Here is a 113,712-nt window from a genome sequence, read left to right as displayed (position 1 = left end):
ACGACCAGGACACGCGCAACTCGAGCGGCGTGCCGGGCCTGGGAGACATTCCGGTCGTGGGTCGTTTGTTCAGGAGCCAGAAGGACGACATCCAGAAGACCGAAATCATGCTGCTGATCACACCGCACCTGGTGCGCAACATGACGCTGCCGCATGCAACGGCATCGGCATTCCTTTCCGGCAGCGAGACGACGCCGAAGAATCCGGTCAGTTCGGCAGCGATATCGGCACGCAAGGTGACGAACGTGAAGACGGAGATTCCAGCGGCAACCTCGGCTACCGAAACAGCGGTGCCCGCCGGAGAGGGCGTCTCGCTCACCTGGAGCGGCCCCCGTGAGACCAGGGTCGGCGAGCAGTTCAATCTGACTCTGGTCATGAAGTCCGGCAGTGCGCTGAAAAGCGTGCCGATGCAACTGGCTTTCGATCCGAGCGCGCTCGAGGTGGTGAGCGTTACCGAGGGCGATTTCTTCAAGCTCGGCAACGGCCGCAGCAACTTTGCCAATCGAGTCGATGCGCCGGGCGGACGGATTTCCGTCGGGAGTTCGCGCTCCGACAAGGAAGGCTCGACGGGACAGGGCGAACTGGCAACCATCACTTTCCGCGCCCGGGTGTCGAGACCCAGGTCGGAAGTGCGGGTGCTGTCGGTCGCGGCCCTGTCGCCCTCGGGTACATCGGCGAATGTCGCGGTTCCGGGAGCATTCGCGGTCTCGATCGCGAAGTGATCCATGCGAGTTCGCGCAAGCCAGCGCGGTTTTACATTCATGGAGATCGTCGTCTCGCTGGCGATCATCGCGGTGCTGACGAGCATCTGCCTGCCGCTCGCGGAAGTATCGGTGCAGCGCAAGAAGGAGGAGGACCTGCGCATCGCGCTGCGCCAGATCCGGGGAGCGCTCGATGCCTACCGGCGGGCCTTCGACGAAGGCAGGATCAAGCGCGAGGCCGGGGATTCCGGCTATCCGAAAACCTTGCGGGCGCTGGTCGATGGCATCGATGACGCGCAGAGCGCGAGCGGTGGCAAGCTCTATTTCCTGCGCCGGCTGGTGCGCGATCCGTTCTTCTCCGATCCCGCCGCGCCGTCCGAGCAGACCTGGGGCAAGCGCAGCTACGCAAGCCCGCCCAATGCGCCCAAGGAGGGCAAGGACGTGTACGACGTGTATTCGCTGTCGAATAGTAGGGGATTGAATGGGATTGCGTATAGGGAATGGTGAGGAAAGGCAGGGGCTAGGGGCTAGGGGTGAGGGGCTAGGCAACGTCAAACGCTCTGGGGCTTTTACTCGCCCCTCACGAGCGTTCACGCTCGTGGAATTGCTCGTCGTTCTCGCCATCCTCGCGTTTCTCCTGAGCATTGCGGTGCCGCGCTACTTCGGCAGCCTCGACCGCTCGAAGGAAACCGTGCTCAGGGAAAACCTGTTCCAGGTCCGGCAGTCGCTGGACCAGTATTTTTCCGATACCGGCAAGTATCCGGACAAGATCGAGGATCTGGTCACGCGGCACTACCTGCGTTCGGCGCCCATTGATCCGGTCACCGGCAGCACGACGACCTGGCTGGTGGTGCCACCGCGCGATACGGACAAGGGCGGCGTCTTCGATGTCAGGAGCGGTGCTGCGGGAAACGGCAAGGATGGGACTGCATACCGGGACTGGTAACGGGTTGCCGCGAGGATTCACCTATCTGTCGCTGCTTTTCTTCGTGGCGGTGCTGAGTGTCGGTCTGGCGGCGGTAGCCATATCCTGGCAGACCACGCGCCAGCGTGAGAAAGAAGCGCAGCTGCTGTTCGCCGGCGCCGCCTTTCGCGAAGCGATCGCGCTGTACTACAACCGTTCGCCCGGAGGACTGCAGGAGTTTCCGAAACGCCTGGGCGACCTGTTGAAAGATCCGCGCTATCCCGACACGCGCCGCTATTTACGCCGCATCTATCGGGATCCGATGAATGCAGACGCGGATTGGGGCACGATTACGGCACCCGACGGCGGCATCATGGGTGTTCACAGCCTGTCGACCGGCAAGCCGATCAAAACTTCAGGTTCCGCAGCACAGGGACCCGACTTCGATACGGCGTCGACTTATGCGGACTGGAAGTTCGTGTACCTCCCGGCGGCACCGCCGGTGCAAGCGACAACCTCAGCGGGCAACGCAGCGCCGTCCTTCGGCGCCTCGATCGTGCCGCCGTCGCTGCAGATGCCAGGCATGAATCAGTCTTCCGCGCAGTAGCGTGCGCCCGCCGGCCTGCCCGGCATCCGTTTCCCCCGTTTCCCGTGATAAGCATTGCCCCGCACCGGTTTCTGCGATGCTGCGCCGCAGCGCCCGTGTTATGCGCGGAATGATCAGTCAGTTATGTCTGCAGCGGGGATGCTGAACGCGGCGCGTCCCGTTAACATGGCATGCATAAAATCAGCGGGGGGCGGCATGGAACAACAGACTTTCGGCTTCATCGGTGTCGGTCGCATGGGCGGACTGATGTCCGCGCGGCTGCTGAACAACGGACACAAGGTCGTCGTCTACGACGTAGCCGAGGAAGCGGTCGCGGCGCTGGAAGAACAGGGCGCACGGCGCGCCGGCTCCGCAGCAGAAGTCGCGGGCAAGGCCGACACGGTGTTTCTCAGTCTTCCGAATCCGGAGATCGTGCAGCGGGCGGCGTTGCAAACCGGCGGCGTCATCGAAGGCACCCGGGTGAAGCGCGTGGTGGACTTCTCGACCATCGGACCGCGAACGGCGAGCCTGGTCGCCAAAGGTCTCGCGGAACGCAAGATCGTCTACGTTGACGCCCCGGTGAGCGGCGGCCTGAAGGGAGCGCGAGAGGGCACGCTGGCGGTCATGGTGTCCTGCCCGAAAAATGTTTACGTGGAGCTGGAGCCCATCCTCAAGACTTTCGGCAAGCCCTTCCATCTCGGCGAAAGCGCCGGCCAGGCGCAGACCATGAAGCTCGCCAACAATCTGCTGGCCGCCGCCGCCATCGCGCTGACTTCCGAGGCGATGGTGATGGGCGTCAAGGCGGGACTCAATCCGAAGGTGATGCTCGACGTACTCAACGCCGGATCGGGACGCAACAGCGCCTCGCAGGACAAATTCCCCAAGTCGGTGCTGCCGGGGACCTTCGATTTCGGTTTTGCCACCGGCCTGTCGTACAAGGATGTGCGCCTGTGCATCGACGAAGCGGAGGCGCTCGGCGTGCCGATGGTCTGCGGCGCCGCCGTGCGCGAGATGCTCGCGGTCACCAACGCGATGTACGGCGCCGACTCGGATTTCACCTCGATGTGCAAAGTCGTCGAGTCGTGGGCCGGTGTCGAAGTGCGCGGCTAGCGAGTGCATTGCGCTTCATCATTCAAACGTCGATTCCACCCTGCCGAGGGAGACTGCCATGCCGCCTGCCACCCGATCGATGAATAACCCCGTCATCCTCGAAGCCCACGAGCCGCTCGCCGCGCGCATCGCGCGATCCGTTATTGCCGTGTCGGCGGAAAATCTGCCGGCCGAAGTGACGGACAAGGTGAAGTTGTGCCTGGTCGATCTGATCGGCTGCGCTTTCGAGTCGCGCGATCTGCCCTGGAGCCGGCAGGCGGCGCAACTCGCCGAGCACGTGGACGGCAAAGCCGGCGGCGCGACCATCATCGGTTCGTCCGGCTCCGTGACCTGCGGTGATGCTGCGTTCGCGAACGCCGTGATGGGACACGGCCTGGTACGCGAAGACATGCACGCCGGCAGCATCAGCCATCTGGGTATCGTCGTGCTGCCTGCCTTGCTGGCGCTGGCGCAGGTTCGCCGCGTCAGCGGGCGCGATTTCATCGCCGCCGCGGTAGCCGGCTATGAAGTGGGCGGGCAGGTCGGACGTGCCGTGATGGATGCGGACGTGGCGAAGATCCACCGCCCGACCGGCATCACCGGTCCGGTCGCGGCCGCGGCGGCGGGTTCGCGCCTGCTCGGACTGAGCATCGAGCAGGCGACCAGCGCGATCGCGCTCGGCGCCAATACCACCGTCGGATTCAATCAATGGGCGCACACCGGCGGCAGCGAGATGTTCTTTCATGCCGGCTTTGCTGCGCGCAATGCGGTGACCGCGGTTCGTCTCGCCGAAAACGGCGCCTTCGCGTCGCCGTCCGCGCTGGATGGCGAGGCAGGGCTGTTCGCCGCATTGAAGAAGCGTTCGGCGGCATCGAAGGTGGAGTTGTTCCAGGGCGCGCCGGAAATCCTGTCCGTCTATCACAAGCCGGTACCCGCCTGCAATTTCGCGCAGACCGCAAGCCAGGCGGCACTCAGGATTGCGCGTGCCGGCAAATCGGCGATCGATCGCATCGCGTCGATCACCGTGCGGGTGCCGCGCGCCGGCGCGCTGTATCCGGGCTGCGATTACACGGGGCCGTTCGCGCACATCCTGCAGGCCAAGATGAGCATCCAGTACAACGTCGCGGCCGCGCTGATCGAAGGCGGGGTATCGGAGAAGAACTTCAACCTACTGAACGACGCGCGGCTGCACAAGCTGATCGGCCTGATGACGCTCGAAGTCGACGACGAGATGACACGGGCCTATCCGGGCAAGCAGGGCGGCGAAGTGGAAGTTCGCGAGACCGGTGGCGCGACGCAGCGGCTGCGGCTGGAAGACGTCGTCAATGCCACGCCATCCGAAGTGCGGGAGCGCTTCCGCCTGGCCGTCGAAGGCGCGGTTGGCAAGACGCGCGCGCAGGAAATAGAAGATTGCATCGAGGCACTGGACCGCAGCGAAGACGCCGGGCGGTTGAGTTCGCTGTTGCGCGGGAACGGTTGAGCGTGTCGCAGTTCCTGGAGAACTTCCTGCAGGCGCTGATCGCGGGGCTGCTGACCGGGTCGATCTACGGGCTGATGTGCGTGGGCCTGAGCGTGATCTTCGGCGTCATGCGCGTCATCAATTTCGCCCACGGCGACTTCATGATGCTCGGCATGTACGTAGCCTATTATGTCTTCGGCGTGCTGGGCATCCATGCGATGTTCGGCGCAACGGTCGGACCATACGTCGCCGCCCTGATCGCGGGGCCGGTGATCTTCCTCGCGGGCGTACTGGTGCACCGGCTGCTGATCAGCAAAGTCACCGGCATGCACGGCAGCACGCTGCAGTCGGAAGGCCATTACGCGCAATTGATCCTGACGCTCGGCCTGGCCCTGATCCTGCAGAACGGCGGCCTCTACCTGTTCGGCTCGACGCCGGTTTCGATTTCGACGCCGCTCGCCTCCAACGCCTGGGCGCTTGGCCCGCTGTACGGCGACAGGATCGAAGTCTTCGTCAACCAGGGACAGACGGTCGCCGCGGCCATCGCCGTCGTCGTGGTGCTCGCCTTCGTCATGATCATGAGCCGTTCGCGGCTGGGGAAATCGCTGCGCGCCGCGGCCGACAATCCCGAGGCGGCGACTTACATGGGTATCGACGTCGCCCAGTCCCATCGGCTCGCGTTCGGGTTCGGGGTGGCGATCACCGCCATCGGCGGCGGACTGCTGGCATCCGGCACGTCGTTCCAGCCTTACGTCGGTCTCGAGTACGTCATCGTGATGTACGCGGGCGTGGTGCTCGGCGGCCTGGGCAGCGTGTCGGGCGCTTTCCTCGGCGGCCTGACCATCGGCCTGGTGCAGCAGATGTCGACACTGTTCCTGCCGAACCAGTTGCAAAACACCGCGATCTTCGTCGTCTTCCTGTTCATCGTGCTGCTGCGTCCGCAAGGGTTGTTCGGCACGGCGATGAGGAGGACCTGACGTGCCGGGCACGGATTCTCTCGCAACTAACTGGCGCCGCCAGGCGTTGCTGATTGCGGCATTTGCCGTGGCGTATGGCCTGCTCGCTGCGTTCGTCGAGCATTCCTACTATCTGCTGATCCTCGCGGTCGTGCCGGTGTGGGCGGTGATGGGACTCGCGTGGAACCTGTTGAGCGGATACAGCGGCTTCGTGTCCTTCGGCCATGCCGCGTTCTTCGGCCTCGGCGCCTATTTCGTCGCGCTGGCGCAGATTCACTGGGGCCTGTCGCCCTGGCTCGGCATTCCCTGTGCCGCGGTCGTCGGGGCTCTCGCGGGCCTGGTAGTCGGCATTCCGACCTTCCGCCTGCGCGGCCACTATTTCGCGCTCGCCATGCTGGCGTACCCGCTTGCGCTGCTCTACGTGTTCGAGTGGCTGGGTTACCAGGAACTGGCGCTGCCGATGCAGCGCGAGCATGCCTTCGCTTACATGCAATTCGAGGATCACCGCATCTACGTGTGGTTTGCACTGGCGCTGATGATCGGGGCGATGGTGCTGACCAGCCTGGTCGAACGCTCGCGCTTCGGCATGTCGTTGGTGGCGATCCGTGAGGATGAAGCCGCCGCCGAAGCCGCCGGCATTCGCACGCTGGCGTGGAAGCTCAAGGCGATCACGCTGAGCGGCGCACTGGCCGGCGCAGCGGGCGGATTCTACGCAGTCGTGCTGCTGGTGGTGACGCCACCGGCGGTGTTCGGCATGCTGGTCTCGGCGCAGGCGCTGATCGTCGCGATGTTCGGCGGCGTGGGCACGCTGTGGGGGCCGGTGATCGGCGCGCTGGTGCTGGTTCCGCTGAGCGAATTCCTGCACGCGAAACTCGGCAATGTGATTCCGGGCATCCAGGGCGTGGTTTATGGCGTGGCGATCGTCGCCGTGATCCTGCTGGCGCCGGAGGGCGTGTTCTGGAAGGTGAAGGACATCGTGTTGCGCCGTCGCACGCAGGAGGCACCGGTCGCCGGCCGGACGAGCGCGATCGTTGTCGCGCTGCCGGCGAGGAAAAAGAATCCGGACGGCGCAATCGTGTTCGAAGTGCGCAATGCGTCGAAGGCTTTCGGCGGGCTCAAGGCGGTGCGCGACGTCAGCATCCAGGTCATGCATGGCGAGATCCTCGGCATCATCGGACCGAACGGCGCCGGCAAGACCACGTTGTTCAATCTGCTGAACGGCTTCATCCGGCCCGACCACGGTCAGATCCTGCTGGAGGGCAAGGACATCGTCGGCCGCCGGCCTTACGAAATCTGCGCGGCGGGAGTGGGCCGCACCTTTCAAGTCGTCAGGCCGTTCCGGCGCATGAGCGTGCTGGAAAACGTGGTGGTCGGTGCTTACGTCAATGCGGCGTCGGACTCAAAGGCACGTATCGTGGCGGAGGAGGCCCTGGTCCAGGTCGGGTTGCAAGGCGAGGCGCAGCAACCGGCGGGAGCGCTGACCAACAAGCAGTTGCGGCTGCTGGAGATCGCGCGCGCACTGGCCGGCAAACCCAGATTGCTGCTGCTCGACGAAACGCTGGCCGGCCTGGGGGCGGGCGAAGTCGAGGAAGTCATTGCAGTGGTCCGCAAGCTCGCGGCGCACGGCATCACCATCGTCATCATCGAGCACACCATGCAGGCGATGGTGCGTCTGGTGGATCGCTTCGTGGTACTCAACGAAGGCGCGCTGCTGGCCGAAGGGCTGCCCGAAGACATCACGCGCAATACCGCGGTGATCGATGCTTATCTCGGCAAGCGCTGGAGGATCGCGAATGCTTGAGATCGACTCCTTAAGTGCCGGCTACGGATCGGTGCCGGTCCTGAACTCAGTCACGCTGCGCGTGAAGCCGGGCGAGTTCGCGGCGATCGTCGGCCCCAACGGGGCCGGCAAGACGACGCTGTTCAAAACCATCTCCGGTATCGTCCGGCCGACTTCAGGCCACATCCGATTCGCAGGCAGGGATCTGCTGGCGGTCGCGCCGTCGTCGCGGCCGCATCTGGGCATTGCGCACATTCCCGAAGGCCGCCAGGTGTTTGCGTCGCTGACGGTGCTGGAAAACCTGGAGATGGGCGCGTACACCGAAGCGGGCCGTCGCGCGTGGAAAGAGAATCTGGAAAAGATCTACAGCGGGTTCCCGGTGCTTGCGGAGCGCGCGAAGGCACAGGCGGGGGCGTTGTCGGGCGGACAGCAGCAGATGTTGGCGATTGCGCGCGGCCTGGCGTCGTCGCCGAAATTGCTGATGCTCGACGAGCCCTCGATGGGACTGGCGCCGGCCGCCGCCGATGAAATATTCGAACGCATCGTTTCCATCCATTCCAACTCGGGCCTGACCGTGCTGCTGGTGGAGCAGCGCGTGGCCGAGGCGCTGCACTATGCCGACCGTGGCTACGTGCTCGAGGCCGGACGCGTCGTACTCGAAGGCAGCCACGACGAACTGAAAAGCAACGACCGGATACGCCAGGCGTATCTCGGCATGTAGCAGTCAACAAGAACGGAGGAGGACAGCATGCGAAACACAATCATCTCGAAGGGAAAGCGGGCGCTCGGCCTGGTGCTGGCAACGGCGACACTGGTCGCGATGTTCGATGCTTCTGCGCAGACCAGGGAGGTCGAGGTCGGGCTGATCGCACCGATGTCGGGCCCGTGGGCTCGCCAAGGCCAGGTAATGAAAATAGCCGCCGACATGGCGATCGAATCGATCAATCAGCAGGGCGGCATCAAGTCGCTGGGTGGCGCGAAACTGAAGCTCAGCGTATTCGACGCGGGCGATACCGTCGAGAAAGCGAAGAACGCCGCACAGCGCATGGTCGCCGACTCGCCGAACCTGGTCGTGGCCACCGGTGCGTATCTGAGTTCGTTTACACTGGCCGTCACCGAGGTTACCGAGCGCGCCCAGTTGCCGGTGGTCACCTTTTCCTATTCGGACCTGATCACCTCGCGCGGCTTCAAATATGTGTTCCAGACTTCCGCGACCGGCGTGCAGCAGGCCGAAGGTTCGCTGCCGGCATTGCTGGAAATGGCGGAAAAGGCGTCCGGGCAGCGACCGAAGACCATCGGCATCGTGATGGACAACACCGCCGCCTCGGTGGCATTCGTCAAACCGATGCGCGATCACCAGCTCGCCAAGCTGGGGCTGTCGCTGGTAGTGGACGAGACCTTCACGCCGCCCCTGGCCAATGCGACGCCGCTGATCCAGAAGCTGCGCTCGGCGCGGCCGGATATCCTGCTGCTGCTGCCGACGGCGATTCCGGATGCGAAGCTGCTGCTGGAAAAAATGAACGAATTCGGCCTCGGGCGCGGCAAGCTGCCGACGATCTCCAACGGCGCGGCGATCCTCGATCCGGATCTGCGCAACAACATGAACATCGAGCAACTCGAAGGCGTGATGGCGGTGGTCGCCAACTGGACCACCGGCGCACAGAAGGATTTCGTCGCCGAAGTGAAGAAGAAGACCGCCGAGCCATGGCCGACCCAGCACTTCGTGACGACGTACGGGGACATGTGGATCTTCAAGGCCGCGCTGGAAGCCGCAGGAAAGGCCGATCGCGAAGCCGTGGCAAACGCATTGCACGCGATGAACCTGACCGGGGGACCTGCGAGCTTTTTTCCGGGCAATGGCAAGCTGAAATTCGACGACAACGGCCGGCGCGAAGGCGCCAGCCTGCTGATCGTGCAATGGCAGAAAGGCGTGCCCATCACCGTGTATCCGGCCAAGGACGCTATCTCTGCGCCCATCTGGCCAAAACCGTAAAGCAAAATGCAAGATCAAGAGCGTTGACGCAGAGGGCGCAGAGGGAAGAGAGAGAACGCGGAGAAAGCGATGAAATACGGGTATCGTGGAGTATCGGTATGAACCGCATGCAATTCTCGTTGTTCTTTTTCCTTTCCTCTGCGTCCTCCGCGTTCTCTGCGCCTAAAAGGGTACTCCGACGTGCTACGCACGTAGGGTATCTGCGTTGAGATTTGTTTTGGCTGTAGTTCTTTAATTCAGGAGATTAGAAATGAATGACGATTTGTTCAAGAAGGGTCTCGAAATCCGCAAGTCCGTGCTCGGCGCCGAGTTCGTGGAAAAATCCATTGCCGCCGCCGACGACTTCAACATGCCGATGCAGAGGCTCACTACGGAATACTGCTGGGGCGCGGTATGGGGCCGGGAGGAACTGCCGAAGAAAACCCGCAGCATGCTGAACCTGGCGATGCTCTCCGCGCTGAATCGGCCGCACGAACTGAAGATGCACATCGGCGGCGCATTACGCAATGGCGTGACCAGGGCCGAAATCCGCGAAGTGCTGCTGCAGGTCGCGATCTACTGCGGCATCCCGGCGGGAGTGGACGCCTTCCGCGTGGCGAAGGAAACCTTTGCCGAATTCGATCGCAACGAGAAGAAGTAAACTGCCATCGACGCAACAGACGCGGGAGAGCAGGACGATGACGGAAGAATCTTACGAAATCTACGCGATCAAATACGCCCGGCTGATGCGCCGTTCGCCGGATAACTTCATCGGCGGTGATGCGCACGACACGGAGATGCCGCTGAACTACTACGTCTGGGTAGTCTCGAACAGAGAGCGCAGCATCGTGGTGGACACCGGCTTCAACGAGACCATGGCGAAGAAGCGCAACCGCCAGATCGTCCGGCCGGTCGCGGAAGGCGTCAAGGCGCTGGGCATCGAGCCGGAGAAGGTCAAGGACGTGATCATCACCCACATGCACTACGACCACGCCGGCAATATTCCGCTGTTTGCCAACGCCCGCTACCATCTGCAGGACAAGGAGATGGATTTCGCCACCGGCCGCTGCATGTGCCACGGCATGATGCGCCACGGCTACGAGGCCGACGACGTGGTGCATATGGTGCGGTGCGTGTTCGACCAGCGCGTCCAGTTCCACGATGGACCGGCCGAGATCGCACCGGGCATCGAGGTACATCATATCGGCGGGCACACCAAAGGCATGCAGTCGGTGCGCGTGCGCACGCGCAGGGGATGGGTTGTGCTGGCTTCCGACGCCAGCCATTTCTATGCGCACATGGAGCAGGATCGCGCTTTCCCGATTCTCTACAATCTCAACGACATGCTCGAAGGATTCAACACCCTGCGCCGGCTGGCGACATCGCCCCGGCACATCATTCCCGGGCACGACCCGCTGGTGATGGACCGTTATCCTGCCGCGCGTGCCGGCATGGAAGACTGGATCGTGCGGCTCGACGCCGATCCTATCGGATGAAAGTCAAAACCATTCACCACGGAGGACACGGAGGAAAAGCAACAGCGAGGCAGATAAAGAACAAATGAACAGACGGGACGAACCCATCGGGGCGCGAATAAAAATATTGTCGTCGATACATCGATTGGTGCCCAATAAAAATCCCGATATTTTTCTCTCCGTGTTCTCCGTGCCCTCCGTGGTTCAGCCCGAACTAACTTCTCGGCGCCCAGCGTCCTTCTTCGACCAGCGTGTCGACCTGTTTGCGCACGAAACCGACCAGGGCCCTGGCGGCCTTGGTCACCGGCCGTTGCGTCGAGGTCGCGACCACCAGCGATCGCGTCATCGTCGGGTCGACGATCGACCACTTCCTGATGCGGCCCGCTTCGATCAAATGGTGTGCGCTGGAATACGACAGGATCGTATAGCCGATGCCGCCCTCGACCAGGCTGAGCGTGGACGGCATCGCGTCGATCTCCACCTGCACGTTGGGTGCGACACCGATTCCCGAAAGGAAATCATCGACCAGTACGCGCAAACCGTGAGGCCGGCTCGGCAGAATCAGCGGAATCCTGGCGAGATGCGACGCGGCGACGTCACCGTTGCCGGCCCCGGCCGGATCGCCGACCGGGCCGAGCAGGAACAACTCGTCGGTCAGCAGCGGATCGGTCACCAGCGCGCTGGTGCGCGGTGCGTTATACAGCACGGCGACGTCGATACGCCCGGTCGTCAGCCATTCCAGAACATGGCCGCTGAAGCCTTCCATGACGCCGAGCGAGACTTTCGGAAATTCGGCGCGGAACTGGCGCACCAGCGAGTCCGTCAATACCGCACCGACCGAAGGCGGCATGCCGATCACCACGCGGCCGGCCGGTGCGGAACCCAGCGCATTGATCGCACGCCGCGCACCGGCGGTGGTTTCGAGGACGCCGCGCGCATGTTGTTCGAGAATTTTTCCGGCTTCGCTCAGCACGATGCCGCGGCCAGTGCGATGGTAGAGCTCGGTGCCCAGTTCCTGTTCCAGCGCCTTCATCTGCCGGCTCAGGATCGGCTGGCCGACCGAGAGGCGAACGGCCGCACGCGAGAACGCACCGGTTTCCGCGATGGCGATGAAGTATTCGAGTTGCCGCAGTTCCATGGCGCGCCTGGTTCGGTCGGTGAACGCTGCGCCTGGAATCGGGCCGCGGCGCAAGCTCGATTGCGCCTGCGAGTCGTTGCACAAACGTTAAGATGATTTCATTTTACTCCAGCGACGGATTCGGCTCGCCTGGACGAAAAGGACGCAATGTTCCTGCACCTGGATCTGCTGGCGGTACTGCTCCTGGGCGTGGTGGCCGGCACGCTCGGCGGGGTCATCGGCTTCGGCTCGTCGATCATGCTGATGCCGGTACTGGTGATCCTGTTCGGTCCGCGCGAAGCGGTGCCGATCATGGCGGTGGCGGCGCTGCTGGCGAACGCGTCGCGCGCGCTGGTGTGGTGGCGGGACGTTGACTGGCGCGCGTTCGCCGCCTATTCCGCGACCGGTGTTCCGGCGGCAGCGTTGGGAGCGTCCACGCTGCTGGCCATCCCGCAGCGCTGGATCGAGATTGCCATGGGCCTGTTCTTCCTGGCGGTGATTCCGGCACGGCGCTGGCTGGCCGGGCACAATCTGCGCATCAATCTCTGGCAACTGGCGCTGGCCGGGGCGCTGGTCGGCTACATCACCGGCATTGTGGTGTCGACCGGTCCGATCAACGCCCCTTTCTTTTTGGCGCTGGGCCTGGTCAAGGGCGCTTACCTCGCGACCGAGGCGCTGGGCTCGCTGGCGGTCTATACGAGCAAGGCGATCGTGTTTCGCAGCTTCGGGGCGCTGCCCATGGACATATTCTCCAAGGGCCTGATCATCGGCAGCTCGCTGATGGTCGGTTCTTTCGTGGCAAAGCGGCTGGTGCTCAAACTGAAGGCCGAACAGTTCAGTCTGCTGATCGAAGGCTTGCTGCTCGTGTCCGGGCTGACCATGCTGGGTGCGGCGGTCCTCGCCCATTAAAAAGAGGTGCGTCTGACTTTCCCGAGATTGAAGACAGGCAAGTTGGGCGTGAGAGTCAAAAAGACCTCACCGCAAAGGACGCCAAGGACGCAAGGGAAAGTCAAAGACATGGAAAGTACAAAGAGCCACCCGTGAACCCGAAGCGGCGGGCACTGCATACTTCCGTCGAGGCCTGTTCTACTTCGTTTTCCTTGGCGTCCTTGGCGTCCCTTGCGGTGAATGTTTTAGATTTATGAGGATACTCATCGCGTTGCTGCGCCTATCCCGGAAGCCAATGCAAACATACTTTCGATCCACATGAAAGTCGGCCGATCCAAAAAAAACAGCTAGGCGGCCGAGAGGGCAGCTGCGAAGTGCGGATAGGTTTCCGCTATGTCGCCGCGGATGCGGTTGCGGATGGCCGCCAGAATGGAAGCATCCGGGGCCGGCGTGGCCGGGACTTGCGCCGGGCAGTCGAATTCGAAGCCGGTGTTGTCGCGGATTTCCTCGATGCTGTGCCCGGGGTGCACGCTCTCCAGCCGGAAGCGGCGGCGCGCGCGGTCGAAGGAAAACAATCCCAGTCCGGTGAGCAGCGCGTGAGGGCCGCCGGGCCGATGCACGCCGGCGTCGCTCACGCCCGGCGCGCTGATGAAATCCACCTTCGGCACCATGACCCTGCGCGTGTGCTCTTCGCGGAACAGGATGACCCGCGGCACCAGGAAGTACAGATACGCCGACCCGAAGGAACCCGGCCAGCGCACCGTTGTATCCGGATAGTCGCCGGTGCCGACCAGATTGATGTTGGCCTGGCCGTCGATCTGCCCGCCGCCGAGGAAGAACGCGTCGATCCTGCCCTGCGCGGCAAGATCGAAGAGTTCGACGCCGCCGCTGGTGAAGAAATTGTTTTTCAGCGAACCGAGCACGGTGACGCGCATCGCGCCGGCGGATTGCGAACGCGCAAGCAGTGCGCCCGCGCCGGTTACCGGCGAAGAAGCGCCGACCGCCACATGGGCGCAACCCTGCAACAGGCGTGCGATGACGGCGATCAGCAGCTCGGTCCGGCTGAATTCGCTCATGCCGCGGCTTGCACGCCGCTGTCCCACTCGGCGAGGAACCGCGCGACGCCTTCCGCGCTGCGTGCCAGCGTCATGTAATGATCGATCGCCGCATCGTCCATCGGATACAGATCGGCAAAAGCCAGCGGCCAGGCGCCGCGTTTCGCGACGGCGACGGCCGATACGTAGATGGAAGGCAGCACGGCGCCGCCGCGCGCCGGGTCGTCGAGCAGGTTGCCGTCGACGATTTCCTCGACCGTGACCAGCGTGGTCTTCGCGGCATGCGCCATCAGCAGCACCTCGCGTTCCCTGCCGATGAAGACGTTGCCCTCGCGATCGGCGCAGCGTGCATGGAACAGCGCGACATCGGGCCGGATTGCCGGAAGCACGACGATCGAATCGCCGGCGGCGAACGGATTGTCGATGACTTTCCAGTCCGTGCGATGGCGCAACACGTCGGTGCCGATGATGCCGCGCAGCGGGATGAAGGGAATACCTTTCTCGGCGGCCTGCAGTGCGGCGTAAATCGCGGGGCAGGTCGCATCCATGATACGCAGCGAGCGGTTGCGCAACGCCGCGGTGAAGCACGGTGCGGCGCCGAACTCTCCCATGGTGACCGCCGAAGTTTCCAATGTCGTCACCGCGCCGGCGCCGATCAGCAGATCCGCCTGCAAGCCGCTTTGCGGCACGCAGACCAGATGCAGATTGCGCACGCCGCGGCGCGCCAGCGCCCGTGTCGCGGCCATCGCCACGCCGGAAGTATCCTTTGGCACGGCAAGCACTGCGCCGTCGGGAATTGACGCTGCGAGCGTATCGAGGGAAGTCAGGGAAGTTGCGCTCATGATCGGTTGGCCTGGATCGAAGCGGAGCGGCCATTATGGCGCGGAACATCGCAGGCGTCTAACAGTCGCCCTGGCGGGTGGTGTCCACTAAAGAAAAACATTCACCGCAAGGGACGCCAAGGACGCGAAGGAATGTCCAGGTCAAAAGCAAGGAAGGGTACAAACGACAGTTCTCGTGAGCCCGAGCTGGCAGGCTATGTACTCTCCCGTCGTGGTCTATTTTCTCCCGGTATTCCTTCGCGTCCTTGGCGTCCTTTGCGGTGAATACTTGTTGAGTCTTAAGCCGCAGATGCCTCCCCTATCCACAGGAATATCGGATGCAGCATGACGCTTTTCATAGCATGTTCTGTTGCGGCGCGAAGAGAGAGGGAGGCGTTCGAATCCCCTCAAGAGTGCCAGACAGGATGAATCTGGGCACTGGATTGAGGTTGTTTCAGTGTCTTGAACGGCGCTGATACAACTCCACTGAAACTGGTGGAAGCTAAAACCCCTATTTGCTTGGCTCTTGCACGCTACCGGCAACGCAACTACTCCGCAACCTGGGAAGTCACTGGCATTGACCACACAGCCGCCAGCGAGTAGCTTGAACGCGCTTTACCATCACGAGCAGCGAGTGTTTAGTGAACCGGAGACCTTGGAGAAAATCGCGATGAATACTCGCCTGCAAAGGATTCGCGGGTTCCCGGCGCAACTTCTTGGCCTGTTCAAATGGCTAGGGCTGGCATTGCTCGTCCCTGTCTACATGGTCGTGGGCGGTGCGCTGGTAGCAGCAGTTCTGTTCCTCTTGTTTTTGCCGCTGGACTATCTATTCGAGTTAACGGATAGCTGGCGCTGGGGTACTTGGGGACGAGCGCTCGACACCATGGGGTACATCTTCATATTCGTGTTGCTCGGTTTGCAAGCATTCAAACGCTGGGCGCCCGCAAATTGGCGTGACCCCACTGTTACCAACTGGGACGGAACCCAGACCAAGCTGAATCCCAGTGAATGGGCGGAATTCAAACTCCGAGAAAGTGAGCGCTTAAGACAAACTCGCATCGACCGCTGGATGGCGAGGGAGAGTGGAAATCCTTTCGGCATTATCGGGGGCGTCATATTATTTATCGTGTACGCGCCTGCATTTTCCAACCTCTTGCGACCTTTGGATAAATGGGTTGAAGCCATCGGGGCAAGCATATTTACTTGGATTGATAACTGGGTGGGCGGAATCGTCGGGACCGGGTGGGGACCTTGGATTCTTCCTCTTGCCCCCATAGTCGCTTTCATCGTAGCCGGTACCGTCTTCCCGCGTTACGCCGCTTTCTTCGTTTACGCAATCTTGCTGTGGATTTTGGGCAGCGGGATTCTCTTCGCCTTCAACTACGTCATGGCTTTCATCGTCTTTATCGCCTTTGTCGTGGCCGGGTCTATGATCGGAAGGGAACTCGGATGGATTGCCGCAGTAATCAAGAACGCATGGGAAGATCGACGAGCGCAAGCAAAAAACACCGACACCAATTCAGACTGACTGACTTCACGAATATCTTTTGATCACAATTTTCGGAGTACGGTCGCTTTAGCAGGTAAGCACCTGTCCCTAGCCCCCCCTGGGGGATACCCGAGTTCTATGCGTGCTGCTACCTTAACCCGCCAAGGGCTCTCTCGAAGCACCCCCAGACTGCGCCCGTCTTGTTCAATGCAGTGCCGAATCCCGGGTTGTCCCCTTCGCCAAGGTAGACCGTCCTGCCTTCCGCGTTCACCAAACGAACTGACGCATTGGTGCCCAACATGGCATGAGTGTAGCGCCACACGAGCGTCAGATCTGCCTTCGCTTTTTCCCCAGTCGTCTCGAAACCGAGAACCACCATTTGCTGTTCGAGGCGCGGCCTCATGTCAAACTCATCATTTTCAAATTTCTCGACGTACACCGTTTTGTAGCGCGTCCTATCGATTTTCTCTCGCACCTCATAATGCCCTCCACAGCCAGCGGCTATGTTGAGCCATACCACCAGGATGCCAAGAGTTGCGACGAATGAACGTGCCCTGATTGGAGAGTGCATCATGTTTCTTCCTGCGCCGACTGCGGGGCGGATGCTCGTTAACAACGGGTAAAGCTATACATTTTTTCTTTCGGCGGACCGCGGGCCATTCAAGCCGTCCCAGTGCTTGGCGTAGACGATAAATTTCATGCGTGACACTGCCCCTCTGCTTGTTGCAGACGCTTGCCCGAGGGCTCCCTCAAACACTGCGACCTTAAACGCTGCTTTGGCATAACTCGTTGTGTCGGCCATAGCTATGACTCCGACATCGAACTCTATGGCCGATCCCGTGCTCTTGTCTGGACTGTATCTCAGAAAGAATAGAGACTCGGGCGTCTGTCCTTCAGCGATAACACGCTGGTTCGCCTGATCAAGGCCGTGAAAAATCGCGAAGAGGCTTTGAGTAATGAACTCGCCAAGCTCTAGTGGTGTGGCGTCGGGGTGAATTGCTTTGTCGCCTGGGCGAAATCCTTCTTGGATCCATCTCACGGCAATGACCGTCGCCGGCACAAGAATCCACGCGCCGCCAAGGGGCGCGAGGATAAGCCACAGAAGGTTTTTGTAGCGAAGTCCGCACGACAAGCCCTGTGATTCAGCCTCAGTGCACTTCACCAAAAACCCTTCGTGGCCTACTGCCTGGCGGGTGCTCGGGCTGATACCGCTTCCCAGTGCCGACAACTCAGAGTACCGCAGTTGATAAACAACGGCCGTATATGCAACTACTCCGACGATCCATGCCAACGTCAAGACGACGGCTAGCCGGCTCCAACCTTGGCGTCTCAATATTGGCATTTTGATCGGACCTCACGTGTCAGTTCAGAAAGGAAGCCCCCGTTCAAGTAACACGGGAGCATAGAAACACACACCCACTCCGGAACCGGGTTAGTTCCTTTTTTTAATCTCCACGATAGTACGCCGCCATATCTCGGCCATCAAATTACGCCGGAATCCTACACGCCGCTGTAACGCCGATCTCAGCTCCACTCGGGTTTTGCCGCCAGAATAGTTTGCGGATCCAGTGGCACCGAGTCGCGGTCGTCCGCCACCCACACCTGTCCGTCCTGGACGGTGACTTGCAATTGCATGTTGCGAGCGGCGAGGCCGGCCAGTGCCCGCCTGCGGAGGATCGATGACCATGAGCTTGTGCGACCGCGCGAGCTTGTCGCCGACCTGTTGCCACCAGACCCACGCAGCGTGGCCGCCGTCGCTCATTGCTATCCATGCCCTCTCTCTCGATGCTCCGCGAGGTTGCCGTCATGCGCCACCATCAATAGGGAGTTCTGCAAGGCACAACGTGCCGGCTGTGGCGACGATACACGTGGAAGTCCCTATCGGTACTGAGAATGATTGGATTGGACAGTGTTTCCGTCATCCTGACCAGGCAAGCGTCCGCGATGCTCATGGGAACGCTCGAGTACTTTTGCATCAAAGTCAGGACTCTGTCGAGTTCACCACCAAGATCAAATGTCGGGATTACCGCGCCTCGCCGGAGAAGCGCGGCCAAAGCGCTCCAACCGCGCGCTCCGAGCAGGTGAAAGGCTTCCGAAAGAACGGCGTCGCAAGTTAGCCACGGCAAGGGAAAATTAGGCGATTCAGCCACTGCCCAAGCGTTGTGGGTATCGCGGCGGCTCAGTAAAGCGATGAGGAAGCCGGCATCAACGATTACGTTTCCGGCCATAATCCGTGCTCTTCAAATACGCCTTCTTCCGCTGGCTCAAGTCCGCAGACAACGAGGGCACTGAACCGACCAAGTCGGCAATCGAGTCAGGCAATCGCGCTTTTGTCCGCGGTTTCTCTGCACGGGTCAGGCGTTCGCGAATCACGTCGGACTTGGAGCGCCGGCGTTCACGAGACTCCGCCTCAATCTCGGCCACCAACGCCTCGGGAAGTCGCACAGTAAGAGTTTTCATCCGGCCATTGTATTACGCTCCCGGCAGCGATGCACGACAACCGCGGGAAGGCGAACACGTTGGGGATCAGGGCTTTAACTATGGTGATCTGCCGCGCTGGCGGCAGCCCCGACCTCAGCTCCGCTCGGGCTTCGATGCCAGAATGGTTTTCGGATCCAGTTGCACCGACGCGCGATCGTCCGCCACTCATACCTGTCCGTCCTGGATGGTGCCCTGAAGAACTTCTGGATCAATACGATTTGCCAGCGCGGTGATTCAGGCAGCCTCGCTCTGCTGCGGCGGTCTGATCAGACACTCGGCGGGGATGCCGAGCTCCTTGTGCAGTCGCCAGATCATCTTGAGCGTCAGCGGTCGTTTGCGGTTCAGGACTTCATAGACCCGGTTCGAGCGGCCCAGCATCGGATCGAGATCCTTCACGCTCAGGCCCTGTTGATCCATCGCGAACTTGATGGCCTCGATCGGATCCGGTAGCTCAAGCGGAAAGTGTTTGCGCTCGTGTGCCTCCACAAGGGTAACCAACACATCCAAGCGCTCGCCTTCCGGGGAATTGCGGCGAGCGCCCATCAGCGACTCGATCTCCTTGAGAGCGGCCTTATAGTCTGCTTTGGTCCTGATCGGCTTGATTTCCATACTCTACGTTCCTTCAAATCGTCTGTGCGTCGATCCGATCGTACTGCGCGTGCGTTCCAATGAAGCGGACATAAATGACGCGGTACGCGTAGTTGATCCACACCACCACCCGATACTTGTTCCCGGCGATGTTGAACACGACACGCCCATCCGCAAGGATAGTGGCGCTACCAAACTGGGACTTCACGTCTGCTGGCGATGCCCAATCGGCCTTAAGGACGTGTCGGTACCAGACCAACGTCGGCTGTTCCGCGTCGTCATATTTTGAAGAGTTCTCCCAGAATGCCTTGAGGGTCGATAATGCAATGACGCGCATGAGTCATGTTAGTCCCAATTCGGGACTTTTGCAAACTACGATGCCACTTGGTGTGGCTCCTCACCAGCATTCGTTCGAATAATCCCGCGCTGGCGGCAACGCCGACCTCAGCTCCACTCGGGTTTTGCCGCCAGAATCGTTTTCGGGTCCAGTTGTACCGAGTCGTGATCGTCCGCCACCCATACCTGTCCGTCCTGGATGGTGACTTGCAATTGCATGTTGCGCGCCGCCAGGCCGGCCAGGGCCTGCGTACCTGTCTGCGGAAGATTGATGACCGTGAGCTTGTTCGACCGCGCGAGCTTGTCGCCGACCTGTTGCCACCAGAGTTCCGCGGCATGGCCGCCGTAGCTGTAGACGAACACCTCGTCGGCGCGGCCGCAGGCCTTGCGGATGCGTTTCTCGTCGGGCAGACCGACGTCGATCCAGGTTTCGATGCTGCCGGTCAGATCCTTGCGCCACAGGTCGGGTTCGTCGTCGGTGCTCAGTCCGGCGCCGAATGCCAAGGTCTCATCGGCGTTCAACGCGAACACCAGCAGCCGCACCATCATGCGTTCATCGGTCTCCGACGGATGGCGCGCGACGGTGAGCGCGTGATCGTGGTAGTAGCCGCGCTCCATGTCCGCTATGCGCAGCTCGGCTTTGAAAATGGTTGCCTTGAGGGCCATGGGTTTGTTGAGGACTGCGAAAAGCTTCGAGGGCCGGTACTTTCTCAGAAAGCGGCGTCCGAGTCGAATCCGCCGGCAGCTTGCGCTGTCTGCCATTCACGTGAAATAGTGGCAGCCGACGAGTCGGGGAGGTTGGCATGAATCCGATGGTTCGGTTGCTGGTTGGCATTGTCCTGGTGGCCGGCCTGAACGGCGGTGTGTGCGCAGATGAAAAGGCCGCCGTCGGCGCGGAAGTGGAACTCGCGCGGCTGCGCAATGACATCACGGTGCTGTTGGGGTCGGCAGTTTGCGCGAATCTGGTGAACTGCCGGATCGCCGCACTGGGCGCGAATGCCTGCGGCGGCCCGGCCGAATACATCGCGTATTCCTGGCGGTCGACCGACAAGGCCGCGCTCGAAACCAAGATCGCCGAATACAACTTTGCGCTCGAGGATGCGCAGAAGCGGGGAGTTCCCGTCGCCGCATGCGTTGCACTACCGGAACCGGTGGCCGCATGTATCAACGGACGCTGCGTAATTCCCGTTGGCCGTTAAAAAATGTTCATCCAATTTTCGTGTGGGTCGGAGGTTAATTTTCACTGACTTGCGGGATAGGGTCAACGTCACGAAGGAAAAACATTCACCGCAAAGGACGCCAAGGACGCGAAGGAAAACCAGGGAGAGACAACCCTCGACGGGAAAATACCATGCCTGTTGGTTTTGGCTCACGGAAATTGCTTTTGTATCCTTCTTCGCCTTTGACTTTACCTTTGCGTCCTTTGCGTCCTTTGCGTCCTTTGCGGTGAGTGGTTTTTGAGTCTTGCCACCCACCGGCCTGTCTCTACCTACGGGAAAGTCTGATGCACCTTAAAAAAATCCCGCGGCACCTTCGCGCCGCGGGATTTTTTGGCAGAACGTCAGGCGCGCGCTACAGCAATGGAACCAGCAGCAGCGCCACGATGTTGATGATCTTGATCAACGGATTCACGGCTGGGCCGGCCGTGTCCTTGTAAGGGTCGCCCACGGTATCGCCTGTCACCGCTGCCTTGTGAGCATCGGAACCCTTGCCGCCGTAGTGACCGTCTTCGATGTATTTCTTGGCGTTGTCCCAGGCACCGCCGCCGGTCGTCATCGAGATGGCGACGAACAGGCCGGTGACGATGGTGCCGATCAGCAGGCCGCCGAGCGCGCGAATGCCGGCGCCCGGACCCATCAGCCAGTTCATGCCGAAGGCGACTATCACCGGAACCAGCACCGGCAGCAGCGACGGAATCAGCATTTCCTTGATGGCGGCCTTGGTCAGCATGTCCACTGCGCGTGAATAATCCGGCTTCGCGGTGCCTTCCATGATGCCCTTGATCTCGCGGAACTGGCGGCGCACTTCGTTCACCACTGCACCAGCGGCACGTCCGACGGCTTCCATCGCCATGGCGCCGAACAGGTAGGGCACCAGTCCGCCGATGAACAGGCCGATGATGATCGCCGGGTCGGAGAGTTCGAAGCCCTTGACCAGCGTGTCGGGACCGAGCTTATGCAGGGCTGCCAGGTTGTGTGTGTAATCGGCGAACAGCACCAATGCAGCGAGGCCGGCGGAGCCGATTGCATAGCCCTTGGTCACGGCCTTGGTGGTGTTGCCCACCGCGTCCAGCGGGTCGGTGATGTCGCGGATCTTCGCGGGCAGCCCAGCCATTTCGGCGATGCCGCCGGCGTTGTCGGTGATCGGGCCATAGGCATCGAGTGCTACGATCATGCCCGTCATCGACAGCATTGCGGTGGCGGCAATGGCGATGCCGTACAGTCCGGCGAATGTGTAAGCAGCCCAGATCGCGGCGCAGACGGCGAGCACAGGCAGCGCGGTGGACTTCATGGACACGCCCAGGCCGGCGATGATGTTGGTTGCGTGACCGGTCTGCGAAGCCGCGGCGACGTGACGTACCGGCGCGTATTCGGTAGCGGTGTAGTACTCGGTGATGACCACCATCAACGCGGTGAGGATCAGGCCGACGAGCGATGCGTAAAACAGATGCATCGCACCCAGCGGGCTGTCGGCCATCATCTTGTTGGTGATGAAGTAAAAGGCGATGGCAGCGAGCACGCCCGACACGATCACGCCCTTGTAGAGTGCGTTCATGATCTTGCCGCCCTCTTTCGCCTTGACGAAGAACGTGCCGATGATGGAAGCGATGATCGAAGCGCCGCCCAAGACCAGCGGATAGAGCACGGCGTTGGGACCCACCTGGCTGAGCATCAGGCCGCCGAGCAGCATCGTGGCGACAATAGTGACGGCGTAGGTCTCGAACAGGTCGGCCGCCATGCCGGCGCAGTCACCGACATTGTCACCGACGTTGTCGGCTATCACCGCCGGATTGCGCGGATCGTCTTCGGGAATGCCAGCTTCCACCTTGCCCACCAGGTCGGCACCGACGTCGGCGCCCTTGGTGAAGATGCCGCCGCCGAGGCGCGCGAAAATCGAGATCAATGAAGAACCGAAGGCCAGCCCGACCAGTGAGTGCAGCGCCTTGTCGGGCTCGATCATGGTCAGCAGAATGCCGTAATAGCCAGCCACGCCGAGCAGGCCGAGCCCAACCACCAGCATGCCGGTGATCGCGCCGCCGCGGAATGCGACCTGGAGAGCGGCATTGATGCCGTTGTTGGCGGCTTCGGCGGTGCGCACGTTGGCGCGCACGGAGACATTCATGCCGATGAAGCCCGTCAACCCCGACAGCACGGCGCCGATCAGGAAACCGATCGCGGAGTACCAGTCGAGCCCGAACCCGAGCACCACGAACAGGATGACGCCAACAATGGCGATGGTCGTGTACTGCCGGTTCAGATAGGCCTGCGCACCTTGTTGTATGGCAGCGGCGATTTCCTGCATGCGCGCATTGCCGGCGGGTCGGCCGAGAATCCATTTGATGGAAATCGCCCCGTAGGCAATCCCGATGATCGCGCAGACGAGCGCGAAGATCAGTGCTAAAGACATGAATCCCCCTTTATCGATATCAATTCAATACAGGGCCGAAAAATGGGCCGGCCCCTAAACCCTTGGGAAAGTACGTGCCCTGGAGTGACAACCTGAGGCTGCATCCTGCCGGCATGTCCGGGCAGCCGCTACGCCGGCAAGTTAGCGCGCGATTTTAACCGACTTCCCGCCGGAAAGCCGGATTCCGCTCAAAGCTTGAATTCTGGCAGTTTCCCGGGAACGGCGGCATTCTTGAGCGTCACGTACTGAGGCAGCCCGTTCTTGAATGGCGGATAGTCCTCGCCCTGGATCAGCGGGGCCAGATATTGCCGGCATTTCTCTGTGATGCCGAAACCGTCGTCGGTAATGAAATCGCGTGGCAGTTTCTTCTCGACATTGGCGACATCGTCCAGGTTCGCCACCCCGACGGTCCATTTGTAGGGCTTGTTCGACTTGCGCACGATGGTCGGCATCACTGCATTGCGGCCCTTGAGCGCCAGCTCCACCGCGGCCTTGCCGACCGCGTAGGCCTGGGCAACATCGGTCTTCGAAGCGATATGCCTTGCCGAGCGCTGCAGATAGTCGGCCACGGCCCAGTGAATCTTGAGCTTGAGGCCTTCCTTCACCACCGCCGCGACCACCGGCGCCACGCCGCCGAGCTGCGCATGACCGAATGCGTCGCGCAGCCCCTGATCCGCCAGGAATGTGCCCGCGGCGTCCCGCAAGCCCTCGGAGACGACAATCGAACAGTAGCCGTATCGCTTCACCAGCGCTTCGACCCGGGCGAGAAACTGGGCTTTGTCGAAGCGTATTTCCGGGAACAGGATCATGATCGGCAGATCGCCGGGCTTGTCGGCCGCAAGGCCGCCCGCCGCCGCGATCCAGCCTGCGTGGCGTCCCATGACTTCCAGGATGAAGACTTTCGTCGAAGTCTTCGCCATCGAGGCGACATCGAAGCTCGCCTCGCGCGTGGACACCGCGATGTACTTCGCGACCGAGCCGAAACCCGGGCAGCAATCCGTGATCGGCAAATCGTTGTCCACGGTCTTGGGGACATGGATCGCCTGGACTGGATAGCCGAGGGACTCGGACAGCCGTGAAACCTTCAGGCAGGTATCGGCGGAATCGCCGCCGCCGTTGTAGAAGAAATAGCCGATATGGTGTGTCTTGAACACGTCGATGAGACGCTCGTACTGCGCGCGGTTTTCTTCCAGTCCTTTGAGTTTGTAGCGGCAGGAACCGAATGCGCCGGCTGGCGTGTGGCGCAGCGCCGCAATCGCCCTGGCGGACTCCCTGCTGGTGTCGATCAGGTCCTCGGTGAGCGCGCCGATGATGCCGTTGCGGCCGGCGTAGACCTTGCCGATCCTGTTCTTGTATTTACGTGCGGTCTCGATCACGCCGGCGGCCGACGCATTGATCACCGCGCTCACACCGCCCGATTGCGCATAGAACGCGTTCATTTTCTTGGTCAAGGCGAACCTCCGGAAAAGCGTTCACCACCGAGGGTATCCGTGTCCTCCGTGGTTCCAGTCGTTACTTCAGTGCGGCGAAAATGCGGTCGCGGATCGATTCCATCGAGCCGACGCCTGCGACCTTAACGTACTTCGGGGCGCCGGGCTCGCCGCTTTTTGCCCATTTGGAATAGTAGGCGACGAGCGGCTTGGTTTGCGAATGGTAGACCTCGAGACGCCTCTTGACGGTGACTTCCTTATCGTCCTCGCGCTGCACCAGCTCTTCCCCGGTGAGGTCGTCCTTGCCGGGGACCTTGGGCGGATTGAAGATCACGTGATAGGTTCGCCCCGAGGCGGGATGCACGCGCCGTCCCGACAGGCGCTTGACTATCTCGGCGTCGTCCACGTCGATTTCGATGACGTCGTCGAGCAGGACACCGGCGCTTTTCATCGCATCGGCTTGCGGAATCGTGCGCGGGAAACCGTCGAACAGAAAGCCCTTGGCGGCATCGGGCTGTTTGATCCGCTCTTTCACCAGACCGATGATCACGTCATCCGGTACCAGAGTGCCTGCATCCATGAATTTCTTTGCCTCCAGACCCAGTCGTGCTCCGGCCTTGATGGCGGCGCGCAGCATATCGCCCGTGGAAATCTGGGGAATGCCGAATTTTTCAGTGATGAAGGCGGCCTGCGTGCCTTTGCCGGCGCCGGGCGCGCCGAGAAGGATGAGTCGCATTTCTCTCCTGTTCTTGTGGTTGACGTCCCGAACCGGTGGGACCTACGAGCCGTCCGACAGCGGCCTCACTTGCAAGCGCGGATTATACGGGTGATCGGGTGCCCGCTAAAAAAGCCCGGCGCATTTTCTCCAGATCCTCGTGCGTGTCCACGCCCGGATCCGGCGCCTGGTCGGTCACTGCAACGCTGATGCGGTAGCCGTGCCAGAGCGCGCGCAATTGCTCCAGGGATTCGAACCGCTCGACGGCGGCCGGCGCCAGAGTCGAATAGATCTTCAGAAAGCTGCAGCGGTACGCGTACAACCCGAGGTGCCGATACACCGGCAGCCCCTCCGGCAAGCGCGAGATATCGGCCTTGAAAGCATCGCGCGCGTAAGGAATCGGCGCACGCGAAAAATATGCCGCGTAGCCATCCTTGTCGAGCACGACTTTTACCGCATTCGGATCGAACATTTCATCCGCGGAGTGAACGCGATGGCAGGCGGTAGCGATGGCCGCATCGCGATGGTTGGCGAGTTGCTCCGCAACCGATCGGATCAGCTGCGGCGGAATGCGCGGCTCGTCTCCCTGGACATTGACCACGATGAGGTCGTCCGGCCATGCACGGGCGGCGGCGATTTCGGCGATTCGATCGGTGCCGGATGCGTGGTCTGACCGCGTCATCATCGCGTCGTGCCCGTGTTTCGCGACCGCTTCCTGGATTCTGCGGTCATCGGTGGCGACGATGACCTCACGCGCACCCGACTCGCGCGCGCGATCGGCGACGTGAACCACCATCGGCTTGCCGGCAATGTCGGCAAGCGGCTTGCCCGGAAGGCGCGCCGAAGCATAGCGGGCGGGGATGACGACGACGAATGAGGTCACGTGACTGGTGATTCGTGATTGGTGACTGGCAGATTGCAATTGGTTACTGGACGGAAATCATTCCAATCACCAGTTACCAATCACCAATTACCGCACTTCCTCCTCAGGAGGAAGTCGTCTCGCTTCGTCTTCCAGCATCACCGGAATGTCGTCGCGTATCGGATAGGCGAGCCGGCAGGCCTTGCAGACCAGCTCCTTTTCGGGCTTCCTGTAAAGCAGTGGCCCCTTGCACAGCGGGCAGACCAGGATGTCGAGCAGTTTAGGATCCATTCCAGGTTTTCATTTTGTCGAGGATGAGCGTACCGAGTGTCGCATCGACATGCGCGTCCACCGGCAACACCCAGTGGTTCTCGCGCGCGAAGCGAATACATTTTATCGCATCCTTCTCGGTCATGACGATTGCGTCGGCGTCGCCGAACTCGAGGTCGGCTTGCGAGTAGGCGTGATGGTCCGGAAACGCGTGCGCCGCAAAGCTCAGTCCAAGCCTTTGCAGATGATCGAAGAAGCGCGCCGGATTGCCGATGCCGGCGATGGCATGCGTCTGCTTGCCGTGAAATGCGCCAGCTTCCTGATGGAAGGCCGGGTTCAGCAAGTTGCGAAACACGTTGCCGTCGAGCCTCATTGCAAATGTTTTTGCGCTTGCGGCGGGTGAGGAAGGATCTCCGGTTACGACGACCGCATCGACTTCGGCCAGACGCGCGGTGCTTTCCCGCAATGGCCCGGCCGGCAGCGGAAAGCCGTTGCCTGTGGCGCGACTGCCATCAAGCACTGCAATCTCAACGTCGCGTTTCAGTCCGTAGTGCTGCAGACCGTCGTCGCTGACGATGACGTTGCACCCCGGATTCGCGGCAATGAGCGCTCGGGCGGCGGCGACGCGGTTGCGTCCGATCCAGACCGGGCAGCGGCTGCGCTGCGCCAGCAATACCGGTTCATCGCCTGCAATTTCCGGCGCCGAACTTCCCCGCACGACCATCGTTTCACCGCGACCGCCGTAGCCACGGCTGACGATGCCGGGCTCGTATCCCCGCTCCCTGAGAAAATCGCACACCCAAAGCACCAGTGGCGTTTTCCCTGTCCCTCCGGCGGTGATGTTGCCGACCACGATTACGGGAACCGGCACGCGATACGAGGGAAGGACCCCTGCCCTATAGAGCGCGCGACGCAACCCGACCACGCATCCGAACACCACTGCGATGGGCAGAAGCAGCACGGAGAGCCAGGAGAGTCGATACCAGTGACGATCGAGGAAGGCCAGACCTTGTCCCCTTTCTGCGTCGGCTGTGCGTTGGTTGACCGCCGCTCATTCGCGCAACCTCGTGGTCGGGGTGAGCGTCAGCGGCGTTGCTGCTGGGTCGTGAAGGTAATCTTGCCCAGGCCGGCGACTCGTGCCGCTTCCATTACGTTGATCACGGACTGGTGTGTGGCGTTGGCATCGGCGTTGATGATGATGACCGGATCCGTATTGCTACCGGCCGCACGCTGCAGCTCTGCCGCCAGGGCTTCCGGCGTGGTAAACGCGACCGCGGCGCGGTTGATCATGTACTGGCCGGTCGCAGACACGCCGACATTGATCTGGCTCGGGCGGTCCACCAGTTTGCTGGCGTCCGCCGTCGGCAGGTTGATCTGCATTTCGGAATAGCGTGAGTAAGTCGTCGTCACCGCCAGAAATATCACGATGACGATGAGCACGTCGATGAAAGGAACCAGGTTGATTTCCGGCTCCTCCCTGAACGACCCGCGGCGGAAGTTCATCGCTTGCCCGGACTTCAGGCCTGGCGCTGGCCGTGGATGATCTCGACCAGCTTGACGGCCTGGACTTCCATTTCCACCACCAGCGAATCCGCGCGGGCACGGAAGTGGCGATAGAACACCAGGCTGGGTACCGCAACGATAATGCCGAAAGCCGCGTTATACAGCGCGATCGAGATGCCGTGAGCAAGCTGCCCCGGATTCGCCATGCCAGTCGGGCCCTGCGAGCCGAAGATTTCGATCATGCCGATGATCGTGCCGAGCAGGCCGAGCAGGGGGGCCATCGTGGCGATGGTGCCCAGGGTCGTGAGAAAGCGGTCGAGTTCGTGTGCGACGGCACGACCGGCCTCCTCGATAGACTCTTTCATGATTTCGCGCGAACTGCTGGCTTCCTTCAGCGCCGCCGCGAAGATCCTGCCGAGCATCGCGGACTGCGCGAGCCGGGTCAGCATGTCGAGGGAAACGCCTTTCTGGCGATATTCCTGCACGACTTTGGGCAACAGATCGCGCGGCGCAACAAAATCCTTGCGCAGGCTGTAGAAGCGTTCACCGATGATGCCGAGGGTGATGATCGAGCACAGGATTAACGGCCAGATCGGCCATCCAGCCGCTTCTATGATGTGTAACAAGCTCGACCCCCAAGCATTTGAAAAACCGCGTCACTTTAAACCGCATCGATAAGCGCGGCAAGCTAACAGATAAGAAGCGAGACTGTCTTGACAAGCGATGCGACCAACCCTCTCGCTGCAAAAAATTGTCCACAATCTTTGTGGATAACTGTGTGCATAGTTTGCACAAAGGCATGGTAAGTCGGTTTTTTGAAAGCGTTTTTTGTTCTGCGATTAAAAAACGCGCGCCCAGTTTTTATAGTAAAAACAATATCTTGCAATCAAGCCCCCCGTGGTTATGCGGGTTTCCGGGCGATCGTCTTTCATTTTCATGACGACTGTGGATGAAGAGGACGGTATCAATCTCTTTTGTCAAGAGAGAAATGCGGAATCATTTCGCAAAAAGAACGCCCGTGCTCGCGAGATGGCGCGCACCCTCGTGATCTAGAATGCTGCGCATGCATGTCGATGATTCGAATACGGCAATCATTTCGGTCGCGGAACTCAACCGGCGGGCGCGTGAGTTCATCGAGGCCGGGTTTCCCCTGCTTTGGGTCGCGGGGGAGATTTCCAACTTCACGCGCGCCGCTTCCGGTCACTGTTATTTCTCGCTGAAGGATGCCACCGCGCAGGTGCGCTGCGTGTTTTTCCGGCACAAGGCGGCGCTGATCGACTGGAAGCCGGAAAACGGCATGCAGGTGGAAGTACGGGCGCTGCCGACGTTGTATGAAGCGCGCGGCGATTTCCAGCTCACCGTCGAAGGCATGCGGCGCTCCGGCCTGGGCGCGCTGTTCGAAGCATTCGAGCGATTGAAACGCAAACTCGAACGGGAAGGCCTGTTCGAAGCTTCGCGCAGGAAGCCGATTCCGGAATTTCCCGGATCCGTCGGCGTGGTGACTTCACCGAAGGCGGCGGCTCTGCGCGACGTGCTGACGACTCTGGAGCGGCGCATGCCCGGCATTCGCGTCGTGCTTTACCCCACGCCGGTCCAGGGAGAAAGTGCGGGCGAGAAAATCGCGCGAGCCATCCGCGCGGCATCGGCCCGCATGGAGGTCGACGTGCTCATCGTGTGCCGCGGCGGCGGCAGCATGGAAGATTTGTGGGCATTCAACGAGGAAATCGTCGCACGCGCGATTGTCGACTGCGCAATGCCGGTGGTCTCGGGGGTGGGGCACGAAACCGACTTCACCATCACCGACTTTGTCGCCGATGCGCGCGCACCCACGCCGACGGCAGCCGCGGAACTGGTGAGTCCAAACCGCGTCGAATTGCTCGTTCGTCTGGGCGTGCTGGCGGCGCGGCTGTCGCGAGATATCGATCGTGCACTCAATACGCGCATGCAGCATCTGGACTACCTGGGAAAGAGCTTGGTCCATCCGGGCGAGCGCATCGACGCTGAGCTGCGCCACATGGCGCATCTGGTGCAGCGGCTGCGATCGGCGGCAACGCATGCGCTGAACGGCACGGCGTGGAATCTTTCCGGCCTTCTGCAACGGTTGCGCGGCGCATTTCCCGATACCGATGCGCAAATCGCCAGACAACAGGAGTTGAGGTTGCGCCTGCAGCACGGCCAGGCGCGCCTGCTCAAGCAGCATGATGCGACACTCGTCAAAATGAAGGCGGGCCTGGCGCACCTCAATCCGCGGGCGGTACTGGAGCGCGGCTACAGCATTGTCGAGAAAAGTGGCGGGCAGATCGTGCGCTCGGTGGAGCATATTGCGGCGGGAGAGCCGCTGCGCCTGATCTTCGCCCGCGGTGCGGCGCAAACGCGCGTCGAGCATATCGAAATTCCAGAAGAGTAATTTGGATTTGCGGATGGGGTGCGCTATCGTAATCGGCGCATGCATCATGCAAGGTCCGGAAGCGGTTTTTTGCGCCCGGTCCACAACAGCCAGGCATTCCGGCCTGGCCAAAAGACAACCGTTGCCTCGAGGAGGAACCATGTTTTCAGCAAGGAAATTGATGTCCCTGTGCCTTTTTGCATTGTTTGGTTTGCTGTCCTTGCATGCTTCCGCGCAACTCGCGGACAAGAAGGTCCTGACCCTGGAGGGTGCCAAAAAAGTCGCCGCCGCCGCGGAAGCCGAGGCGAGGAAGAATAACTGGAACGTGGTGATCGCAGTGGTTGATGACGGCGGGCATCTGGTCTACCTGCAACGCATCGATGGTACGCAGACCGGCAGCATCGACGTGGCCATCCAGAAGGCGCGCACCGCGCAGGCTTTCAAGCGCCCGACCAAGGTATTCGAAGACGCGATTGCCGGCGGCCGCAATGCATTGATCGCATTGCACGGCGCCTTGCCATTGGAAGGCGGCCTGCCGATCGTGGTCGGCGGGCAACTGGTCGGCGCCATCGGCGTAAGCGGCGTGAAATCCACCGAGGACGGCCAGATTGCCAAGGCCGGCGCGGATTCGCTCGGCAACTGATTGTCGATTTACCGGGAGCGTGCACAACGCTCCCGTTCTTTACCGCTCGAGTTGTTCCGGCAGCCAGGCTTCGATCTGTTCCTGCAGATCTCCGGCCAGGCAGTCGAATTCCCTGACGTCTTTGGTGGCGCGAAGCCAGGTCAGTTGCCGTTTTGCCAGTTGCCGCGTTGCGGCAACAGCCTTCTCGCGCAGCACGCCCAAGCCGTACTCACCGTCCAGGTATTGCCATACCTGCCGGTAACCCACGCAGCGCATCGACGGCAGATCGGGTTTCAGGTCGTAGTTCTCGCGCAGTTCGCGGACTTCGTTGATCAGTCCCAGTTCGAGCATGAGCTCGAAGCGGTCCGCTATGCGCTGATGCAGCACGCTGCGTTCGCCCGGAACCAGAGCGAGCGGAATCAATCGGTAAGGCAGTTCGGCCGGCTTGTCCGTCGCAATCAGTTCCGACATCGGTTTGCCGGTGAGATAGAAGATTTCCATCGCACGCTGGATGCGCTGCGAGTCGTTCGGATCGAGCCGTTCCGCCGTGGCCGGGTCGACGCGTTCCAGCTCGCGGTGGATCGCCGGCCAGCCGACGTCGGTGGCCATCGCGTCGATCACCAGGCGCGTGTTCTCATTGGCAGCCGGCAAATCCGACAACCCTTCGCGCAGTGCCTTGAAATAAAGCATGGTGCCGCCAGTCAACAGCGGTACGCGGCCGCGTTCGACGATGTCGACCATGACTTCCAGTGCGTCGTCGCGGAATTGCGCGGCGGAATAATTTTCCGTGGGATCGATGACGTCGATCAGGTGATGCCGCACTCTCAGCCGGGTGTCGAGGTCGGGCTTGGCAGTGCCGATGTCCATGTGTCGGTACACCAGCGCCGAATCCACACTGACGATCTCGACGGGAAAACGCCGCGCCAGCTCCAGCGCGACGCCGGTCTTGCCGCCAGCGGTGGGACCCATCAACAGAATTGCCGGTGGCAATTCTGTCGAGGTTCGAGGGACGAGGGACGAGGTTCGAGTCAAGGCGGTTGCACGAGGCGCAAGCTTTCACTCGGCCCTCGGCCCTCGTTCCTCGGCCCTGTCATTTTCCTCTCATGAACATGCGGTCGAGTTCGCCGATACTGACCTGGAACCAGGTCGGCCGGCCGTGGTTGCATTGACCGGAGCGCTCGGTGGCTTCCATCTCGCGCAACAGCGCGTTCATTTCCGGAATGGTCAGGGAGCGACTGGCCCTGACGGCCGCGTGGCAGGCCATGGTGGACAGCATCTCGTTCTGACGCTCGGCGAGCACGCGGCTGCCGCCGAACTCGGCGATTTCGTTGAGCACGTCGCGGGCGAGTTGTGCCGAGTCGGCCTGCACCAGCGTCATCGGCACCGAACGCACGGCCAGCGCGCTCGGCGCGATGACGGCCAGTTCGAAGCCGAGCCGGGAAAGCGTGGAAGGATTTTCCGCGGCGGTAGCGACTTCCAAAGCACTGGCGGTCAGGGTGGCGGGTATCAGCAATTGCTGGGTAGGGATACCGTCGTCGTCGAGCGCGCTCTTGAGCTTTTCGTAAACGATGCGCTCGTGTGCAGCATGCATGTCGACCACCACCAGCCCGTGCCGGTTCTGGGCAAGGACATAGATGCCGGATAGTTGTGCCAGCGCGAAACCCAGCGGGTGTTCTTCGTCCCGCGGCATCGGAACGGACGGGCGGCCGGGCACAGCCGCAGTTGCCGTTCCGGCCGCGCCAAACAGCGTGGCATAGAACGAAGCCGGCTCGTTGGTCAGCAGATCGATGCCGGGCTGCCGGAAAAAACCGCCATCGACGCGAAACGCCGCGGGCGAAGGCGCGGGTTCGCCCCCGGCCGTGCGACCGGCGCGGGTGGCGGATAGCGCTTTCTCCAGCGCGTGAAACACGAACTGATGCATGCCGCGCGAATCGCGGAAGCGCACTTCGATCTTGGTCGGATGCACATTGGCATCCACCAGCGCAGGATCGAGTTCCAGGAACAGCACGTACGCCGAATGACGGTCGTGATGCAGTACGTCGTGATAGGCCTCGCGCACCGCGTGTGCCAGCATTTTGTCGCGCACAAAGCGGCCGTTGACGAAAAAATACTGCGCATCGCGCGAGCTGCGTGAATAGGCCGGCTGCGCCGCCAGACCGTGCAGGCGGAGGCCCGCGTTGCCCACGTCTACGGGCAGCGACGCGGCGACAAATTCTTCTCCGAGAACTGCATGAATACGCTCGTGCGGGCTGGCGGCCTGCAGATGCCATTGCGCGCGGCCGTTGTGGGTCAGCACGAAGCGCACGTCCGGGCGCGACAGCACGAGCCGCTTGAAGGTTTCTTCGCTGTGCGCGTATTCGGTTTGCGGGCTGCGCAGGAATTTGCGCCGTGCCGGCGTATTAAAGTAAAGGTCGGACGCTTCGACGATCGACCCGGCGGCTACGGCAGCAGGCTCGGGTGCGGATATCGCGCCGCCGCTGGCCTCGATCTTCCATGCAAGCGCACTGCCGGCCGCGCGGCTGGCGAGGCTGAAATGAGAGACGGCCGCGATGCTGGCCAGGGCCTCGCCACGGAAACCCAGGCTGGCGACGCTTTCGAGGTCTTCGAGAGACGTGATCTTGCTGGTGGCGTGGCGCGCGAGAGCGAGAGACAGGTCGTCTTTGCCGATTCCGCCGCCGTTGTCGGCCACGCGGATCTGCCTGATGCCTCCGTCCGTGAGTTGCGTCGAGATTTCCGTGGCTCCGGCGTCGAGGCTGTTTTCCAGCAGTTCCTTGAGCGCGGAGGCGGGCCGGTCGACCACTTCGCCGGCGGCGATCTGGCTGATCAGGAGGTCGGGCAACAGGCGAATGGCGTGCATCGAGGCGGCATCGGAGTTCGACCTGATTATAGCCGGGGGCGGCGCTGTTCAGGCCCGGGATTACGCTGTCCCAACGGGGACGCATCCGCACGGCTGAGTTCACGTTGGCGCGCCGCTTCGGGTTTCTTTCAGGGGTGATTTTTATTGTCCCACTCTTCGACTCGCACACGGTACGCACCGTGTTGGGCAAAAGGCAGGGTACGGCGCAAGCATGTCGGGCCACTGCCTTCGAACGAAGCTGGTATCGAACGAGGCGATGAAGGCGCCCTGGACTGTCCCCCAAGGTCCTGGAAGGACATGGTCAAGGCCAATTTAAACCTCTTCAGGCCTAGACGTGCGCCCCGCCAAGCCTAATAATTAGATGTATATCAAGGCTTCTCCGGCGAGAGGCCTTGTTCGTTTCCTTTTCCCCGGTGCCGGGCGCGGCATAACGGGGCGTGTATGCGCTGGGCCGTTGCTGCTATTCCTGATTCCCGGGAACTGAGAAAGAACTAAGGATGGAAAATAGGACGATCTATTCGAAGACCGGCAAGGGCGTTCTGGAGATCAAGAATAAAGCCGGCAAGCTCTCCAAGGACCTTGTCAAGGTCCTGACATTGATCGACGGAAAATCATCCGTCGCCGACCTGATGTCCAAGTCAAGGCTCAGCGATGCCGAGATGAACAAGGCGCTGAACGACTTGTCCACCGGCGGCTACATCAAGGAATTCGCGAATACCTCCACCGGGGTGCGCAGCAGCGGTGAAGGTGCCTACGTGGATGACCTGGACTTCACCTCATCGCTCTCGCCCGGAAAAAACGTTTACCAGAATGCCCAGAGCGAGTGGCGGCAGCGCGAAACCGCGGACCGCGCGAAGGCAGAACAGGATGCGAAGCGCAAGCGCGAGGAGGAGGAGCGGCTGAAGAAGGAGAAGGCGGCCCAGCAAGCTCGCGAAGAAGGCGCGCGCCTGGCAAAGGTCGAGGCGGAGCGCAAGGCCAAGGAAGCCGCGGGACAGAAATTGCGCGAAGAAACCGATCGCAAAGCCAAGGTCGAGGCGGAAGTGATGGCGCAGACGCAGCGCGACCTCTCGAAGATACTGGAGGCCGAACGCAAGGTCTTCGAACTGGCCGAACGCAAGAAACTCGAAGAACAGCAGGTGCGGACCTCGGAAAACGCCGCGCGCCGCGCTCGCGAGGAGATCGAGCGCAAATTCAAGGAGGAAGCAGAACGCAAGAAGCGCGAGGAAGAGGAACGCAAGCGCAAGGAAGAGGAGGACAGCAAGCGTGCGGAAGACGATCGCCGCCGTCGCGAGGACGAAGAACGCAAGCGCAAGGAAGATGAAGTGCGTCAGCGTCGGGAAGCCGAAGAACGCAAGCAGCGCGAAGACGAAGAGCGCAGGCGCAAGGAAGATGAAGAGCGCAAGCGCAAGGAAGAAGCGGAGCGCAAGCGTCGCGAGGAGGAGGAACGCAAGCAGCGCGAGGAAGAAGAGCGTAAACGCAAGGAGGAAGAGGAACGCACGAAGCGTGAGGAGGAAGAGCTTAAGAAACGCGAGGAAGAGGAGCGCAAGCGCAGGGAAGACGAAGAGCGCAAACGCAAAGAGGAAGAAGAGCGCGCGCGCGCGGAAGCGGAGCGCAAGCGCAAGGAAGAGGAAGAACGCAGGCGTCGTGAGGACGAAGAGAAGCGCGCGCGACGGCAAGAGGAAGACCGCAGGCGCCGCGAAGAGGATGAGCGCCGCCAGCGCGAGGACGAAGAAGCAGCCCGCGCCCGCGGAGAAGATCCGGTCGCCGACCGGGAAGCGCAAGATCGCCGCAACCGCGAAGACGAGGAACGTCGCCAGCGCGACGCGCAGGACAGGCAACGACGCGAAGAGGAAGACGAGCGCCGCCGCCGTGAAGATGATGAGCGGCGTGAGCGCGAAGACAAGGACCGCCGTCGTCGCGAGGATGATGAACGGCGCGAGCGCGAAGAAGCCGACCGTCGCCGCGAAGAAGAGTCGCGCAGGAAGCGCGAAGAAGAGGAGCGCGCGAAACAGGCCGCCTCCGCGAAGAGTGATCTGCCGGAGTTCGATCTGTCCGGTTTGAGGGCAATGGAGTCGCAGGTCGCGGCCGAATTCGAAAAGCAGCAGGAGGAATTGCGCAGGCGCGAGGAAGAGGAGGAGCGTCACCGCGAGCAGGAAGAGCAGGCCCGCATGGCCATGGAGCGCGCCGAACGCGAAGAGCAGGCGCGTATGGAGGCCGAACGGCGCGAGGCGGAGGATCAGGAACGGCGCGAGCGCATGGACCGCGAGCGCCAGGATCGGGAGGAAAGGGAGCGCAAACGTCAGGAAGAAAAGGAAGCGCGCATCCGCGAGCAGGATGAAGCCAAGGTCATACGCGAGCAGGAGCGCCAGCGCCAGGAAGCGATGAAGGTCGAGAACGAGCGGCGCGCGCGCGAGGACGAGCTTGCAAGGCGGCGCAAGGAGCAGGAAGGGCGCGATCGCAAGCGCGCGGAAGTCGATGCGCTGAAGAAGCAGAAGGGGATCAAGACGCCGCTGGACCGTTTGAAACCGGTCATCATCGGTGTTGCGGTGCTGATCGTGGTCGTCATCGGCGGCGTGCAGCTGGTGCCGATGAACGCCTATGTTCCGGCAATCGAAAAACTGGCATCCGAACACATCAAGGAACCGGTATCGATCGGTTCAATGCATGTGTCGATCCTGAGCGGATTCACGATCAATCTTCAAAACATCAAACTGGGTACAACCCAGGACGTGAAGATCGACAAGGTCTCGCTGTCGCCGGAGTTCGGATCGGTGTTCGGAGACGTCAAGATCCTCCGCAAGGTGGAAGTGGATTCGGCAACGGTTGCGGAAGAGGTATTGCCGCGGTTGCCCAAATGGCTGGAAGCGGCGGTCGCCGACAAGAACATGCAGATCGACCGCGTCGCGATCAAATCGATCAAGATCGAGTCCCGGACTGCGAACGTCCCGCCTTTCGACGCCGATCTGCAGCTATCGCCGGAAGGCTCGATACAGAAGGCCGCGCTGTCCACTACCGACGGCAAGTTGAACCTGGAGTTCGTACCCCACGACAACCAGATCGATATCGCAATGAGCGCTGCAAAGGGCTGGGTGCCGCCGCTCGGACCCCAGATCGAATTTACCGATCTCACGGTGAAGGCGGTGGCTGCGCACAACCAGATCAGGGTCGAGAAGTTCGAGGCGCTGCTTTATGGCGGTGCCGCCAAAGGCAGCGCCATCATAAACTGGGGCGGACCATGGTCGGTGGAAGGGGAGGTCTCTACCGAGCGCATCAGCCTCCAGGAGCTGATGGCATTGTTTACCCGTGAAGCCAAGTCGACGGGACAACTGGAATCCGGGCTCCGTTACTCACTGACGTCGCAGGGGCTCGCGACGCTGTTCGATTCGCCAAAGATCGATGGAACCTTCGACATCAAGAAAGGCGACCTGGATGGCGTAGACCTGGTGCGTGCGCTGCAGTCGGGTGGACGGGGTGTTACACAGGGTGGAGCAACCCGCTTCGAGGAAATCAGCGGGACGCTGACACTGTCGAATGGCCGCTATCAGTACCGCAATATGAAGCTGTCTTCCGGATTGTTGTCGGCCACCGGGGCATTCGAAGTCTCTAGGAACAAGGACGCCACCGGACGCATTTCGATCGAGTTGAGGTCGCAGGCCGCCCAGATAAGGGGTAATTTCACCGTGGATGGTGATCTCAAGGCCATCGTCCTGAAACCGAATTGAAGTCATCCGGCCGGCCTGTCCAGGTCGGCCGCCGTATCGATGTCGCGCAGAATCCCAGGATCGTTGCAATCGACGATATCCAGGTCGCGGGGGTGGCGTCCGATGACCGAGCGCGCGCCCTCGTCGCCCGCGAGTCTCAGCAATTCGTCCAGATAGCGGCGTCCGAACGCGACCGGGTGGCCGCGCTGGCCACGATAGGCCGGAATCGCGATGCGGCCGGATTGGACGATGCGTTCGACCACCGTATTGATCGTCTGCGGCAGTACAAAAGGCATATCTCCCAGCGCGATGACCCAGCCGTTCGCATCACGGCTCGCGTCGATGCCGCATACGAGGCTGCGGGCCATGCCCAGATGGGCATCGGGGCAAATCCGCACGGCAATGCCCTCTGCCTCCAGCAACTCGCGCAGCGCATCGTCGCCGTTGCGCACGACTGCCACGACTTCCGGCAATGCCGCGCGCAGGTTGCGAAGCGATGCGACGCCTATGGGTGTGCCATCGGCCAACGGATGCAGCAGTTTGCCGCCGCCGAAGCGGCTGCCGCTGCCGGCGGCGAGCAGAATTCCGGTAATCATCAGTAAACGGTGATCAGTGACCGGCAAACAGTCAAAGCGAAGAACGGATCATTGCACGAGAACGAATCTGTTCACGATTCACCGTTCGCCAATCAGTTCTGTGCCAGCTTTGAACGCGCCAATGGCGGATTCGCGGAGAAGTATTTCCTGATGCCTACCAGGATTGCCTGCGCCATCTTGTCCTGATATTTCTCGTCCTTGAGCTTTTTCTCCTCCTCGGGATTGGTGAGGAAAGCGGTTTCGACCAGGATGGACGGAATATCCGGCGCCTTGAGCACCGCGAAGCCGGCTTGTTCGACGTGTGCCTTGTGCAGGTCGTTGACGCCGCCTATCTCTCCAAGTACCGCTTTGGCGAGCTTCAGGCTGTCGTTGATGGTCGCTGTTTGCGACAGGTCGATCAGCACCTGTTTCAACGTCGGGTCGGCTACGTCGATGTTTACGCCGCCGATCAGATCCGCCTCGTTCTCTTTTCTTGCAAGCCAGCCTGCGGCGGCCGAAGTGGCTCCTCTTTCCGACAGCGCGAACACGGATGAGCCGCGCGCGTGTGGTTTGACGTAGGCATCCGCATGGATCGAGACAAACAGATCGGCCTGGACCTTGCGTGCCTTGATTACACGATTGACCAGCGGAATGAAATAGTCGCCGTCGCGGATGAGGATGCCGCGCATGTTCGGCTCGTCGTCCACCAGCGCCTTGAGTTTCCTTGCGATTGCCAGCGTGACATGCTTTTCATGCGTGCCGCTGCGGCCTTTGGCGCCGGGATCCTCGCCGCCGTGGCCCGCATCGATCGCGACGGTGATCAGACGTGCGACATCGGCAGCGGGAACCGCTTTCCTGCCGGCCGGCACCGTTGCGGGAGTAGGTGCGCCGTTGAAGATCGCTGCCGGTTTTTCGGATTTCTCGGGACTTTCGGCGGACGAAGCGCTGGCGGGCGGCGATTCCTTCTTGTCGAGCAATGCCATCACCGGGTCGGCAGGCTCCACCAGCGGATAGACGTCGAGCACCAGACGGTAACCGTATTCGCCGACCGGCTTGAGCACGAACACCTGCGGCTTGACCTGTGCTTTCAGATCCAGCACCAGGCGCACGACGCCCGGCTTGAAGCGACCGATGCGTACTCCGCTCACATACGGATCAGCAGGTGAAATCTTGGCGGGAAGCTGCTCGAGTGTGGCGTTGAATTCCACATCATCGAGATCGAGGACGAGTCGTGCGGGTGTCCCCACCGTGAAGACGTTGTAGACGATCGGTGCATCGGATTCGAGCGTAAGGCGCGTGTATTCCTGCGCGGGCCACACCCGTACCGACGCGATCTGGGTTGCCGCGAATCCCGGTGCCTGCAACATCACCAGCAAACTCGCCGTGAACACGGCGTACCGCGACAGCTTCCCATACCCGTCGGAACTTCGCGGGTGGTCAAACCGAAAAATCAATCTGGCAAGCGTTCCAAACAACGTTTTCCGTGCTCCGTTTCCGCGGCGATCCGTATTCGCCGGCCGTCGCCTTCTACGCTCAACGATATTTTCAGGTCCGGCACGGGCAGCAGATCGCGCACTCGCTCCGGCCATTCCACCAGACAGAGGTTGCGAGGCTCGAAGTGGTCCCGAAAGCCTGCATCCAGCCATTCTTGCGGATCGTTGAACCGATAAAAATCAAAGTGATATAAGTCTAACTTGGAAAGATTATAAAGTTCAACCAGTGTATAGGTTGGACTTTTTACCTTTCCCTGATAACCGAGGCCGTGCAGGATGCCTCGCGCCAGGGTGGTTTTGCCACTACCTAGGTTGCCCGAAAGCGCCACGTACAATCCGGGCACGAGCACATGCGCCAGTCGGCTGCCCAGCGCCAACGTGGCCGCTTCGTCCGGCAAGAATACCGAGCGCTCGTCAACGGCGGCGTCGCTCATGTGACTGACCTTCTTTTTCGCGGCGTGCTCGCGGCGTGCTCGCGGCGTGCGCCGTTTGCAAGGCGGTATCGACAAAGACTCGCAGCGCCGGCAGATCGTCGCCGCGCCGCCAAGCGAGATGAACCTCCGTGAGCGGACTGCCGTCTTTCAAGAATTTGTAGGTCACCCCGGTGCGCTGCAGATTGGTGAGCGACGCCGGTATCAGCGCCACCCCGAGTTCGGCGGACACCAGGCTGACGATGGTCTGCATCTGGATCGCCTCCTGTTCCACCCGCGGGCTGAAACCCGCCGCCTTGCAGCAACTGACGACATCGTCGTACAGGCCGGGGGCATACGGTCGCGGAAACAGGATGAACGGCGCGTCCTTCAGTTTTTCGAGCGCGAGCTTGCCGGGTTTGCGCGCCAGCGGATGTTTTTCGGGCAGCGCCGCAATCAGCGGTTCGCGCAGGATAGAGACCGACTCGAGCGACGGATCGTTGATCGGGGGCAGCACGAAACCAACGTCGATCCGGCCGGCGAGCAAGTCGCGGATCTGCGCATCGGTGGTCGATTCCCGCAAGGTAAGATTGACCAGCGGGAAGCGGCTGCGGAACTCGCGCAACACGACCGGAAGCACGTTGTAGTCCGCCACGCTGATGAATCCGATCGCAAGCTCGCCGATCTCGCCGCGACCCGCCTGCTTGGTCGTCAGCACCGCCTGCTCGACCCGTGCCAGAATATGCCGCGCCTCCCCGAGAAGCGCATCGCCGGCCTGGGTCAGCGAAACATGGCGCTGGGTGCGATTGAGCAGCGTCAAGCCGAGTTCGTTCTCCAGCGCGCGGATCTGCATCGACAGCGGCGGCTGCGAAATGTGCAGTTTCTCCGCGGCGCGGCCGAAATGCAGTTCCTCGGCGACGGCGACAAAGTAACGCAGGTGGCGTAGTTCCATCTGATTCATAAAAAGTATCAAAACCACGTAAATAATATATTAGACGCCGCATCTCGGCGCGGCCAGACTCCGCTCCCTGAGACAGTCTTCCCCCATGCGGGACGCGGCAGCTACAACTCAAGTGAGGAGAAATCATGGCAGACAACTGGCGCAGCAAACTGATCACCGCGGGCGTTACCCGCTCGCCGAACCGCTCGATGTTGCGCGCCGTCGGATTCAAGGACGGTGACTTCGACAAGCCGATCGTCGGCGTGGCCAACGGCCATTCCAACATGAATCCCTGCAATGCCGGCATCCAGCCGCTGGTCGACCGCGCCATGGACGCATTGCGCGAAGCCGGTGCCATGCCTCAGGTGTTCGGCACGCCCACCGTAACCGACGGCATCGGCATGGGCACCGACGGCATGAAATATTCGCTGGTCTCGCGTGAAGTGATCGCCGACGCCATCGAAACCTCGGTCAACGGCCAGATGATGGACGGCGCGCTGGTCGTCGGCGGCTGCGACAAGAACATGCCGGCTGGAATGATGGCGATCGCGCGGATCAACGTGCCAGCGATCTACGTCTACGCCGGCACCATCAAGCCGGGCAAGTGGAAGGGTCAGGACCTGACGATCGCCAGCGCGTTCGAAGCAGTGGGTGCATTCAGCGCCGGCAAGATCAGCAAGGAAGATTACGAGGGTATCGAGAAGAACGCCTGTCCGACCGTTGGCGCCTGTGGCGGCATGTACACCGCGAATACGATGTCCACGTCCTTCGAGGCGCTGGGCATGAGCCTGATGAGTTCCTCGACCATGGCTTCGCCGGATGCGGAGAAGGCCGATTCCGCCGCGGCATCGGCCAAGGCGCTGGTCAATGCGATCAGGAAAAACATTCGTCCTCGCGACATCATCACCCGCAAGTCGATCGAAAACGTGGTCAGCCTGGTGATGGCCACCGGCGGGTCGACGAATGCGGTCCTGCACTATCTGGCGATCGCCTCGGCGGCGGAAGTCGAGTGGACCATCGACGACTTCGAGCGCGTCCGCCGCAAGGTGCCGGTGCTGTGCGACCTCAAGCCGTCCGGCAAGTATGTCGCCACTGATTTCCACAAGGCCGGAGGCGCGCCACAGGTACTGAAGATGCTGCTGGTCAATGGTGTGCTGCACGGCGATTGCATGACCATCACCGGCCGCACCATCGCCGAGGAACTGGAGCACATTCCCACCGAGCCTCGGCGCGATCAGGACGTGATCCGTCCGTGGAGCAACCCCATGTACGCGCAGGGCCACCTTGCCATCCTCCGGGGCAACCTGGCAACCGAGGGCTGCGTCGCCAAGATCACGGGACTTAAGAATCCGTCGATCACCGGACCGGCGCGGGTGTTCGATTCCGAGCCGGAGGTCATGGCGGCGATCATGGAACGCAAGATCAAGGCCGGCGACGTGGTGGTGATCCGCTACGAGGGGCCGAAGGGCGGACCCGGCATGCAGGAAATGCTGGCGCCGACTTCTGCGCTCACCGGTCAGGGTCTGGGCGATTCGATCGGACTGATCACCGACGGACGTTTCTCGGGTGCGACCTGGGGGATGGTGGTCGGCCATGTTGCGCCGGAAGCCTTTGTGGGCGGCACCATCGCGCTGGTAAAAGAAGGCGACTCGATCACCATCGACGCGCACAAACAACTGATCCAGCTCAACGTTTCCGATGATGAACTGGCCAAGCGCCGTGCGGCGTGGAAGCAACCCAGGCCGCGTTTCACCCGTGGCCTGCTGGCGAAGTACACGCACCTAGTGTCCACTGCGTCGATCGGCGCAGTCACGGACCTGCATTTATTCGACGAGCCGAAAAAATAACCGGTCAGCTTTGCCGGCCGGATGGCGGCGAACCGCCTGAAATTACTTCATCGGGCCGGAGCCCTTGCCCCAGCTTTGGTAGCGGATGCGGGAGAATTCGATGTATTCCGCCAGGAATTTCTGCTGCAAGGCATCCGGGACCTCGTCGCTCGCGCCATCCTTGTGCAACTGCGCGAGGTCGGAGCCGCTCAAACCGGCGACGTAGTGCGTACTGACCTTGGTGAGTCCCCCGGTGCCGATGATGTCGTACAGGCGTGACGCGCGGATGCGCGCGGCAATATCTGCCCCCGGTGTACCGTCCTTCACCATCTGTTCGATCTCGCCGATGGTCAGGCCGGGTGCGTTGATGTTGCCGGGGATCGCGGTCACCCAATCGGGCAGGCCCTGCGGTTTCCCGTAAGTCGAGTAGCGCGCGACGTATTGCGCATCGGCCATGCCGTTGCCGCCACCGGCGAGGTTGGCCAGGTCCACCGGTTGCGGATAGCAGGAGACGCAGCCACCCAGGGATTCTCCCAAGACCCAATAGCGGGTGAGCAGATCCACGTCGTTGAGGAATGCTTGCTGCAGATAGTCGAGCACCTTCGGCGGCACGCCCGCTTCGGCGAGTTTGCCGAAATCGGATCCGCGTAGCGCGTAGGTAGTTTTGGAACTGCCGATGCGGTTGATGACCTGCTCCGGCTGGCCGTTCTTGCTCAGGTTTACGACTTCCGAAATCGGCGTTGCCTGGCGCGGCGTTATGACCGAGCAGGCGCCGAGCAGCAAGGCGAATATGGCCACGGACAAAAGGGTACGGAATTGGGTGATGAACATGATCGGCTCCCGGGTGGCTGGGCGCGTCTTGCAGACGTCACCCCATCGGCCTTTAACGATCAACGCGGAACGACGATGACAGGCCGATGGTAGCAGTAGAAGCAATCGTGCCACCAATATGTGCTTTCATATTGCATGCGCGCGTTCCAGCGAATGCTTTCGGCGTAGGCGTTCTGCATGTAGTCGAGCACCGCTTCGGGTACGCCCTGTTCGTGCAGCTTGACGATCTGCGAGGCGGTCAGGGGATAGACCGCGCGGGTCTCCTGCAGTTCGCGAACGATCTCCTCGGCTGGCTTGCCGGCTTTCGCCATTTCCACGATCTGCTCGACAGACGGCGGAGGCCGGCGCTGCATGCCAGCGCAACCGCTCAACAGGACCAGACCGAGGAAAATGGCGGCGAGATGGGGAAAATAGGCGCGCATGGGGTGATGGGCCGGATTGTCTTCGGTGTGAGACCACCAGAAGTCAGCCCGGGTTCAACAAATGCACTAGGGTTCAACAAGTGCGCCATGGTTCAACAAAAACGCCATGGTTCAACAAGAACGCCATGGTTCAACAAGAACGTCATGGTTCAACGCAGGCGAGGGACGGTCAGGCTGAAATATCAGGCACCAGTTGCCGCTCGAGTATGGAAATCTGGTCTTTCAGCAGCAGCTTGCGTTTCTTCAGGCGCTGCATCTGCAGTTCGTCGAGCTTCTGGCCGTGCGACAGGCGCTCGATCACATCGTCGAGGTCGCGGTGCTCGATCTTCATGACCTCGAGCCTGCTGCGGACCAGCTGGATCTCCTCCTCCGTCAGTTCCATTGGGGCCTCCAGCCCGGTTGATCGATCATGTTTCAACTATAGGCCAAGACGGGCCTGCCGGTAGGCCGCCGGCAGGGCGCCACGCTGAAGCCGGCCGTCATCCGCCAGCACGATATTGAATTCTCCGGCCAGTTCGCCAGCGGTTGCGGATGAGGGCGCCAGCGCGACGATCAGGCGCGCGCGCGCCCTGCGATCGCGAACGCCGGACAGGAGGAAGTCGCGTTCATTTTCCGGCGCGCCCGCGACGTACATCTGCGTGGTGAAAGTACCGAAGTCTTTGCGCGTCAGGGCGAAATGAATATGGGGCGCACGGCCGGGGTAGGCGACCGGCTTGACGGTGCGAAAACGATAGGCGCCATCTGCACCGGTAACCGCTGTTCCATAACCCTGGAAATTCGGGTCGATCGGTTTGTCGCTGTTGTCGCCGGCATGGTGATAGCGCCCGTAACCGTTAACCTGCCAGATCTCGACGCGTACGCCGGCCTGCGGGCGGCCCTTCTCATCGAGCACTTGCCCGGTGATGTTGGTGATCATTCCATAGGCAATGCCCGAGCGGCCGCTTACCGAAACCAGATCATTGTCCTGGTCGAGCGGAAACGTGAGCGGATAGAACGGTCCGCGCATCTGTGCCGGCGTCGGCACCAGATCCGTCGCCCACGCGGGTAGCGCCGCACTCGCGGCCAGAGCACCCGCGGTCTCGAGAAACTCCCTGCGCCGTACATCCATCATCGTGATCGGCTCCTGCTGTTGAAAACCCGCAAAGCAAACCGGAAATCTCAACACGAAGGCACGAAGAACACGAAGAAAGGCAGAGCAAGAAAACACTTGTCTACGCAAAGGCGCAAAGACGAGGAAAATCTGTACATGCTTATTCTTCGTTCTCTTTCGTGTTCCCTTGTGTACCCCTCAAGGGGGTATAAAAAAAGAATTCTTCGTGCCTTTTGTCCACGCTGATCATGCGACCGACCGAAGTCGCCGGGCTGACGCGCCGCGACTACACCGGACATTCGAGCCGCTTCAGCTCGGCGGCGTCCCTCACCGCTCCGTCGATCACGGCGCCCGCGAGTCCCCTCACCTTGGTGGCGGTGCCCATCAGATTGCCCATTGCCGCAATCTCGAGCCCGTCCTGCATCACGTAAACCAATATGGAATGGAAAAATGGTACACCGATTCTCCGCAGTGGCCGCGGAATTTGAGGCAGCGGCGGTGAGCGTATAGGATGCAGCCCGGGAGGAATCGCAATGAACGATAACGACGTGCCGCACGGAATCTACCCGATGCTGTATGCTTTTTTCAACGCACAGGGCGGCCTGGACAGGCAGGCCACTCGACGGCAGGTACAGGCCTTCATCGACAACGGCGCGCACGGCATGGCCGTGCTGGGGCTCGGCACCGAGGTCAACAAGCTGTCGGACATCGAACGACATCAACTTGTGGACTGGGTGGCCGAGGAACTCGACGGCAGGTTGCCGCTGGCGATCACGGTCAATGCGCCTACGGTCGATGCGCAGGTCGAGTTCGCGAAGTTCGCGCATTCGCGTGGCGCGTCCTGGGTGATCCTGCAGCCGCCGCCGGATCGAGGCGTGCCCGAGGAATTCTTCATTCGCTTCTTCGGTGCGGTGGCCGATCGCGTCGAATTGCCGGTCGCCGTCCAGAACGCGCCGGACTACCTCGGCGTGGGGTTGACGCCGGCAGGCGTAAAAACACTGGCGAGAAATCATCCGAACTTTCGCATACTCAAAGGGGAAGGGCCGGCGCTGTCGATCCGGCAATTCATCGACGAGGCCGGAGAGAGCCTCATGGTATTCAATGGCCGCGGCGGACTCGAACTCATCGACAACCTGCGTGCCGGGTGTTCAGGCATGATTCCGGCCTCCGATACATTCGACCGCCAGGCGCGCATATTCGATCTTCTGCGCGAAGGTGCGGAGACCCATGCCGAGGCGCTCTATCGCGAGGTGCTGCCCGCGATCGTCTTCGTCATGCAATCACTGGATACGTTGCACACTTACGGCAAGCGGATTGCCGCGATGCGCCTCGGGCTCGGAGAAGTATTCGATCGCGCGCCGGCGCTGCGGCCGAACGCCTTCGGAATGCGCTGTGCCCAACGTTACGCCGCCGCACTGGGACCACTTGAATGACCGATAAATTTATTTTGGGAATTATTGCCGCCGCCATGCTGGCATTGCAGACTGCCGTGGCAGGCGCGCAATCCCCGGAAGAATGGTTCCGCAGCGGACGCGCCGCAGTGGAAAAAGCCAAGCAGGAAAAACCCGTCATGGGTCACGCCAGGAACGTGATCCTGTTCCTCGGCGATGGCATGGGCATCTCCACTGTCACCGCGGCGCGCATCTTCGAGGGTCAGCAGCGCGGCATGTCCGGAGAGGAGAACCAGCTTTCATTTGAGAAGTTGCCTTACGTCGCTTTGTCCAAAACCTACAGCGCGAACCAGCAGACCTCGGACTCCGCGCCGACCATGAGCGCGATCGTGACCGGCATGAAAACCAACGACGGTCTGATATCGGTGAACGAAAGGGTCGCGCGTGGCGATTTCCGCGCGGTGGCCGTCAACTCGGCCAAGACCATCCTCGAGCGCGCGGAAGATCGCGGTATGGCCACCGGCGTGGTCACGACCACCCGCATCACCCATGCGACGCCGGCTGCATGTTACGCGCACTCGCCCGACCGCGACTGGGAAAGCGACGCCGACCAGCCGGATGCGGCCAACGAGTCCGGCTTTCCCGACATCGCCCGGCAACTGGTCGAATTTTCGCACGGCGATGGACTGGAGGTGGCACTGGGCGGGGGGCGTGTGAAGTTCCTGCCGCGCACGGTGCATGATCCCGAGTATCCGGACAAAACGGGAGAGCGCCACGATGGCCGCGATCTGACCAAGGAATGGCAGACACGCTACCCGAAATCGGCTTACGTCTGGAACAAGGCGCAGCTCGATACGGTGGACACCAAACAGGTCAGGCATCTGCTCGGCCTGTTCCAGCCTTCGCACATGCAATACGAGCACGATCGCGCCAAGGATGGTGCCGGCGAACCCTCGCTCACTGAAATGACGGGCAAGGCGCTGGATATTCTTTCGCAGCACCAGAAAGGGTATTTCCTGATGGTGGAAGGTGGCCGCATCGATCACGCGCATCATGCGGGCAACGCGTTTCGCGCACTCACCGATACCGTCGAGTTCGCGCGTGCGGTGAAGCTCGCGATGGAGCGCACGGATCCGCGTGACACTTTGATCATCGTCACCGCGGACCACAGCCACACGTTTACCATCGCCGGTTATCCCAGGCGCGGCAACCCGATTCTAGGCAAGGTGATCGAGCCCGGCCATCCCACCAAGGAATATGCGCAGGATGCGCTCGGCCAGCCGTATACCACGCTGGGTTACGTCAACGGCCCCGGCTATACCGGTCAGTCGATAACGCAGCCGGAGGGGTCGAAAAAATTTCCTCACCACGGCCCCGGATATCACGGCATAACGAATGGCAGGCCGGATCTGACCGGCGTGGACACGACGGCGCCGGACTACATGCAGGAATCGACGATGCCGATGGAAAGCGAGACGCATGGCGGCGAGGATGTTGCGATCTACGCACGCGGCCCGCAGGCTCATCTGATTCGCGGCGTCCTCGAGCAGCACGTCATCTTCCACGTCATGGCGGAAGCGCTGGGGATGAGCGACTAACCCCCTCTCCCCCAACCCTCTCCCGCCAGGGGAGAGGGAGTTTTGATGCAATAATAAAGACGACCATTGGTCGCCTTTTATTTTAGGGCTTGAACTAGGGCTCCCTCTCCCCTGGCGGGAGAGGGCCGGGGAGAGGGGGGTTATTTTGTCGTGGTCTTGCGGATTTCCTTCTCGTCCGTCCATTCCAGCAAGCCGTTCTGCACGTTCCAGAGTTGCAGGTTGAACTTGTAGTACACGTCCTTCACGCCCTTGGCTTCCTTGACGATCGAAGTGATGTTGCCCTCGAGACGAAACGCCGCGCCGACCATCCTGCCGATTTCGGCTGATTTCTTGGCATCGTAGTAGTCGCTTTGCTGGCGCTTCAGCTCCTCGATCTGCTGCTCCATCGCCGCCGCATCGACCGCGAAACGCACCCGGCCGCTCTTCTGCAATTCGACCCGGATCGAGTCGGTGATCGCGCGCGTATCGATGTACTCGCTGGTCTTGTTCTTGACCTCCTGCACCGTCATGATCGGCAGATTCCCGCCCGCCACCACCGGTGTGTTGAGCATCGAGCGCGTCATGGATTCGGCGATCATCTGCAGGTCCGTGGAACCGAACTGGTTGGTCACGGTTTCGACGCCGCGCGCGTCGCCGTAACGGGTTTTCTCGGCGCAGCCGGAAAGGCCGGCGGCCGCGCACAGTGCGAATGCGGCGATGAGCCGGGCAGAGGGGAATTGCATCATGAGGTCACTCCTTCGAAATGATCGGTTGCGTTGTTATTTGTCCTGATCCATGACCACGACCCTGAAGTCCGTCGCTTCCTGCGAGGGCGACATGGTGGTCACCGTGTAAAGCGTATTGCCGTAGATCAGCACCGGCTTCCACGATTCGTCGTCCCAGGCGCGCATGCCTTCCTTGTCGAGCCAGCGGAAGCGATAGGCGATGCGGCGTACTTCCTTGCTCTCGTTCTTCAGATCCACGTCGATGCGCAGCAGGCTGGCGCGTTCCGAGCAGCGCAGGTCCGCGACCTCGATCTTGGGCAGGGAGCCGGCGATTTCGAGTTTCGCCTTGATCAGATCCTCCTTGGATTCGATCTTCTTGTTATCGCCGGTCGGGCAGCCGTAGGCAAAACCGGGGCGCTCGAACTTGCTGCCGCCGCACCCGGCTGCGGCGATCGATGCGATCAGGATGGTGGCAAGTACGCGCAGGTTCATGTTTTGCTCCTGGAGTAAGGTAACGTGATGGTCAAAACGTTCCCGCCGTCATAGTCGTTGACCGGGTGAGAATACGCTGGCGTTCCAGGGCTTCGGGGCCCGGTTTTCCGGCCGGCAATGCCGCGGGGAGGATCGCGAAAGTGGCTCCGCCCAGAAATCGCAATCCAATCACGGCGTAACGGCCCGATACGCCGAAGCGTATGTTTTGGCCGCCAGGACCGGCCCCGAAGGCGAGGGTGTGCTCGCCGGACCGAATGCGCGCCCGCGCGATCGCAATTTGCCCCGGCAACGAGCGCCACCCGCGTTCGTCCGCCGATTCGGTGACGATCGACCCGATTGCCAGCGCAAACGCCGCGAGCCCGGTCTGGTCATTCTTGCCCGCCTGATACTGCGCTATCGCCTTGGAACTCGAACGAATGATACCTCTGAGCATGATGCCCGGCATTTCTTCCTGCAAGGCCTTGCGCGCCATCAGGTCGAGGCTGGTGATGACGGTGGTGCTGATCGGAGCCTCGCCCTGTATCTGCAACTGCGCGGGCATGAAGGAAGGCTGGGTCGGTGCCATGACAGGGAACGACACCGGCACGATCAGCAACCGGCCTCGGTAGGGAAAAGGCAGGCTGAATTGTCGCGACCGCCGCGCCGGCGCCGTTCCCGACTCGATGACGAACAGCACATCGGTGTAGCCGTCGTCCCTCGCTGCGACGCGTGTATCCAATCCCGCCAGAGCGTCTTCCAATGGCGGGTGGTTCGGTTGCAATTCGATTGCTTGCCGGTAACCGGCGGCGGCAAGGCTGGGTTCACCGAGCGCTTCATAGACGAAGCCGGCAAGGTAGTGGCTGAACGCGCTCTCATAGCTGTTCTTGAGTGCGTTGATTTCCGGGCTGTCGATGGTCTGCACCGGATAGCCGTTCAATTCCTTGAAACTGGTCTTCATGCCGCGCGTCTTCGCTTCTTCCTCGGTCTTCTGCAGTTCCTTTTTCCTCAATTCTGCAATGACCGCCTCGCGCTCGTGCGTCCTCTTGATGTCCACGCGGGCGGTTTCGAAATCGCCGCGTGCGAGATGATCCAGCGCGAGGCGGGTCGTGAGCATGACCTTCTCGTAATCGTGGCCTTCGTAAGGGATTGTCTTGTCGTTGAGCACCACGCTGGTGACGCTGCCGAGCAGTTTCTCCGGATTGGCGAGCGCCGTTTTTTCCCACGCCTGCACATGCGCATCCGCGGCCACCCACGCTTTCTCGCTTTCGTCGTATCGATGATTGAGGCGCTGCAGCTCACCGAGTTCCAGGTAGTAGAGCAGGTCCTTGGAACCGAGCTTGTTGTTGCCTTCGAGCCGCTTGATTGCGCCGTCGACGTTACCTGCCGCCGCCAGATTGATGGTACTGGTCAGTTCGGAATCGTAGCTGCGAAACGTGGCGCAGCCCGATAGCATGGTCAGCAGCAGGGCGGTTGCCGCAGTACGGGCGCGGAAAAAAGAAGGGGGGAAGGCTTTCAAGGCGGAGTCCTGCTGGCAACAACGCCGCAGCCGTGCGTCAGTTGACGGTGCGGCCGACGTCTTCTTCGGAAGGAGCGTGCGTGAACGCCGGCACCGCGAGCGCGAGATTCCACTCGGCCTTGACTGCCGTGTCCTGCACAAGTTTCATCAGGCCGTGCAGCAGCGTGTCGCTTAACGCCAGATCCACGCCATTTCCCTGTGATGGCTGGAGCGACAACACGGTCTGGCCCCTCTCGTTGCGGCGTGCACGCACTTTGCTCACCAGCATCGGCGCGTTGCCCAGCGGGTGCTCGCGCTCCGGTTCCTGAGTGGCCTTTGAGAATTTCACCTCCTGCAGCGCCTTTTCGTGCTGCAATCCCAGCAGCGCCTTGCGCGCCTCGGGATTAGGCTGCATCTGGATGTCCGGCTTGGCCTGCGCCGTTTGCAGCAGTACCGGCCAGATGCGCTTGACCAGGCGCCGTGTCAGCCAGAACTGGATTTCGGCTTTCTTGTCGAAAAACACCCGCACCATCAGGCGGTCCTCTTCGGCGTGGAACTCCACGGTGATGCGTTCGAGATTCATGAGGGACAATTTTACGCGCAAGCCGTCCGGCAGCAGAATCCCCGGAGCCGAGTCAGTCGGCGCGATAACGGCGGATGACTTCGGGATCGGGGTCGAATCCCAATCCGGGCGCCTGTGGTACGGCAATCGATCCGTTTTGAGGAATCGCCTGGTTGCCATAGAGCCGTGCCTCCAGGTCGAAGTACCGCCATTCCACCATTGATCCGCGGCCCAGCGCGGCATTGACGTGAACCCCCGCCAGGAAGGCCGGGCCGTCATAAAAGCTGTGCGGCATTACCGTCACGTTGTACGCAGCGGCGAGCGTGAATACCTTGCGCAGTTCGGAAACACCGCCCATCTTGGCCGGGCTGGGCTGGACGAAATCCACCGCGCCGGCATCGAACAAGTGCTTGAATTGTGCAACCGTGGTGGCGTTTTCTCCGGCCGCAACGGGGATGCCGCCGTGCGCGCGAACATGCGCCAGCGCCGTGTGGTCTTCCGGGGGCCATACCGGCTCCTCGAGCCAGCGCAGGTTCAGCGGCCGCAGCTTTTGCGTCATGTCCAGCGCTTCGCGCAGCGTCCACGGACAGTTCACGTCGAGCATGATGTCCACGTTGTCGCCGGCGACCTCGCGCGCCGCGCGCGCCGGCGCGACTTCGATTTCATGCAGCTTGATATGGCGGTAGCCCTGGCTCAATGCGCGCTCGACATTGGCCGCTACCCGTTTCGGTTCGGTGTAGCGGATCATGCTCGCGTAGCAGGTCAGTTGCGGTTTGCCGCCGCCCAGCAACTGGTGCACGGGCTGATGCGCAACCTTGCCGGCGATGTCCCACAGTGCGATGTCGAGGCCGGACAGGCCGAAGATAATCGGGCCGCTGCGCCCGAAGATATGCAGCTTCTGCTGGATTTCCTGCGTCAGGCTTTCGATGGCCAGTGGATCGCGGCCTATGCACATCGGCGCCAGGATCTGGTCGATCGCGACCTTGGTGGCAGGAATGACGTTGTAGCCGAAGGCTTCGCCCCAGCCGGTGACGCCGGCGTCGGTGCCGACCTTGACCAGCAGTACGTCCGCGGTCTGCCAGGCTTTCCCGCCCCAGGCCTCAGTGTCCGACGGGCCGCCGCTGGTGTAGGGAATATGCAGCACCATCGTTTCGATTTTATCGATTTTCATTGTTGTTCTCCGGCAAGCTCGGCGGGAAGAGAGGCGAATGATAGGCGACGAGCAGCGCGCGTGCACGCGAGAAGACTGCCGGCGGGACAAAGCAAAGAAATAAAGGGCGTTGCGACCGCAACGTCCTTCGCAGACTCCGGGAAAGACCCGGAGATCAATCGTCTTCGCGAGTACCGCCGAGCGCGGCCTGGCCGAGCTTGAAAAACACATCGGAATTGTCCATGACGCCGGTGAACATCCGGGCGCCCGGCCCGAAAGCCGACAGTGGAATGTCCGATCCGGTATGTACGGCGGTGGTGCCTTCGACCTGTCCGGTGACCAGGAAGCCGCCCGCAATGTCGCGCTTCAACGGGTCCAAAGGATAAGTGTTGAGCGGCGCCGCGCCGTTGAATGGCTGCTGGCTGTCGCGTATCGGTTGCGCGTTGGTCAGCCAGTCTTCGTAACGGTCGGCGTTCGCGCCGTAGCCGATTAGCATCTTGCGGTCGATGTCGGTCGCGACCGGATAGCCGTCAGCGGCAATGGTGTACTTCGGAAATCCCGCGGTATCGTAGTTGCCCACGACACCGTTGCGCTCGTTGCCGAGTACCTCCAGCGCCTTCTTCGTCATCTCGTCGAGCATTGGCTGATCGGGGAAGCCATAGTCGTCGACGACAGTCGAGGTGCCGCGACGCTTGCCGATCTTGTCGAGCGAAACGTTGACGCCGTCATGACCATGCCGGTGACCGGGAAGGTATCCATCGCCAGCGGTGCTTTCGCCTTCCCCTGGACTACGCCGTTGGCCACGATGCGCGCGGCGGTTCGGTGCGAAGCACCCATGCCATCGCCGAGCATGATGATGTTCCTGACCTTCTTGCCGCCGAATTTGATCGGCAGGGACCTCAAAGTTGCCTTCGCGGGAAACCGATTGCCCGTCGCTCTGCGTGGCGGTAACGCGCAGGGTATGCAGTCCGGGACGATCTTCATCGTGTGCGCACAAAGAGGCTACGGTCGCGCCGGCGGGTGCCGCGGCGACCAGGCCATCGGTCTTCAGCGTGACGCTGCCGCACACAACGCGGCCATCCATCGAGAACTGCACCGACTTGATGGTTGCGCCGCTACCTGGTCGACCGTCCCTCCGGGCGAAGCGGGGAAGGGCGGCGTGTTCGATGTAAAAAGCGGCGCACCGGGCGTGGCATTGGACGGGAGCAAATATGGGGACTGGTAACCGGCAATCGGCAAATCAATGATGAAGAGCGATGGGGCAGTGGAGAGGAGTTTCCCCTATCCAGCCTCGAGTTGCGGTTTCACTTACATCGGGCTGCTCATCCTGGTCGCGCTCATGAGCATCGTGCTTGCGGCAACAGGCCTGGTCTGGCACACGGAAACGCAGAGGGAAAAGGAGCGCGAACTGTTGTTCGCCGGAGAACAGTTCCGCCGGGCGATAGGGGCGTACTACGATCGTTCGCCGGGAGAGAAAAAGTGGCCCGGCAAGCTCGAGGACTTGTTGCACGACCGCCGCTTTCCGACTACGCAGCGCTATCTGCGCCGGCTTTATGTCGATCCGATGACCGGCAGTGCGGATTGGGGATTGGTGAAAGGACCAGAAAGTGAAATCGTCGGGGTCTATAAGTCGCTCGGACCAAACCCCGTTCAGGCAGGCAAACCTCGGTCCCCGCCACGAAAACTTTTCCGGGGCGCAGCACTACAGTGACTGGAAATTCCTGTTTGTGCCCGATTTGCCTGAGGATCGGACTGCGGGACTTTGTCCGCGACCGCGAAAGGACTAGGAGGTCGTTCGGTATTTCTTGTAGTAAGTCATGACCCGGGGAACGTAGGTCATGGTTTCCTGAAAGGGCGGAATGCGGTTGCCGGCCCTGACCACTGCATTCTCGCCGGCGTTGTAAGCGGCGACGGCAAGCTGCAAATCGTTGTTGAACATCCGGATCAGATCGCGCAGGTAGCGTGCGCCGCCGCTTATGTTCTGCACGGGATCCAGCCGGTTCTTCACGCCATAGCGTTTTGCCGTCTCGGGCATCAGTTGCATGAGGCCGGCAGCGCCTTTGCGTGAACGTGCAAACGGGTTATAGCCGGATTCTGCCGAGATCACCGCATGGATCAGGGCGGGTTCCAGGCGCGTGGCCTTCGCCGCGTCCTGGATGGGCTTGGCATAGCGCGCCCGCTCCTTTTCATCGTAGTGGCGGATTTCGCTGGCGAGCGTGTCGGCAACCGGGTCCGGCGTTCTCTTTTCCTTCAGATAAACCTTGAATCGGCTGTCCTGCGGCACGTTGGTGAAGTGCACCGTCCCGTCGGTGTCGACGTAACGGTAGATGTCGGCGTGCGCAATTCCGGCAGAAATCGCCGAAACCAGTAAGACGAGACGCTGGATTTTCATTTGAATCCTGAGTTTAGCAACTTCCAGGCCATTGCTCTTGTCTTGCCGCAGGCTACATGACCGGCCGGCGCGGCCACGACAGTTCCGGCTGAATTAACGGATCGGGCTCCGAAAGGTTTAGACCGGCGCGGTTCGGCGAGGCGGAATCAGCACGGTCGCCAGCGCCGCGATCACCAGTACCAGCGCGGCATACTCCTGCCATCGCGGCGACTCTCCGAGCAGCCATATGCCGCTGAATACGCCCACGATCGGAATCATCAGCGTGCTCAGCGAGGATACGCTGGGCGGTGCGGTAGTCGCGATCTTGAACCATGCCCAATAGCAGAAAATGAACACGAAAAACATGTTGTAGACGAGTCCGATGACGGCAGGAGTTCCGATCGGCCTCCAGCGGCCCCAGTCGATGATCAGTGCGCCGATCATGATCGGCAATCCGCCAATCAGCAGTTGCCAGGCGGTGAGTGCCGTGGTTCCCAGGCCCATTGGGTGGCGTTTCATCAATACCGTACCGAGCGCCCAGCCGAATGCCGCGCCTACAACCAGGATCGCTCCCAGCGGCGACGCTCGCATCACGGTGAATTCTCCGCCGATGAGGAGCGCCATTCCCGCCATCCCGAGCACAAGACCGAGCAGACGCCGGCGCGTGAGCTTTTCATGGAGAATGAATAAGGAGAGCAGCACAGCCCAGACCGGCATGCTGTACGCGAGGATCGCGCTACGCCCTGCGGGCAGCATGGTAAGTCCGTAACCGATGAACACGTTCCACAGCGTCACGTTACAGGCCGAGGTAACGATGAGCCGCGTCCATTGGCCCCGCGGCACGCGCAAGGACTGACCGCCCAGCCGCGCAATCAGGAAAAGGCCGGCCGCGCCGGAGCCGACGCAGAGGCCGCGGAATGTCCACACCGGCAACTCGGCCAGCGTCAGTTTCATCATCGGCCAGTTGACGCCCCAGCCGAACGTGAGCAATACGAGCAGCACCCACATCGAGCGGGGCAGGGTTTGATGATGTTGCGAGGGCATGGAGGATTCCCGAAAGAGGCCGAAGTGTACAGAGAAAACAGGACTGAGGACTGAGTGAAGAACTTCCCACCGGAGATTCCTCCGAGTCCGGAGCACTGAGTCCCGAGTCCTTTTTTGTTACTATCCCTCAATGACTATCAATCCCGTCGTGCGCTTCCTCGTATTCTGGGGCGTCAACACGCTTTCGCTGTGGGTGGCCGACGAACTGTTCGACGGCATCTCGTTCGCGACGCCGCAATCGCTGTTCGTCGCCGGCCTGATGCTGGGGATCGTGAACACCTTTCTCAAGCCGACGCTGGTGATCCTGACGCTGCCGTTGTCGATCTTGACCCTGGGTCTGTTTGTGCTGGTCATCAACGCGCTGATGTTGTTGCTGGTCGCGTGGCTGGTTCCCGGGTTCATCGTGGCGGGATTCTGGTCCGGATTCCTCGTGGCAATTTTCGTGTCGGTATTCAGCTTCATCCTGAATTCGCTGATCGGCTTCAACAAAGTCAGGATCCGGCGGATCGAATAATAAAATAAGCGGGACGAGAAGATGCGGGGTCGACAGCGCGCATTGAATTTTCCGTTGGTCAGAACAAGCCGGGGGAGAAAATGAAAATCAGAAATTTCATTGCGGCAATAATCGCCGGGCTGATGCTAATTTCGGCGGTGGCGAACGCGCAGAGCTGGTCGCCGCCTTTGCCGGGGCAGCGTTGCCCTTCTAAATGGGGTGCAACGGATGATCGCGGTGCGGCCAATCTCCTGACGCCCGAATCCGTGCTGAATGCGTCCAGGCTGATCCGCACCGGCGAAGTTGTCGAGCTCGGACGTGTGCTGGCGATGGACATGCCTCTGTTCGGCACGCGACGCTTCGACATTCATAGCAAGCGCACGGGCGGCCCGATGGGCAGCAACAAGCGCTATACCAATGAGGAACTGGTGATCTCCGAGATCGGCCAGGTCGGCACGCAGTTCGACATGTTTTCCCACCAGAGCATCGACAACAGCCACTACAACTGTTTTGCCACCGACGATATAACCACCCGCAACGGCTTCACCAAGTTGGGCGTGGAGAAAAGTGGACAATGCGAAGTACAACGCCGGTGGTCCGGGAATCGGTGTTGCGGCAGCAGGCTGGGCGAACTGGCAGTGAAGAAAGCCTACGAGTTTGTGTTCGTCGTGCAGCCGCTGAAGATCAAGGGCGGAACCGGCTCGACGGTAGCGCCGATTGCAATACGGTAGGCACCTCACCCCCGGCGCACGGACACGTTAGTGATGGAATCACCCGTTTGCGGGTAGCGTGCCTAGGCATCGCTTCCCGCCCCGGATGGCTCCGCCAACGCCGAGTCAGCGATGCCCTCTCCATCAAGTGGAGAAGGCGCTGAAATTCAGAAACAGGAGCGAGAAATCAATATGCAGAAATATCAGATGTACATCGGCGGCGAATGGGTCGCCCCTTCGTCGGGCGAATGGTTTGAAAGCTTCAACCCGTTTACCGGCGAACCATGGGCGTTGATTCCGCGCGGCAACGCGGTCGATGCGGATCATGCGGTGCGTACGGCGCACGCCGCATTCACGGACGGCCCCTGGCCGCAGATGACGCCGACCCAACGCGGTGCGTTGCTAAGGCAACTGGGCGACCTGGTCGCGCAGAACGCGCAGCGTCTCGCCGAAACCGAGGTGCGCGACAACGGCAAGTTGATTGCCGAGATGGCGGGGCAGCTCAACTATGTGCCGCAGTGGTATTACTACTTCGGCGGACTCGCGGACAAGGTTCAGGGAGCCGTCATTCCTCTAGACAAGAAAGGCTATTTCAACTTCACGCGTTATGAGCCGCTCGGCGTGGTGGTCGCGATTACGCCGTGGAATTCGCCGCTCATGCTGACCGCCTGGAAACTCGCGCCCGCGCTGGCCGCAGGCAATACCGTGGTCATCAAGCCTTCCGAGTTCACTTCCGCCTCCGCGCTGGAATTCGTCAAGCTGGTGGAGCAGGCGGGCTTTCCCGCCGGTGTGGTCAACGTCGTTACCGGCTATGGCAAAGAAGCAGGGATGCCGCTGGTCGAGCATCCACTCACCGCAAAAATAACTTTCACCGGATCGGATACGACCGGCAGGATCATCGCCGAGACGGCGGCGCGCGGCTTCAAGAAGGTGGGCCTGGAACTGGGTGGCAAGTCGCCAAATATCGTCTTCGAAGATGCGGTCATCGAAGACGCGGTCAATGGCGCTGTGTCCGGCATATTTGCTGCAACCGGCCAGACCTGCATCGCGGGTTCGCGGTTGCTGCTGCAGCAGTCGATTCACGACGAGTTCGTCGAGAAATTGCTGGCGCTGGCCAAGACCGCAAAGATGGGCGATCCGATGAGTCTGGAAACCCAGGTTGGTCCGGTCACCACGCAGCCACAGTATCAGAAGGTGCTGTCGTATATCGACGTCGCCAGGAACGAAGGCGCCAAATTGCGCATGGGCGGCGGACCGGCGACACGCCCGGAGTGCGGCAAGGGATGGTTCGTCGAACCGACGATTTTCACCGGCGTCGACAACAAGATGCGCATTGCGCAGGAAGAAGTGTTCGGTCCGGTGCTGTCGATCATTCCGTTCCGGGATGAAGACGACGCCGTTCGCATTGCCAACGATGTTCGCTTCGGTCTCGGTGCGGGAGTCTGGACCCGCGATGTCGGGCGCGCGATCCGCATGTCGGAGCGCATCAAGGCCGGCACTGTCTGGGTCAATACTTATCGCGCGGTCAGTTTCATGTCGCCGTTCGGCGGCTACAAAGACAGCGGCTTGGGCAGAGAAAACGGCCAGAGCGCCATCTACGAATACCTGCAAATGAAGAGCGTCTGGATCAACACCGGGGTCAAGACCGGCAATCCTTTCGTAATGCGCTGACGTGCTCCGCCCATCCCTTCAGCAGCGCGGAGGGGATGGGGGTCATCTTCCCCCTGGAACTGTTGTGCAGCGCCAGTCGCTGCCGCTACGCCTGGCAAGCGAACCGAACGGCGCGGAGCGCGGTGATTCCAGAGTTTTGAAGATTCGCACCAGGAAAGGTGATTCCGGATTGGTGCGCAGTTCGCATCCCAGCTTGCGGGCAAGCGCGCGCATCGCGTGGTTGTCGGCGAATACATCGGCATGGGCGTGCCCTATTTCGTCGCACCTGGCGACGACCATCAGCGCGGTCAGCAAATCAGACCCCAATCCCTGTCGTTGCCACGCATCGCTCACGACAATGGCGACTTCGCAGCCGTCGCCTTCTTTGTCAGCGACATACTGGGCAAGGCCGATGATGCCGACAAACGGCGAGCTTGCAACCAGCGCCGCTTCGCGGCCAGGCTCCGGATTGGCAAACCTGCTCAGTATTTCTTCCGGCAGTTCCCGGACCGCCCTCATGAATCTCAGATAGCGGCTTGCCGGGGAAAGGTTGCGGATGAATCGCTGCAGGTCGGATTCGTCCGCCCGGAGGATCGGTCGGATGATCGGGACGGCGGCGTTGCGCGCATTGACAACAACGCCCGGCCCCGCTCGATTCAACTGCACGCGATGGACTCGGTGTCCAAGCCGAGGGCGCGGCGTGCCTCACTCCTATCCTGGGCGTCCGGTCCGATCAGCGTCAACGACGAGGATTGCAGGGCGGTGACGATCGTGAGGCCGGACTTGCGAATGGTAAAGGCATCGGCGGGACCGATGATCGCGTCCTTGAGGTCGCCTTCCTGGGTGATCCAGAGGTTGCCCGAGCGACATACGATTCGTGTTCCGGCACCGTCTCGCACGGCGAGCAGGCCATCACGCGCCAGCGTGACCGTGGAACGGGTGATTTCGATCTGCATGGTGGTCTCCTGTACGCCCGGCGCGGATCGGTTGACCTGCCAAGCATTCCGGTAAATCATTACGGAGGCTATTTTCCGCAGTGCACACAAGACGACAAACGATATTTCGGAATGATTCGCATGAGTTTTATGAATGCCTAGAAAATCCGATCCGACACCTGCCCTGGACTTCTTCCGAGGGTTCGAAGCGGCTGCCCGCCATCTGAGTTTTACCAAGGCGGCGGAGGAATTGTTCGTGACGCAATCCGCGATCAGCCGACAGATCCAGGCGCTCGAAGAGCGCCTCGGCGTGGCGCTGTTCGTGCGCCGCAATCGCGGTCTCGCGCTTACCGAAGCGGGGGAGCAGATGTACCGCGCGGCCGGCATTGCCTTGCGCACGTTGCGGGAAGCCGCCGACCGCATCGCACCCGGAACCACGCAGAAAATGGTCACCGTGACGTCGTCCATGGCTTTCTGCTCTCTGTGGCTGATTCCGCGGCTCGCCGGTTTTCGCCGCATGCACTCGGACGTCGACGTGCGCATTTCGGCGAACAACCAGTTGCTGGACCTCGATCGCGAGCGCATCGACCTTGCGGTGCGCTATTGTCCCGCGCGGGTCGCGCCGGCAGGTTCCGTCCGCCTGTTCGGCGAGGAAATCCTGCCAGTCTGCAGCCCGGCCTTGCTCAGGGACCGCAGCCGCCCATTGAAATCGGTCGCGGATCTCGAACGCCAGGTGCTGCTGCATTTCGACGATCCGGAACGCTCCGCGCCATGGCTTTCATGGAACGTCTGGCTGGAAACCGCGGGTGTGCCGGACCTCAGGCCGGCAGGGACCTTGCGTTTCAATCACTATGACCAGGTCATCAGTGCAGCACTCGGTGGCCAGGGCGTGGCGATAGGGCGGCGCCCGCTGGTCAGGAATCTGCTGGACGAGGGCCTGCTCGCGACGCCGTTCACGCTGGGAGCGGTCACGGATCGCGCCTATTTCATCGTGCGCACCGCGGCGACGGCCGGTCGCGCGGAAGTCGACGACTTTGTGCAATGGCTACGCAGCGAAAGCGTGCTTTCCTCATCTGCCGCTGGCGGGGAGGAAAAGCCAAAAAAGCGGAGGGCGAGAAAAGGAAAGTAGGAATGCCGATCGGTCGGCCGACGAAACGAAAAAATGGCGATCGGATGGCCGCCATTCGATCCAAGAAATCGACTTCGATCTAACCGCTGATCTTCCTGATTTCCGCCGTCCGCGGGATTCGCTTCGGCAGCACGTCCTTGAGCTTGGCTCTCGCGTCTCGCAGCAGCTTTTCCGTGGTCGGCCAATCGATGCAGGCATCCGTTACCGACACGCCGTATTCAAGCTGTGCCAGGTCGGCTGGAATTGCCTGATTCCCGGCGTTGATATTGCTCTCGAGCATTACGCCGACAATCGACTGATTGCCTTCCAGGATCTGGTGCGCGCAGTCGAGCATCACCAGCGGCTGCAGGTTGTGATCCTTGTTGGAATTGGCGTGGCTGCAATCCACGACGATATTGGCCGCCAGTTTGCTCTTGGCCAGTTCTTTTTCGACAACGGCCATGGTCACCGAGTCGTAGTTCGGGCCTTTCGCGCCACCGCGCAACACGATGTGGCCGTACCGATTGCCATTGGTGCGAATGACGGATACCTGGCCGCGCTGGTTTATGCCCAGGAAACTGTGCGGGCGCGAAACCGACAGCAGCGCGTTGATTGCCACCTGCAGGCCGCCGTCCGTTCCGTTTTTGAATCCGACCGGCGTCGACAGACCGCTCGCCATCTCGCGATGCGTCTGCGATTCGGTCGTGCGCGCCCCGATTGCGCTCCACGTTACCAGGTCGCCCAGGTATTGCGGGCTGATCGGGTCCAGCGCCTCGGTGCCTGCTGGCAATCCCAACTCGTTGATGTCGCGCAGCACCTTGCGGGCGAGTTGCAGGCCTTCCTCAATGTCGAAGGAGTCGTCCATGTGCGGATCGTTGATCAGGCCTTTCCAGCCGGTGGTGGTGCGCGGCTTTTCGAAATACACGCGCATGACGATGAACAACGTATCGCCGACTTCGTCCGCCACTTTCTTCAGCTTTTGCGCGTAGTCCATGGCGGCCGCGGGATCGTGGATGGAACACGGGCCCACCACCACCATCAGCCGGTGATCCCGCCGATCGAGAATGCGCTCGAGCGCATGGCGGCCTTCGAGGACGGTCTGTTCAGCCTTCTCGGTCAACGTAACGCGGCGCTTGATTTCGTCCGGGTTGAGCAGGACGTCCTGGGCGGCGACATTGACGTTGTAAATCAGTTTTTCATCCATGATCGATTGCCTGTGCCGGCAATTGGTGCTTAACGAACAGGCGATTCTACGTAATCCGGCGGTCCGGGCATAGCCCGCGGCCTGTGCCGCCTCACGGTTGGGGACTTAAGAATTCCCCCTGGTTACCGATACGGGGTCAGGATGAATCGAAATACCGATCCATGAAGACAAAACTTGCCCTTGCCGGGGCTTTGCTCGCGCTCGCCGGACCGGTTTCCGGCGCACACTGGAAGCCGGTCAGCGTTACGCCGGAACGCTCGATCTATATCGATATGGATGCGCTCGTGCGCAACGGCCATACGGTACAGGCCTGGGATTGGCAGAAATTCAGAACCGGCCAGACCAGCGCCACCTGGCAGGGCGCATTCTTCTGGGTGAAATCGCTGACCAACTACCACTGCATGCAACGCACCACCGACGCGGTGCTGAAGGTCTACTTCGGCAACGACGGGGTCGAGATCAAGCGCACACACCTCGAAGGATTGCAGTTCCCCGCAGCGGTCGAGCCCGATTCGTTGCGAGAAAAGATGCTCGAGATGGCCTGCAATCCCCTCAAGCCCGCGGTAAAACCGGTTGCAACGGCGACGAAGCCCGCCGTGGAGTCCAAATCAGCGGAAACCAAATCACCGGAGTCCGAACCAACTGTATCCAAGGGCGATCCCAGTGCAGCCAAGAGCGATCCGGCCAAGGCGGATTCCAACCCGGCCAAGGCCGAAGAGAAGGGCGGTGCTGCAGCCCAAGCGCAATCCGCCAATCCAGTCGTTCCGCGTACAAAACCGGCGCAGACCATGAAAGGAGGGGAGCGCCAACCGTATGCACGCACTGCTCGCATGATGTCCAGGAAGAAATTACCCCCAGGAGTGAAGTCGGCAAAGGCCAAGCCTCAGCCCGACCTCAAATGCCCTCCGCCAGAGCAGGCAGGGGCATCGGAGCCGGTCCAGCCTTTGGCGCCGGCCCCGCAACTGACCGATGCCGGCAACGACGGCATGTTCAACTGAGCTATCTCATTTTCGAGTATGCAGTCGGCGTCAGAATCAGATTGGTGATGTGAGTCGTCAGCGGGCCGTCTTTCTCGGTCTCGGCGCGTGTCGCCAGCCAGTCGGGGTGCGTCGCGAAAGCGTTCCACTTCTGCTCCCGTTCCGCGAGATTTTCCCACTCCAGGATGTAGTACAGATCGTTATTGCTCTCACCGATCGCGGTCGTCCAGAAGCCGACCTGACGAATGCCGAAGCGCTCCCATAACTTCAGCGTGTGATTCGAGAACCTCGCGTTGAGCGCAGGCAGCATGCCGGGGAATGCGTGATAGATGCGCAGCTCGTAAATCATTCTTCGATTTCCTTTTTTGTTGTCCGGGAACCCTGGTTCTGACTTTCAGTAGCGCCTGGTAAGGGTCAGGCTGTCACCTTCCCGGCGCATCTCCAGCCGGCCCAGGAAACTCATGCCGAGCAATACAACGGGCAACGCGCTGTTCTCGTGCACCACGCCGTCTATGTCCTGCAAGGTGATGTCTCCCAGTGTCACTTTGCCGAGCTTCACTTTGTAGATCGGCGCAACGCCATTGGCGGTTTGCGAGTAACCGCGTTCGCCGGCGAGATAGTTGACGCCGGCGCGGCGTGCATCCTCCACGCTCATCGAAACCATCGTGGCGCCGGTATCGACGAGAAACCGGACGGAAGCTCCGTTAATGCTGCCGTAGGATACGAAATGCCCATTTCTGTCCGGCGTCAGGACTATGGTGGAGCGCTCGCTCTGTACGGACAGCGCGCTGTAGACGCCCTCACCAATGTGCAATCGTTTCTGCTTGCCGTTGATCGAAACGACGGCTTCCTCGCTGGTCGAACTGATCAGCGTAATGCCGGCGTAAGTCTCGCCAGCCCGCAGGGTGCGCGGCTTGCCCTTGTCCACGACCAGCATGGCTTTGCCCGGAAACAGCGCCACGACACTGATGTCGACCGCCCACGCCGGCGCCGACAGAGCTAAAAGCGCCATCAATACTCGCGTAATATTCGCGGTTTTGAACCGCATAAGAATCCTTTGCCGATGAAGCCGATCGCGATATTTCGTCATTCGCCCACGGAAGGGCCAGGCTATTTTGCCACGTATCTCGATTCCCGCGACTTGCCGTGGCAATTGGTAGCGCTCGACCGGGGTGAGGCCGTTCCATCGCGCACCGAAGATTTCAGCGGGCTGGTATTCATGGGCGGGCCGATGAGCGTCAACGATGATTTGGCCTGGATTGCGCCGGAGCTCGAGCTGATTCGCAAGGCCGTGGCTGCCGATGTCCCCGTCCTTGGACATTGTCTCGGGGGGCAGTTGATGTCAAAGGCGCTGGGCGGCAGCGTCGGGCGCAATCCGATCAAGGAAATCGGCTGGGGCGAAATCGAAGTGGCGGACAATCCGGAAGCGCGCGCGTGGTTCGGCTCCGATCTGAAGCGCTTCGAATCCTTTCACTGGCACGGTGAAACCTTTACGATTCCTCCCGGCGGGGTACGCATCATGGGTAATCGGAATTGCGAAAATCAGGGTTTCGCGATCGGCAGGAGTATCGGCATGCAATGCCACGTCGAGATGACGGAGGCACTCATCGAAAGCTGGTGTAAGTCCGGGGCCGACGAGATCGCGACGGCAAGAAGTTCCGCGGTACAGACGGAAGATGAAATGCGTCGCGGAATGGGGCAGAAACTAGTGGCGCTACGAGCCGTTGCAACGCGGCTCTATGACCACTGGGTTGAAGGGCTAAGTAAGACTTGAGGCTTCAGTCCCTGAAGTTGCCGACCTGAATAGGAAAGTCCGTAACGTTCTTTTTAACGAGTGCGATCGCTTGCTGCAATTCGTCCTTCTTGGCACCGGAGACACGCACTGCGTCACCCTGGATACTCGCTTGTAGCTTGAGTCTGGCGTCCTTGATCAGCTTCTGGATTTTCTTCCCCAATTCCTGGTCGATCCCAACTTTGACGGTGATCACCTGCTTGACCTTGTTGCCGCTGATCGTTTCGACCTTGCCGCGCTGCAGGGAACGTATGTCCACCCCGCGCTTGGTCAGTTTGCCGATCAGCACGTCGTAGACCTGGCCGAGCTTGAAGTCGTCGTCGGCGAAGACTGTCAGCGCCTTGTCGGCATGCTCGACGCGCGCGTCCGATCCCTTGAAGTCGAAGCGGTTGGATACTTCCTTGTTGGTCTGGTCGAGCGCATTCCTCAATTCGACCTGATTGACCTCGGAGACGATGTCGAAGCTGGGCATGGTCTATCCCTTCCTCAGAACTCCCTGATCCATTCGGTTGCGTCTGTGCCGTCGGCCTGAATAGCGCGTGGAGAAACTCTACTTTCCGCCACGTTTGGCACCAATCCGCAGGCGCAATGCATTCAATCGGATAAATCCGGCTGCGTCGGCCTGATTGTAAGCGCCCTTGTCGTCGTCGAAGGTGGCAATCCGTGAATCGAACAGCGAATCGGATTTGGAGGCGCGACCGACGACCAGCACCGTGCCCTTGTACAACTTGAGACGCACGGTGCCGTTCACCGTCTGCTGCGAGTTGTCGATCAGGCTTTGCAGCAGAAGACGTTCCGGGCTGAACCAGTAGCCGTTGTAGATCATTCGCGCATAACGCGGCATCAGGTCGTCCTTCAGCGCGAGCACTTCGCGATCCAGAGTGATGGATTCGATTGCGCGATGCGCTTTGAGCATGATGGTGCCGCCCGGCGTCTCGTAGCAGCCGCGCGACTTCATCCCGATATACCGGTTTTCGACAATGTCGAGGCGCCCGATACCGTGCCTGCCGCCGGTCTGATTGAGTTTCGTGAGCACCTGTGCCGGTGTCATCTTCTTGCCGTTGACCGCAACGATGTCACCCTTGCGGTATTCCAGTTCGACATGCTCCGGCCGGCCGGGCGCCTTTTCGGGCGATACGGTAATACGCCACATCGAGTCTTCCGGCTCGAAATCCGGATCTTCGAGGATGCCGCCTTCATAGGAGACATGCAAGAGGTTGGCATCCATGGAGTAGGGCGCGCCCCCGCCTTTGCGTTTCTTGAAGTCCACCGGAATGCCGTGCTTGTCCGCATAGGCCAGCAACCTGTCCCTCGACAGCAGATCCCATTCACGCCAGGGTGCGATTATTTTCACATCGGGCATCAACGCGTAAGCGCCGAGCTCGAAACGCACCTGATCGTTACCCTTGCCCGTTGCACCATGGGAAACCGCATCGGCCCCTGTTTTGCGGGCGATCTCGACCAGATGTTTGGCGATCAACGGACGCGCGATCGAAGTGCCGAGCAGGTATTCCCCCTCGTACAGCGCATTCGCCCTGAACATCGGAAACACGAAATCGCGGACGAATTCTTCGCGCAGATCTTCGACGTAAATCTGACGCACACCGAATTTCTTGGCTTTCCTGCGCGCTGGTTCCACCTCCCCGCCTTGCCCTATGTCAGCGGTGAAGGTAACGACTTCACAGTGATAGGTGTCCTGCAGCCATTTCAGGATGACCGACGTGTCCAGCCCGCCGGAGTAGGCGAGCACGACTTTCTCGATCGGGTTTTCTGCGCTTTTCTTCTTCACATTGTCCTTTGTTTTCTTTTCAATCACGTCTTGTTTGGATCATCGTCGGCATCCATGTCGCCTTCGTAGACACCGTCCACCCATTCTCCGACGAACACCCGGCCATCGGGGGTTTGATACTGACCATGGCCGTGTGGCTGCCCTTCTTTCCATTGCCCCTCGTACCGGCTTCCATCCGGAGCGTCGTAGCGACCATCGCCGTCTTGCAGGCTATGTTTCCATTCGCCGGCATAGCGCCCGCCTTCCGCGCGGGTGAGCATGCCTTTGCCTTCGGCCCAACCCTGTTTCAGCGTGCCCTCGTAACGATCGGCGGCCTTGCCATTGATGTACCACTGCAGCAGGCCTTCGCCGTCTGCCGTGCCGCTTTTGCACTGCCCATTCCAGGTGATGGATTCGCCCGCCTGCGGGAAAGGATTGGCGACCTTGCACCCGTTCTTGTCGGCGATCCAGGCGACATCGTCGTCGGCACAGAAGCCGGCGACCGGAACCAATAAAGATAAAATCAATGCAATTCGGGGAATGCTCAAGCGGATCATGTTCGCTCCTTCCAAAGTAACTTCACTGTTGCGGACTGCGGGCTCGATTTCATTTCCGCAGCGGTTTTCCCCTTGTTCTCTGCGACTTTCGACAACTGCTTGCCCGGGTCCGTTCTTTCGTCCGTCAGGCATGGTCCGTCTGCACGCCAACAAACTACGTCCCTTCATCCTCAAACGGACTCGACGTTTCCGAGCAGCAGATACTCCATTAAGGCCTTTTGGGTGTGGAGTCGGTTTTCGGCCTCATCCCACACCACACTTTGAGTTCCGTCGATCACGGCCGCCGCGACTTCCTCTCCGCGATGCGCGGGCAGGCAGTGCATGAACAACGCATCGCGGCCGGCGCGCTTCATCATTTCGACATCGACCTGCCAATCCTCGAAGTCGCGTTTTCGCTCTTCGTTCTCCGCCTCGAATCCCATGCTGGTCCAGACGTCCGTCGTCACCAGATGCGCGCCGCGTGCGGCTTCCATCGGATCGGAAAATTCCTCGTAATGGTCGGTGCCGTAAAGGCCGGCGCGCTCCGGCTCGACTTCATAACCCGGCGGCGTGGAGACGTGGACGTTGAAATCGAGTACCTCTGCAGCCTGCAACCAGGTGTTGCAGACGTTGTTCGAGTCGCCGATCCATGCGACGGTCTTTCCCTGGATCGGGCCGCGGTGCTCGATGTAGGTGTAGATGTCCGCCAGGATCTGGCAGGGATGGTATTCGTTGGTGAGTCCGTTCACGACCGGCACCCTCGACTGCGCGGCGAAACGCTCGATGATCTCCTGTTCGAACGTGCGGATCATCACGATATCGCACATACGCGAGATGACCTGTGCGGCGTCCTCCACGGGTTCTCCGCGGCCTAGTTGGGAGTCGCGCGTGCTGAGGAAAATTGCCGAGCCACCCAGCTGGTGTATGCCCGCTTCGAACGACAGCCGTGTACGCGTGCTCTGCTTCTCGAAAATCATCACCAGTGTGCGATCAAAGAGCGGTTGATAAGGCTTGTACGCCTTGAACTGCTGCTTGATCCAGTGCGTACGCTCGAACAGGTGACCGAGTTCGTCACGCGACAAATCCTTGAACTGCAGAAAATGCTTCGGAGACTGCATGTTCGGATCGTCAATACGCCACTGCCGTGTCGGCGCCGGCATTCAGAAAGGTCTTGATCAGACCGGCGACGCCCTCGATCAGTAATTGCACTTCCGCGTCTTTCAGGTTCAGCGGCGGAAGCAGCCGGACCACGGTTTCCGCCGTGACGTTGATCAGCAGGCCGGCTTCGAATCCTCGAATCACGAGATCGCCGCATGGCCTGTCGAGTTCGATGCCGATCATGAGTCCTTTGCCGCGGATTTCCATCACGCCGGCGGTTCGTGCGAGCTTCTTTGCGATTCCGTCCCGGATTTTCTCTCCGATCTTGCCAGCACGTTCAACCAGCCCTTCATCCTCGATGATCGCGAGCGTCGTGAGGGCCGAAACACAACCGAGCGGATTGCCGCCGAAGGTGGAGCCATGCTTGCCTGGGGTAAATATATTGGCCGCCGCGCCGCGCGCCAGGCACGCGCCAATTGGGAAACCGTTGCCGAGTCCCTTGGCCAGCGACATCACATCCGGCTTTATTCCGAGAAGCTGATGCGCGAACCATTTGCCCGTCCGCGCCATTCCGGTCTGCACTTCATCGAGCATCAGCAGCCATCCCTTTTCATCGCAGATCTTGCGCAGGTGCGGGATATAGCCATCTTCCGGAACATGGACGCCGCTTTCGCCTTGCACCGGTTCGACCAGCACCGCGACGATGTTCGGATTGACCGTCGCCACCTGCTCGAGCGCGGGAAGGTCGTTGTAGGGTACGCGTACAAACCCGGTCAGCAGCGGTTCGAATCCGGCCTGCACTTTGCGGCTGCCGGTGGCCGAGAGAGTGGCGATGGTGCGGCCGTGGAAGGCTTTCTCCATTACGACGATGGCCGGGGATTCGACACCCTTCTGGTGTCCGTACAGACGCGCAAGCTTGATCGCCGCTTCGTTGGCTTCGCAGCCCGAATTGCAGAAGAAAGCACTGTCCATCCCGGCGAGAGCGCACAGGCGCTCGGCGAGTTGCTCCTGCTCGGGAATTTCGTAAAGGTTGGATACGTGCATGGCGCGCGCAGCCTGCGCGGAAATTGCAGCGACCAGCCGGGGATGGGCATGCCCGACACCGTTGACCGCGACACCGCTGACGCAATCGAGATAGCGCTTGCCTTCAAGATCCCAGAGCCATGAGCCTTCGCCTCGCGAGAACGCGATCGCCTGCCGGCCATAAGTTGTCATCACGTGTTGCATTATGTCGCCCACCCGGCCGTTTTCCCCGGCCCCAAAAAGCACACGGCGGCAAAAAGCCGCCGTGCGTGCTATTGAAAATGCTGGGGTTTTCAGGGCCTATATTTATCCGAATCGGTGCATGGATGCAAGCGCTTTGGCCCTGTTTTCCCTATTCGGGCGATATGGCTGCCGACGCGGTGCCGGGTCACAACTTGTGCCGCGATTTGTCGATGAGAGGAATCGACCGCCGTCAACACGGCGATGGTGCGTCCCTACCTCATCGAACTATTCCAAGCGCCATTGGGCCCCGCGATAGCTCAGAATGGCTGCTGAGGAAAGGTTGAGTGCCTGGTTATATTTCATATTCAATCAATAAGTTATATTTTATCGATCGGACTAGGGAAAGAGATTTGGTGCGTTGCAGAATATGCTACGATGTCCGTGAATTCAGGATCCGCAAAATGTCCGGCCCGCCCATAGTAGAAATCCTCATCGTCGGTATTACCGCGGACGGTGAAACATTCCGGCCCAGCGACTGGGCTGAACGGCTTTGTGGCTGCATGTCGTTGTTCGGTGAAGATCAGCGCATCAGCTATTCACCCTATTTGAAGCCGATCATCGCGTCGGGTGTGAAGTGCGTCGTGGTGGACCGCCGGCTTGAACAGATGAGCCCCGAAGCATTCAAATTTTTGATGACCTTCTGTAGCGACAATGAATTGCAGGTGAGGGAAGGCAGGTACGAAATCCGTCAGTCGCTGCAGGTTCGGAAGGACATCAGAGTGGCATGACCCGGTTTGAACGGGACCGGCAACCGCAAAACAAAAGGCCCGCATGCGCGGGCCTTTGTGTGCCAAGGCTCCCTGATCAGGACATTGCCTTGATGGCTGCGGCCAGACGACTTTTTTGCCGCGAAACCGTGTTCTTGTGCACGATGCGTTTGTCCGCGATCGAGTCGATACGGCTTTGCGATATTTGAAATTGCGCCTGGGCCGCCTTCTTGTCGCCGGCGGCAATCGCCTTTTTCACGTTCTTGATGGCAGAGCGTAATTCCGTACGCTGGCCGGCATTGTGGGCACGGCGGTTTACTGCCTGGCGGGCGCGTTTCTTGGCGGAGGCTATATTGGCCATTAGGTCTTCCTTGAACCGGGGGTCTGCGGAAAAGGGCGGTATGGTACTGTCCCGGCAGGGAGTTTGCAACTCGATAGTGCGGGTTTCCCCAGAAAAACGTTGCAGCCTTTTGCGAGGCAGCCTCTTTCTGTCTACTGGGCTCGTGGCATCGCTCGGTTACAATCCGGCGCATCCCGGCATCCACGTCACACGATTATGAATTTGCTCAAGGCCTTGGCGACCATCAGCAGCATGACGTTGGTGTCGCGAATTCTGGGATTCGTACGCGATGCCGTAATCGCCCGCGCATTTGGCGCGGGACTGTATACGGATGCTTTTTTCGTGGCGTTCCGGCTTCCCAACCTGCTGCGGCGACTCTTCGCCGAAGGAGCGTTCGCGCAGGCATTTGTCCCGATACTCGGGGAATATCGCAATACGCGGACGCCCGACGAGACTCGCTCGCTGGTTGACCACGTTGCGACTTTGCTGAGCTTGATCCTTATCGTCGTTTCTGCTGTCGGGATGATCGCGGCGCCGCTGATCATTTACATCACCGCGCCGGGGTTCGTGGCGACCCCTGACAAGTTCGCCGTCACCGTGCAGTTGTTGCGCATTACCTTTCCCTACATCCTCTTCATCTCGCTCACTTCGCTTGCAGGCGGGATCCTGAATACCTGGAGCCGCTTTTCGGTGCCGGCGTTCACGCCGACACTGCTGAACGTCTCGTTCATCGTGTTCGCGCTGTGGTTGGCGCCGTACTTCGACCCACCTGTTCTGGCGCTGGCTTGGGCAGTGTTTGCCGGCGGCCTGCTGCAGCTGGTTTTCCAGCTTCCGTTCCTGGCCAAAATCGGCATGCTGCCGCGACTGCGCGTCGAATTGAAAGATCCGGGCGTATGGAGAATCCTGAAATTGATGGGGCCCGCGGTATTCGGCGTGTCCATAAGTCAGATCAGTCTGCTGATCAATACAATCTTTGCCTCCTTCATGATAACCGGCAGTGTCTCCTGGCTCTACTACGCCGATCGCCTGATGGAATTTCCGACCGGGCTGCTCGGTGTTGCGCTGGGCACCATCCTGTTGCCGAGCCTGACTCGAAGCTTCGCCGACAAGACCGGCGAAGAGTATTCGAAACTTCTTGACTGGGGGCTGCGGCTGACGTTCCTGCTGGCTTTGCCCTGTGCGTTTGCGCTGGCATTGCTCGCGGTGCCGTTGATCTCCACGTTGTTCCAGCACGGTGCCTTTACATTCGACGACGTGATGATGACGCGCAATGCCCTCATCGCTTACAGCGTCGGACTCCTGGCGCTCATTCTCGTCAAGGTACTGGCTCCGGGTTTCTATGCGAGGCAGAATATCCGGACTCCGGTAAAGATCGCGCTGATCGTCCTGGTAGCCACGCAATTAATGAACTTGGCGTTTATCTGGAAGCTGCAGCACGCGGGCCTGGCGCTCGCCATTTCGCTTGGCGCTTGCCTAAACGCGGCGCTTCTTTTTTACAAGTTGCGTCGTCATCAGGTATTCCAGCCGCAACCCGGCTGGAAGGCATTTCTGGTCAAGCTTGCGCTGGCATTGCTGGCCATGAGCGTAGTTCTGTGGCTGCTTGCCGGAGACGATGCCTCCTGGATGAGCAGTGCAGTCGCGTGGCGGATCGGCCGGCTATCGATGGTTGTGCTCGCTGGAGTTGCGACTTACTTCGGCAGTCTCTGGCTGCTGGGTTTCCGGCCGCGTGATTTCGCCAAGCGGTCCACGTAAGCTTTCCCAATTGCGCGAGGCGAACCAAGTCGCAAGGTCCGACGCGGCTGCCGCAAGAAATGCGTGCGGGGGGCAAAGCCAAGAGAATCCCAAAAAAAAGCCCCCGCTTTTGACGGGGGCCAAGACCGCAAATCACTTAGTGATGAAGCGGCTGTCTTTGTTCTTACTGTGTCGTCTTCCGCGATTCACCGCTCGGATCTAGGGCCTTTTGTCGCCGTCGTGGTCGCGATGTTTGAAGCCGTGCCTCTCCGTTCGCCGTGAGAAAATCTTCAAAGCGGCACTGCCTTCGATCACCTGGCCAGACTTGGTCTTGCCTTTCAGCACCCCGTTCAGATGGCCGGTCTGGAAATTGGCGACGTCGGCCTTGAAGTAGCACACCATGTCGATAAGCCCGTCTCGATTGATATCTCTGCCCTGCTTGCGGCAGCGGAACAGGCTCTTCTCATTTCCCGTGGCGCCGAATGTCAGGGAGTTGGGATCCACCGTCATTGCGTCGAAGTCCGACATTGACAGAATAGCGACCGCAATCGGCCACATACCCCGCCGTTTGTTATCCAGGTCGCGTTCATCCTGGTGCCAGTGCCTGACTTCGATCGGCACGTGTTTGGCCGAAGGCGACTGCACCGGGGGCGGGGGGGGCGGCGGCGTAGGAGTGGGATTCCGGACGTTGTTGATAACGAGTTGATACGGACCACCGGGGGTCGCCATGTCCATATTCTCCACAACGCCGTCTGGATCAAAATAGTGTGACCAAGCGCTGACCGCAACGAAATACTTCCCGGTTGATGACAATGTTACATTGTTGATCATCGCGTCCGCGAGCCCGCATGTTTCCTGACCCCCACCAAGCATATTTCCCAAAGAGTCATAGAGGGCGAGGTTGCTAGGAAAGCCGGAGCAATTACCAGCGGCGTCCGCCGGACCCATCGCACCGACGATCGTAATCGAAGGCGTGTCTCCCTGGGTCGCATCGAAGGTGAAGAAATCGACATCGGTCGTGAGATCGCCTGCGGTACGGCCGATCATTGCAGAAATGGTGATACCTGTGGCTGGTACAGGAGTCGACTGCGCAGTGGAAAGCGAGTCATTCGGCTCGACCTCGGTGATTCCCGCTATGGCAGTAAACGCATAAGAACCAAGCAAACAAACTAGCAATCCGCGCACTAGCGGCGCGAACATACGCCGCTGCGTTTCGGTATTCATGATCACTTTCTCCTGTTAGGAAGCATTAATTCAGGTAGTGGCGCAACACCCTTGGAATACGCAATGTCTGTACCCAATCGCAGTGGGAATTGACGCCAAAATCAACGCTTCTTTTTCGGCTGTTTGTTCAGGTGGTTACGGTGATCAAAAATTGCCGCCCGGCAGGGTACCGCCTATTTGCATGCCAAATAACGCCCGGCGCGGATGAATTGCGTCACCGGTCAAATTACGTCCAATGTGACGAAAAATGGTAGTCGCGTTTTGCTTACGGCAATTCGCTTGTGCTAACCGCGAACAACGGAAACGAAGACGAGGAATGATAGTGCGATGGCACTTAGTCTATGAGCGTGGTGCCGTCGGGAAATATCGATGAAAGGGACGCGGTAATAAGCGCAATAGCCGGCGTATCTCCGGCTTCAAGCTGGTTGTTTGCTAACGTGGGAAAGACCATCACCCCTTGCTGTGCATCGCGTCGTCGACGACCCGGCGGGTGAGGTGGGGCGCGAACATTTCGATGAAGTCGTAGGTATAGCCGCGCAGATAACTGTTCTTGCGGATGCCGATGCGCGTTGTGCTCGGTTCGAACAAATGGCTGGCATCGATGGCGCGTACATGCGTGTCCCGTTTCGGATCGTAAGCCATCATCGCAACAATGCCCACGCCAAGACCGAGTTCCACGTAAGTCTTGATGACGTCGGCGTCGATTGCCGTCAGCACGACGTTGGGAGTCAGTCCCTTGTCCGCAAATGCCTGGTTGATCTTCGATCTGCCGGTGAATGCGAAATCGTAGGTGATGATCGGAAACGCAGCGATCGCCTCGACGGTAAGCTTTTTTACCTTCAACAATGGGTGACCGGGTTGCACCAGAACGCAACGGTTCCACTTGTAGCAGGGCAGCATCACCAGGTCCTCGTATAGCTCGATCGCCTCGGTTGCAATGGCGATGTCGGCTTCACCGGAGGCCACCATTTCGGAAATCTGGGTCGGGCTGCCCTGGCGCAACGACAGCCGTACTTCGGGATAACGCTTCGTGAATCGCTGGATGATCTGGGGAAGCGCATATCGGGCCTGCGTATGCGTGGTCGCGATCGTGAGGCGCCCCTTGTCCTCCTCGGTGAATTGCTCGCCGACCTGCTTGAGATTCTCGACATCCTTCAAGATTCGCTGAGCGATATCCAGGATCGCCTTTCCAGGTTCGGTAACGGCGACGACGCGCTTGCCGTGGCGGACGAAAATATCGACGCCGAGTTCTTCCTCCAGACTGCGGATCTGCTTGCTGATACCCGGTTGCGAGGTGTGCAGGACCTCAGCCGCCTTCGAGAGATTGAGATTCTGGCGGGCAACTTCGCAGATGTAGCGTAACTGCTGCAGTTTCATGGCCTGTTGTTCCGACGAAACGGTCGGCTTAATAATGGATTCGTATTTAATACTAACAGAATAGTCATAAGAAATATAAGGACTGCCAGTATCATCCGTCCATCGTCGACAACACGAGTTTGAGACGGGGCGCGCAAACGCGGCCCGCAGGGTGAAAAAATGGAACTGGGTTACGCCCTGTCAGGGTTGCTGGTCGGATTTATCGTAGGGCTCACCGGCGTCGGCGGCGGTTCGCTGATGACGCCGATGCTGGTTATGATATTCGGTGTCTCCCCCGCAACTGCCGTAGGGACAGATCTGCTGTACGCTTCCTTCACCAAAGCCACCGGAGTCTGGGTGCACGCCCGTCGTGGCAACGTCGAATGGAAACTGGTCGGTTGCCTTGCGGCCGGCAGCATACCGGCCGCTCTGGCCGCCTTGGTCGCGCTTCATACACTTGGCGTCGACAGTCACAGGGTCGGCGGCCTCATCACCGGTTCGCTGGGGGTCGCCCTGATCCTGACTGCGCTGGCAATCCTGTTCAAGGAGCGGCTGCAAGGCCTGGGCAGGCACGGCGCAGGTAAAGAGTGGCGCGAGCGCCACATTGTGCCGGCCACCATCGCGACCGGCGCAGTGATCGGCGCGCTTGTCGCATTGAGCTCGGTTGGTGCGGGTGCGGTCGGGGTGGCAGCGTTGTTCTGGCTGTTTCCGCTGTTGCCCGCGTCGCGCATCGTGGGCAGCGATATCGCGCACGCAGTTCCGCTGACAGCAGTCGCCGGCCTGGGACATTTCTACATGGGCACGGTGGATTGGCATCTGCTCGGCAACCTGCTGATCGGGTCGCTTCCGGGCATCTACCTCGGCAGCCAGTTGAGCGGTCGCATCGCCGATCGCTGGCTGCGTCCGGCGCTGGCATCCATGCTGGTGCTGGTCGGCGGCAAGCTGGTCTGGTAACCGGGCCGTTCCCCGCATGCAAATTTCGCAAAAGGCATAGTCATGTACGTATACGATCAAGTCGATCGCAATCTCGTCAACGAGCGCGTAGCGCAGTATCGAGACCAGGTGCGGCGTTTCCTCGCCGGCGACCTGAGCGAAGACGAGTTCCGGCCGTTGCGCCTGCAGAACGGGTTGTACATGCAGCGGTATGCGCACATGCTGCGGGTGGCGATCCCCTACGGCCTGCTGTCTGCAACTCAGTTGCGCATGCTGGCTTCGATAGCGCGGCGTTATGACCGCGGCTATGGACATTTCACGACGCGGCAGAACATCCAGTACAACTGGCCCCGCCTGGAGGATTCGCCCGACATACTCGCCGATCTCGCATCGGTAGAGATGCATGCGATCCAGACCAGCGGCAACTGCGTGCGCAACATTACGTCCGACGAATTTGCGGGCGTCGCGCCGGACGAAGTTCTCGATCCGCGGCCGCTGGCGGAAATCCTGAGGCAGTGGTCCACGTTCCATCCGGAGTTCGCGTTCCTGCCGCGCAAATTCAAGATCGCGGTGAACGGTGCCGAGGAAGACCGCGCTGCAACCGCGTTCCACGACATCGGCTTGTATTTGCGCCGCGGGCCGGACGGCGAAGTCGGAATGCGCGTATTGGTCGGGGGCGGCATGGGCCGCACGCCGGTAATCGGTCCGGTGATCCGCGACTTCCTGCCGTGGCAACACATGAACACGTACGTCGAGGCAATCCTGCGCGTCTACAACCGCTATGGCCGTCGCGACAATCTCTACAAGGCGCGCATCAAGATCCTGGTCAAGGCGCTGGGAGCGGAAGAATTCGCGTGCCAGGTGGAAGAAGAGTGGGTTCTTACCAGGGACGGGCCGGATACGCTGACGGACCAGGAGTTGGCCCGCGTATCGGCTTACTTTGCCCCGCCTGACTATGCGGCCCGGCCGGCGGACGACGCCGAATTCAATCGGCACGCGAGTGAGAACGCCGGTTTTGCCCGCTGGGTGGGACGCGCGATCAACGCGCATCGCATCCCGGGCTATCGTGCGGTTGTGTTGTCGTTGAAGAAGACCGGCGTGCCGCCGGGAGATGCCACGGCGGAACAGATGGATCTGGTCGCCGACTGGTCCGAGCGTTTCGGTTTCGGCGAAGTGCGCGTGTCCCACGAACAGAACCTCATCCTGCCCGACGTGCGCGCGAACGACTTGTTTACCCTGTGGGAAGAAGCCCGCCACGCCGGGCTCGCCACGCCGAACCTCGGACTTCTGACGGACATCATCGCCTGCCCGGGCGGAGATTTCTGCTCGCTTGCGAATGCCAAATCCATTCCGATCGCGGAGGCCATCCAGCGCCGCTTCGATGATCTGGATTTTCTGCACGACATCGGCGAACTGAACATCAACATTTCCGGCTGCATGAATTCCTGCGGTCATCACCATGCCGGACATATCGGTATTCTCGGCGTCGACAAGGACGGCGAGGAGTGGTACCAGGTTTCGGTCGGCGGTGCCGACGGTTCGCAGGCTGGGCGCGGCCGCAGCGCCATCGGCAAGGTCATCGGGCCGTCGTTCAAGGCGGATGACATGCCCGATGTCATCTCGCGGCTGGTCGATATCTACCTGGAGCAGCGCGAAGCGGACGAACGGTTCATCGATACGGTCGCGCGTCTGGGCGTTGCGCCTTTCAAGTCGGGCGTCTACGGCTCGCCGTTGCGCGCGAGCACCGAGAATCGGGAAGGAGCGGAGAATCGCGAAGGAGCAGCAGCCGATGTCTGAGATCATTCTGCGCGGCGCGGTGGTGGCCGACGACTGGCAGGTCCTGCGTCCGGCCGCTGACGGGCCGGCAATCATGCCCTCAGGCCGCGTTATCGTTCCGCTCGCCGTGTGGCTCGATCAGCAGGCGGGATTGGCCGCGCGCGGCGATGTCGGCGTCTGGCTGACCGGCACCGACGATCCCGCCAGGCTCGCGCCTTCTTTGCCGTCGCTATCGCTGATTGCGATTGATTTTCCGAAGTTCACCGACGGACGCGGCTACTCGATCGCCTACCTGCTGCGTTCGCGCTTCGGCTATCGCGGCGAATTGCGCGCGATAGGCGATGTGCTGCCGGACCAGCTTTTCTACATGAAGCGGGTCGGATTCGATGCGTTTGCCGTGCGCGCGGACAAGGATATCCGGCAGGCCCTGCAAAGCCTGCGGCCGTTCACCGACGCCTACCAGGGCTCGTGGGACAACCCGGTTCCCGCGTTTCGCCGTCACGAACGCGCCTGGCCGCCCGCTCAGAACAAATCATGAAGGCAGACGCGGCCATGCACGTCCAGCCCATGATTTCTTCGCCGAATTCCGGATACCCCCATGGGGTCCTCGTGTCGCGGTTGAAGGAAATCGCCAGCGAGTTTCACGATGTCGCGTTCGCCAGCAGCCTTGGCGCGGAAGACATGGTGGTAGCGGACGCCATCTTCACAACCGGTCTGCCGATTACCATCTTCACGCTCGATACCGGCCGCCTGCCAGGCGAGACACTGGACCTGCTGGAGCGCATGCGCAGCCGCTATTCCCGCGAGGTCGAAGTATTCCGGCCTGACACAGAAAAGGTAGAGCGCTACGTCTCCACGCACGGTGCGAATGCTTTCTATGAAAGCGTCGAGTTACGCAAGAGTTGCTGTCACATCCGCAAGGTGGAACCGCTGGCGCGGGCCCTCGCAGGTCGAGATGCGTGGGTTACCGGACTGCGTCGCGCCCAGTCGGTCACCCGCACAGACCTCCCGCTGCGCGAGTTCGATGCCACCCATGGCCTCGTGAAATTCAATCCGCTGGCGGATTGGAGCGAGGAGGAAGTATGGGCCTATGTCCGCGACCGTGAGGTGCCTTATAACGCACTGCACGACCGCGGCTATCCTTCCATCGGCTGCGATCCATGCACGCGTGCGATACGCCCCGGCGAGGACATTCGGGCCGGGCGCTGGTGGTGGGAATCGAGGGACAGCAAGGAATGCGGAATTCACGTCTCGCCGTTAGTCAAGCCGACCGAGGGAAAAACACCGTGAGTGCCGTGCTGCAGATCGACTCGACGCGCATCAACCATCTCGACTGGCTCGAATCGGAGGCCATTCACATCCTGCGCGAAGTGGCGGCGGAATGCAGCAATCCGGCGCTGCTGTTCTCCGGTGGCAAGGATTCGATCGTAATGCTGCGGCTGGCCGAAAAGGCATTCCGTCCCGGGAGGTTTCCGTTCCCGTTGCTGCACATCGACACGGGGCACAACTTCCCCGAGGTCATCGCTTTTCGCGACGCGCGTGCCGCCGAACTCGGCGAGCGCCTGGTCATCGGCCACATGGAAGATTCGATTCGAGCCGGCAGGGTGAGGTTGCGTTCGGAAGACGAAAGCCGCAACGTGCATCAGTCGGTGACCTTGCTAGACACCATTGCCGAGCATGGATTCGATGCCTGCATCGGCGGGGCACGGCGTGACGAAGAAAAATCGCGGGCGAAGGAGCGTATCTTTTCTTTCCGGGATGAATTCGGCCAATGGGATCCGAAGAACCAGCGCCCGGAGTTGTGGAGTCTCTACAACACGCGGGTGCACAAGGGTGAAAACATCCGCGTGTTTCCGATCAGCAACTGGACCGAACTCGACGTCTGGCAGTACATCGACCGCGAAAAGCTGGCGGTTCCCTCGATCTACTACGCGCATCGGCGCGAAGTGGTGCGCAGGCCCGGCGGATTGTTGCCGGTGTCGGAGCTCGTGCGGCCGAAGGCGGGCGAAACCGTGGAAACGATTTCAGTGCGGTTTCGTACCGTTGGCGACATGACCTGTACCTGCCCGGTGGAATCCACCGCGGCAACCGCGGAGGAAATCATCGTCGAAACGGCGACGACCCGCATTACCGAACGTGGCGCGACGCGGATGGACGATCAGACGTCGGAAGCGTCGATGGAACTGCGCAAGAAGGAAGGATATTTTTAACGTGTCAGCGATCGAAACCCTGTCTCCCGTGGATACCGGCATGCTGCGCTTCACCAGCGCAGGCAGCGTCGACGACGGCAAAAGCACGCTGATCGGGCGGCTGCTGTACGACACCAAAGCGATATTCGAGGACCAGCTTTCCTCCATCGAGAAATCCAGCCGCCGTCGCGGTCAAACTGGAATCGATCTTTCGCTGCTGACCGACGGGCTGCTCGCGGAACGCGAGCAGGGCATCACCATCGATGTGGCCTACCGCTATTTCGCCACGCCGTCGCGCAAGTTCATCATCGCCGATACGCCCGGGCACGAGCAGTACACCCGCAACATGGTGACCGGGGCCTCGACCGCGGATCTGGCGATCGTGCTGGTGGATGCGCGCAAGGGATTGCTGACGCAGTCGCGCCGTCATGCCTATATCGCCAGCCTGCTGCGCATTCCGCACGTGGTGCTGGCGGTGAACAAGATGGACCTGGTGGATTATTCGCGGCAGGTATTCGACGACATCAGCAAAGCCTTCGATGGTTTTGTACGCGACCTCGATTTCTATCGGGTTGACGCGCTGCCGATGTCGGCGCTGCAGGGCGATATGGTCGTCGGGCGTGGCGACAGGTTGTTGTGGTACCGCGGACCGACGCTGCTGGAAATACTCGAGAGCGCCGAAGTGGCGCGTTCCGCCGTGCACGGGCAGCTCTTTTTCCCGGTGCAACTGGTGTCGAGACCGGGAGACAGTGGCGTGGAAGGCGCGCGCGGCTATGCCGGCCGGATCGAATCCGGAAGCATCGGTATCGGAGACGCTATTACCGTGCTGCCGTCCGGGCAGACTTCGCGAGTCCGTACGGTCCGCACCTTCGACGGGACTGTCGAGCGGGCACAGGCGCCGCAGTCGGTAACGGTCGTGCTCGAAGACCAGCTCGATATCTCGCGCGGCGAAGTATTGGCGGCAACCGGGACGTTACCGGTCGTGGCGCGCGAATTCGAGGCGACCCTGTGCTGGCTGGCGACCGAACCCTTCAATCGCAGCCGGCGCTACCTGATCAAGCAGGGTACCCGGGTGGTCAAGGCGTTGCTCGGGTCCCCGCAGTACCGGATGAACGTCAACACGCTGGTGCAGGAATCGGCCGACACGTTCGCGCTGAACGACATCGGCCGCATTTCGGTCAAGACCGCGCAGCCTGTCGCGTTCGAACCCTATCGCCGGAATCGGGCCGCCGGCAGTTTCATCGTCATCGACGAGACCAGCAACAATACCGTTGCCGCCGGACTCATCGAATAAATCGGACATTTCGCAGCACAGGAACGCAAGATGACCTACGTCGTGACAGAGTCGTGCATCAACTGCAAGCATACCGACTGCGTGGATGTGTGCCCGGTCGATTGCTTCGTCGAAGGAGCGAACTTTCTCGCAATCGACCCGGAGACCTGCATAGATTGCAGTTTGTGCGTTGCCGAGTGTCCAGTCGAAGCCATCTTTGCGGAAGACGACGTACCCGAAGACCAGCGGGACTTCATCCGTATCAATGCGGAAGCGGCAAAAGCCTGGTCGCCGATCACCGAGAAGAAACCTGAGCCTATCGATGCGGAACACTGGGCGCAGATCAAGGACAAACGCGCTTTGCTGGAGTTCGCCTAATGGGCAAGGTTTATCTTATCGGTGCGGGGCCCGGTGCTGCCGACCTGATCACCTTGCGAGGCGCCGAGTTATTGAAGCGTGCCGAAATCGTTTTTCATGACGCGCTGGTGCAAGCGGAGATGCTCGCATTGGCTCCTGGTGCCAAACAGGTGGCCGTGGGCAAGCGTTGCAGCCGCATCTCGACGGACCAGCGCTTCATCAATCGCAATCTGATCGAAGCCGCCGGCAAGTACGACATTGTGGTCAGGCTCAAAGGCGGCGATCCGATGCTGTTCGGCAGGGCGCAGGAAGAGATCGAGGCGCTTGAGTCGGCAGGCGTGCCTTACGAGATCGTACCCGGTATTACATCGGCGCTGGCCGCCAGCGCGGAACTGGGTGTTTCGCTGACCGAGCGCGGCGTCAGCCGCAGCGTTGTTTTCGTTACGCCAAGGATCGGCGAAGGTGAGGACGTCAGCGACTGGGCGTCGGCGGTAGCCCGGGCCGATACGGCGGTGCTGTACATGGCAGTCGGCCAGGCGGCGGAAATTGCGGGAATACTGGAAGCACAGGGCATGCCGATGTCGACCCCCGTTGTCCTAGTGGAGAATGCCTCGTTGCCAGGCTCCCGGCATATCGGGTCCACGTTGCGCGGACTCAAGAACGGTGCCGCGCGAGGATTGGCCGGTCCCGCGTTGCTGTTGTTCGGCAACGTTTTCAGGAAACGTGCGCATGCCCTGACCGGACAGGAACTGGTGGCTGACGATACACCGCTGCAGGCGACTTCACGCTGAAAAATATCGGCGTTGCTGTTGTCAGGAAGCCGGCGCAAAGCCGGCTTTTTTACGCCTCGTTAAATATTCCTAATAACGATAAGAACATGAGATTATATTATTTCCATTCATAACAGGAGCCCGGTAACTTCCCACTCGATTTCGCAGCTCCTCTGTTGTCAATTAACGAAGCGACTTTCAAGAAGCTCGACCTGTTCACGGTCGACGAGGTTTCCGGCGGCTGGAAGCAGGCCCAGGCGGTGCATTTCAGCGATGGCGGTCTGTTCGATCAGATCTATCAGGTCAAATAAACAAAGGCGAAACAGCGATGGCCGAGTTCGACGCAAAGCGGATTGAGGAAGGGCAGACCGATAAACGGCTGTCCCCGGAAATCGAGCGGGAGATCCTTCGGGCCATAGCGCGCATCGACTACGGCTCGATCGAAGTGGTCGTCCACGACGGCAAGGTCGTGCAAATAGAGTGTAGGGAAAAAATTCGCGTGGTCCGCGACGAACCGGGCCGCAAGAACGCGATACGTCAAATTCGCTAGCCGGGTAAACCGGCTCGGCAACACCCCGGGCAGGCCAACCAGAAGACTGGAGGCGGCAAAAAACAAAACGATGTCGGCGACCTGACCGGATGACCGGAGGGCTCCGTAATTTTTTAAAGGGAGTTCTTCGAATGAATCCGTTTCGGTTACAAACCCTGGCCGGCGCATTGGCCGCAAGCTTCATCCTGACTTCGCCTTTCGCGGCTGCGGAAGACGACGTTTCGCAAATCAAACAGCAACTCGACGAACTGGATCAGAAAATACGCGTGCTACAGAGACTGCAGGAACTGGACAAGGAGGCGGCTACAGCGAAGGCGAAAGAAACTTCCGGGATTTCCGCAGGAAAGGACGGTTTTTACATCAAGTCCGGGGATGGCGCATTTTCCCTGCGACTTGGGGGCGTCGTTCAGGCCGATACCCGCTGGTATACGGATCATAGTCTCCCGTCCGGCAACGCGCCCGACAACATTCTTGTCAGGAAAGCGAGACCGATTCTCGAAGCATTGATTGCCGAAAAATTCGTGCTGAGAATCATGCCGGATTTTGGAAATGGCCAGACGATCCAGGAGGAATATGTCGAGGCGAGACTCGACCCGGCCTTCAATATTCGCGCTGGAAAATTCAAATCACCGGTGGGCCTGGAACGCCTTCAGCTTGATAGCGAAAACGAATTCATCGAACGCGCATTGCCGACCAATCTTGCGCCCAATCGCGACGTTGGTTTGCAGTTTGCAGGCAGTGTATTTTCGAACACGGTGTCCTATCAACTGGGCATTTTCGACGGCGTCTATGATAACGGTCTCTCTGACGGCGACGACAACAACGGCAAGGACGGGGTGGGGCGAATATTCCTGGAACCCTTCAAAAACGGCGACAGCGCGCTGAAGAGCCTCGGCTTCGGAGTTTCCTACAGCACTGGTCATCATCATGGCAACCCGACGACGTCTGATCTTCCGCAGTTCAAGACGATGGGGCAGCAGAATTTCTTCAATTACGCGACTGGAGCCTATGCGGACGGAAGCCATGATCGCGTATCGCCCCAGTTCTACTACTACGTCGGACCCTTCGGTTTGCTTGGCGAATACATTAGTTCGCGCCAGGAAATTTCCCGAAGCACGAATCTCAAGCGAGACCTAGACAATCGCGCATGGCAGATAGCCGGGTATTGGGTCATTACCGGTGAGAATGCTTCCTATCGTGGCGTGCCCGTGCCCAACAGGCCTTTTTCTTCATCCGACGGCCGGTGGGGTGCGTTCGAACTCGTGACGCGCTACAGCGTGCAGACGAACGACGATGGCGCTTTCGCGGGGACCGCCGCAACCCGGCTGGCCAATCCTTCGCAGTCTGCCCGCGAGGCGCGAGAGGTCGGAGTGGGATTGAATTGGTACCTTAATCGGAATATCAAGGTGCAGATCAACTATGAAGAAACGCATTTTGATGGTGGAGCGGCGATAGGAGATCGGCCGCCGGAGAAAGCAATTCTCACCCGCTTTCAGGCCGCGATCTGAGGACCGCCCCGATGAAACGCTTTCCGTCATCATTGAAAAGCATGTTCTCGCGTAGTGTGGGATATGAACTGATTGTCGCTTTTCTGTTCACTTGGGGTGCATCAGCGCATGCCGATACAGAATTGCTCAACGTGTCCTACGACCCTACGCGCGAGCTCTACCAGGAGTTCAATGCCGCATTCGCCAGACAATGGGAGGCCGGGACCAAAGACAAGGTCACCATCAGGCAGTCTCACGGCGGGTCGGGCAAGCAGGCGCGGACGGTGATCGACGGTTTGACCGCTGATGTCGTCACGCTCGCGCTTGCCTACGACATCGACGAAATCGCCGCGAAGGCGAAACTGCTCCCTACCGACTGGCAGAAGCGGTTGCCGCACAACAGTTCGCCGTACACGTCGACGATCGTTTTCCTGGTGCGCAGGGGCAATCCCAAGCACATCAAGGATTGGGACGACATCGCCAAGCCCGGCATTTCGGTGATAACGCCGAACCCGAAAACCTCCGGGGGGGCGCGCTGGAACTATCTCGCGGCATGGGGTTATGCGCTGAAGAACTTCGGTAACGACGAAGCCAAGGCCAAGGAATTCGTCGCGAAGATCTACAAGAATGTTCCGGTGCTCGACTCCGGTGCCCGCGGATCGACGACCACGTTCGTCGAGCGTGGCATCGGCGACGTGTTGTTGGCCTGGGAGAACGAAGCTTTCCTGGCGGTGAAAGAGCTGGGCCCGGAAAAAGTCGATATCGTCGTGCCGTCCATCAGCATTCTGGCCGAACCGCCCGTGACCCTTGTCGACAAGGTCGCCGACAAGCACGGCACCCGCAAGGTGGCGCAGGCTTACCTCGAGTATCTGTACAGCGAGGAGGGGCAGAACATCGCCGGACGCAATTTCTATCGGCCGACGGATCCGAAGGTCGCGGCGAAATATGCGACCCAGTTCCCGAAGATCAATCTTTTCAGGATCGACGCGGTATTCGGCGGCTGGCAAAAAGCGCAGAAGACCCATTTCGCCGATGGCGGCGTGTTCGATCAGATCTATCAGAAGTAGCGACCATGGAGTTTCTTGCAGACAAGGACGCGTTGGCGCGCATACAAGCCGCCACCGATTATCCGTTGCAGCGCTCGGCGGATGGCTGGATTGTCGGTCATTTTTTCCATTGTCGCCAGAACCTGGTCGTGGCCGTGCAGGCGCGGCTGCTGGAAAGCGTGAAAGACGGCCATGGCCGTCTTTTGAAAAAGTGCTCGACCTGATCGGCGTGGAAACCGCTCGTGTCGTGATCGAAATCCCGGCCGAGGTGAACCGGGACTGGCGGTTCCTGAAGCATGTGATGGTCAATCATCGCTCGAGGGGTTATCGCATCGCCATCAATCACGGCGGGGAAAACGAGGGCTGGATGGCGGAACTCGGCAGCCTCTATCCCGATTTCGTCAGGCTGGGAGCGGGTCAGTTGAAGTCTTGTGGCGGAATGCCTGCGCTGGTAGACGCGATTCATCGATTCGGCGCTACGTTGCTGGTCAGAGACGTCGAAACCGAACAGGAAATGTCTGCAGGGGTACGCGCCGGGGCCGATCTGCTGCAGGGGCGTTTCCTGGGCGAGCCGACGCGTGAGATCGAGTCGATATCGCGCCGTGCGCAAGAGCAAGGCAGCCATCCGGGGTACGCGTGGTAAGGCTGTTCAAACAACACAGCGTTCTGCCGGGGTTCAACCTGGCGCTCGGGTTCACGCTGCTCTATCTGAGCCTGATCGTGCTGATCCCGTTGTCGGCGGCATTTATCAAGACAGCGGCCCTGTCCTGGCCTGAGTTCTGGGCCACGGTGACCACGCCGAGGGTTGTGGCGTCCTACCGGCTGACATTCGGCGCATCGCTCGCGGCGGCACTGCTGAATGCAGTCTTCGGGTTGCTGGTGGCCTGGGTGCTGGTGCGTTATCGCTTTCCCGGCAAGCAAATCATCGATGCGCTGGTCGATCTGCCATTCGCCCTGCCGACCGCGGTGGCCGGCATTGCACTGACCGCGCTGTATGCGGGCAACGGCTGGATCGGCCGATGGTTCGAGCCCTTCGGCGTCAAGGTCGCCTTCACCCCGCTCGGTGTCTTCGTCGCGCTGACCTTCATCGGCCTGCCATTCGTGGTGCGCACGGTGCAGCCGGTGCTGGAGGACGTGGAGTCGGAACTCGAAGAGGCGGCGGCGACGCTCGGCGCCACACGGCTGCAGACTTTTGCGCGCGTAATATTTCCCACGGTATTGCCCGCTTTGGTGACCGGCTTCGCACTGGCATTCGCGCGTGCGGTCGGCGAATACGGATCGGTGATTTTCATTGCCGGCAACATGCCGATGGTTTCGGAGATCACGCCACTGCTGATCATTACCAAGCTGGAGCAATACGACTATATCGGCGCCACCGCGCTGGCGGTGGTGATGCTGGCCATTTCCTTTGTCCTGCTGCTGATCATCAACTGGCTGCAATGGTGGAGCCGGCGACGCGGAGAAGCGCTATGAGAACACGCCGATGAGTTCCATTGCGCTTCCCCTCGACGCCGCGGGACGCGGCGTGCGCGCCACGCAGGAACCGGTGTGGGTGCGCTGGACCCTGATCGGCCTCGCGCTGGCGTTCCTGACGCTGTTCCTGTTCGTGCCGCTGATTTCGGTGTTCTGCGAAGCACTGAGAAAAGGCGTGGGGGTCTACTTCGCCTCCATCGTCGAGCCGGATGCGTTGTCCGCGATCGAGCTCACGCTCATCGCCGCAGCGATCGCCGTACCGCTCAACGTCGTGTTCGGTGTCGCCGCTGCGTGGGCGATCGCCAAGTTCGAGTTCCGCGGCAAGAATCTGCTGATTACCTTGATCGACTTGCCGTTTTCGGTTTCGCCGGTGGTTTCGGGACTGATTTACGTTCTGATCTTCGGCCTGCAGGGTTGGCTTGGCCCCTGGCTTGCCGAGCACGACTTGAAAGTAATCTTCGCGGTTCCGGGCATCGTGCTCGCCACCATTTTCGTTACTTTTCCTTTCGTCGCCCGCGAACTGATTCCGCTGATGCAGGCGCAAGGCAGCGAAGAGGAAGAGGCGGCGGCGGTGCTGGGCGCCAGCGGCTGGCAGATTTTCTCCCGCGTGACCTTGCCGAACATCAAATGGGGATTGCTCTACGGTGCAATCCTCTGCAATGCGCGGGCGATGGGCGAATTCGGGGCGGTATCCGTGGTGTCCGGACATATCCGCGGCAGCACCAATACCATGCCGCTGCACGTCGAAATCCTCTACAACGAATACAACTTTGCCGCCGCCTTTGCGGTGGCTTCCCTGCTGGCGTTGCTGGCGCTGGTAACCCTGGTACTCAAGAGTGTCGTCGGGGCCAGGGCCGCGACGGACAAGGAGCAAGACCATGACCATTGAAGTCCGCAACCTGTCGAAGCAGTTCGGCAGCTTTTCCGCATTGCGCGATGTCAGCCTGCAGGTACAGACTGGCGAATTGCTTGCGCTGCTGGGGCCCTCCGGATCCGGCAAGACTACGCTGCTGCGGGTCATAGCGGGACTCGAAGTGCCCGATACCGGGCAGGTGTTGTTTCATGGCGAGGATTCCACCGACCGTCATGTACGCGACCGCCGCGTCGGCTTCGTGTTCCAGCACTACGCGCTGTTCCGGCACATGACGATATTCGAAAACGTTGCGTTCGGTCTGCGTGTGCGCCCGAAGAACGTCCGTCCCGGAGAAGGGGAAATCCGGGAACGCGTATTGAAATTGCTCAAGCTGGTGCAGCTCGACTGGCTCGCCGATCGCTATCCGCATCAACTCTCCGGCGGACAGCGCCAGCGCATCGCTCTGGCACGGGCACTGGCCGTAGAACCGAAGGTATTGCTGCTCGACGAACCTTTCGGCGCATTGGATGCGAAGGTGCGCAAGGAATTGCGCGGCTGGCTGCGGCGGCTGCACGACGACATGCATATCACCAGCGTGTTCGTTACGCACGACCAGGAAGAGGCGCTCGAAGTGGCCGATCGCGTGGTGGTCATGAACGAAGGTCGCATAGAACAGATCGGTACACCAGACGAGGTGTACGACCAGCCGGCCGGGCCGTTCGTCTACGAGTTCCTTGGCCATGTGAACCTGTTTCACGGCCGCCTGCATCGCGGCCGCGCGCTGATCGGCGATATCGAACTCGACGCGCCGGAACACGCCGAAGCAGATCAGCAGCCTGCCGTTGCCTATGTCCGACCGCACGACATGGAAATTGAACGCGTGTCCAATGGGGAGACGGCGCTGCCGGCGCGCATCGTGCACATGCTGGCGGTCGGTCCGGTGGTGCGCGTGGAGCTCGCCCGCGAAGGCGGTGAGCGGACCGATCCGATCCAGGCCGAGATCAGCCGGGAGCGCTTTCGTGAACTGAAACTCGTAGCCGGCGAGCGCGTATTCATCCGGCCGCGCCGCTTCGACCTGTTTCCCAGTCAGCTACACTAGCCGGGATGCAACTTCTCCTGACTGTGAAGTGAGCCAGGCGCCGGCTTCGGCAATCCTTCTTTTTGCCCACGGTGCCCGTGACCCGTCGTGGGCGGAGCCGTTCCGCCGGATCGTGGCCCGGCTGCGCCACAAGCAACCCGGCATTCGCGTGGAACTGGCGTTTCTGGAATTGATGCAGCCAACCCTTGAATCGGCCATTGCTGGTTTGGCCGGCGAGGGCGTCGGGCGCATCACCGTGGTCCCGCTGTTCCTCGCTCAGGGCGGGCATCTCAGGGAAGATCTGCCCAGGTTGCTCGACGATATCCGCAAGCAGCATCCGGTGATGCGGATCGACGTTACGAGCGCAATCGGCGACTCGGAAGACCTCACCAACGCAATTGCCGACTGGGCCTTCGACCAGCACTTGTCCCGCTCCAACTGATCCGGTTTGGGTCCGGATCGTTTAGAACCGCGCTCCGGCGAGCCGAAAGCCGCTAGAATTCAGGCTTTTGGTCGGTTGGACATGCGAGTCTTTCGGGGTATCCCGGCGCGGGCAGACGTTCCTATCGCGCTAACTATCGGCAATTTCGACGGCGTCCATCTCGGGCACCGCGCGATGATCGCGCGTCTGGCGGAAGTGGCGCGCCGGCACGAGCTGCCGGTTGCGGTGATGACTTTCGAGCCCCAGCCTCAGGAATTTTTCGCGCCCGATCAGGCGCCGGCGCGGCTGACCTCGCTGCACGAAAAGCTGGAACTCCTGCGTGATTGCGGCGTGGACCGGGTGTACGTCTGCCGCTTCGATTACGCGCTCGCGCAACTGGCTGCGAACGAATTTGTTTCCCGGATCTTGCACGACGGCCTGGCGGTGCGCTGGCTGCTGGTCGGTGACGATTTCCGTTTTGGCGCACGACGGTCGGGTGATTTCACGCTGCTGAAGGCGCTGGCCTCCCAGTCGGGCTTCGAGGTCGAAGCCATGACCAGTGTCGCGACGGCCGGCGAACGGGTTTCCAGCACGGCAATCCGCGCCCGCTTGGAGAAGGGCGATCTCGCTGGCGCACAACAACTGCTCGGCCGGCCTTATTCGATCACCGGCCGGGTGGTGGATGGCGACAAACTCGGCGCGAAAATCGGCTACCCGACCGCAAACGTGCAGTTGAAGCGGTCCAAGGCGCCGCTGGCGGGAATCTTTGTCGTTGAAACGGACGGCCTCGGAACAGAGCCGTTGCCGGGCGTGGCGAGTCTCGGTGTGCGTCCCACCGTCAAGGAACGCGGCCGCCCGACGCTGGAAGTCCACCTGTTCGATTTCGACGGACGCATATACGGGCGGCGCATCGGCGTGCGCTTCATGAAGAAGCTGCGTGACGAGCAGAAGTTCGCCGGCATCGATGCGCTGGTGGCGCAGATGGATACGGACGCGGCCGCTGCCAGGGACTACTTCTTAACCGCGAAGGCGCCAAGGCGCAAAGGGGACGCGAAGGAATTCAAATGACGCCCGAAGAATTGGATCACATCAGCAATGAGGTGATTGGAGCCGCGATAGAAGTACATCGTGTTCTGGGGCCCGGACTATTGGAGTCGGCCTATGAAGAAAGCATTGCTTGGGAACTCGGCCTACGGAAATTTCAGCCTCGGAGACAAGTGCCTATCCCGGTTGTGTACAAGGATCTTCGGATAGAGGAAGGCTATAGGGTCGACATGATTGTCAATGAAGGGGTAATCCTAGAGTTGAAGTGTGTAGATGCTCTCGAGCCCATTCATACTGCCCAGCTTTTGACTTACTTGAAGATGACAGGACTGAAACTTGAAATGCTGCTGAATTTCAGAGTAGATGTAATGCGGCACGGAATAAAGCGCGTTGTGAACAATTTCTGATCGATTTCCTTTGCGTTACCTTTGCGCCTTGGCGCCTTTGCGGTTAAGGGTTTTTTAGAATGGCTGACTATAAAAACACACTGAACCTTCCCGATACGCCTTTCCCGATGCGCGGCGATCTCGCCAAACGCGAGCCCGGCTGGGTGCAACACTGGCAGAAAGATAAATTGTACGAGCGCATCCGTGAAGTATCCAAAGGACGGCCGAAGTTCATTCTTCACGATGGGCCGCCTTACGCCAACGGCGACATCCACATCGGTCACGCGGTCAACAAGATCCTCAAGGACATCGTCGTCAAATCGAAAACGCTGGCCGGCTTCGATTCGCCCTATGTGCCCGGCTGGGATTGCCACGGTCTGCCGATCGAGCACCAGGTCGAGAAGAAGCATGGCAAGAATATTCCGGCCGCGCAGTTTCGCAAACTTTGCCGCGATTTCGCGACCGAGCAGATCGAGCGCCAGCGCAAGGATTTCATCCGCCTGGGCGTGCTCGGGGACTGGACGAACCCTTACCGGACCATGGATTTCAAGACCGAGGCCGATACCATTCGCGCGCTGGATGCCATCAGGCGCAGGGGGTTTTTATACCAGGGCGCAAAGCCGGTGCACTGGTGTCTCGACTGTCGATCGGCGCTCGCCGAAGCCGAAGTGGAATACGAAGACCGCACTTCACCGGCAATCGATGTCGCGTTCAGGGTGCACGACAACGCGGTTTTGGCGAAGGCGCTGCGGTTTACCCACATCTATGAGCCGGTCTTCGTCGTGATCTGGACGACGACGCCGTGGACGCTGCCGGCCAACCAGGCCGTGTCGGTGCATCCGGAATTCGATTATGTGCTCGTGCACTTCTCCGCAGGGTTTTTGATCCTTGCGAAGGATCTCGCGGAAAAATGCCTGGAGGCCTACCAGATCAAAAAGCGCGAAATCGTTGCCGAGTTCAAGGGCGCGGACATCGAGAACCTGCCACTCGAGCATCCTTTCTACGATCGCATCGTGCCCGTCGTGCTTGGCGATCACGTCACTCTCGATTCCGGCACCGGCCTGGTCCACACGGCGCCTGCGCACGGCGTGGAAGACTTCGCGGTCGGCCTGCGCTACAAACTGCCGGTGGAAAACCCGGTGGATGATGACGGGCGTTTTTTCCAGAAGATCCCGCTGGTCGGCGGCCTGTCTGTGTGGCAGGCCAACGATGTCGTGATCCAGGCGCTCAAGGACCACGAGCGGCTGCTGCGCATCGAAAGCTACAAGCACAGCTATCCGCATTGCTGGCGTCACAAGTCGCCGCTTATTTTTCGCGCCACCCGCCAGTGGTTCATCGGCATGGATCACGGCAGCGACCGAAGCTTGCGGCAAATCGCCGCCACCGCGGTTGAAGCGACGGCTTTTTATCCGTCGTGGGGGCAGGCACGGCTGGAGGCGATGATTTCCAATCGGCCCGACTGGTGCGTTTCCCGGCAACGCAACTGGGGCACGCCGATGGCGTTCTTCGTTCACAGGCAAACCGGAGAATTGCATCCGCGTACCGACGAGTTGGTCGAACAGGTGGCGCAGCGCGTGGAACAGCGGGGCATCGAAGGCTGGTTCTCACTCGATGCTAGCGAGTTGCTGGGCTCCGACGCGGCGACTTACCGGAAGGTGCCGGATACGCTGGACGTCTGGTTCGATTCCGGCACGACCCATGTGTCGGTGCTGCAGCGGCGCGAGGAATTGGCCAACCCAGCCGATTTGTATCTCGAGGGTTCCGACCAGCATCGCGGTTGGTTCCAGTCGTCGTTGCTGACCGGTTGCGCGATCGACGGACAGGCGCCGTTCAAAGGGCTGCTGACGCACGGTTTCGTCGTCGATGGCCAGGGCCGCAAGATGTCGAAATCGCTCGGCAACGTCATCGCACCGCAGAAAGTCATGGATACGCTCGGTGCCGATGTCCTGCGCCTGTGGATCGCCTCGACAGACTATTCCGGCGAATTGTCTCTGTCCGACGAAATTCTGAAGCGCGTCGTCGAAGCCTACCGGCGCTTCCGCAACACTCTGCGTTTCCTGCTCGCCAACCTCGACGACTTCGATCCGACGGCGCATGAATTGCCGGTGCCGGAATGGCTCGAGATCGACCGCTATGCACTGCAGATGGCGGAGCGGCTGCAACGGCAGGTGCTCAAGGACTACGACGAATTCGAGTTCCACTACGTCGTGCAGAAACTGCAGGCGTTCTGTTCCGAAGACCTTGGCGGATTCTATCTGGACATCCTCAAGGACCGGCTTTATACGTCGGCGAAGGATTCCACGGCGCGCCGCTCCGCGCAAAGCGTTCTTTACCACATCACGCACAGCCTGCTGCGGCTGATGGCGCCCGTGCTGTCGTTCACCGCGGACGAAGCCTGGTCGATATTCACGCGCAAAGAAAAGGACAGCGTGCTGCTGCACACCTGGCACCAGTTTCCGGACGCCGGAGGAGATCTATGCGAGCGCTGGGACAAGATCCGCGCGGCGCGTTCCGAGGTGCAGAAGGAACTCGAAGCGCTGAGGGTGGCCGGAAAGATCGGCTCGTCGCTGCAGGCCGAAGTGGAGGTGTTTGCGGACGGCGAGCGCTTCGATGTGCTGAAGTCTTTGGGAGACGATCTGCGTTTCGTCTTCATCACCTCGCAGGCAAAAATCCTGCACGGCAGCGCCGGCATCGTCGTACATCCGAGCGAGTACAAGAAGTGCGAGCGTTGCTGGCACTACCGCGCGGATGTAGGCCGGGATCCGGCTTACGCGGAAATCTGCGGCCGCTGCACGGAAAATCTCTACGGGGCCGGCGAGCGGCGCGTGCATGCGTAGCCTGGGCACCTGGCTTGGTTTCAGCGCGTTGCTCGTGGTGCTCGATCAGATCACGAAATTCGTCATCCAGCGCGCGCTGGTTCCGGGTCAATCCCTCGATGTGTTACCGCCGGTGGTGACACTGGTGCTGGCCTACAACCCCGGTGCCGCGTTCAGTTTCCTTGCATCGGGTTCGGGCTGGCAGCGTTATTTTTTCCTGGTCATCGCGCTGGTCGCCTCGGTCCTGATCATCACCATGATGATCAAACATCGATCGGATCGTTTTCTGTGTTTCTCCCTTGCACTGGTCCTCGGCGGCGCCGTGGGCAATCTCACTGATCGCGCGGTATACGGCGCGGTGGTGGATTTCGTATTGCTGCGCTGGCCTGGCGGCCCCAGGCTGCTCGACCCCTGGCCGGCATTCAACCTGGCGGATTCCTGCATAACAGTCGGCGCCGCGCTATTGATCTGGGATAGTTTTCGTCGGTCCCGTGTCAAAGCAGTTTGAAGTTCAAAACCTTCACCGCAAAGGCGCAAAGACGCAAAGGAAACGCAAAGGAGGGCAGGACATTACTCGGACGAACCACGTGCGCGACGCAGTTACAGTTTCTCGACAGTTCGTAGCGCCCAATGTTTCTTGCGAATAAATGGCATTGGTTTTCTTTGCGTTTCCTTTGCGTCTTTGCGCCTTTGCGGTAAAAGAGATTTAGAGTTAGGGATAGAAAAATGCCGAACTGGGTGAAGATGATGGAAGCCAAGATTGCCCTGGCCAAACGCGGCGCGAAGCCGTCCAGGGCGAGTGACAATCCCCGCATTCCGCCGGGACAGAAGGAAGTACATGACTTCCCGGTGCTCGATCTGGGTCTGGAGCCCAAGGTTTCGCTGTCCGGCTGGAATCTGCGTGTGTTCGGATTGGTCGAGGAGGAGCTCGACTACAGCTGGAAGACATTCAACGAATTGCCGCAAGTCGACCTGACCACCGATTTTCATTGCGTCACGCGCTGGTCGCAGCTCGACATGAACTGGCGCGGTGTGCCGGCGCGGGAAATCATCATGAGCGCCCGTCCGCTGGAGAAGGCCGGATTCGTGACTCTGCATAGTGCCGACGAGTACACCACCAATCTGCCGCTTGAGGCGTTGCTCGACGATGACGTGATGATTGCGCACAGTGTGTTCGGCAAGCCGCTGCCGGCCGAGCACGGCGGACCGGTCCGGCTGGTGGTGCCGAAGCGCTACGCCTGGAAGAGCGCCAAATGGCTGACCGGCATCGAATTCCACGAAGAAGACCGGCCCGGTTTCTGGGAAGTGCGCGGTTATCACAACGAGGCCGATCCGTGGAAGGAAGAACGTTTCGCTGAAGGCAATTTATAGAAACGGCGGCGATCTATAGAGGCCGACGGCAATCTAGGGAATGCGGCGGCGTATAATTCAGGCCTCGATCAACCTGCTCACACCATGGAAGTCCTGCTCGCCAATCCCCGCGGTTTTTGCGCCGGCGTAGACCGTGCCATCGAAATCGTCGAACGCGCCCTCAAGCTGCACGGAGCGCCGATCTACGTGCGCCATGAAGTCGTTCACAACAAATATGTCGTGGACGACCTTCGTGCCAAGGGAGCGGTGTTCGTGGAGGATCTTGCCGAGATACCCGCAGGAGCGACGGTGGTCTTCAGCGCGCACGGCGTGTCGCAGACCGTCCGTCGCGACGCCGAAGCGCGAAAGTTGAACGTATTCGATGCCACCTGCCCGCTGGTAACCAAAGTGCACGTCGAAGTGGCCAAGATGCATGACGGCCAACGCGAAATCGTGATGATCGGCCACGCGGGCCACCCGGAGGTGGAAGGCACCATGGGTCAGATAGAGGGCGTGGGGCAGGTCGGCAGCGGCATGTATCTGGTGGAATCCATCCGGGACGTCGAACGCCTCAAGGTCAAGAATCCGGACAACCTGGCGTTCGTGACCCAGACTACGTTATCTGTGGACGATGCACGTTCGATCACGGAGGCGCTCAGGCGCCGCTTCCCTGGAATCCTCGGGCCTAAAAAAGACGATATCTGTTATGCCACGCAGAACCGCCAGGATGCGGTCAAGGTGCTGGCGAAGCAGTGCGATGTGTTGATCGTCGTCGGCTCGCCGAACAGTTCGAACTCCAACCGGCTGCGCGAGGTCGCGTCCAATCTCGGCGTGCCCGCCTACATGCTGGACAACGCCGCCGATCTGAAGCCCGAATGGGTGGAAGGGAAAAAGGTGGTGGGCGTGACGGCCGGTGCATCCGCACCGGAAGTGCTGGTGCAGGCGGTCATCGCCCGGCTCAATTCGTTGGGCGCCGGGCCGGTCAGGGAACTGGAAGGTATCGCGGAACGGGTGACATTTCCCTTGCCCAAGGCACTCGCGGGTTAATTTCCTGCGACAAAAAAGAAAAGCGGCTCGCATGGCGAGCCGCTTTTTTGTTGCTTTGCCGCTCCTATTGCAACTCTCGGAAGGAACTCCGACGGCCGGTCGGGCTCGGCGAGGAGAATGGAGGCGCCAGGTTGGGGTACTTGTTGTCTGACGTGGTTACAATCGCAACCGTCTTGTTGTTGGGCAGGCGCACGATGCTGATACCGACGACCAGTGAATTTCCGACCAGCACGCCGGCGAGCGTGTTGCCCGAGGACTGGACGTATCCACCGGTCTTGTAGTCGAGGAAATTCAGGTACGACGTGCCGCCGGAAGTGCAGGCGCTGGAGGCCGGAATGTTCGAGCCGACAATCAGGGTGCCAAGTTGCAGCTTGGGATCCACGTTCACCCGCTCTCCGCTGTTCGGAAGATCGGCTCTCCATCCATTTTTCGCCGTCAGGTCGACCGCATTCGAGGTCGCCGTGCGAATTCCCGCACCGGTCCCGGACGTACCATTCGTCAGCGTCTGTGCCACAACCGTGGTGCCGCGTGCGTTGATGGGTGTGGACGGGGCAACCCCGTTGGTCGCGTCCTTGATGCCGTAGATGGTCTGTACCTGGGTCGATGGCAGGTCGCTGGTGCCCAGATAGCGCCCGGTTCCGACGTAGGTCATCGCCACACCGTTGACGTCACCCAGCTCCGGCTTCGTTGTCACCGGTTGTGCCACGCCCGACGGGTCCGTGTACCGGGCGATTGCGTACGCGGTGGCGGTATCCAGGTTGAAGCGCCACAGATATCCCTGCAGGTCGCCGCCGTAAACCCTCAGCGTCGTATTGTCGACGTTGGTGTCGTCAACCCAGTTGTTGATCCGTGCCAGGCCGAGCGGCGTGGCGGTACTGCCCGGGCTCAGGAACTGACTCGCATTGGCGGCCTGGATCTTCTTCAGGATCACCCCGGTGATGGGATCCAGCACATAGACGTAGCCTTTGCCGTCTCCCGGGCTGACGTTGTTATAACCCGAAGTCACGACGACGACCCATTTCCCATTGGTGGCAGGGGACACGGGTGCCAGCTTGGTGATGATCGGGTTGCCGTAGGACAAACCGAGGTCGCAATCGTCCTTGTCGGTACCGAGCACTGTTGCGCTCGGGCAGCTCGCCGTGGCTCTGACGTTGAATTCCCACAGCCCGATGGGCGTCGCCGGATCCGTGACATCGAGAGCGTAGAAGCTCCTTCCGCCGCTGGCGAGACCGCCGACCAGAATGGTTTTCCATTTCGCCGCGACGGGATCGTAGACGTCTCCGACAGTCGGCGACCCATCCACATAGTATTGGTGGCGGTTGGCGTAGTCCTTATCCGCCAGGCGATACAGATTCGGGATCAAAATGTTGGGGATGTAGGCCCAGCGCTCCGTCCCGGTATCGCCATTCAACGCGTGCAACATGCCGTCATTGGCCGCGATATACACGTTCGCGCTACGGGCGCTGCCGACGTCGACGCCGGCAACGACATTGACAGGATCGCGGGAGCCGCTGTAGATGCCGCTACAACTCACGCCGGCCGTGTTGACGCACTCCTTGAAGTTGGCTCCGGCAGGCGAGGCGAACCCGGCGTCGGCGTAGCCGGCCGAAATCTTCTTTACGTACACCGGCGCGCCGTCGACTACGTCGCCCAGAACATGCTGCCTGTCGCGATAGAGCTGGTTCCCGGCGGCGACGGAGGCTTGGGCTTCAAAGGAACTGTCGCCGCGAATGAAGCTGACGAGGTTCGACCCTGCGGCTGCCGTTTGCTGTGTGGCGGTGAGGCTGCCCCACTGGCTCAATGCCGCGCCCCCCGTGCCGATCCACGCGGCATTGAAATAGGCCTGCTCGGTCGCGGTGAGGTTCGCCCAGGCGAAGTCCTGCAGCTTGTTGGTGCTGCTGCTATTGAAGCGCTTGATGCTGCGGTTGTTACCTCCGGGCGTCGTGGCATTCGTCAGTGTATCGAGCTGGGCTTGCGCACTCCAGATGGAAGGCGGGGCGCTGACCGCACCGGTGCTCAGGTCGATGGTGCGCGCTTCCACGTCTCCATTCCAGCGCACGGTTTCGTAGCTGGCGACGTACGCGAAGTTGTCACCGGCGACGGGCTCGAGGTTACTGGTTGCCGCTGCGGCGGCCGAGCCGGTCGTTGCCGTGACGCCGGACAGCGCGTTCGACAGTCCGGACACGAGCTGGGCCGGATCCTTGGCACTGAAGTACGTGCCCCGGCCGTCCACCGCCGCGTGCCACAAATCGTCCACGGCACTAACCGTGTCGGCAACCGGCTGCGGCCAGTTCATCGTTCCGTTCTTGATGGCGAGGAAATCCCCGGTCGGGTTGGTGCGGTAGTCCGAAGCGTACGTCAGCGTACCGTCCACGCCCAATCCGAGGGTGAAGGTGGTCATATGCTGCCAGCTCGCGCTGTCGTTTTGCGGGTCGGTGCCAGGCTGTCCCGGGACGTTATTGGTGGTGCCGACGTCGAGCTGGGTCCCCGAGACCGCTGCCCCGAGCGAGCCCGGCGCGCGCAAGTCGGTCATGTAGTAGTACTGGGCCACGTCGGCCAATGTATCCGGATAGCCCAGCGGGCCGGACGTCGAAGTGTTGGTGACGACCGACTTCGGATTCGGCGTAATGGTGAAGTCCGCAGACGTGATCGCCGCCCCTGTCGATGTGGACGTTGTCGCACCGGTGACGGAGGTCGATGCTGCTGGCGAGGGGCCGCCGGTCGTCGTGTTCGACGTGACGCTGCTGCTGGAACTGGTTGCCGCCGCGACCGGTGCTCCGGTGACCACGGGAGCGGAGGTCGCGCCGTTTACGGTAGTCGTCGGGTTGGCCGTTTTAGCGCCAACGGTGCAAGATTGCGCAATGGTAAAAGTCGGGCCGCTCGTGGTCCCGCTATAGGTTGTAGTCGGGGCACCCGCGCCGATGGTCGTCACGATTCTGTTGTAACCCATGACGCGCTGCAGCTTCAGCGTACGCCCTGCAATGGTACACGTATAGGTCGTCTGCGGGTTCGGGCTGCCGGCGAACGCCGCAGCAAAAGCGCTGGGGAGGTTTGTGCCGTTTGCGCTGCTGACCCATTGCGCCGTTTCGGTGACTGGCGTTGTCGTGGTCGAGGTCAGGTTTACGCATGAACCGGGATCGGAGAATGCATAGGCGGTTCCGCTCGTCGTGGGAGCGCCGGCCGTGCTGCCGACCGTGACAACAGTCTGGTTATAGGTCGTGGTGCGCCGCTTGATGCGTGCCTGCCCGGCTCCACAAACGCCGGCTTGGTTGGCTCCCGCCGCAACCCCGTTGATGGTGCCGAAGGTGCTGGTGGCGTTGGCAACCAGAGTCTGCTCGTCCACAACGGTAAATTGCGTGACCACCGTGTTGGTCAGAGCGACGCAGGAACCGACATCGGCAAACGCGTAGGTCGCGCCCAGTACGGGAGCGGCCGCCACGCCGCCGGTCGTGACCACGGTGCTGGTAGCGGTAGTGGTACGGCGTTTGATGCGTCCAAAATTCGCAGCACAGGTACCGGCCTGATTATCGCCCGCGCTGATGCCGTTGACCGCGGCAAAGGTGGTGGTGGCATTGCCGTTGACGGCCTGTTCATCCACCTTCGTTGTCGGGGTCACCGCGGTCGTCACGACCGCGTTGCAAGCGGTAATGTCCTGGTAAGTCGTGGTCGTCGAGGGTGTGGTGCTTAACACGACGCCGTCGCGCGAGACCACGGTGCTGATTGAAGACGAGGTCTGCTGCTTGACGCGGCTGAAGTTCGCCGAACAACCGCAAGGCGTGGCGCCAAAAACGGTGGCGCTTCCGGTGCAGATCTGCTGCGTATAGGTGCTGTTCGAAGTCACGGCGGTGAGCTGGAACGAACCGTCGAGCAGCGGACGCGGCGCCGTCGTCGGGTCCGAGTCCTGATTCCCGATCGCGCTGCCGTCCAGTTTCTGGCCGGCATTGCCGTTCCAGAACCCGTCGGTCGACATGATCGTGAAGTTTTGCTGACACGAGTACTGCATCGGATCGTCGGTGATGCCGTTGTTGATGCCGGTGGTCACGTGGGCATAGTAGCGACCGACCCGGGACAGGGCTTCCCGCAATGGCGTCGACAGGTTCGGATTCTGTGCGTAGAACTTCGTGTACCAGTTATTCTTTTGTCCGCCAGCGCCAGCCGTGAAATCCGCCATGGGAAGAAATTTCGCGGACGCGACCGGGCTGCCGGGATTGATGGTGATAAAGCCGACGCGGAAGCTGTCGGTGACCTGCTTGAATGCCAGACCCGCCGCCGATTTCATCATCTGCATGCGGGTGCGATAGTAGGCATACCAGTTGGCGAAGTTGGTCATTTCCTGCGCGTAGCTGCAGCCGGTTGCCCCGACTGCGCCGGAACAGTCGGTGCGTGATGCGGCCCGCGGGTAACTGGCCGTACCCGGAACGATGTCCGTCCGCGTGAAGCCGTCGCTGCCGGTTCCATACTTCGGATACTGGTACGTAGCCGTTTTCTTGGCCTGGCAGGTGCCCGTACCGAAGCCGCTGGCGTTCGCGCTGCTACACCACGCCAGGCTGCTGACGGTGTAGTAGTAAGGGTTCAGGGTGCCGGCAGCGGAACGCAGACGGTTGTATGTCCCGTTCGGATAGGTCCAGACGCCGGCCTGGATCGGTCTCTTGCATACGCCGCTTGCAAACGGGGCGGTGAGATCGGAGGTGGTCGGCGAATTCGTATTGCACCAGACCGTGTCAGGATAGGCTGTGGTCAAGTCAATGGTGCCGCTGAACTGGATGCCAAAAGCGTCGTTCGGCACCGCGGTCCAGGTGGTGTAGCTCGGGAAACTGGTCCCGTCATAGTTAACCGCCGGCGTATACGTAATGGTCGGGTTGTAGTAAATGCCGTTGAACTGCGCGCTGTTGTGCGGGGGATCGGCGAAACTACAGTTGGTCAAACTGGAACCCGTGCTTTTGCATGCCGGATCGAAGTCGACGGAGTCCGGCATGAAGTCCCAGTTCATGCTTCCGGAGGCATCCAGCAGGAACATCAGATTGGGCTTCACGACCGAACTGGCCGTGTTGGCCATCGGCGCACTCGCGATGTCGGTCAATGCGGCGTTGACCGTGGTCATGGCAAACCCCATGCCAAGGACAAATGCCATTTTGGTCAAGATCAAGCTCGTCGGTGAAGTGCGCTTCATGATGGCTCCCGTATGCATAACGGATCTGATGGATCAATAAATAAACGCTTGAATGTAACTGACGGTGAACTTCGGTCCTTCGATCTTCGCGGTGATCCGATAGAACACCAGCGACGTCCCGGCCAGCGGCGAGCTGCCATAAGAGCCGCCGCCCTTGGTGCTGCCCACCGACACCGTGGCAACCTTGGCGCAATCCGTTGCGTCGATCGATTTGGCGGATTCGTTGCACATGCGGTGGGCGACGTAATAGATGGCGTTGCCGTTATTGTCATTCCCGACAAACGTGCCATTTGCCGGCCAATCGAAGGTCTTCGGGTCGAAGGAAGGCTGCCAGTTGGCAAAATACCCGGCCTGGTCTGCCTCCAACTGGCCCGGCGTCTTCGACGTCACCCAGGTGCGGGCCGCCTCGACCGCGGCGTCCCCGGCGCTTGAGGCGGCGTTTTTGAAAGCCAGGTTGCCCGCAATCAGGTTGTTGGTGTCGACCGAGCGCATCATCGCGAGTCCAGCCAGCGTCATGGCCACCAGGACGATCAGCGCGATGAATAACACCACGCCTCGCTGCGCGCTGCGCGTCGTACGAATCCGGACAATCTTCGGATTTAGGGATGTCATCAGTTGCTCCAGATCATGTTGCGCAGGGGTACCACCGTTTCATAAACGCGATAACGGTAGTCACGCCAGTCGGTAAGAAGATCGGGATTCGTCATGGTGAAAGCGCCGCCGTACCATGTGGGGGCGGCGGCGGTAACGTGACTACCGTCCTCGCGCAGTTTTTCGAGTTTCGCGCTGCGCGCCAATAGGGCAATGCGAATCGCGCGTACCTGCATCCATTGCGCCGAGGTAGCCGGCAGTGTGGTATCCCAGGTGTCCACCACGGCGTCGCCATCGGTATCCTTGCCGTACTGGGCCTTGAGTTGCACGATGCCGTCGCCGATGTCCGCATCCGACGTACCATCCCCGTCCGCATCCTGCGCCGGAACGTAGGGCATCAGAGTTTTGGTCTGCAGCTTGTCGTTGCCAATCTGATAAGTCACGACGGTGGGCGAGCGGCCCAGCGTGAATAGCAGCGCGGCAGTTGAGTAACCGACGCCGGAACCGCCGCCTTTGTTGTAACTGGCTGTCGCGTTGATCGTTTGATTGGCGGCATTGACGTAGCTATAGGGGGCCGCGTTGGCGTGCATGACGGTATTGACTGCCGCCGGGAGAAATCCGGTGACCTCGGCCATGGAGCAGTTGAGCCCTGCTTCGCTGGCCACGACGAGATCGCCCGCCAGAATGCCCGCCGCATTTTTCAACGGAAAATCCGCACCAGAGGCCGCGCTGCTGACGAATGCGTCGCCTTCCACGACGTTTGGCGAACTGCCGTATATCACCGTGATCTTGTCCGGCGCGCCCGCGGCGCCAACGGTGATGACCACCGGGGCCATGAGAAAAGTGAAGTCGGGGGCCGGTCGATTGCTGTTGTAGGCGAGCGTGGTGCAGCCGATCATGTTGTTGTCTGCCGAGACCATGCCGAAGCCCGCGCTGCGGATTGTGCTTTCCAGCGTAAACAGGGCGATGTTGCCGCTGATCTGTGCGTCGCTGGTGCCTGTTGTGGTGCGCTTTCTTTCTTCGGACGTCGCATACACTTGCATGATGACGATCATGCCGATCAATCCAATGAGCACCGCGGCCAGAATTTCCGGCAGGCTCATGCCTCGCATGAAATGCGGGCTTTGAAGCTTCTTGTTCAAGCGCTGACGCATGGTTGGCCTCAATTGATGTAAGCCGTCATGACGAACTGATGAACCGTCGTGTCGGTCGGATTTCTCCACCGGAGAGTCACCGTGGTTTGTGTGCCGACCGCTGCGCCGAGCGAGCTGGCACCAACCGTGACAATGGGAGGGTTTGCGGCTGCATCCGGCAGCGATGCGTCGACCTGTGCGATCCAGGTGGTCAACGCGGCGGGGGCGGTACCGGTTCCAGTGTATTGGTAGCTCGCCAGGGCCGCGCGGTTCAGCCACATTTCACCGACCAACTGGGTCGCCAGGTTGCTGGCCTCCGCGCGGTCCCGCGAGTCGGTGGCAAGCTTGATGCCCATCGCTTGCATGCCGACCATGGCCAGAATGCCGAGGGAGAAAATCAGGATGCCGATCAGCGCCTCCAGCAGCATGACGCCTGACTGGGCGTTGCGCAATGAGCGTCTTGAAGTCGTTGTCATGGGGACACTCCAGTTAGCATTTCCGGGAATCGCCGGCTGCCGATACTTGCGGGTCGCACATTTTGATCTGCCCGCCTACTGCCACCGTTACGTTGAGGCAGCGCATATTTCCGGTTCCGGTGCCGCACGCGCCGCCGGTCGGGTTCGTCACCTGGATAGTGGCGGCAGCCAGCAGATTGGTCTTTCCCAGGCCGTCGAAGGTGATGGTCGGATCGGTCGTGGCAATCACCGCGTTAGGGGTGCCCTCCGCGGCGCTGCGCGATTGAACTGTTGCCGGTTCGAGTGCAGAAGGCGTTACGATGGTGACGGACCAGCTCGAATCGGGTCCAACCATCGTGAAGCTGACCGATTTATTGCGTTGTACTGCGTTGGCACGGGCCAATTGCAGTCCGTTGAATATCGATTCGGCCGCATTGCGCACCTGCACGTTCTGCAGCCAGGCCGTAAAACTTGGCACCCCCAACGCCAGCAGGACGCCAATGATTACGAAGCCGATCAGCAGCTCGATCAAGGTCATGCCGGCTGCAGCACGCGTGCGCATCAGCAGGTCCCGTTCTTTCTGACGATCCAGCACGTTGCGTTGCCGGTCCAGCCCTTCGTGGTAGCCGGCGCAGTGACGGTGGTCGTTCTGGCGTTGCTCTGGTCGATGGTGAAAGCCATTCCGGCGACGTCGGTTGCAGGAATGCCGGTGGCAGTGATCGTATAAGTAGTGGGAGTCAGGTTCGAGCAAGCGTAAGTAAAGTATTTGTTATTCGTCGTAGAGCACGGCATGCCTGTATACATCCTGTTGTCCTGGAACCACTGCTCCGACTGCACCCGCATCGCAAGGAGATTCGAATAAGCCTCGGTCAGCTTGCCGCGGACCACGTACTGATTATAGGAAGGCAGAGCAATCGCGGCGAGAATAGCCACAATCGCTACAACGATCATCAATTCGATTAGCGTGAATCCGCCAGGCTTCTTCATACGTTCCTCCTTTTTGGTATTCGAAGACTAGCGACAGGAAGATCGATATGCCACCGTCTTCCGACAAGAGGTCGGTTTGGCAGAATGAACGGCGGGGAAAGCTCTAGCCATGGGGCGCCCATGGCATTATCGTTGGCGGACGAATTTTGTCAGTCCGAAACGTTTTCCGCGGCCTCTTTGAAAAGGCTGGTGGAATAAGTGCCCAAGGCGGGCACACGGCATTGATATTTATCGGCTAAGCCATGTAAAGAGAGGCGATGATCAGCGATACGTTTTTTATCTTCCGCCGGCCGCTGGACCCGCACAGACGGCTGGGCATGGCTCTACTGGCGTCGGCGCTACTGCATGCGCTCATGCTGTTTTCATTGTCAAGATATTCTGTCCATGGCAATGTTTTTACCCGGCCTGTGGTTGCGCCGTTGAGCGTGCGGATCGAGAGGTTGCCCGAGTCGCCGGAAGCTGCGCCGATCGTGGTCAAGGATAAAAAAGCTTCGCTTCATCAGAAGCCCAATGCGCCCAAGCCGGTGGTGCCTGCCGCACCCGCGGATATCGAGCAGTCCTTATCTCAGCCCGGGGTATCGGTCTCCGATACCTTGTATTTGCGACCGATTTCCGGCCGTGTCAGCAGTCCATTGCTGGCGACCGATGAATATCGGCGAAGTTCCGATATCAGCGAAAAACCCGAGGCGGTCGCGATGAGAGTCCCAAAATATCCCCGACCGGCATGGGAGCAAAAGCTTTCCGGCTGGGTCATCGTCATGTTGTTCGTGGACGAAGGAGGGAAGGTCGTCGATACGGCCGCGGTTGAATCCAGCGAGTCGTTCAATGACTACGAAAGAGACGTCGCAGAGGAACTGCGTGGCTCCATTTTTACGCCTGGAAAACTCGACGGACGAGCGGTCAAAACGCGGATATTTGCCATGGTGCGGTTCGATTCCCAAGCCCTGTCCGGCCTTGAAACCGCCAAGGATACAATCGCGCCTGTCCCGGTCGAAAACAAGGAAAAGCGCTAATGTTTTGCGCTCCTTGAGGCTGAGGTTAGACGGAGTCCAATTCTTATCTTATAATCCTTGCCATGGATGCGGCGCAGTACAACAGAAACAATTTGGCGGACAAGCTTCGCGCCCACGGGATCAATCCAACCCACCAGCGCATTGAAATTGCGCACGCCTTGTTTTCCCGTTGCGAACACCTGTCGGCCGAGCAGATCATGGCGATCGTCAATGAACGCCACTCCGAGACATCCAAGGCAACGGTCTACAACACGCTCAATCTCTTCCTCGAAAAGAAGCTCATCCGGGAAGTGATCGTCGATCCGAACAAGGTCTTCTACGACCCGAATACTTCACCGCACTATCATATGTATGACGTCGAGTCCGGCAAGCTCACGGACATCGATGCCGTCGATATCCGCGTTTCCGGATTACCGTCGCTCCCGGCCGGCATGGTCACCGAGGGCATGGACATCGTCATCCGCGTGCGTCCCGCGGACTTCCCGCAGGTATAGTTCTGCCGCAATTGTTTTTCAGTGGCCGGTGAATCTCGCCGGACGTTTATCCCTGAAAGCAGCCACACCCTCGCGGAAGTCCTCGCTTTTCGCCGCTTCGCGCTGCAGATCGCGTTCGAGATCGAGCTGCTGATCGAAAGTATGGTTTGCGGACGCGTAGATCGCGCGCTTGGTCAGCCCCAATGCCCGGGTCGCCTGTCCGGCCAGTTGTCGCGCCAGCGCGGTGGCTTCAGTCATGAGCTGATGGTCGTCGACGCATTTCCAGATCATTCCCCATTGTTCCGCCCGTTCCGCGCTGACTTTCTCCGCAAGCATCGCGGCGGCCATTGCGCGCGCCGTGCCGACCAGGCGTGGCAGCGTGTACGTGCCGCCGGCATCGGGAATCAAGCCGATACGGTTGAACACCTGGATGAAGCTCGCCGATTTCGCGGCAATCACGATGTCGCAGGCGAGCGCCAGGTTGCAACCGGCGCCGGCGGCGACACCGTTGACCGCGCAGATCACCGGATACGGCAGCGCGCGCAACCGCTTCAGCAGCGGGTTGTAGTTCTTTTCCAGCGAACTGCCCACATCGGTGGTTTCGCTGCCGTCTCCCATCATGCGCTCGGAGAGATCCTGCCCGGCGCAGAAGCCGCGGCCGGCGCCGGTAATCATCAGCACGCGCACACTGCGGTCGGCCTGGATGATTTGCATGGCCTGCTTCAGATCCGCATGCATTTCACCGGTGAAGGAATTCAGTTTGTCCGGACGGTTCAAGGTGATCGTCGCGACCCCCTCGGCGATATCCAATAAAATGGCATTGAATTTCACTGGCGTTTTCCTTTTCTTGTCCTCGTCCGCGGATGCGGCCGTCGACGGATTATAAAACTCACCCGGAAGGACAGGTCATGACCTACGAAAATATCATCGTCGAAACCCGCGGCAAGGTCGGACTGATCATGCTCAACCGCCCCAAGGCGCTGAACGCACTGTCGCCGGACCTGATGCGTGAAATGTCCGCCGCGTTCGACGCCTTCGAAGCCGACGAGAACATCGGCTGCATGATTGTCACCGGCAGCGACAAGGCGTTTGCCGCCGGTGCCGACATCAAGGCCATGAAGGAAAAGACCTACATGGACGTCTACAAGGAGGATTTCATCACCGCCGAATGGGAGCGCGTTACGCGTTGCCGCAAGCCGGTGATCGCTGCGGTGGCAGGTTACGCTCTTGGCGGCGGATGCGAACTGGCGATGATGTGCGACTTCATCATTGCGGCGGACAATGCAAGATTCGGTCAGCCCGAGATCAACCTCGGCATCATCCCCGGCTCCGGCGGCACCCAGCGGCTGCCGCGCTTCGTCGGAAAATCCAAAGCCATGGAGATGGTGCTGCTGGGTCAGGCGCGCACGATGGATGCTGCCGAGGCGGAGCGCGCCGGTCTTGCAAGCCGGGTCGTGCCGCTGGCGGAATTGATGAACGAGGCGCTGAAGGCCGCGGACAAGATTTGCGAATTGTCCCTCCCGGTCGTAATGATGGCGAAGGAATCCGTGAACCGCGCCTTCGAGACGACGCTGGCGGAAGGCGTCCGTTTCGAGCGGCGGCTGTTTCATTCGGGCTTCGCGATCGAGGACCAGAAGGAGGGCATGGCCGCGTTCGTGGAGAAGCGCAAACCCGTCTTCAAGAACCGCTGACGGCAAATTCAAATGCAGTAAAAATTTACGGAATTTTTACTTTACCGTTCAATTTTCCGAGATACACTTCACCCCGTTATTGTTGAATGCGGAGGCCCCCGTGGGCACTAGTTCGAGTGGCAGTAGTCGCCGATCCTTGAGGAACGGCGGTCTCTCGGCAGGATAACGCAGGCATTTCCCCTGCCGCTCCCGCCGAAAGCGGGAAGCGGCGTCCAGGCGAAGACCATCGCTCTCGCCTTCAAAAAGCTTCCATCTCACTTGACATGGGCGGACGGTCGGCTTTCTAGCCGAGCAACTGCCTAAAGACTGGCCGGGCACCCCTGGGGTGCTTCGTGATGCGAGTTGGTCCTGCAGACCGATGCGCGTCGCTTCAGTCTTGCCGGATATTCTGGCGAGGCATGGTCGGTGTGTGCTGACCGGGGGCTCTGCCTCGATGAATTCTGTTTTCGGGGAGAGGTCCATGACCTTGCTGTTGAAACATCGCCGCACGGCGGCCATTGTCGGCGCGTTGCTGCCCGTCTTAGTCTGGGGACAACCACCCGAGTCCGAGGACTGGAACGCCAAGCTCCAGGCCACCTACGTCTGGCAGGCGAAACGACCTTTCACTGCTGCCTATTCCGGGCAGAACAGTCTTTCCACCGAGCGGGAGAAAAGTTATTCGTTTACCGCCACCGCGGCGCTGGGCTTCCGTCCGTGGTCTGGTGGCGAGTTCTATTTCGACCCCGAGGCGGTGCAGGGCGTGCCACTCTCCAACCTGACGGGTCTGGGCGGCTTCACCAATGGCGAGATCGCCCGTACCGCCGGGCCGACGCTCAAGTTTTACCGGGCGCGCCTGTTCCTGCGCCAGACCTGGGGCATGGGCGGGGGCAGCGAGAAGGTGGAATCGGACGCCAACCATCTCGCCGGCATCGTGGATAAGCGGCGTGTCGTTCTAACTGCCGGCAACCTGTCGGTGCTAGACATCTTCGACGACAACGCCTACAGCCACGATCCGCGCACCCAGTTTCTCAACTGGTCCGTGATGACGCATGGCGCCTACGACTACGCGGCGGATGCACGCGGCTACTCATGGGGCACGGCATTGGAGTATTTCCACGATAACTGGGCCATACGCGCTGGACGCTTCATTCAGCCGAAAGAACCCAACCAACTTCCGCTCGACTCGCGAATTATTCAGCACTACGGCGACCAGATCGAGGTCGAGCGGGCGCACACACTTGGAAATCAGCCGGGCACGATGCGGGTCCTGGCCTTCCGCAATCGCGCCGTAATGTCCCGCTTTAGCGATGCGCTCAATCTTGCGGCCCAGAGCGGGGCCACACCCGACATTAACGCCGTACGCACGGGGGAACAGATCAAGGCCGGTATCGGCATCAATCTGGAACAGGCGATCACCCCTGATGTGGGTCTGTTCGCGCGCGCCATGTGGGCGGACGGGCAAACCGAAACCTATGCCTTCACAGAAATAGACCGCTCACTTTCTGGCGGCGTTCTCATCAAGGGCGGCGCCTGGGGACGTGTTCAGGACTCTTTGGGCGTGGCCTTAGCCCGGAACGGCCTGTCGGCGGTCCATCGCGCTTACCTGGCGGCTGGGGGGGTCGGCTTCTTTGTCGGTGACGGACGACTCAATTACCAGCCAGAGAATATCGTCGAAGTTTTCTACAGCTTGAATGTCTTCAAGAGGAACTGGGTCACTTTCGATATGCAGCGCATCGAGAACCCGGCCTACAACGCGGATCGCGGCCCGGTTGACGTCGGCACGATTCGCCTGCATACGGAGTTTTGAGAAACCGATGGACGGTCCATCGTTCATACCGCCGCTCTGATCGCTCCAAACGGCGGGGATATAAGGAGAACAACATGAACTTCTCAATCTTGAAAGAATTTTTCGCGGGCTTTGTCCGCACCCGCGCGATCACTCGCCACTTCCGTCGCCTGGCGATCCTCGATGCGTTCAAGGGAGCGACCGTCACCCGCGAGATGCCGTCGGCGCTGGCGCAGACGCTGCTTGCCGCCTCCCGCAGCGATACCGATGCGCTTCTCGCGCAATTGGGCACGCATCCGGACGGCCTGACCGAGACGCAGGCCGAGAGCATCCGTGAGCGCGTGGGTTTGAACGAGGTCGAGCACGAAAAACCACTGCCGGGATGGCTGCACCTGTGGCACTGCTACAAGAACCCGTTCAACCTGCTGTTGACGGTGCTCGCCATCATTTCCTACTACACGGAGGACATGAAGGCCACCATCGTCATCTCGACGATGGTGGTGCTCTCCACCTTAATCCGCTTCGTCATGGAATCGCGCTCGAACCGCGCGGCCGACAAGTTGAAGGAGATGGTCAGCAATACCGCAACGGTACTGCGCCGCGACCCGGCGCAGGACGCCGCAGAAGGTGCGCGCCGTTATTTCGGCGCCATGCTGCATCCCAAGGGGCCACACAAGGCCGAGGTACCGATCAAGTATTTGGTACCTGGCGACGTGGTGCTGCTCGCAGCCGGTGACATGATCCCGGCCGATCTGCGCATCCTCTCGGCCAAAGATCTGTTCGTGAGTCAAGCGGCAATGACCGGCGAATCGTTGCCGGTGGAGAAGTTCGCGGTCCAGCGAGTCACCGGCGTGACCAATCCGCTCGAACTGGACAACGTCCTGTTCATGGGGACCAACGTCGTAAGTGGATCGGCGGCGGCGGCGGCGGTCGCCACCGGCAACCGTACCTATTTCGGCACGCTCGCCGAGCGAGTCACCGCGGCGGACCGCACACCGACAGCATTCCAGGCGGGTGTGAACAAGGTGAGCTGGTTGCTCATTCGCTTCATGCTCGTCATGTCCCCGATCGTACTGCTCATCAACGGCTTTACCAAAGGCGACTGGGTGGAGGCATTTCTCTTCGCCCTGTCGATCGCCGTGGGTCTCACACCCGAGATGCTGCCGATGATCGTCACTTCGACGCTGGCCAAGGGCGCGGTATTGATGTCGCGCCGTAAGGTCATCGTGAAGCGGTTGGATGCGATCCAGAATTTCGGCGCGATGGACGTGCTGTGCACCGACAAGACCGGGACGCTCACACAGGACAAGATCTTCCTGGAGCGACACACGGATGTATTCGGCGTGGAGTCGGACACGGTGTTCGAATACGCGTACCTCAATAGCTACTACCAGACGGGATTGAAGAACCTGCTCGACGTGGCGGTGCTGGAGCACGTCGACGTCCACCGCGAACTGGAAGTTGCGACCGCTTTCCGAAAAGTGGATGAGATTCCGTTCGACTTCACGCGGCGGCGTATGTCGGTGGTGGTTGCCGAGCACGACGAACACCACTTGCTGATCTGCAAAGGCGCGGTGGAGGAAATACTCGCGGTCTGCACCCGCGCTCAGCATGGCGAGGCGGTTGAGCCGCTATCGCCGGACCTGCTTTCCCGTATTCGCGAGGTCACGGCCTCCCTCAACGAGGAAGGACTGCGAGTGGTCGCGGTCGCTTCGAAGGAGCTGCCACCCGCGAAGGACGTCTACGGCGTTGCCGACGAATCTGATCTGATCCTGGTCGGCTACATCGCCTTTCTCGACCCGCCAAAGGAATCTACGGCTCCCGCACTCAGGGCTCTCAATGCGCATGGGGTGGCGGTCAAGATACTGACCGGCGACAACGAACTGGTCACTGCCAAGATCTGCCGCGAAGTCGGACTGCCAGCGGACGGAATCGTGCTCGGTGCTGACGTTGAGGTCATGACAGAGAGCCAGCTCGCCGAGGCGGCGGAGCGGCACAACATCTTCGCCAAGCTCACACCGGTCCACAAGGAGCGGATCGTAATGGCGTTGCGCGGCCGGGGTCACGTGGTCGGTTTCATGGGCGACGGCATCAACGACGCACCGGCGCTTCGTGCCGCCGACATCGGCATTTCCGTGGACACCGCCGTGGACATCGCCAAGGAAGCGGCCGACATCATTTTGCTCGAAAAAAGCCTGATGGTGCTGGAGGAAGGCGTCGTCGAGGGTCGCAAGACTTTCGCCAACATGCTCAAGTACATCAAGATGACCGCCAGTTCAAACTTCGGCAACGTGTTCTCGGTGCTGGTGGCGAGCGCATTCCTGCCCTTCCTGCCGATGCTGCCCCTGCAACTGCTGGTGCAGAACCTGCTCTACGACATCTCGCAGATCGCGATCCCTTTCGACAATGTCGACGAGGATCTGCTGAAGCAGCCGCAGCGTTGGAATCCAGGCGAAATCGGCCGCTTCATGGTGTTCTTCGGGCCGATCAGCTCGATTTTCGACATTGCGACCTACTGCCTCATGTGGTTCGCCTTCAAGGCCGATTCGGTCGCCGGGCAAACCCTCTTTCAGTCCGGCTGGTTCATCGAGGGGCTGCTGTCGCAAACGCTGATCGTCCACATGATCCGGACGAGGAGGATTCCATTTATCCAGAGCCGGCCGGCGTGGCCGCTCATCTTCATGACGGCGACGATCATGGCTGCCGGCATCTATTTGCCGATGGGTGCGCTGGCCGACTACTTCAAGCTGCAGGCCTTGCCTTTGTCCTACTTCCCGTGGCTTATCGGCATCCTGTTCGGCTACATGACGCTCACGCAGGCGATGAAAGGGTTTTACGCCCGTCGGTTTGGCTGGCAGTGACTCATTGCATCGGACTGCTTCGCTTCATGCAGCCGCAAGAACTGCTGAAGGCCGATTTTGCGGTTTGCCCGCGGGACCGCGGCCGCCGTATAATTCGCGCCCACGCCGCTGTAGCTCAGTTGGTAGAGCAGCGCATTCGTAATGCGAAGGTCGCCAGTTCAAATCCGGCCAGCGGCACCATTCAAGAGCACTTGCCAGTGCCGGGCCGACGCCGGATTCGCAAGCGCTCTTTGCTTTTTTTGCCTGGGGCTGGATTGGACGTGAAAACACTGGTTTTGATGTTGCTGCTGGTGTTGCCCGGTCTCGCCTTCGCCGAGGACGATGGCGATGAGTTGCTGGGCCTGATGGAAAGGCCCGCGACCAGGCAAGCCGCGCTCGCCCACGTCGACAATGTCAGGACCAGGTGGGACGGCAGCGTGTTCTGCCTCTCCAGGGAAAATCCGCAGGCGGCAGACGATCCGCAGGCTGCGGCGTTCGTCGCCGTCAAAAACTACCTGGAAGCCCATCCGGAAGAACGCTACCGCCCGCGCCGCTATCTCATCATCCAGGGCTTGCGCGCCGCTTATCCGTGCCCGCCGCGCTAGCGATACACCATCACCGGTATCTTGGTGTGGGTCAGCACCCGTGCCGTTTCGCTTCCCAGCAACATCGCCGTTAGTCCGCGACGACCATGCGATGCCATGAAGATCAGGTCGCAACCCGTCGTGGTTGCTGCCTCGATGATGCCTTCCCAGGGGTGATCGTCCGTCAGCAGCAGTGTTTCGCAGGAGACGCCCGCTTCACTGGCGCGGTCTTTCAGGGTCTCGACCAGGCGCTCCCCGCGTACCTTCGCCTCGCGCTCGAATTGCTCGGCGAGGACGTCGCTCGGTCCGGCTTCCGTGTAGATCAGGTAGGACGTGGCGGGGATTGCATGAAAAGCAACGACACTGGCGCCGGCGAATTTCGCGAAGTCGATGCCTTTTTGCGTTGCGGAATCGCATAACGCCGAGCCATCGGTCGGCAGCAGGATTTTGCGGTACATGAGGGCACCCCCTTTTTTCTGATTCTCCATTTATAGCCGTTTCTCGAAACAATTGCGCGGTCTCCCGGGATCCCAACGTATTGTCGGCATGGGTCGTGAGCAAATTCTACTCATTCCGCGACGAACCGGCAGGCTCCGGCGAGACTCAAATATAGAGTCATCAGTGCTGGAAGGGCGATCATGGGCGGGGCAGCTCAAAAGACGGAATTCGAAGCGCTGATATTCGAGATCGGGTCGGATCTTTACCGGTTCGCAGCAGGCGCCAGACCCTCGTTGTTCGACGCACGGGGTCTCAAGGGCAGGGTGCTGACGCGCGCAATCGAGAATGAGAAGCTGCGGGCGGCGCTGTTCCGATTCATCGACGCTCTTCCCCATCTTGAATCCGCCGCCGACGTTGCGTCCCATTTTCGCGGCTATCTCGAGGGCCATGCGCTTGGCGGGGCCTGGAACCGGTTGTTGAGACTGGGCAACCACGCTTTGCTGGCGCCGGTGGTCCGCGCCTCGGTCGGGCGGTTGGCGCGCTATTTCCTGGTCGAGGAATCGAGAAGCGCGGTTGCGCGCGCGCTCGATGAGTTGCGTACGCTGCCCGCTGTCGCCAGTTTCGATGTGGTCGACGAAGCCGTCCTCACCGACGCCGAGGCCGAACGCTATCTGCAGCGCAACCTCGATCTACTCGACTGGCAGGCGGCCGCCGGCTCCAAATCGCCGCATCTTTCCGTCAAACTCACCGCGCTTACGCCGCGCCTCGACCCGATCGATCCGGAA

Annotated in this window: 115 protein-coding genes, 1 tRNA gene and 3 pseudogenes (2 of these 119 running past the window's edge); 60 read left to right on the top strand and 59 right to left on the bottom strand. The window is 60.6% G+C overall.

Annotated elements, in window-relative coordinates; all coding sequences use genetic code 11:
- The 12 genes from HY067_02325 to HY067_02270 form a co-directional block, all read left to right on the top strand.
- Window positions 1-722, top strand: partial view of a general secretion pathway protein GspD gene (locus tag HY067_02325; protein MBI3526783.1) — the 3' portion only. It extends 1,543 nt beyond the left edge of the window; the window shows 722 of its 2,265 coding nt (coding positions 1,544-2,265); its start codon lies off the left edge, out of view; the stop codon is at window positions 720-722.
- 3 nt (window positions 723-725) lie between these two features.
- Window positions 726-1,208 (top strand): type II secretion system protein, encoded by a 483-nt coding sequence (locus HY067_02320; protein ID MBI3526782.1) that lies wholly within the window; start codon window positions 726-728, stop codon window positions 1,206-1,208.
- Window positions 1,183-1,647, top strand: a complete 465-nt coding sequence (locus tag HY067_02315; protein ID MBI3526781.1) for a prepilin-type N-terminal cleavage/methylation domain-containing protein — start codon at window positions 1,183-1,185, stop codon at window positions 1,645-1,647. The genes HY067_02320 and HY067_02315 overlap by 26 nt, the downstream gene beginning before the upstream one ends.
- Entirely contained in the window at window positions 1,622-2,212 is a 591-nt protein-coding gene (locus HY067_02310) for a type II secretion system protein (GenBank protein ID MBI3526780.1), read from the top strand. Before HY067_02315 ends, HY067_02310 begins: the two co-directional genes overlap by 26 nt.
- A gap of 195 nt (window positions 2,213-2,407) precedes the next feature.
- A complete protein-coding gene (locus HY067_02305) occupies window positions 2,408-3,301 on the top strand; it encodes an NAD(P)-dependent oxidoreductase (GenBank protein MBI3526779.1) in 894 nt (297 codons plus the stop codon).
- Window positions 3,302-3,380: 79 nt separating this feature from the next.
- Complete coding sequence (locus HY067_02300) at window positions 3,381-4,760, top strand: MmgE/PrpD family protein (GenBank protein ID MBI3526778.1); 1,380 nt, start codon at window positions 3,381-3,383, stop codon at window positions 4,758-4,760.
- A 14-nt stretch (window positions 4,761-4,774) separates the two neighbouring features.
- Window positions 4,775-5,716: a branched-chain amino acid ABC transporter permease gene (locus HY067_02295; GenBank protein MBI3526777.1), complete on the top strand. Its 942-nt coding sequence runs from the start codon at window positions 4,775-4,777 to the stop codon at window positions 5,714-5,716.
- A 1-nt stretch (window position 5,717) separates the two neighbouring features.
- Window positions 5,718-7,496, top strand: a complete 1,779-nt coding sequence (locus tag HY067_02290) for a branched-chain amino acid ABC transporter ATP-binding protein/permease (GenBank protein ID MBI3526776.1) — start codon at window positions 5,718-5,720, stop codon at window positions 7,494-7,496.
- Entirely contained in the window at window positions 7,489-8,196 is a 708-nt protein-coding gene (locus HY067_02285) for an ABC transporter ATP-binding protein (protein ID MBI3526775.1), read from the top strand. Before HY067_02290 ends, HY067_02285 begins: the two co-directional genes overlap by 8 nt.
- Before the next feature lie 27 nt (window positions 8,197-8,223).
- Window positions 8,224-9,468: an ABC transporter substrate-binding protein gene (locus HY067_02280; GenBank protein ID MBI3526774.1), complete on the top strand. Its 1,245-nt coding sequence runs from the start codon at window positions 8,224-8,226 to the stop codon at window positions 9,466-9,468.
- A 250-nt stretch (window positions 9,469-9,718) separates the two neighbouring features.
- Window positions 9,719-10,108, top strand: coding sequence for a carboxymuconolactone decarboxylase family protein (locus tag HY067_02275; GenBank protein MBI3526773.1), 390 nt, complete (start codon window positions 9,719-9,721; stop codon window positions 10,106-10,108).
- Window positions 10,109-10,145: 37 nt separating this feature from the next.
- On the top strand, window positions 10,146-10,943 hold the full coding sequence (locus tag HY067_02270; protein MBI3526772.1) for an N-acyl homoserine lactonase family protein: 798 nt from the start codon (window positions 10,146-10,148) through the stop codon (window positions 10,941-10,943).
- Between the two features lie 193 nt (window positions 10,944-11,136).
- Here HY067_02270 and HY067_02265 read toward each other — a convergent pair whose 3' ends face one another.
- Window positions 11,137-12,060 carry a LysR family transcriptional regulator gene (locus tag HY067_02265; GenBank protein ID MBI3526771.1) on the bottom strand — a complete coding sequence of 308 codons (924 nt, stop codon included), beginning with the start codon at window positions 12,058-12,060 and terminating at the stop codon, window positions 11,137-11,139.
- Between the two features lie 159 nt (window positions 12,061-12,219).
- Here HY067_02265 and HY067_02260 point away from each other — a divergent pair, with 159 nt between their 5' ends.
- Window positions 12,220-12,948, top strand: coding sequence for a sulfite exporter TauE/SafE family protein (locus HY067_02260; protein ID MBI3526770.1), 729 nt, complete (start codon window positions 12,220-12,222; stop codon window positions 12,946-12,948).
- Window positions 12,949-13,274: 326 nt separating this feature from the next.
- On the opposite strand, the gene HY067_02255 is transcribed toward HY067_02260, so the two are convergent.
- On the bottom strand, window positions 13,275-14,003 hold the full coding sequence (locus tag HY067_02255; protein ID MBI3526769.1) for a CoA synthetase: 729 nt from the start codon (window positions 14,001-14,003) through the stop codon (window positions 13,275-13,277).
- Window positions 14,000-14,824: a CoA synthetase gene (locus HY067_02250; protein MBI3526768.1), complete on the bottom strand. Its 825-nt coding sequence runs from the start codon at window positions 14,822-14,824 to the stop codon at window positions 14,000-14,002. Before HY067_02250 ends, HY067_02255 begins: the two co-directional genes overlap by 4 nt.
- 649 nt (window positions 14,825-15,473) lie before the next feature.
- Here HY067_02250 and HY067_02245 point away from each other — a divergent pair.
- Window positions 15,474-16,331 (top strand): hypothetical protein, encoded by an 858-nt coding sequence (locus HY067_02245; GenBank protein ID MBI3526767.1) that lies wholly within the window; start codon window positions 15,474-15,476, stop codon window positions 16,329-16,331.
- A gap of 109 nt (window positions 16,332-16,440) precedes the next feature.
- Here the strand turns inward: HY067_02245 and HY067_02240 are convergent, their stop codons facing one another.
- From HY067_02240 to HY067_02205, 8 genes are all read right to left on the bottom strand, one after another.
- Window positions 16,441-16,866 carry a hypothetical protein gene (locus HY067_02240; GenBank protein ID MBI3526766.1) on the bottom strand — a complete coding sequence of 142 codons (426 nt, stop codon included), beginning with the start codon at window positions 16,864-16,866 and terminating at the stop codon, window positions 16,441-16,443.
- A 51-nt stretch (window positions 16,867-16,917) separates the two neighbouring features.
- Window positions 16,918-17,520, bottom strand: coding sequence for a hypothetical protein (locus tag HY067_02235; GenBank protein ID MBI3526765.1), 603 nt, complete (start codon window positions 17,518-17,520; stop codon window positions 16,918-16,920).
- 296 nt (window positions 17,521-17,816) lie between these two features.
- Window positions 17,817-17,927, bottom strand: a complete 111-nt coding sequence (locus HY067_02230; GenBank protein MBI3526764.1) for a hypothetical protein — start codon at window positions 17,925-17,927, stop codon at window positions 17,817-17,819.
- A 182-nt stretch (window positions 17,928-18,109) separates the two neighbouring features.
- Window positions 18,110-18,520, bottom strand: a complete 411-nt coding sequence (locus HY067_02225; GenBank protein MBI3526763.1) for a type II toxin-antitoxin system VapC family toxin — start codon at window positions 18,518-18,520, stop codon at window positions 18,110-18,112.
- Window positions 18,498-18,716, bottom strand: a complete 219-nt coding sequence (locus tag HY067_02220) for a hypothetical protein (protein ID MBI3526762.1) — start codon at window positions 18,714-18,716, stop codon at window positions 18,498-18,500. Before HY067_02220 ends, HY067_02225 begins: the two co-directional genes overlap by 23 nt.
- A 291-nt stretch (window positions 18,717-19,007) precedes the next feature.
- Entirely contained in the window at window positions 19,008-19,382 is a 375-nt protein-coding gene (locus HY067_02215; GenBank protein MBI3526761.1) for a transcriptional regulator, read from the bottom strand.
- A gap of 13 nt (window positions 19,383-19,395) precedes the next feature.
- Window positions 19,396-19,698 (bottom strand): type II toxin-antitoxin system HigB family toxin, encoded by a 303-nt coding sequence (locus HY067_02210; protein ID MBI3526760.1) that lies wholly within the window; start codon window positions 19,696-19,698, stop codon window positions 19,396-19,398.
- A 107-nt stretch (window positions 19,699-19,805) separates the two neighbouring features.
- On the bottom strand, window positions 19,806-20,363 hold the full coding sequence (locus HY067_02205; protein ID MBI3526759.1) for a YaeQ family protein: 558 nt from the start codon (window positions 20,361-20,363) through the stop codon (window positions 19,806-19,808).
- A gap of 137 nt (window positions 20,364-20,500) precedes the next feature.
- Between HY067_02205 and HY067_02200 the strand changes: the two genes are divergently transcribed.
- Window positions 20,501-20,896 (top strand): hypothetical protein, encoded by a 396-nt coding sequence (locus tag HY067_02200; protein MBI3526758.1) that lies wholly within the window; start codon window positions 20,501-20,503, stop codon window positions 20,894-20,896.
- A 373-nt stretch (window positions 20,897-21,269) separates the two neighbouring features.
- Here the strand turns inward: HY067_02200 and HY067_02195 are convergent, their stop codons facing one another.
- From HY067_02195 to HY067_02160, 8 genes are all read right to left on the bottom strand, one after another.
- Window positions 21,270-23,324 (bottom strand): sodium-translocating pyrophosphatase, encoded by a 2,055-nt coding sequence (locus HY067_02195; protein ID MBI3526757.1) that lies wholly within the window; start codon window positions 23,322-23,324, stop codon window positions 21,270-21,272.
- A 188-nt stretch (window positions 23,325-23,512) separates the two neighbouring features.
- Window positions 23,513-24,763 (bottom strand): 6-phosphofructokinase, encoded by a 1,251-nt coding sequence (locus HY067_02190; GenBank protein MBI3526756.1) that lies wholly within the window; start codon window positions 24,761-24,763, stop codon window positions 23,513-23,515.
- Between the two features lie 73 nt (window positions 24,764-24,836).
- On the bottom strand, window positions 24,837-25,490 hold the full coding sequence (adk, locus tag HY067_02185; GenBank protein MBI3526755.1) for an adenylate kinase: 654 nt from the start codon (window positions 25,488-25,490) through the stop codon (window positions 24,837-24,839).
- A gap of 82 nt (window positions 25,491-25,572) precedes the next feature.
- Window positions 25,573-26,352, bottom strand: coding sequence for a 3-deoxy-manno-octulosonate cytidylyltransferase (kdsB, locus tag HY067_02180; protein MBI3526754.1), 780 nt, complete (start codon window positions 26,350-26,352; stop codon window positions 25,573-25,575).
- A gap of 87 nt (window positions 26,353-26,439) precedes the next feature.
- Window positions 26,440-26,622: a Trm112 family protein gene (locus HY067_02175; GenBank protein MBI3526753.1), complete on the bottom strand. Its 183-nt coding sequence runs from the start codon at window positions 26,620-26,622 to the stop codon at window positions 26,440-26,442.
- Window positions 26,612-27,607, bottom strand: coding sequence for a tetraacyldisaccharide 4'-kinase (locus HY067_02170; GenBank protein MBI3526752.1), 996 nt, complete (start codon window positions 27,605-27,607; stop codon window positions 26,612-26,614). The genes HY067_02175 and HY067_02170 overlap by 11 nt, the downstream gene beginning before the upstream one ends.
- A 77-nt stretch (window positions 27,608-27,684) precedes the next feature.
- Entirely contained in the window at window positions 27,685-28,104 is a 420-nt protein-coding gene (locus tag HY067_02165) for a biopolymer transporter ExbD (protein MBI3526751.1), read from the bottom strand.
- 14 nt (window positions 28,105-28,118) lie between these two features.
- Window positions 28,119-28,730 carry a MotA/TolQ/ExbB proton channel family protein gene (locus HY067_02160; GenBank protein ID MBI3526750.1) on the bottom strand — a complete coding sequence of 204 codons (612 nt, stop codon included), beginning with the start codon at window positions 28,728-28,730 and terminating at the stop codon, window positions 28,119-28,121.
- A gap of 437 nt (window positions 28,731-29,167) precedes the next feature.
- Here HY067_02160 and HY067_02155 point away from each other — a divergent pair, with 437 nt between their 5' ends.
- The gene (locus tag HY067_02155) at window positions 29,168-30,511 is read left to right on the top strand and encodes an exodeoxyribonuclease VII large subunit (GenBank protein MBI3526749.1); all 1,344 of its coding nucleotides are present in this window, start codon (window positions 29,168-29,170) and stop codon (window positions 30,509-30,511) included.
- A gap of 160 nt (window positions 30,512-30,671) precedes the next feature.
- Window positions 30,672-31,133: a heme-binding protein gene (locus HY067_02150; protein MBI3526748.1), complete on the top strand. Its 462-nt coding sequence runs from the start codon at window positions 30,672-30,674 to the stop codon at window positions 31,131-31,133.
- Window positions 31,134-31,172: 39 nt separating this feature from the next.
- On the opposite strand, the gene miaA is transcribed toward HY067_02150, so the two are convergent.
- Both miaA and mutL read right to left on the bottom strand, forming a co-directional pair.
- Window positions 31,173-32,081, bottom strand: coding sequence for a tRNA (adenosine(37)-N6)-dimethylallyltransferase MiaA (gene miaA / locus HY067_02145; protein ID MBI3526747.1), 909 nt, complete (start codon window positions 32,079-32,081; stop codon window positions 31,173-31,175).
- Window positions 32,082-32,202: 121 nt separating this feature from the next.
- Entirely contained in the window at window positions 32,203-33,969 is a 1,767-nt protein-coding gene (gene mutL, locus HY067_02140) for a DNA mismatch repair endonuclease MutL (GenBank protein MBI3526746.1), read from the bottom strand.
- Window positions 33,970-34,466: 497 nt separating this feature from the next.
- On the opposite strand from mutL, the gene HY067_02135 reads away from it, so the two are divergent.
- Window positions 34,467-37,691, top strand: a complete 3,225-nt coding sequence (locus tag HY067_02135) for a hypothetical protein (GenBank protein ID MBI3526745.1) — start codon at window positions 34,467-34,469, stop codon at window positions 37,689-37,691.
- A 2-nt stretch (window positions 37,692-37,693) separates the two neighbouring features.
- On the opposite strand, the gene HY067_02130 is transcribed toward HY067_02135, so the two are convergent.
- The 4 genes from HY067_02130 to HY067_02115 all read right to left on the bottom strand — a co-directional run bounded on the left by HY067_02130 (window position 37,694) and on the right by HY067_02115 (window position 41,100).
- On the bottom strand, window positions 37,694-38,266 hold the full coding sequence (locus HY067_02130; protein MBI3526744.1) for a nucleotidyltransferase family protein: 573 nt from the start codon (window positions 38,264-38,266) through the stop codon (window positions 37,694-37,696).
- A gap of 92 nt (window positions 38,267-38,358) precedes the next feature.
- On the bottom strand, window positions 38,359-39,612 hold the full coding sequence (locus HY067_02125; protein MBI3526743.1) for an N-acetylmuramoyl-L-alanine amidase: 1,254 nt from the start codon (window positions 39,610-39,612) through the stop codon (window positions 38,359-38,361).
- 83 nt (window positions 39,613-39,695) lie between these two features.
- Entirely contained in the window at window positions 39,696-40,172 is a 477-nt protein-coding gene (gene tsaE, locus HY067_02120) for a tRNA (adenosine(37)-N6)-threonylcarbamoyltransferase complex ATPase subunit type 1 TsaE (protein MBI3526742.1), read from the bottom strand.
- A complete protein-coding gene (locus HY067_02115) occupies window positions 40,153-41,100 on the bottom strand; it encodes a LysR family transcriptional regulator (protein ID MBI3526741.1) in 948 nt (315 codons plus the stop codon). The genes tsaE and HY067_02115 overlap by 20 nt, the downstream gene beginning before the upstream one ends.
- Before the next feature lie 134 nt (window positions 41,101-41,234).
- On the opposite strand from HY067_02115, the gene ilvD reads away from it, so the two are divergent.
- Window positions 41,235-42,935 (top strand): dihydroxy-acid dehydratase, encoded by a 1,701-nt coding sequence (ilvD, locus tag HY067_02110; GenBank protein ID MBI3526740.1) that lies wholly within the window; start codon window positions 41,235-41,237, stop codon window positions 42,933-42,935.
- A 42-nt stretch (window positions 42,936-42,977) separates the two neighbouring features.
- Here the strand turns inward: ilvD and HY067_02105 are convergent, their stop codons facing one another.
- From HY067_02105 to HY067_02085, 5 genes are all read right to left on the bottom strand, one after another.
- Window positions 42,978-43,745, bottom strand: coding sequence for a hypothetical protein (locus tag HY067_02105; GenBank protein ID MBI3526739.1), 768 nt, complete (start codon window positions 43,743-43,745; stop codon window positions 42,978-42,980).
- Between the two features lie 59 nt (window positions 43,746-43,804).
- A complete protein-coding gene (locus tag HY067_02100) occupies window positions 43,805-44,167 on the bottom strand; it encodes a hypothetical protein (GenBank protein ID MBI3526738.1) in 363 nt (120 codons plus the stop codon).
- A 169-nt stretch (window positions 44,168-44,336) separates the two neighbouring features.
- Window positions 44,337-44,543 (bottom strand): DUF465 domain-containing protein, encoded by a 207-nt coding sequence (locus tag HY067_02095; protein ID MBI3526737.1) that lies wholly within the window; start codon window positions 44,541-44,543, stop codon window positions 44,337-44,339.
- 42 nt (window positions 44,544-44,585) lie between these two features.
- A complete protein-coding gene (locus HY067_02090; protein ID MBI3526736.1) occupies window positions 44,586-45,278 on the bottom strand; it encodes an intradiol ring-cleavage dioxygenase in 693 nt (230 codons plus the stop codon).
- 265 nt (window positions 45,279-45,543) lie between these two features.
- A complete protein-coding gene (locus HY067_02085; GenBank protein ID MBI3526735.1) occupies window positions 45,544-45,693 on the bottom strand; it encodes a hypothetical protein in 150 nt (49 codons plus the stop codon).
- Window positions 45,694-45,790: 97 nt separating this feature from the next.
- Here HY067_02085 and HY067_02080 point away from each other — a divergent pair, with 97 nt between their 5' ends.
- Window positions 45,791-46,690, top strand: coding sequence for a dihydrodipicolinate synthase family protein (locus tag HY067_02080; protein MBI3526734.1), 900 nt, complete (start codon window positions 45,791-45,793; stop codon window positions 46,688-46,690).
- Complete coding sequence (locus HY067_02075) at window positions 46,687-48,246, top strand: alkaline phosphatase (protein MBI3526733.1); 1,560 nt, start codon at window positions 46,687-46,689, stop codon at window positions 48,244-48,246. Before HY067_02080 ends, HY067_02075 begins: the two co-directional genes overlap by 4 nt.
- Window positions 48,247-48,386: 140 nt before the next feature.
- Here HY067_02075 and lpoB read toward each other — a convergent pair whose 3' ends face one another.
- From lpoB to HY067_02045, 6 genes and pseudogenes are all read right to left on the bottom strand, one after another.
- Window positions 48,387-48,971, bottom strand: coding sequence for a penicillin-binding protein activator LpoB (gene lpoB, locus HY067_02070; GenBank protein MBI3526732.1), 585 nt, complete (start codon window positions 48,969-48,971; stop codon window positions 48,387-48,389).
- Between the two features lie 33 nt (window positions 48,972-49,004).
- Entirely contained in the window at window positions 49,005-49,442 is a 438-nt protein-coding gene (locus HY067_02065; protein MBI3526731.1) for a DUF1425 domain-containing protein, read from the bottom strand.
- A 31-nt stretch (window positions 49,443-49,473) separates the two neighbouring features.
- Window positions 49,474-50,937: a hypothetical protein gene (locus HY067_02060; protein MBI3526730.1), complete on the bottom strand. Its 1,464-nt coding sequence runs from the start codon at window positions 50,935-50,937 to the stop codon at window positions 49,474-49,476.
- 37 nt (window positions 50,938-50,974) lie between these two features.
- Window positions 50,975-51,499 carry a hypothetical protein gene (locus HY067_02055; protein MBI3526729.1) on the bottom strand — a complete coding sequence of 175 codons (525 nt, stop codon included), beginning with the start codon at window positions 51,497-51,499 and terminating at the stop codon, window positions 50,975-50,977.
- A gap of 52 nt (window positions 51,500-51,551) precedes the next feature.
- Entirely contained in the window at window positions 51,552-52,649 is a 1,098-nt protein-coding gene (locus HY067_02050) for a mandelate racemase/muconate lactonizing enzyme family protein (protein MBI3526728.1), read from the bottom strand.
- A 154-nt stretch (window positions 52,650-52,803) separates the two neighbouring features.
- Window positions 52,804-53,712: pseudogene (locus HY067_02045) on the bottom strand (alkaline phosphatase).
- Window positions 53,713-53,874: 162 nt separating this feature from the next.
- Here HY067_02045 and HY067_02040 point away from each other — a divergent pair.
- Window positions 53,875-54,415, top strand: a pseudogene (locus HY067_02040) (type II secretion system protein).
- Here HY067_02040 and HY067_02035 read toward each other — a convergent pair.
- Together HY067_02035 and HY067_02030 are read right to left on the bottom strand one after the other, a co-directional pair.
- The gene (locus tag HY067_02035) at window positions 54,412-55,020 is read right to left on the bottom strand and encodes a lytic transglycosylase domain-containing protein (protein ID MBI3526727.1); all 609 of its coding nucleotides are present in this window, start codon (window positions 55,018-55,020) and stop codon (window positions 54,412-54,414) included. The pseudogene HY067_02040 and the gene HY067_02035 sit on opposite strands and share 4 nt — an antisense overlap.
- A gap of 117 nt (window positions 55,021-55,137) precedes the next feature.
- Complete coding sequence (locus HY067_02030) at window positions 55,138-56,043, bottom strand: DMT family transporter (protein MBI3526726.1); 906 nt, start codon at window positions 56,041-56,043, stop codon at window positions 55,138-55,140.
- Between the two features lie 130 nt (window positions 56,044-56,173).
- On the opposite strand from HY067_02030, the gene HY067_02025 reads away from it, so the two are divergent.
- The 3 genes from HY067_02025 (at window position 56,174) to HY067_02015 (ending at window position 58,917) form a co-directional block, all read left to right on the top strand.
- A complete protein-coding gene (locus HY067_02025; protein ID MBI3526725.1) occupies window positions 56,174-56,557 on the top strand; it encodes a phage holin family protein in 384 nt (127 codons plus the stop codon).
- Window positions 56,558-56,637: 80 nt separating this feature from the next.
- On the top strand, window positions 56,638-57,267 hold the full coding sequence (locus tag HY067_02020; protein ID MBI3526724.1) for a hypothetical protein: 630 nt from the start codon (window positions 56,638-56,640) through the stop codon (window positions 57,265-57,267).
- Window positions 57,268-57,438: 171 nt separating this feature from the next.
- A complete protein-coding gene (locus HY067_02015) occupies window positions 57,439-58,917 on the top strand; it encodes an aldehyde dehydrogenase (protein MBI3526723.1) in 1,479 nt (492 codons plus the stop codon).
- 42 nt (window positions 58,918-58,959) lie between these two features.
- Here HY067_02015 and HY067_02010 read toward each other — a convergent pair whose 3' ends face one another.
- Entirely contained in the window at window positions 58,960-59,562 is a 603-nt protein-coding gene (locus tag HY067_02010; GenBank protein ID MBI3526722.1) for a GNAT family N-acetyltransferase, read from the bottom strand.
- Window positions 59,553-59,852 (bottom strand): DUF2917 domain-containing protein, encoded by a 300-nt coding sequence (locus tag HY067_02005; protein ID MBI3526721.1) that lies wholly within the window; start codon window positions 59,850-59,852, stop codon window positions 59,553-59,555. The genes HY067_02010 and HY067_02005 overlap by 10 nt, the downstream gene beginning before the upstream one ends.
- A gap of 133 nt (window positions 59,853-59,985) precedes the next feature.
- Here HY067_02005 and HY067_02000 point away from each other — a divergent pair, with 133 nt between their 5' ends.
- A complete protein-coding gene (locus HY067_02000) occupies window positions 59,986-60,960 on the top strand; it encodes a LysR family transcriptional regulator (protein MBI3526720.1) in 975 nt (324 codons plus the stop codon).
- A 79-nt stretch (window positions 60,961-61,039) separates the two neighbouring features.
- Here HY067_02000 and HY067_01995 read toward each other — a convergent pair whose 3' ends face one another.
- Entirely contained in the window at window positions 61,040-62,143 is a 1,104-nt protein-coding gene (locus HY067_01995; protein MBI3526719.1) for a 3-deoxy-7-phosphoheptulonate synthase, read from the bottom strand.
- A 161-nt stretch (window positions 62,144-62,304) separates the two neighbouring features.
- Here HY067_01995 and HY067_01990 point away from each other — a divergent pair, with 161 nt between their 5' ends.
- Window positions 62,305-63,141, top strand: coding sequence for a hypothetical protein (locus HY067_01990; protein ID MBI3526718.1), 837 nt, complete (start codon window positions 62,305-62,307; stop codon window positions 63,139-63,141).
- A 1-nt stretch (window position 63,142) separates the two neighbouring features.
- On the opposite strand, the gene HY067_01985 is transcribed toward HY067_01990, so the two are convergent.
- Together HY067_01985 and HY067_01980 are read right to left on the bottom strand one after the other, a co-directional pair.
- Window positions 63,143-63,469, bottom strand: a complete 327-nt coding sequence (locus HY067_01985) for an NIPSNAP family protein (protein MBI3526717.1) — start codon at window positions 63,467-63,469, stop codon at window positions 63,143-63,145.
- 45 nt (window positions 63,470-63,514) lie between these two features.
- Window positions 63,515-64,057, bottom strand: a complete 543-nt coding sequence (locus HY067_01980; GenBank protein MBI3526716.1) for a TIGR02281 family clan AA aspartic protease — start codon at window positions 64,055-64,057, stop codon at window positions 63,515-63,517.
- Between the two features lie 126 nt (window positions 64,058-64,183).
- Between HY067_01980 and HY067_01975 the strand changes: the two genes are divergently transcribed.
- On the top strand, window positions 64,184-64,894 hold the full coding sequence (locus HY067_01975) for a type 1 glutamine amidotransferase (protein ID MBI3526715.1): 711 nt from the start codon (window positions 64,184-64,186) through the stop codon (window positions 64,892-64,894).
- A gap of 4 nt (window positions 64,895-64,898) precedes the next feature.
- Here the strand turns inward: HY067_01975 and HY067_01970 are convergent, their stop codons facing one another.
- The 5 genes from HY067_01970 to HY067_01950 form a co-directional block, all read right to left on the bottom strand.
- Window positions 64,899-65,384, bottom strand: a complete 486-nt coding sequence (locus HY067_01970) for a YajQ family cyclic di-GMP-binding protein (protein MBI3526714.1) — start codon at window positions 65,382-65,384, stop codon at window positions 64,899-64,901.
- A 78-nt stretch (window positions 65,385-65,462) separates the two neighbouring features.
- Complete coding sequence (locus HY067_01965) at window positions 65,463-66,674, bottom strand: argininosuccinate synthase (protein ID MBI3526713.1); 1,212 nt, start codon at window positions 66,672-66,674, stop codon at window positions 65,463-65,465.
- A gap of 50 nt (window positions 66,675-66,724) precedes the next feature.
- The gene (locus tag HY067_01960; GenBank protein ID MBI3526712.1) at window positions 66,725-67,237 is read right to left on the bottom strand and encodes a hypothetical protein; all 513 of its coding nucleotides are present in this window, start codon (window positions 67,235-67,237) and stop codon (window positions 66,725-66,727) included.
- Window positions 67,238-67,407: 170 nt separating this feature from the next.
- The gene (argF, locus tag HY067_01955; GenBank protein ID MBI3526711.1) at window positions 67,408-68,334 is read right to left on the bottom strand and encodes an ornithine carbamoyltransferase; all 927 of its coding nucleotides are present in this window, start codon (window positions 68,332-68,334) and stop codon (window positions 67,408-67,410) included.
- A 10-nt stretch (window positions 68,335-68,344) separates the two neighbouring features.
- The gene (locus tag HY067_01950) at window positions 68,345-69,541 is read right to left on the bottom strand and encodes an aspartate aminotransferase family protein (GenBank protein ID MBI3526710.1); all 1,197 of its coding nucleotides are present in this window, start codon (window positions 69,539-69,541) and stop codon (window positions 68,345-68,347) included.
- 440 nt (window positions 69,542-69,981) lie between these two features.
- Here HY067_01950 and HY067_01945 point away from each other — a divergent pair, with 440 nt between their 5' ends.
- Complete coding sequence (locus HY067_01945; GenBank protein MBI3526709.1) at window positions 69,982-70,308, top strand: DUF3579 domain-containing protein; 327 nt, start codon at window positions 69,982-69,984, stop codon at window positions 70,306-70,308.
- A gap of 76 nt (window positions 70,309-70,384) precedes the next feature.
- On the opposite strand, the gene rpsT is transcribed toward HY067_01945, so the two are convergent.
- Window positions 70,385-70,648: a 30S ribosomal protein S20 gene (gene rpsT, locus HY067_01940; GenBank protein ID MBI3526708.1), complete on the bottom strand. Its 264-nt coding sequence runs from the start codon at window positions 70,646-70,648 to the stop codon at window positions 70,385-70,387.
- Between the two features lie 195 nt (window positions 70,649-70,843).
- Here rpsT and murJ point away from each other — a divergent pair, with 195 nt between their 5' ends.
- Window positions 70,844-72,379, top strand: a complete 1,536-nt coding sequence (gene murJ, locus HY067_01935) for a murein biosynthesis integral membrane protein MurJ (protein MBI3526707.1) — start codon at window positions 70,844-70,846, stop codon at window positions 72,377-72,379.
- A 198-nt stretch (window positions 72,380-72,577) separates the two neighbouring features.
- Here the strand turns inward: murJ and HY067_01930 are convergent, their stop codons facing one another.
- The gene (locus tag HY067_01930) at window positions 72,578-73,582 is read right to left on the bottom strand and encodes a PPC domain-containing protein (protein MBI3526706.1); all 1,005 of its coding nucleotides are present in this window, start codon (window positions 73,580-73,582) and stop codon (window positions 72,578-72,580) included.
- 450 nt (window positions 73,583-74,032) lie between these two features.
- Complete coding sequence (cysB, locus tag HY067_01925; protein MBI3526705.1) at window positions 74,033-74,959, bottom strand: HTH-type transcriptional regulator CysB; 927 nt, start codon at window positions 74,957-74,959, stop codon at window positions 74,033-74,035.
- Window positions 74,960-75,118: 159 nt separating this feature from the next.
- Between cysB and HY067_01920 the strand changes: the two genes are divergently transcribed.
- From HY067_01920 to ispH, 22 genes and pseudogenes are all read left to right on the top strand, one after another.
- Window positions 75,119-75,892 (top strand): sulfite exporter TauE/SafE family protein, encoded by a 774-nt coding sequence (locus HY067_01920; GenBank protein MBI3526704.1) that lies wholly within the window; start codon window positions 75,119-75,121, stop codon window positions 75,890-75,892.
- Window positions 75,893-75,934: 42 nt separating this feature from the next.
- On the top strand, window positions 75,935-77,668 hold the full coding sequence (locus HY067_01915; GenBank protein MBI3526703.1) for a nitrite/sulfite reductase: 1,734 nt from the start codon (window positions 75,935-75,937) through the stop codon (window positions 77,666-77,668).
- Window positions 77,661-78,185, top strand: a complete 525-nt coding sequence (locus tag HY067_01910; GenBank protein ID MBI3526702.1) for a DUF934 domain-containing protein — start codon at window positions 77,661-77,663, stop codon at window positions 78,183-78,185. The genes HY067_01915 and HY067_01910 overlap by 8 nt, the downstream gene beginning before the upstream one ends.
- 14 nt (window positions 78,186-78,199) lie before the next feature.
- Window positions 78,200-78,937 (top strand): phosphoadenylyl-sulfate reductase, encoded by a 738-nt coding sequence (locus HY067_01905; GenBank protein MBI3526701.1) that lies wholly within the window; start codon window positions 78,200-78,202, stop codon window positions 78,935-78,937.
- A complete protein-coding gene (cysD, locus tag HY067_01900; protein ID MBI3526700.1) occupies window positions 78,883-79,857 on the top strand; it encodes a sulfate adenylyltransferase subunit CysD in 975 nt (324 codons plus the stop codon). Before HY067_01905 ends, cysD begins: the two co-directional genes overlap by 55 nt.
- Before the next feature lies 1 nt (window position 79,858).
- Complete coding sequence (locus HY067_01895; GenBank protein MBI3526699.1) at window positions 79,859-81,130, top strand: GTP-binding protein; 1,272 nt, start codon at window positions 79,859-79,861, stop codon at window positions 81,128-81,130.
- Between the two features lie 30 nt (window positions 81,131-81,160).
- Window positions 81,161-81,487 carry a ferredoxin family protein gene (locus HY067_01890; GenBank protein ID MBI3526698.1) on the top strand — a complete coding sequence of 109 codons (327 nt, stop codon included), beginning with the start codon at window positions 81,161-81,163 and terminating at the stop codon, window positions 81,485-81,487.
- Window positions 81,487-82,257, top strand: a complete 771-nt coding sequence (gene cobA / locus HY067_01885) for a uroporphyrinogen-III C-methyltransferase (protein MBI3526697.1) — start codon at window positions 81,487-81,489, stop codon at window positions 82,255-82,257. Before HY067_01890 ends, cobA begins: the two co-directional genes overlap by 1 nt.
- 307 nt (window positions 82,258-82,564) lie before the next feature.
- On the top strand, window positions 82,565-82,786 hold the full coding sequence (locus HY067_01880; protein MBI3526696.1) for a YezD family protein: 222 nt from the start codon (window positions 82,565-82,567) through the stop codon (window positions 82,784-82,786).
- Window positions 82,787-83,289: 503 nt separating this feature from the next.
- The gene (locus tag HY067_01875) at window positions 83,290-84,294 is read left to right on the top strand and encodes a porin (protein MBI3526695.1); all 1,005 of its coding nucleotides are present in this window, start codon (window positions 83,290-83,292) and stop codon (window positions 84,292-84,294) included.
- Between the two features lie 41 nt (window positions 84,295-84,335).
- Window positions 84,336-85,340 (top strand): sulfate ABC transporter substrate-binding protein, encoded by a 1,005-nt coding sequence (locus HY067_01870; protein MBI3526694.1) that lies wholly within the window; start codon window positions 84,336-84,338, stop codon window positions 85,338-85,340.
- Between the two features lie 5 nt (window positions 85,341-85,345).
- Window positions 85,346-85,962: pseudogene (locus HY067_01865) on the top strand (EAL domain-containing protein).
- Between the two features lie 2 nt (window positions 85,963-85,964).
- Window positions 85,965-86,792: a sulfate ABC transporter permease subunit CysT gene (gene cysT, locus HY067_01860; protein MBI3526693.1), complete on the top strand. Its 828-nt coding sequence runs from the start codon at window positions 85,965-85,967 to the stop codon at window positions 86,790-86,792.
- Window positions 86,793-86,802: 10 nt separating this feature from the next.
- A complete protein-coding gene (gene cysW / locus HY067_01855; protein MBI3526692.1) occupies window positions 86,803-87,681 on the top strand; it encodes a sulfate ABC transporter permease subunit CysW in 879 nt (292 codons plus the stop codon).
- Window positions 87,671-88,744 carry a sulfate ABC transporter ATP-binding protein gene (locus tag HY067_01850; protein ID MBI3526691.1) on the top strand — a complete coding sequence of 358 codons (1,074 nt, stop codon included), beginning with the start codon at window positions 87,671-87,673 and terminating at the stop codon, window positions 88,742-88,744. Before cysW ends, HY067_01850 begins: the two co-directional genes overlap by 11 nt.
- Window positions 88,745-88,772: 28 nt before the next feature.
- Entirely contained in the window at window positions 88,773-89,165 is a 393-nt protein-coding gene (locus HY067_01845; GenBank protein ID MBI3526690.1) for a CbiX/SirB N-terminal domain-containing protein, read from the top strand.
- A gap of 81 nt (window positions 89,166-89,246) precedes the next feature.
- A complete protein-coding gene (locus HY067_01840) occupies window positions 89,247-90,212 on the top strand; it encodes a bifunctional riboflavin kinase/FAD synthetase (protein ID MBI3526689.1) in 966 nt (321 codons plus the stop codon).
- Window positions 90,209-90,595, top strand: a complete 387-nt coding sequence (locus HY067_01835) for a GxxExxY protein (GenBank protein ID MBI3526688.1) — start codon at window positions 90,209-90,211, stop codon at window positions 90,593-90,595. Before HY067_01840 ends, HY067_01835 begins: the two co-directional genes overlap by 4 nt.
- A 59-nt stretch (window positions 90,596-90,654) precedes the next feature.
- Window positions 90,655-93,411, top strand: coding sequence for an isoleucine--tRNA ligase (ileS, locus tag HY067_01830; GenBank protein ID MBI3526687.1), 2,757 nt, complete (start codon window positions 90,655-90,657; stop codon window positions 93,409-93,411).
- Window positions 93,404-93,898: a lipoprotein signal peptidase gene (locus HY067_01825; protein MBI3526686.1), complete on the top strand. Its 495-nt coding sequence runs from the start codon at window positions 93,404-93,406 to the stop codon at window positions 93,896-93,898. The genes ileS and HY067_01825 overlap by 8 nt, the downstream gene beginning before the upstream one ends.
- Window positions 93,899-94,116: 218 nt before the next feature.
- Complete coding sequence (locus HY067_01820; GenBank protein MBI3526685.1) at window positions 94,117-94,761, top strand: sulfite oxidase-like oxidoreductase; 645 nt, start codon at window positions 94,117-94,119, stop codon at window positions 94,759-94,761.
- 84 nt (window positions 94,762-94,845) lie between these two features.
- On the top strand, window positions 94,846-95,787 hold the full coding sequence (gene ispH, locus HY067_01815; protein ID MBI3526684.1) for a 4-hydroxy-3-methylbut-2-enyl diphosphate reductase: 942 nt from the start codon (window positions 94,846-94,848) through the stop codon (window positions 95,785-95,787).
- 64 nt (window positions 95,788-95,851) lie between these two features.
- Here ispH and HY067_01810 read toward each other — a convergent pair whose 3' ends face one another.
- The 6 genes from HY067_01810 to HY067_01785 are packed head-to-tail and all read right to left on the bottom strand — an operon-like array spanning window position 95,852 to window position 104,123.
- A complete protein-coding gene (locus HY067_01810) occupies window positions 95,852-100,957 on the bottom strand; it encodes a PQQ-binding-like beta-propeller repeat protein (protein ID MBI3526683.1) in 5,106 nt (1,701 codons plus the stop codon).
- A 33-nt stretch (window positions 100,958-100,990) separates the two neighbouring features.
- Window positions 100,991-101,569: a hypothetical protein gene (locus HY067_01805; protein MBI3526682.1), complete on the bottom strand. Its 579-nt coding sequence runs from the start codon at window positions 101,567-101,569 to the stop codon at window positions 100,991-100,993.
- The gene (locus tag HY067_01800; GenBank protein MBI3526681.1) at window positions 101,569-102,702 is read right to left on the bottom strand and encodes a PilW family protein; all 1,134 of its coding nucleotides are present in this window, start codon (window positions 102,700-102,702) and stop codon (window positions 101,569-101,571) included. The genes HY067_01805 and HY067_01800 overlap by 1 nt, the downstream gene beginning before the upstream one ends.
- 8 nt (window positions 102,703-102,710) lie before the next feature.
- On the bottom strand, window positions 102,711-103,157 hold the full coding sequence (pilV, locus tag HY067_01795; GenBank protein MBI3526680.1) for a type IV pilus modification protein PilV: 447 nt from the start codon (window positions 103,155-103,157) through the stop codon (window positions 102,711-102,713).
- A gap of 13 nt (window positions 103,158-103,170) precedes the next feature.
- Window positions 103,171-103,698 carry a GspH/FimT family pseudopilin gene (locus HY067_01790; GenBank protein ID MBI3526679.1) on the bottom strand — a complete coding sequence of 176 codons (528 nt, stop codon included), beginning with the start codon at window positions 103,696-103,698 and terminating at the stop codon, window positions 103,171-103,173.
- On the bottom strand, window positions 103,698-104,123 hold the full coding sequence (locus HY067_01785) for a prepilin-type N-terminal cleavage/methylation domain-containing protein (GenBank protein MBI3526678.1): 426 nt from the start codon (window positions 104,121-104,123) through the stop codon (window positions 103,698-103,700). The genes HY067_01790 and HY067_01785 overlap by 1 nt, the downstream gene beginning before the upstream one ends.
- Window positions 104,124-104,380: 257 nt before the next feature.
- On the opposite strand from HY067_01785, the gene HY067_01780 reads away from it, so the two are divergent.
- Together HY067_01780 and HY067_01775 are read left to right on the top strand one after the other, a co-directional pair.
- The gene (locus HY067_01780; GenBank protein MBI3526677.1) at window positions 104,381-105,136 is read left to right on the top strand and encodes an energy transducer TonB; all 756 of its coding nucleotides are present in this window, start codon (window positions 104,381-104,383) and stop codon (window positions 105,134-105,136) included.
- Window positions 105,137-105,198: 62 nt separating this feature from the next.
- On the top strand, window positions 105,199-105,630 hold the full coding sequence (locus HY067_01775; protein MBI3526676.1) for a transcriptional repressor: 432 nt from the start codon (window positions 105,199-105,201) through the stop codon (window positions 105,628-105,630).
- 18 nt (window positions 105,631-105,648) lie between these two features.
- Here HY067_01775 and HY067_01770 read toward each other — a convergent pair whose 3' ends face one another.
- Complete coding sequence (locus tag HY067_01770) at window positions 105,649-106,440, bottom strand: 2-(1,2-epoxy-1,2-dihydrophenyl)acetyl-CoA isomerase (protein MBI3526675.1); 792 nt, start codon at window positions 106,438-106,440, stop codon at window positions 105,649-105,651.
- Between the two features lie 77 nt (window positions 106,441-106,517).
- Between HY067_01770 and HY067_01765 the strand changes: the two genes are divergently transcribed.
- The 5 genes from HY067_01765 (at window position 106,518) to HY067_01745 (ending at window position 112,510) form a co-directional block, all read left to right on the top strand.
- Complete coding sequence (locus HY067_01765; protein MBI3526674.1) at window positions 106,518-107,300, top strand: enoyl-CoA hydratase; 783 nt, start codon at window positions 106,518-106,520, stop codon at window positions 107,298-107,300.
- 460 nt (window positions 107,301-107,760) lie between these two features.
- The gene (locus HY067_01760) at window positions 107,761-109,086 is read left to right on the top strand and encodes a carbohydrate porin (GenBank protein MBI3526673.1); all 1,326 of its coding nucleotides are present in this window, start codon (window positions 107,761-107,763) and stop codon (window positions 109,084-109,086) included.
- Between the two features lie 74 nt (window positions 109,087-109,160).
- Complete coding sequence (mgtA, locus tag HY067_01755; protein MBI3526672.1) at window positions 109,161-111,926, top strand: magnesium-translocating P-type ATPase; 2,766 nt, start codon at window positions 109,161-109,163, stop codon at window positions 111,924-111,926.
- Window positions 111,927-112,030: 104 nt separating this feature from the next.
- Window positions 112,031-112,106, top strand: a tRNA-Thr gene (locus tag HY067_01750).
- A gap of 80 nt (window positions 112,107-112,186) precedes the next feature.
- Window positions 112,187-112,510, top strand: coding sequence for a hypothetical protein (locus HY067_01745; protein ID MBI3526671.1), 324 nt, complete (start codon window positions 112,187-112,189; stop codon window positions 112,508-112,510).
- Here the strand turns inward: HY067_01745 and HY067_01740 are convergent.
- A complete protein-coding gene (locus HY067_01740; GenBank protein ID MBI3526670.1) occupies window positions 112,507-112,977 on the bottom strand; it encodes a universal stress protein in 471 nt (156 codons plus the stop codon). The two genes, HY067_01745 and HY067_01740, sit on opposite strands and share 4 nt — an antisense overlap.
- Before the next feature lie 150 nt (window positions 112,978-113,127).
- Here HY067_01740 and HY067_01735 point away from each other — a divergent pair, with 150 nt between their 5' ends.
- Window positions 113,128-113,712 carry the beginning of a bifunctional proline dehydrogenase/L-glutamate gamma-semialdehyde dehydrogenase gene (locus tag HY067_01735; protein MBI3526669.1) on the top strand. The gene runs 2,295 nt beyond the window's last position, so the window shows 585 of its 2,880 coding nt (coding positions 1-585); it begins with the start codon at window positions 113,128-113,130; its stop codon lies beyond the right edge, outside the window.

It is taken from the genome of Betaproteobacteria bacterium (genome assembly GCA_016194905.1).
Lineage (GTDB): Bacteria > Pseudomonadota > Gammaproteobacteria > Burkholderiales > JACQAP01 > JACQAP01.
Note: the sequence above shows the minus strand (reverse complement) of the source record. Positions and strands in the feature narration are given on the sequence as shown.

Bases quoted from the DNA above. Each gene is read 5' to 3' on its own strand.
- HY067_01985 (MBI3526717.1), bottom strand. From the start codon at position 63,469: ATGATTTACGAGCTGCGCATCTATCACGCATTCCCCGGCATGCTGCCT.
- HY067_01980 (MBI3526716.1), bottom strand. From the start codon at position 64,057: ATGCTGGTCGTGGACAAGGGCAAGCCGCGCACCCTGCGGGCTGGCGAG.
- HY067_02215 (MBI3526761.1), bottom strand. From the start codon at position 19,382: ATGGAAATCAAGCCGATCAGGACCAAAGCAGACTATAAGGCCGCTCTC.
- HY067_01920 (MBI3526704.1), top strand. From the start codon at position 75,119: ATGGAACTGGGTTACGCCCTGTCAGGGTTGCTGGTCGGATTTATCGTA.
- HY067_01995 (MBI3526719.1), bottom strand. From the start codon at position 62,143: ATGGATGAAAAACTGATTTACAACGTCAATGTCGCCGCCCAGGACGTC.
- HY067_01950 (MBI3526710.1), bottom strand. From the start codon at position 69,541: ATGCAACACGTGATGACAACTTATGGCCGGCAGGCGATCGCGTTCTCG.
- HY067_02135 (MBI3526745.1), top strand. From the start codon at position 34,467: ATGGAAAATAGGACGATCTATTCGAAGACCGGCAAGGGCGTTCTGGAG.
- HY067_02310 (MBI3526780.1), top strand. From the start codon at position 1,622: ATGGGACTGCATACCGGGACTGGTAACGGGTTGCCGCGAGGATTCACC.
- HY067_01765 (MBI3526674.1), top strand. From the start codon at position 106,518: ATGACCTACGAAAATATCATCGTCGAAACCCGCGGCAAGGTCGGACTG.
- HY067_01960 (MBI3526712.1), bottom strand. From the start codon at position 67,237: ATGATCCGCTTGAGCATTCCCCGAATTGCATTGATTTTATCTTTATTG.
- HY067_02255 (MBI3526769.1), bottom strand. From the start codon at position 14,003: ATGAGCGAATTCAGCCGGACCGAGCTGCTGATCGCCGTCATCGCACGC.
- HY067_02100 (MBI3526738.1), bottom strand. From the start codon at position 44,167: ATGCGCGCCTATTTTCCCCATCTCGCCGCCATTTTCCTCGGTCTGGTC.
- cysD (MBI3526700.1), top strand. From the start codon at position 78,883: ATGCGGAATTCACGTCTCGCCGTTAGTCAAGCCGACCGAGGGAAAAAC.
- HY067_01850 (MBI3526691.1), top strand. From the start codon at position 87,671: ATGACCATTGAAGTCCGCAACCTGTCGAAGCAGTTCGGCAGCTTTTCC.
- HY067_01775 (MBI3526676.1), top strand. From the start codon at position 105,199: ATGGATGCGGCGCAGTACAACAGAAACAATTTGGCGGACAAGCTTCGC.
- argF (MBI3526711.1), bottom strand. From the start codon at position 68,334: ATGCAGTCTCCGAAGCATTTTCTGCAGTTCAAGGATTTGTCGCGTGAC.
- HY067_01810 (MBI3526683.1), bottom strand. From the start codon at position 100,957: ATGAAGCGCACTTCACCGACGAGCTTGATCTTGACCAAAATGGCATTT.
- HY067_01835 (MBI3526688.1), top strand. From the start codon at position 90,209: ATGACGCCCGAAGAATTGGATCACATCAGCAATGAGGTGATTGGAGCC.
- mutL (MBI3526746.1), bottom strand. From the start codon at position 33,969: ATGCACGCCATTCGCCTGTTGCCCGACCTCCTGATCAGCCAGATCGCC.
- HY067_02265 (MBI3526771.1), bottom strand. From the start codon at position 12,060: ATGGAACTGCGGCAACTCGAATACTTCATCGCCATCGCGGAAACCGGT.
- murJ (MBI3526707.1), top strand. From the start codon at position 70,844: ATGAATTTGCTCAAGGCCTTGGCGACCATCAGCAGCATGACGTTGGTG.
- HY067_02175 (MBI3526753.1), bottom strand. From the start codon at position 26,622: ATGGATCCTAAACTGCTCGACATCCTGGTCTGCCCGCTGTGCAAGGGG.
- lpoB (MBI3526732.1), bottom strand. From the start codon at position 48,971: ATGATGCAATTCCCCTCTGCCCGGCTCATCGCCGCATTCGCACTGTGC.
- HY067_02035 (MBI3526727.1), bottom strand. From the start codon at position 55,020: ATGAAAATCCAGCGTCTCGTCTTACTGGTTTCGGCGATTTCTGCCGGA.
- HY067_02285 (MBI3526775.1), top strand. From the start codon at position 7,489: ATGCTTGAGATCGACTCCTTAAGTGCCGGCTACGGATCGGTGCCGGTC.
- HY067_01975 (MBI3526715.1), top strand. From the start codon at position 64,184: ATGAAGCCGATCGCGATATTTCGTCATTCGCCCACGGAAGGGCCAGGC.
- HY067_02090 (MBI3526736.1), bottom strand. From the start codon at position 45,278: ATGATGGATGTACGGCGCAGGGAGTTTCTCGAGACCGCGGGTGCTCTG.
- HY067_02240 (MBI3526766.1), bottom strand. From the start codon at position 16,866: ATGATGCACTCTCCAATCAGGGCACGTTCATTCGTCGCAACTCTTGGC.
- HY067_01825 (MBI3526686.1), top strand. From the start codon at position 93,404: ATGCGTAGCCTGGGCACCTGGCTTGGTTTCAGCGCGTTGCTCGTGGTG.
- ilvD (MBI3526740.1), top strand. From the start codon at position 41,235: ATGGCAGACAACTGGCGCAGCAAACTGATCACCGCGGGCGTTACCCGC.
- tsaE (MBI3526742.1), bottom strand. From the start codon at position 40,172: ATGAGCGACGCCGCCGTTGACGAGCGCTCGGTATTCTTGCCGGACGAA.
- HY067_01740 (MBI3526670.1), bottom strand. From the start codon at position 112,977: ATGGAGAATCAGAAAAAAGGGGGTGCCCTCATGTACCGCAAAATCCTG.
- HY067_01800 (MBI3526681.1), bottom strand. From the start codon at position 102,702: ATGCGTCAGCGCTTGAACAAGAAGCTTCAAAGCCCGCATTTCATGCGA.
- cobA (MBI3526697.1), top strand. From the start codon at position 81,487: ATGGGCAAGGTTTATCTTATCGGTGCGGGGCCCGGTGCTGCCGACCTG.
- miaA (MBI3526747.1), bottom strand. From the start codon at position 32,081: ATGGGTCCCACCGCTGGCGGCAAGACCGGCGTCGCGCTGGAGCTGGCG.
- HY067_02270 (MBI3526772.1), top strand. From the start codon at position 10,146: ATGACGGAAGAATCTTACGAAATCTACGCGATCAAATACGCCCGGCTG.
- HY067_02030 (MBI3526726.1), bottom strand. From the start codon at position 56,043: ATGCCCTCGCAACATCATCAAACCCTGCCCCGCTCGATGTGGGTGCTG.
- HY067_02245 (MBI3526767.1), top strand. From the start codon at position 15,474: ATGAATACTCGCCTGCAAAGGATTCGCGGGTTCCCGGCGCAACTTCTT.
- cysW (MBI3526692.1), top strand. From the start codon at position 86,803: ATGAGTTCCATTGCGCTTCCCCTCGACGCCGCGGGACGCGGCGTGCGC.
- HY067_01905 (MBI3526701.1), top strand. From the start codon at position 78,200: ATGCACGTCCAGCCCATGATTTCTTCGCCGAATTCCGGATACCCCCAT.
- HY067_02025 (MBI3526725.1), top strand. From the start codon at position 56,174: ATGACTATCAATCCCGTCGTGCGCTTCCTCGTATTCTGGGGCGTCAAC.
- ileS (MBI3526687.1), top strand. From the start codon at position 90,655: ATGGCTGACTATAAAAACACACTGAACCTTCCCGATACGCCTTTCCCG.
- adk (MBI3526755.1), bottom strand. From the start codon at position 25,490: ATGCGACTCATCCTTCTCGGCGCGCCCGGCGCCGGCAAAGGCACGCAG.
- HY067_02300 (MBI3526778.1), top strand. From the start codon at position 3,381: ATGAATAACCCCGTCATCCTCGAAGCCCACGAGCCGCTCGCCGCGCGC.
- HY067_02305 (MBI3526779.1), top strand. From the start codon at position 2,408: ATGGAACAACAGACTTTCGGCTTCATCGGTGTCGGTCGCATGGGCGGA.
- HY067_02080 (MBI3526734.1), top strand. From the start codon at position 45,791: ATGAACGATAACGACGTGCCGCACGGAATCTACCCGATGCTGTATGCT.
- HY067_01780 (MBI3526677.1), top strand. From the start codon at position 104,381: ATGATCAGCGATACGTTTTTTATCTTCCGCCGGCCGCTGGACCCGCAC.
- HY067_02315 (MBI3526781.1), top strand. From the start codon at position 1,183: ATGGGATTGCGTATAGGGAATGGTGAGGAAAGGCAGGGGCTAGGGGCT.
- HY067_02280 (MBI3526774.1), top strand. From the start codon at position 8,224: ATGCGAAACACAATCATCTCGAAGGGAAAGCGGGCGCTCGGCCTGGTG.
- HY067_02105 (MBI3526739.1), bottom strand. From the start codon at position 43,745: ATGTTCATCACCCAATTCCGTACCCTTTTGTCCGTGGCCATATTCGCC.
- HY067_02125 (MBI3526743.1), bottom strand. From the start codon at position 39,612: ATGTTGCAGGCACCGGGATTCGCGGCAACCCAGATCGCGTCGGTACGG.
- HY067_02200 (MBI3526758.1), top strand. From the start codon at position 20,501: ATGAATCCGATGGTTCGGTTGCTGGTTGGCATTGTCCTGGTGGCCGGC.
- HY067_02005 (MBI3526721.1), bottom strand. From the start codon at position 59,852: ATGCAGATCGAAATCACCCGTTCCACGGTCACGCTGGCGCGTGATGGC.
- mgtA (MBI3526672.1), top strand. From the start codon at position 109,161: ATGAACTTCTCAATCTTGAAAGAATTTTTCGCGGGCTTTGTCCGCACC.
- HY067_02165 (MBI3526751.1), bottom strand. From the start codon at position 28,104: ATGAACTTCCGCCGCGGGTCGTTCAGGGAGGAGCCGGAAATCAACCTG.
- HY067_02020 (MBI3526724.1), top strand. From the start codon at position 56,638: ATGAAAATCAGAAATTTCATTGCGGCAATAATCGCCGGGCTGATGCTA.
- HY067_02225 (MBI3526763.1), bottom strand. From the start codon at position 18,520: ATGGCCGGAAACGTAATCGTTGATGCCGGCTTCCTCATCGCTTTACTG.
- HY067_01890 (MBI3526698.1), top strand. From the start codon at position 81,161: ATGACCTACGTCGTGACAGAGTCGTGCATCAACTGCAAGCATACCGAC.
- pilV (MBI3526680.1), bottom strand. From the start codon at position 103,157: ATGACAACGACTTCAAGACGCTCATTGCGCAACGCCCAGTCAGGCGTC.
- HY067_02205 (MBI3526759.1), bottom strand. From the start codon at position 20,363: ATGGCCCTCAAGGCAACCATTTTCAAAGCCGAGCTGCGCATAGCGGAC.
- HY067_01790 (MBI3526679.1), bottom strand. From the start codon at position 103,698: ATGCGCACGCGTGCTGCAGCCGGCATGACCTTGATCGAGCTGCTGATC.
- cysB (MBI3526705.1), bottom strand. From the start codon at position 74,959: ATGAAACTGCAGCAGTTACGCTACATCTGCGAAGTTGCCCGCCAGAAT.
- HY067_02190 (MBI3526756.1), bottom strand. From the start codon at position 24,763: ATGAACGCGTTCTATGCGCAATCGGGCGGTGTGAGCGCGGTGATCAAT.
- HY067_01870 (MBI3526694.1), top strand. From the start codon at position 84,336: ATGTTCTCGCGTAGTGTGGGATATGAACTGATTGTCGCTTTTCTGTTC.
- HY067_02155 (MBI3526749.1), top strand. From the start codon at position 29,168: ATGCATGTCGATGATTCGAATACGGCAATCATTTCGGTCGCGGAACTC.
- HY067_02250 (MBI3526768.1), bottom strand. From the start codon at position 14,824: ATGAGCGCAACTTCCCTGACTTCCCTCGATACGCTCGCAGCGTCAATT.
- HY067_02065 (MBI3526731.1), bottom strand. From the start codon at position 49,442: ATGAACCTGCGCGTACTTGCCACCATCCTGATCGCATCGATCGCCGCA.
- HY067_01805 (MBI3526682.1), bottom strand. From the start codon at position 101,569: ATGACATCCCTAAATCCGAAGATTGTCCGGATTCGTACGACGCGCAGC.
- HY067_01910 (MBI3526702.1), top strand. From the start codon at position 77,661: ATGTCTGAGATCATTCTGCGCGGCGCGGTGGTGGCCGACGACTGGCAG.
- HY067_01760 (MBI3526673.1), top strand. From the start codon at position 107,761: ATGACCTTGCTGTTGAAACATCGCCGCACGGCGGCCATTGTCGGCGCG.
- HY067_02000 (MBI3526720.1), top strand. From the start codon at position 59,986: ATGCCTAGAAAATCCGATCCGACACCTGCCCTGGACTTCTTCCGAGGG.
- HY067_01915 (MBI3526703.1), top strand. From the start codon at position 75,935: ATGTACGTATACGATCAAGTCGATCGCAATCTCGTCAACGAGCGCGTA.
- HY067_02320 (MBI3526782.1), top strand. From the start codon at position 726: ATGCGAGTTCGCGCAAGCCAGCGCGGTTTTACATTCATGGAGATCGTC.
- HY067_01930 (MBI3526706.1), bottom strand. From the start codon at position 73,582: ATGAATACCGAAACGCAGCGGCGTATGTTCGCGCCGCTAGTGCGCGGA.
- HY067_02015 (MBI3526723.1), top strand. From the start codon at position 57,439: ATGCAGAAATATCAGATGTACATCGGCGGCGAATGGGTCGCCCCTTCG.
- HY067_02075 (MBI3526733.1), top strand. From the start codon at position 46,687: ATGACCGATAAATTTATTTTGGGAATTATTGCCGCCGCCATGCTGGCA.
- HY067_02150 (MBI3526748.1), top strand. From the start codon at position 30,672: ATGTCCCTGTGCCTTTTTGCATTGTTTGGTTTGCTGTCCTTGCATGCT.
- HY067_02115 (MBI3526741.1), bottom strand. From the start codon at position 41,100: ATGGAACTACGCCACCTGCGTTACTTTGTCGCCGTCGCCGAGGAACTG.
- HY067_01840 (MBI3526689.1), top strand. From the start codon at position 89,247: ATGCGAGTCTTTCGGGGTATCCCGGCGCGGGCAGACGTTCCTATCGCG.
- HY067_01880 (MBI3526696.1), top strand. From the start codon at position 82,565: ATGGCCGAGTTCGACGCAAAGCGGATTGAGGAAGGGCAGACCGATAAA.
- HY067_02195 (MBI3526757.1), bottom strand. From the start codon at position 23,324: ATGTCTTTAGCACTGATCTTCGCGCTCGTCTGCGCGATCATCGGGATT.
- HY067_01990 (MBI3526718.1), top strand. From the start codon at position 62,305: ATGAAGACAAAACTTGCCCTTGCCGGGGCTTTGCTCGCGCTCGCCGGA.
- HY067_01945 (MBI3526709.1), top strand. From the start codon at position 69,982: ATGTCCGGCCCGCCCATAGTAGAAATCCTCATCGTCGGTATTACCGCG.
- HY067_01970 (MBI3526714.1), bottom strand. From the start codon at position 65,384: ATGCCCAGCTTCGACATCGTCTCCGAGGTCAATCAGGTCGAATTGAGG.
- HY067_01785 (MBI3526678.1), bottom strand. From the start codon at position 104,123: ATGAAGAAGCCTGGCGGATTCACGCTAATCGAATTGATGATCGTTGTA.
- HY067_02275 (MBI3526773.1), top strand. From the start codon at position 9,719: ATGAATGACGATTTGTTCAAGAAGGGTCTCGAAATCCGCAAGTCCGTG.
- rpsT (MBI3526708.1), bottom strand. From the start codon at position 70,648: ATGGCCAATATAGCCTCCGCCAAGAAACGCGCCCGCCAGGCAGTAAAC.
- HY067_02055 (MBI3526729.1), bottom strand. From the start codon at position 51,499: ATGAATCTCGAACGCATCACCGTGGAGTTCCACGCCGAAGAGGACCGC.
- HY067_02230 (MBI3526764.1), bottom strand. From the start codon at position 17,927: ATGCAATTGCAAGTCACCGTCCAGGACGGACAGGTGTGGGTGGCGGAC.
- HY067_02210 (MBI3526760.1), bottom strand. From the start codon at position 19,698: ATGCGCGTCATTGCATTATCGACCCTCAAGGCATTCTGGGAGAACTCT.
- ispH (MBI3526684.1), top strand. From the start codon at position 94,846: ATGGAAGTCCTGCTCGCCAATCCCCGCGGTTTTTGCGCCGGCGTAGAC.
- HY067_01820 (MBI3526685.1), top strand. From the start codon at position 94,117: ATGCCGAACTGGGTGAAGATGATGGAAGCCAAGATTGCCCTGGCCAAA.
- HY067_02050 (MBI3526728.1), bottom strand. From the start codon at position 52,649: ATGAAAATCGATAAAATCGAAACGATGGTGCTGCATATTCCCTACACC.
- HY067_02130 (MBI3526744.1), bottom strand. From the start codon at position 38,266: ATGATTACCGGAATTCTGCTCGCCGCCGGCAGCGGCAGCCGCTTCGGC.